General features: G+C 62.0%; 116 protein-coding genes and 1 tRNA gene (2 of these 117 cut by a window edge). 54 read left to right on the top strand and 63 right to left on the bottom strand.

Annotation, left to right across the window (positions count from 1 at the left end; all coding sequences use genetic code 11):
- The 4 genes from ACZ1JM_RS11155 to infC form a co-directional block, all read left to right on the top strand.
- Positions 1-779: the 3' portion of a cellulose biosynthesis protein BcsC gene (locus ACZ1JM_RS11155; protein WP_465134869.1), read on the top strand. Its footprint begins 2,773 nt before the window's first position; 779 of the gene's 3,552 nt are visible here — the last part of the coding sequence; its start codon lies off the left edge, out of view; the stop codon is at positions 777-779.
- Positions 779-1,240, top strand: a complete 462-nt coding sequence (gene bcsD / locus ACZ1JM_RS11160; protein WP_465135045.1) for a cellulose biosynthesis protein BcsD — start codon at positions 779-781, stop codon at positions 1,238-1,240. Before ACZ1JM_RS11155 ends, bcsD begins: the two co-directional genes overlap by 1 nt.
- Positions 1,230-2,261: a glycosyl hydrolase family 8 gene (locus ACZ1JM_RS11165; RefSeq protein WP_465134870.1), complete on the top strand. Its 1,032-nt coding sequence runs from the start codon at positions 1,230-1,232 to the stop codon at positions 2,259-2,261. The genes bcsD and ACZ1JM_RS11165 overlap by 11 nt, the downstream gene beginning before the upstream one ends.
- Before the next feature lie 222 nt (positions 2,262-2,483).
- Positions 2,484-3,005: a translation initiation factor IF-3 gene (gene infC / locus ACZ1JM_RS11170; protein WP_465134871.1), complete on the top strand. Its 522-nt coding sequence runs from the start codon at positions 2,484-2,486 to the stop codon at positions 3,003-3,005.
- 88 nt (positions 3,006-3,093) lie between these two features.
- On the opposite strand, the gene ACZ1JM_RS11175 is transcribed toward infC, so the two are convergent.
- The 16 genes from ACZ1JM_RS11175 to hisB all read right to left on the bottom strand — a co-directional run bounded on the left by ACZ1JM_RS11175 (position 3,094) and on the right by hisB (position 13,243).
- Entirely contained in the window at positions 3,094-3,627 is a 534-nt protein-coding gene (locus tag ACZ1JM_RS11175) for a J domain-containing protein (RefSeq protein ID WP_465134872.1), read from the bottom strand.
- A gap of 130 nt (positions 3,628-3,757) precedes the next feature.
- Entirely contained in the window at positions 3,758-4,300 is a 543-nt protein-coding gene (gene pal, locus ACZ1JM_RS11180; protein WP_465134873.1) for a peptidoglycan-associated lipoprotein Pal, read from the bottom strand.
- A gap of 126 nt (positions 4,301-4,426) precedes the next feature.
- A complete protein-coding gene (tolB, locus tag ACZ1JM_RS11185) occupies positions 4,427-5,818 on the bottom strand; it encodes a Tol-Pal system beta propeller repeat protein TolB (RefSeq protein ID WP_465134874.1) in 1,392 nt (463 codons plus the stop codon).
- Positions 5,815-6,867, bottom strand: a complete 1,053-nt coding sequence (locus tag ACZ1JM_RS11190) for a hypothetical protein (RefSeq protein WP_465134875.1) — start codon at positions 6,865-6,867, stop codon at positions 5,815-5,817. The genes tolB and ACZ1JM_RS11190 overlap by 4 nt, the downstream gene beginning before the upstream one ends.
- A 24-nt stretch (positions 6,868-6,891) precedes the next feature.
- Positions 6,892-7,338 carry an ExbD/TolR family protein gene (locus ACZ1JM_RS11195; protein WP_465134876.1) on the bottom strand — a complete coding sequence of 149 codons (447 nt, stop codon included), beginning with the start codon at positions 7,336-7,338 and terminating at the stop codon, positions 6,892-6,894.
- A complete protein-coding gene (tolQ, locus tag ACZ1JM_RS11200; protein WP_465134877.1) occupies positions 7,338-8,045 on the bottom strand; it encodes a protein TolQ in 708 nt (235 codons plus the stop codon). Before tolQ ends, ACZ1JM_RS11195 begins: the two co-directional genes overlap by 1 nt.
- On the bottom strand, positions 8,042-8,575 hold the full coding sequence (locus ACZ1JM_RS11205) for a YbgC/FadM family acyl-CoA thioesterase (protein ID WP_465134878.1): 534 nt from the start codon (positions 8,573-8,575) through the stop codon (positions 8,042-8,044). Before ACZ1JM_RS11205 ends, tolQ begins: the two co-directional genes overlap by 4 nt.
- A 136-nt stretch (positions 8,576-8,711) precedes the next feature.
- Positions 8,712-9,089, bottom strand: a complete 378-nt coding sequence (locus ACZ1JM_RS11210) for a histidine triad nucleotide-binding protein (RefSeq protein WP_465134879.1) — start codon at positions 9,087-9,089, stop codon at positions 8,712-8,714.
- Positions 9,090-9,105: 16 nt separating this feature from the next.
- A complete protein-coding gene (locus ACZ1JM_RS11215) occupies positions 9,106-9,432 on the bottom strand; it encodes a phosphoribosyl-ATP diphosphatase (RefSeq protein ID WP_465134880.1) in 327 nt (108 codons plus the stop codon).
- Positions 9,433-9,550: 118 nt separating this feature from the next.
- Positions 9,551-9,724, bottom strand: a complete 174-nt coding sequence (locus ACZ1JM_RS11220) for a PEP-CTERM sorting domain-containing protein (RefSeq protein ID WP_465134881.1) — start codon at positions 9,722-9,724, stop codon at positions 9,551-9,553.
- A 263-nt stretch (positions 9,725-9,987) separates the two neighbouring features.
- Complete coding sequence (gene hisF, locus ACZ1JM_RS11225) at positions 9,988-10,749, bottom strand: imidazole glycerol phosphate synthase subunit HisF (protein WP_465134882.1); 762 nt, start codon at positions 10,747-10,749, stop codon at positions 9,988-9,990.
- Positions 10,746-11,000: a hypothetical protein gene (locus tag ACZ1JM_RS11230; protein WP_465134883.1), complete on the bottom strand. Its 255-nt coding sequence runs from the start codon at positions 10,998-11,000 to the stop codon at positions 10,746-10,748. Before ACZ1JM_RS11230 ends, hisF begins: the two co-directional genes overlap by 4 nt.
- On the bottom strand, positions 10,997-11,728 hold the full coding sequence (gene hisA / locus ACZ1JM_RS11235; protein WP_465134884.1) for a 1-(5-phosphoribosyl)-5-[(5-phosphoribosylamino)methylideneamino]imidazole-4-carboxamide isomerase: 732 nt from the start codon (positions 11,726-11,728) through the stop codon (positions 10,997-10,999). Before hisA ends, ACZ1JM_RS11230 begins: the two co-directional genes overlap by 4 nt.
- Positions 11,729-11,730: 2 nt before the next feature.
- Entirely contained in the window at positions 11,731-12,354 is a 624-nt protein-coding gene (hisH, locus tag ACZ1JM_RS11240; RefSeq protein ID WP_465134885.1) for an imidazole glycerol phosphate synthase subunit HisH, read from the bottom strand.
- Positions 12,351-12,641, bottom strand: coding sequence for a YciI family protein (locus tag ACZ1JM_RS11245; protein WP_465134886.1), 291 nt, complete (start codon positions 12,639-12,641; stop codon positions 12,351-12,353). Before ACZ1JM_RS11245 ends, hisH begins: the two co-directional genes overlap by 4 nt.
- A complete protein-coding gene (gene hisB, locus ACZ1JM_RS11250) occupies positions 12,641-13,243 on the bottom strand; it encodes an imidazoleglycerol-phosphate dehydratase HisB (protein ID WP_465135046.1) in 603 nt (200 codons plus the stop codon). Before hisB ends, ACZ1JM_RS11245 begins: the two co-directional genes overlap by 1 nt.
- Positions 13,244-13,441: 198 nt before the next feature.
- Here hisB and ACZ1JM_RS11255 point away from each other — a divergent pair, with 198 nt between their 5' ends.
- The 7 genes from ACZ1JM_RS11255 (at position 13,442) to ACZ1JM_RS11285 (ending at position 19,169) form a co-directional block, all read left to right on the top strand.
- On the top strand, positions 13,442-13,945 hold the full coding sequence (locus tag ACZ1JM_RS11255) for an SspB family protein (protein WP_465134887.1): 504 nt from the start codon (positions 13,442-13,444) through the stop codon (positions 13,943-13,945).
- Between the two features lie 36 nt (positions 13,946-13,981).
- A complete protein-coding gene (locus ACZ1JM_RS11260) occupies positions 13,982-14,419 on the top strand; it encodes a hypothetical protein (RefSeq protein WP_465134888.1) in 438 nt (145 codons plus the stop codon).
- A gap of 71 nt (positions 14,420-14,490) precedes the next feature.
- Positions 14,491-15,156, top strand: coding sequence for a guanylate kinase (gene gmk / locus ACZ1JM_RS11265; RefSeq protein ID WP_465134889.1), 666 nt, complete (start codon positions 14,491-14,493; stop codon positions 15,154-15,156).
- Between the two features lie 145 nt (positions 15,157-15,301).
- Positions 15,302-16,135 carry a 2,3,4,5-tetrahydropyridine-2,6-dicarboxylate N-succinyltransferase gene (gene dapD / locus ACZ1JM_RS11270; RefSeq protein ID WP_465134890.1) on the top strand — a complete coding sequence of 278 codons (834 nt, stop codon included), beginning with the start codon at positions 15,302-15,304 and terminating at the stop codon, positions 16,133-16,135.
- Positions 16,136-16,234: 99 nt separating this feature from the next.
- The gene (locus ACZ1JM_RS11275) at positions 16,235-16,459 is read left to right on the top strand and encodes a hypothetical protein (RefSeq protein WP_465134891.1); all 225 of its coding nucleotides are present in this window, start codon (positions 16,235-16,237) and stop codon (positions 16,457-16,459) included.
- A gap of 39 nt (positions 16,460-16,498) precedes the next feature.
- Entirely contained in the window at positions 16,499-16,957 is a 459-nt protein-coding gene (locus tag ACZ1JM_RS11280; protein ID WP_465134892.1) for a DUF1810 domain-containing protein, read from the top strand.
- A 628-nt stretch (positions 16,958-17,585) separates the two neighbouring features.
- A complete protein-coding gene (locus ACZ1JM_RS11285; protein WP_465134893.1) occupies positions 17,586-19,169 on the top strand; it encodes a GMC family oxidoreductase in 1,584 nt (527 codons plus the stop codon).
- 6 nt (positions 19,170-19,175) lie between these two features.
- Here the strand turns inward: ACZ1JM_RS11285 and ACZ1JM_RS11290 are convergent, their stop codons facing one another.
- From ACZ1JM_RS11290 to ACZ1JM_RS11300, 3 genes are all read right to left on the bottom strand, one after another.
- Entirely contained in the window at positions 19,176-19,988 is an 813-nt protein-coding gene (locus ACZ1JM_RS11290) for a sugar phosphate isomerase/epimerase family protein (RefSeq protein WP_465134894.1), read from the bottom strand.
- Positions 19,989-20,078: 90 nt separating this feature from the next.
- Entirely contained in the window at positions 20,079-20,345 is a 267-nt protein-coding gene (locus ACZ1JM_RS11295; protein ID WP_465134895.1) for a UvrB/UvrC motif-containing protein, read from the bottom strand.
- 27 nt (positions 20,346-20,372) lie between these two features.
- Positions 20,373-20,810, bottom strand: a complete 438-nt coding sequence (locus tag ACZ1JM_RS11300) for a hypothetical protein (protein WP_465134896.1) — start codon at positions 20,808-20,810, stop codon at positions 20,373-20,375.
- 79 nt (positions 20,811-20,889) lie between these two features.
- Between ACZ1JM_RS11300 and ACZ1JM_RS11305 the strand changes: the two genes are divergently transcribed.
- The 3 genes from ACZ1JM_RS11305 (at position 20,890) to ACZ1JM_RS11315 (ending at position 23,286) form a co-directional block, all read left to right on the top strand.
- Positions 20,890-22,224, top strand: a complete 1,335-nt coding sequence (locus ACZ1JM_RS11305) for a replication-associated recombination protein A (protein ID WP_465134897.1) — start codon at positions 20,890-20,892, stop codon at positions 22,222-22,224.
- 20 nt (positions 22,225-22,244) lie between these two features.
- Positions 22,245-23,114, top strand: a complete 870-nt coding sequence (locus ACZ1JM_RS11310; protein ID WP_465134898.1) for a hypothetical protein — start codon at positions 22,245-22,247, stop codon at positions 23,112-23,114.
- A gap of 96 nt (positions 23,115-23,210) precedes the next feature.
- Positions 23,211-23,286, top strand: a tRNA-Thr gene (locus ACZ1JM_RS11315).
- Positions 23,287-23,641: 355 nt separating this feature from the next.
- Here the strand turns inward: ACZ1JM_RS11315 and ACZ1JM_RS11320 are convergent.
- The 3 genes from ACZ1JM_RS11320 to ACZ1JM_RS11330 all read right to left on the bottom strand — a co-directional run bounded on the left by ACZ1JM_RS11320 (position 23,642) and on the right by ACZ1JM_RS11330 (position 28,333).
- Positions 23,642-24,919 (bottom strand): spinster family MFS transporter, encoded by a 1,278-nt coding sequence (locus tag ACZ1JM_RS11320; RefSeq protein ID WP_465134899.1) that lies wholly within the window; start codon positions 24,917-24,919, stop codon positions 23,642-23,644.
- A 73-nt stretch (positions 24,920-24,992) separates the two neighbouring features.
- On the bottom strand, positions 24,993-25,862 hold the full coding sequence (locus tag ACZ1JM_RS11325) for an alpha/beta fold hydrolase (protein ID WP_465134900.1): 870 nt from the start codon (positions 25,860-25,862) through the stop codon (positions 24,993-24,995).
- A gap of 89 nt (positions 25,863-25,951) precedes the next feature.
- Positions 25,952-28,333 carry a TonB-dependent receptor gene (locus ACZ1JM_RS11330; RefSeq protein ID WP_465134901.1) on the bottom strand — a complete coding sequence of 794 codons (2,382 nt, stop codon included), beginning with the start codon at positions 28,331-28,333 and terminating at the stop codon, positions 25,952-25,954.
- A gap of 108 nt (positions 28,334-28,441) precedes the next feature.
- Between ACZ1JM_RS11330 and ACZ1JM_RS11335 the strand changes: the two genes are divergently transcribed.
- Positions 28,442-29,050 carry a TetR/AcrR family transcriptional regulator gene (locus tag ACZ1JM_RS11335; protein WP_465134902.1) on the top strand — a complete coding sequence of 203 codons (609 nt, stop codon included), beginning with the start codon at positions 28,442-28,444 and terminating at the stop codon, positions 29,048-29,050.
- An 89-nt stretch (positions 29,051-29,139) separates the two neighbouring features.
- Complete coding sequence (locus tag ACZ1JM_RS11340) at positions 29,140-29,772, top strand: L,D-transpeptidase family protein (protein WP_465134903.1); 633 nt, start codon at positions 29,140-29,142, stop codon at positions 29,770-29,772.
- Here ACZ1JM_RS11340 and tilS read toward each other — a convergent pair.
- The 5 genes from tilS to ACZ1JM_RS11365 form a co-directional block, all read right to left on the bottom strand.
- A complete protein-coding gene (gene tilS / locus ACZ1JM_RS11345) occupies positions 29,769-30,761 on the bottom strand; it encodes a tRNA lysidine(34) synthetase TilS (protein WP_465134904.1) in 993 nt (330 codons plus the stop codon). The two genes, ACZ1JM_RS11340 and tilS, sit on opposite strands and share 4 nt — an antisense overlap.
- Positions 30,742-31,695 carry a tetratricopeptide repeat protein gene (locus tag ACZ1JM_RS11350; RefSeq protein ID WP_465134905.1) on the bottom strand — a complete coding sequence of 318 codons (954 nt, stop codon included), beginning with the start codon at positions 31,693-31,695 and terminating at the stop codon, positions 30,742-30,744. Before ACZ1JM_RS11350 ends, tilS begins: the two co-directional genes overlap by 20 nt.
- 125 nt (positions 31,696-31,820) lie before the next feature.
- Positions 31,821-32,672: a helix-turn-helix domain-containing protein gene (locus tag ACZ1JM_RS11355; RefSeq protein ID WP_465134906.1), complete on the bottom strand. Its 852-nt coding sequence runs from the start codon at positions 32,670-32,672 to the stop codon at positions 31,821-31,823.
- A gap of 148 nt (positions 32,673-32,820) precedes the next feature.
- Positions 32,821-35,097 carry a phosphoenolpyruvate--protein phosphotransferase gene (ptsP, locus tag ACZ1JM_RS11360; RefSeq protein WP_465134907.1) on the bottom strand — a complete coding sequence of 759 codons (2,277 nt, stop codon included), beginning with the start codon at positions 35,095-35,097 and terminating at the stop codon, positions 32,821-32,823.
- Between the two features lie 130 nt (positions 35,098-35,227).
- Positions 35,228-35,383: a YdcH family protein gene (locus ACZ1JM_RS11365; protein ID WP_465134908.1), complete on the bottom strand. Its 156-nt coding sequence runs from the start codon at positions 35,381-35,383 to the stop codon at positions 35,228-35,230.
- A gap of 239 nt (positions 35,384-35,622) precedes the next feature.
- Here ACZ1JM_RS11365 and ACZ1JM_RS11370 point away from each other — a divergent pair, with 239 nt between their 5' ends.
- The 6 genes from ACZ1JM_RS11370 to ACZ1JM_RS11395 all read left to right on the top strand — a co-directional run bounded on the left by ACZ1JM_RS11370 (position 35,623) and on the right by ACZ1JM_RS11395 (position 40,937).
- The gene (locus ACZ1JM_RS11370) at positions 35,623-35,820 is read left to right on the top strand and encodes a YdcH family protein (RefSeq protein WP_465134909.1); all 198 of its coding nucleotides are present in this window, start codon (positions 35,623-35,625) and stop codon (positions 35,818-35,820) included.
- Between the two features lie 151 nt (positions 35,821-35,971).
- Entirely contained in the window at positions 35,972-36,451 is a 480-nt protein-coding gene (locus ACZ1JM_RS11375; RefSeq protein WP_465134910.1) for a DUF1465 family protein, read from the top strand.
- A gap of 48 nt (positions 36,452-36,499) precedes the next feature.
- Positions 36,500-37,399 (top strand): MBL fold metallo-hydrolase, encoded by a 900-nt coding sequence (locus tag ACZ1JM_RS11380; protein WP_465134911.1) that lies wholly within the window; start codon positions 36,500-36,502, stop codon positions 37,397-37,399.
- Between the two features lie 101 nt (positions 37,400-37,500).
- On the top strand, positions 37,501-38,487 hold the full coding sequence (nadA, locus tag ACZ1JM_RS11385) for a quinolinate synthase NadA (RefSeq protein ID WP_465134912.1): 987 nt from the start codon (positions 37,501-37,503) through the stop codon (positions 38,485-38,487).
- 609 nt (positions 38,488-39,096) lie between these two features.
- Positions 39,097-40,794 (top strand): YbaL family putative K(+) efflux transporter, encoded by a 1,698-nt coding sequence (gene ybaL / locus ACZ1JM_RS11390; RefSeq protein WP_465134913.1) that lies wholly within the window; start codon positions 39,097-39,099, stop codon positions 40,792-40,794.
- Entirely contained in the window at positions 40,791-40,937 is a 147-nt protein-coding gene (locus ACZ1JM_RS11395; RefSeq protein ID WP_465134914.1) for a hypothetical protein, read from the top strand. The genes ybaL and ACZ1JM_RS11395 overlap by 4 nt, the downstream gene beginning before the upstream one ends.
- 16 nt (positions 40,938-40,953) lie before the next feature.
- Here ACZ1JM_RS11395 and trxC read toward each other — a convergent pair whose 3' ends face one another.
- From trxC to ACZ1JM_RS11415, 4 genes are all read right to left on the bottom strand, one after another.
- Positions 40,954-41,394, bottom strand: coding sequence for a thioredoxin TrxC (gene trxC, locus ACZ1JM_RS11400; RefSeq protein WP_465134915.1), 441 nt, complete (start codon positions 41,392-41,394; stop codon positions 40,954-40,956).
- Between the two features lie 25 nt (positions 41,395-41,419).
- Positions 41,420-41,968 carry an rRNA large subunit pseudouridine synthase E gene (locus ACZ1JM_RS11405; protein ID WP_465134916.1) on the bottom strand — a complete coding sequence of 183 codons (549 nt, stop codon included), beginning with the start codon at positions 41,966-41,968 and terminating at the stop codon, positions 41,420-41,422.
- A gap of 3 nt (positions 41,969-41,971) precedes the next feature.
- Positions 41,972-42,889, bottom strand: a complete 918-nt coding sequence (locus tag ACZ1JM_RS11410; protein ID WP_465134917.1) for a DMT family transporter — start codon at positions 42,887-42,889, stop codon at positions 41,972-41,974.
- Between the two features lie 67 nt (positions 42,890-42,956).
- Positions 42,957-43,943 carry a TerC family protein gene (locus tag ACZ1JM_RS11415; RefSeq protein WP_465134918.1) on the bottom strand — a complete coding sequence of 329 codons (987 nt, stop codon included), beginning with the start codon at positions 43,941-43,943 and terminating at the stop codon, positions 42,957-42,959.
- 438 nt (positions 43,944-44,381) lie between these two features.
- Between ACZ1JM_RS11415 and ACZ1JM_RS11420 the strand changes: the two genes are divergently transcribed.
- Entirely contained in the window at positions 44,382-45,299 is a 918-nt protein-coding gene (locus ACZ1JM_RS11420) for a right-handed parallel beta-helix repeat-containing protein (protein WP_465134919.1), read from the top strand.
- Between the two features lies 1 nt (position 45,300).
- Here ACZ1JM_RS11420 and ACZ1JM_RS11425 read toward each other — a convergent pair whose 3' ends face one another.
- The 3 genes from ACZ1JM_RS11425 to ACZ1JM_RS11435 form a co-directional block, all read right to left on the bottom strand.
- Complete coding sequence (locus ACZ1JM_RS11425; protein ID WP_465134920.1) at positions 45,301-45,876, bottom strand: Smr/MutS family protein; 576 nt, start codon at positions 45,874-45,876, stop codon at positions 45,301-45,303.
- On the bottom strand, positions 45,873-47,105 hold the full coding sequence (gene mltA / locus ACZ1JM_RS11430; protein ID WP_465134921.1) for a murein transglycosylase A: 1,233 nt from the start codon (positions 47,103-47,105) through the stop codon (positions 45,873-45,875). The genes ACZ1JM_RS11425 and mltA overlap by 4 nt, the downstream gene beginning before the upstream one ends.
- A 103-nt stretch (positions 47,106-47,208) precedes the next feature.
- A complete protein-coding gene (locus tag ACZ1JM_RS11435; protein ID WP_465134922.1) occupies positions 47,209-47,898 on the bottom strand; it encodes a Tim44/TimA family putative adaptor protein in 690 nt (229 codons plus the stop codon).
- Between the two features lie 370 nt (positions 47,899-48,268).
- Between ACZ1JM_RS11435 and secB the strand changes: the two genes are divergently transcribed.
- The 3 genes from secB (at position 48,269) to trpS (ending at position 51,533) form a co-directional block, all read left to right on the top strand.
- Complete coding sequence (secB, locus tag ACZ1JM_RS11440; protein ID WP_465134923.1) at positions 48,269-48,784, top strand: protein-export chaperone SecB; 516 nt, start codon at positions 48,269-48,271, stop codon at positions 48,782-48,784.
- Positions 48,785-48,922: 138 nt separating this feature from the next.
- Complete coding sequence (gene murJ / locus ACZ1JM_RS11445; RefSeq protein WP_465134924.1) at positions 48,923-50,491, top strand: murein biosynthesis integral membrane protein MurJ; 1,569 nt, start codon at positions 48,923-48,925, stop codon at positions 50,489-50,491.
- A gap of 22 nt (positions 50,492-50,513) precedes the next feature.
- Positions 50,514-51,533: a tryptophan--tRNA ligase gene (gene trpS / locus ACZ1JM_RS11450; RefSeq protein ID WP_465134925.1), complete on the top strand. Its 1,020-nt coding sequence runs from the start codon at positions 50,514-50,516 to the stop codon at positions 51,531-51,533.
- A gap of 38 nt (positions 51,534-51,571) precedes the next feature.
- Here trpS and ACZ1JM_RS11455 read toward each other — a convergent pair whose 3' ends face one another.
- Complete coding sequence (locus tag ACZ1JM_RS11455; protein WP_465134926.1) at positions 51,572-52,234, bottom strand: MOSC domain-containing protein; 663 nt, start codon at positions 52,232-52,234, stop codon at positions 51,572-51,574.
- A gap of 223 nt (positions 52,235-52,457) precedes the next feature.
- On the opposite strand from ACZ1JM_RS11455, the gene ACZ1JM_RS11460 reads away from it, so the two are divergent.
- The 3 genes from ACZ1JM_RS11460 to ACZ1JM_RS11470 all read left to right on the top strand — a co-directional run bounded on the left by ACZ1JM_RS11460 (position 52,458) and on the right by ACZ1JM_RS11470 (position 54,318).
- A complete protein-coding gene (locus tag ACZ1JM_RS11460) occupies positions 52,458-53,141 on the top strand; it encodes a DUF4136 domain-containing protein (protein WP_465134927.1) in 684 nt (227 codons plus the stop codon).
- 224 nt (positions 53,142-53,365) lie between these two features.
- Positions 53,366-53,530 carry a hypothetical protein gene (locus ACZ1JM_RS11465; RefSeq protein ID WP_465134928.1) on the top strand — a complete coding sequence of 55 codons (165 nt, stop codon included), beginning with the start codon at positions 53,366-53,368 and terminating at the stop codon, positions 53,528-53,530.
- 230 nt (positions 53,531-53,760) lie between these two features.
- Positions 53,761-54,318, top strand: coding sequence for a hypothetical protein (locus ACZ1JM_RS11470; RefSeq protein WP_465134929.1), 558 nt, complete (start codon positions 53,761-53,763; stop codon positions 54,316-54,318).
- Between the two features lie 245 nt (positions 54,319-54,563).
- Here the strand turns inward: ACZ1JM_RS11470 and dut are convergent, their stop codons facing one another.
- The 10 genes from dut to ACZ1JM_RS11520 all read right to left on the bottom strand — a co-directional run bounded on the left by dut (position 54,564) and on the right by ACZ1JM_RS11520 (position 63,396).
- The gene (dut, locus tag ACZ1JM_RS11475; RefSeq protein WP_465134930.1) at positions 54,564-55,034 is read right to left on the bottom strand and encodes a dUTP diphosphatase; all 471 of its coding nucleotides are present in this window, start codon (positions 55,032-55,034) and stop codon (positions 54,564-54,566) included.
- Positions 55,018-56,436, bottom strand: coding sequence for a bifunctional phosphopantothenoylcysteine decarboxylase/phosphopantothenate synthase (locus ACZ1JM_RS11480; RefSeq protein ID WP_465134931.1), 1,419 nt, complete (start codon positions 56,434-56,436; stop codon positions 55,018-55,020). The genes dut and ACZ1JM_RS11480 overlap by 17 nt, the downstream gene beginning before the upstream one ends.
- A gap of 37 nt (positions 56,437-56,473) precedes the next feature.
- Positions 56,474-57,661 carry a hypothetical protein gene (locus tag ACZ1JM_RS11485; protein ID WP_465134932.1) on the bottom strand — a complete coding sequence of 396 codons (1,188 nt, stop codon included), beginning with the start codon at positions 57,659-57,661 and terminating at the stop codon, positions 56,474-56,476.
- On the bottom strand, positions 57,628-59,220 hold the full coding sequence (gene ubiB / locus ACZ1JM_RS11490) for a 2-polyprenylphenol 6-hydroxylase (protein ID WP_465134933.1): 1,593 nt from the start codon (positions 59,218-59,220) through the stop codon (positions 57,628-57,630). The genes ACZ1JM_RS11485 and ubiB overlap by 34 nt, the downstream gene beginning before the upstream one ends.
- A gap of 7 nt (positions 59,221-59,227) precedes the next feature.
- A complete protein-coding gene (locus ACZ1JM_RS11495; RefSeq protein ID WP_465134934.1) occupies positions 59,228-59,959 on the bottom strand; it encodes a class I SAM-dependent methyltransferase in 732 nt (243 codons plus the stop codon).
- Positions 59,960-60,049: 90 nt separating this feature from the next.
- The gene (locus ACZ1JM_RS11500; RefSeq protein ID WP_465134935.1) at positions 60,050-60,478 is read right to left on the bottom strand and encodes an MAPEG family protein; all 429 of its coding nucleotides are present in this window, start codon (positions 60,476-60,478) and stop codon (positions 60,050-60,052) included.
- Positions 60,479-60,573: 95 nt separating this feature from the next.
- Positions 60,574-60,972, bottom strand: coding sequence for a hypothetical protein (locus ACZ1JM_RS11505; RefSeq protein ID WP_465134936.1), 399 nt, complete (start codon positions 60,970-60,972; stop codon positions 60,574-60,576).
- 87 nt (positions 60,973-61,059) lie between these two features.
- Positions 61,060-61,365, bottom strand: coding sequence for a DUF1294 domain-containing protein (locus tag ACZ1JM_RS11510; RefSeq protein ID WP_465134937.1), 306 nt, complete (start codon positions 61,363-61,365; stop codon positions 61,060-61,062).
- Between the two features lie 89 nt (positions 61,366-61,454).
- On the bottom strand, positions 61,455-62,507 hold the full coding sequence (locus ACZ1JM_RS11515) for a ribonucleotide-diphosphate reductase subunit beta (RefSeq protein WP_465134938.1): 1,053 nt from the start codon (positions 62,505-62,507) through the stop codon (positions 61,455-61,457).
- Between the two features lie 217 nt (positions 62,508-62,724).
- Entirely contained in the window at positions 62,725-63,396 is a 672-nt protein-coding gene (locus ACZ1JM_RS11520; RefSeq protein ID WP_465134939.1) for a glutathione S-transferase family protein, read from the bottom strand.
- A gap of 208 nt (positions 63,397-63,604) precedes the next feature.
- Between ACZ1JM_RS11520 and ACZ1JM_RS11525 the strand changes: the two genes are divergently transcribed.
- Positions 63,605-64,678, top strand: a complete 1,074-nt coding sequence (locus tag ACZ1JM_RS11525; RefSeq protein WP_465134940.1) for an acyltransferase family protein — start codon at positions 63,605-63,607, stop codon at positions 64,676-64,678.
- Between the two features lie 12 nt (positions 64,679-64,690).
- On the opposite strand, the gene metW is transcribed toward ACZ1JM_RS11525, so the two are convergent.
- From metW to metX, 3 genes are read right to left on the bottom strand one after another with little or no spacing between them, the layout of a single operon-like run.
- Positions 64,691-65,302 (bottom strand): methionine biosynthesis protein MetW, encoded by a 612-nt coding sequence (gene metW, locus ACZ1JM_RS11530; protein WP_465134941.1) that lies wholly within the window; start codon positions 65,300-65,302, stop codon positions 64,691-64,693.
- On the bottom strand, positions 65,299-65,733 hold the full coding sequence (locus ACZ1JM_RS11535; RefSeq protein ID WP_465134942.1) for a GNAT family N-acetyltransferase: 435 nt from the start codon (positions 65,731-65,733) through the stop codon (positions 65,299-65,301). Before ACZ1JM_RS11535 ends, metW begins: the two co-directional genes overlap by 4 nt.
- Complete coding sequence (gene metX, locus ACZ1JM_RS11540) at positions 65,730-66,839, bottom strand: homoserine O-acetyltransferase MetX (protein ID WP_465134943.1); 1,110 nt, start codon at positions 66,837-66,839, stop codon at positions 65,730-65,732. Before metX ends, ACZ1JM_RS11535 begins: the two co-directional genes overlap by 4 nt.
- Before the next feature lie 70 nt (positions 66,840-66,909).
- Between metX and ACZ1JM_RS11545 the strand changes: the two genes are divergently transcribed.
- From ACZ1JM_RS11545 to ACZ1JM_RS11555, 3 genes are all read left to right on the top strand, one after another.
- A complete protein-coding gene (locus tag ACZ1JM_RS11545) occupies positions 66,910-68,049 on the top strand; it encodes a pyridoxal phosphate-dependent aminotransferase (protein ID WP_465134944.1) in 1,140 nt (379 codons plus the stop codon).
- Positions 68,046-68,972, top strand: a complete 927-nt coding sequence (locus ACZ1JM_RS11550) for a prephenate/arogenate dehydrogenase family protein (RefSeq protein WP_465134945.1) — start codon at positions 68,046-68,048, stop codon at positions 68,970-68,972. Before ACZ1JM_RS11545 ends, ACZ1JM_RS11550 begins: the two co-directional genes overlap by 4 nt.
- A gap of 68 nt (positions 68,973-69,040) precedes the next feature.
- On the top strand, positions 69,041-69,826 hold the full coding sequence (locus ACZ1JM_RS11555) for a transglutaminase-like domain-containing protein (RefSeq protein ID WP_465134946.1): 786 nt from the start codon (positions 69,041-69,043) through the stop codon (positions 69,824-69,826).
- Between the two features lie 9 nt (positions 69,827-69,835).
- On the opposite strand, the gene ACZ1JM_RS11560 is transcribed toward ACZ1JM_RS11555, so the two are convergent.
- Genes ACZ1JM_RS11560 through ftsE form a run of 4 tightly spaced genes read right to left on the bottom strand, consistent with a single transcriptional unit; the run spans position 69,836 to position 72,760 of the window.
- A complete protein-coding gene (locus tag ACZ1JM_RS11560) occupies positions 69,836-70,558 on the bottom strand; it encodes a lysophospholipid acyltransferase family protein (RefSeq protein ID WP_465134947.1) in 723 nt (240 codons plus the stop codon).
- Positions 70,555-71,091, bottom strand: a complete 537-nt coding sequence (locus ACZ1JM_RS11565) for a YdcF family protein (protein WP_465134948.1) — start codon at positions 71,089-71,091, stop codon at positions 70,555-70,557. The genes ACZ1JM_RS11560 and ACZ1JM_RS11565 overlap by 4 nt, the downstream gene beginning before the upstream one ends.
- 26 nt (positions 71,092-71,117) lie before the next feature.
- Complete coding sequence (locus ACZ1JM_RS11570; protein WP_465134949.1) at positions 71,118-72,047, bottom strand: cell division protein FtsX; 930 nt, start codon at positions 72,045-72,047, stop codon at positions 71,118-71,120.
- A complete protein-coding gene (gene ftsE, locus ACZ1JM_RS11575) occupies positions 72,047-72,760 on the bottom strand; it encodes a cell division ATP-binding protein FtsE (RefSeq protein ID WP_465135047.1) in 714 nt (237 codons plus the stop codon). Before ftsE ends, ACZ1JM_RS11570 begins: the two co-directional genes overlap by 1 nt.
- A 148-nt stretch (positions 72,761-72,908) precedes the next feature.
- Between ftsE and ACZ1JM_RS11580 the strand changes: the two genes are divergently transcribed.
- From ACZ1JM_RS11580 to ACZ1JM_RS11595, 4 genes are all read left to right on the top strand, one after another.
- Entirely contained in the window at positions 72,909-73,805 is an 897-nt protein-coding gene (locus ACZ1JM_RS11580; RefSeq protein WP_465134950.1) for a zinc-ribbon domain-containing protein, read from the top strand.
- Between the two features lie 177 nt (positions 73,806-73,982).
- On the top strand, positions 73,983-75,239 hold the full coding sequence (locus tag ACZ1JM_RS11585; RefSeq protein WP_465134951.1) for an outer membrane beta-barrel protein: 1,257 nt from the start codon (positions 73,983-73,985) through the stop codon (positions 75,237-75,239).
- The gene (locus tag ACZ1JM_RS11590; protein ID WP_465134952.1) at positions 75,236-76,372 is read left to right on the top strand and encodes a cell wall hydrolase; all 1,137 of its coding nucleotides are present in this window, start codon (positions 75,236-75,238) and stop codon (positions 76,370-76,372) included. The genes ACZ1JM_RS11585 and ACZ1JM_RS11590 overlap by 4 nt, the downstream gene beginning before the upstream one ends.
- A 2-nt stretch (positions 76,373-76,374) precedes the next feature.
- A complete protein-coding gene (locus ACZ1JM_RS11595; RefSeq protein ID WP_465134953.1) occupies positions 76,375-78,060 on the top strand; it encodes an ABC transporter ATP-binding protein in 1,686 nt (561 codons plus the stop codon).
- 60 nt (positions 78,061-78,120) lie between these two features.
- On the opposite strand, the gene ACZ1JM_RS11600 is transcribed toward ACZ1JM_RS11595, so the two are convergent.
- Complete coding sequence (locus ACZ1JM_RS11600; RefSeq protein WP_465134954.1) at positions 78,121-78,735, bottom strand: polysaccharide biosynthesis/export family protein; 615 nt, start codon at positions 78,733-78,735, stop codon at positions 78,121-78,123.
- 248 nt (positions 78,736-78,983) lie between these two features.
- Here ACZ1JM_RS11600 and ACZ1JM_RS11605 point away from each other — a divergent pair, with 248 nt between their 5' ends.
- The 4 genes from ACZ1JM_RS11605 to ACZ1JM_RS11620 are packed head-to-tail and all read left to right on the top strand — an operon-like array spanning position 78,984 to position 85,466.
- Positions 78,984-81,146, top strand: coding sequence for a GumC family protein (locus tag ACZ1JM_RS11605; RefSeq protein WP_465134955.1), 2,163 nt, complete (start codon positions 78,984-78,986; stop codon positions 81,144-81,146).
- Positions 81,139-82,281 carry a glycosyltransferase gene (locus ACZ1JM_RS11610; protein WP_465134956.1) on the top strand — a complete coding sequence of 381 codons (1,143 nt, stop codon included), beginning with the start codon at positions 81,139-81,141 and terminating at the stop codon, positions 82,279-82,281. Before ACZ1JM_RS11605 ends, ACZ1JM_RS11610 begins: the two co-directional genes overlap by 8 nt.
- On the top strand, positions 82,278-83,987 hold the full coding sequence (locus tag ACZ1JM_RS11615) for a hypothetical protein (protein ID WP_465134957.1): 1,710 nt from the start codon (positions 82,278-82,280) through the stop codon (positions 83,985-83,987). The genes ACZ1JM_RS11610 and ACZ1JM_RS11615 overlap by 4 nt, the downstream gene beginning before the upstream one ends.
- Positions 83,988-83,996: 9 nt before the next feature.
- Positions 83,997-85,466: a hypothetical protein gene (locus ACZ1JM_RS11620; RefSeq protein ID WP_465134958.1), complete on the top strand. Its 1,470-nt coding sequence runs from the start codon at positions 83,997-83,999 to the stop codon at positions 85,464-85,466.
- An 8-nt stretch (positions 85,467-85,474) separates the two neighbouring features.
- Here the strand turns inward: ACZ1JM_RS11620 and ACZ1JM_RS11625 are convergent, their stop codons facing one another.
- The 3 genes from ACZ1JM_RS11625 to ACZ1JM_RS11635 form a co-directional block, all read right to left on the bottom strand.
- A complete protein-coding gene (locus tag ACZ1JM_RS11625) occupies positions 85,475-86,911 on the bottom strand; it encodes a lipopolysaccharide biosynthesis protein (protein WP_465134959.1) in 1,437 nt (478 codons plus the stop codon).
- Between the two features lie 176 nt (positions 86,912-87,087).
- The gene (locus ACZ1JM_RS11630) at positions 87,088-88,221 is read right to left on the bottom strand and encodes an acyltransferase family protein (RefSeq protein WP_465134960.1); all 1,134 of its coding nucleotides are present in this window, start codon (positions 88,219-88,221) and stop codon (positions 87,088-87,090) included.
- Between the two features lie 37 nt (positions 88,222-88,258).
- On the bottom strand, positions 88,259-89,404 hold the full coding sequence (locus ACZ1JM_RS11635; protein WP_465134961.1) for a glycosyltransferase family 4 protein: 1,146 nt from the start codon (positions 89,402-89,404) through the stop codon (positions 88,259-88,261).
- Positions 89,405-89,562: 158 nt separating this feature from the next.
- Between ACZ1JM_RS11635 and ACZ1JM_RS11640 the strand changes: the two genes are divergently transcribed.
- Positions 89,563-90,666, top strand: a complete 1,104-nt coding sequence (locus tag ACZ1JM_RS11640) for a glycosyltransferase family 4 protein (RefSeq protein ID WP_465134962.1) — start codon at positions 89,563-89,565, stop codon at positions 90,664-90,666.
- Here the strand turns inward: ACZ1JM_RS11640 and ACZ1JM_RS11645 are convergent.
- The 5 genes from ACZ1JM_RS11645 to ACZ1JM_RS11665 form a co-directional block, all read right to left on the bottom strand.
- Positions 90,663-91,427: a putative Ig domain-containing protein gene (locus ACZ1JM_RS11645; protein ID WP_465134963.1), complete on the bottom strand. Its 765-nt coding sequence runs from the start codon at positions 91,425-91,427 to the stop codon at positions 90,663-90,665. The two genes, ACZ1JM_RS11640 and ACZ1JM_RS11645, sit on opposite strands and share 4 nt — an antisense overlap.
- A gap of 54 nt (positions 91,428-91,481) precedes the next feature.
- The gene (locus tag ACZ1JM_RS11650) at positions 91,482-93,311 is read right to left on the bottom strand and encodes a hypothetical protein (RefSeq protein ID WP_465134964.1); all 1,830 of its coding nucleotides are present in this window, start codon (positions 93,309-93,311) and stop codon (positions 91,482-91,484) included.
- 2 nt (positions 93,312-93,313) lie between these two features.
- Positions 93,314-93,580, bottom strand: a complete 267-nt coding sequence (locus tag ACZ1JM_RS11655) for a spike base protein, RCAP_Rcc01079 family (protein ID WP_465134965.1) — start codon at positions 93,578-93,580, stop codon at positions 93,314-93,316.
- Between the two features lie 104 nt (positions 93,581-93,684).
- A complete protein-coding gene (locus ACZ1JM_RS11660; RefSeq protein ID WP_465134966.1) occupies positions 93,685-94,752 on the bottom strand; it encodes a polysaccharide pyruvyl transferase family protein in 1,068 nt (355 codons plus the stop codon).
- A gap of 11 nt (positions 94,753-94,763) precedes the next feature.
- Positions 94,764-95,630: a glycosyltransferase family 2 protein gene (locus ACZ1JM_RS11665; protein ID WP_465134967.1), complete on the bottom strand. Its 867-nt coding sequence runs from the start codon at positions 95,628-95,630 to the stop codon at positions 94,764-94,766.
- 299 nt (positions 95,631-95,929) lie between these two features.
- Here ACZ1JM_RS11665 and ACZ1JM_RS11670 point away from each other — a divergent pair, with 299 nt between their 5' ends.
- The 12 genes from ACZ1JM_RS11670 to ACZ1JM_RS11725 all read left to right on the top strand — a co-directional run bounded on the left by ACZ1JM_RS11670 (position 95,930) and on the right by ACZ1JM_RS11725 (position 107,485).
- Complete coding sequence (locus ACZ1JM_RS11670) at positions 95,930-97,150, top strand: polysaccharide pyruvyl transferase family protein (RefSeq protein ID WP_465134968.1); 1,221 nt, start codon at positions 95,930-95,932, stop codon at positions 97,148-97,150.
- Positions 97,147-98,364 (top strand): glycosyltransferase family 4 protein, encoded by a 1,218-nt coding sequence (locus ACZ1JM_RS11675; protein WP_465134969.1) that lies wholly within the window; start codon positions 97,147-97,149, stop codon positions 98,362-98,364. Before ACZ1JM_RS11670 ends, ACZ1JM_RS11675 begins: the two co-directional genes overlap by 4 nt.
- Positions 98,365-98,821: 457 nt before the next feature.
- Entirely contained in the window at positions 98,822-99,418 is a 597-nt protein-coding gene (locus tag ACZ1JM_RS11680) for a sugar transferase (RefSeq protein ID WP_465135048.1), read from the top strand.
- Between the two features lie 373 nt (positions 99,419-99,791).
- Positions 99,792-100,643 carry a hypothetical protein gene (locus ACZ1JM_RS11685; protein WP_465134970.1) on the top strand — a complete coding sequence of 284 codons (852 nt, stop codon included), beginning with the start codon at positions 99,792-99,794 and terminating at the stop codon, positions 100,641-100,643.
- Positions 100,640-101,614 (top strand): hypothetical protein, encoded by a 975-nt coding sequence (locus ACZ1JM_RS11690; RefSeq protein ID WP_465134971.1) that lies wholly within the window; start codon positions 100,640-100,642, stop codon positions 101,612-101,614. The genes ACZ1JM_RS11685 and ACZ1JM_RS11690 overlap by 4 nt, the downstream gene beginning before the upstream one ends.
- Positions 101,615-101,733: 119 nt before the next feature.
- Positions 101,734-101,874 (top strand): hypothetical protein, encoded by a 141-nt coding sequence (locus tag ACZ1JM_RS11695; RefSeq protein ID WP_465134972.1) that lies wholly within the window; start codon positions 101,734-101,736, stop codon positions 101,872-101,874.
- An 87-nt stretch (positions 101,875-101,961) separates the two neighbouring features.
- A complete protein-coding gene (locus tag ACZ1JM_RS11700; RefSeq protein ID WP_465134973.1) occupies positions 101,962-102,246 on the top strand; it encodes a PqqD family protein in 285 nt (94 codons plus the stop codon).
- Between the two features lie 68 nt (positions 102,247-102,314).
- Positions 102,315-104,270, top strand: coding sequence for an asparagine synthase-related protein (locus ACZ1JM_RS11705; RefSeq protein WP_465134974.1), 1,956 nt, complete (start codon positions 102,315-102,317; stop codon positions 104,268-104,270).
- Positions 104,267-105,334, top strand: a complete 1,068-nt coding sequence (locus ACZ1JM_RS11710; protein ID WP_465134975.1) for a 50S ribosomal protein L11 methyltransferase — start codon at positions 104,267-104,269, stop codon at positions 105,332-105,334. Before ACZ1JM_RS11705 ends, ACZ1JM_RS11710 begins: the two co-directional genes overlap by 4 nt.
- Entirely contained in the window at positions 105,331-105,825 is a 495-nt protein-coding gene (locus tag ACZ1JM_RS11715) for a lasso peptide biosynthesis B2 protein (RefSeq protein WP_465134976.1), read from the top strand. Before ACZ1JM_RS11710 ends, ACZ1JM_RS11715 begins: the two co-directional genes overlap by 4 nt.
- Before the next feature lie 107 nt (positions 105,826-105,932).
- The gene (locus ACZ1JM_RS11720) at positions 105,933-106,988 is read left to right on the top strand and encodes a nucleotidyltransferase domain-containing protein (RefSeq protein ID WP_465135049.1); all 1,056 of its coding nucleotides are present in this window, start codon (positions 105,933-105,935) and stop codon (positions 106,986-106,988) included.
- A 77-nt stretch (positions 106,989-107,065) separates the two neighbouring features.
- On the top strand, positions 107,066-107,485 hold the full coding sequence (locus ACZ1JM_RS11725) for a hypothetical protein (RefSeq protein WP_465134977.1): 420 nt from the start codon (positions 107,066-107,068) through the stop codon (positions 107,483-107,485).
- Between the two features lie 22 nt (positions 107,486-107,507).
- Here the strand turns inward: ACZ1JM_RS11725 and ACZ1JM_RS11730 are convergent, their stop codons facing one another.
- Both ACZ1JM_RS11730 and ACZ1JM_RS11735 read right to left on the bottom strand, forming a co-directional pair.
- A complete protein-coding gene (locus ACZ1JM_RS11730; protein WP_465134978.1) occupies positions 107,508-110,738 on the bottom strand; it encodes an error-prone DNA polymerase in 3,231 nt (1,076 codons plus the stop codon).
- Positions 110,735-111,323, bottom strand: partial view of a Y-family DNA polymerase gene (locus tag ACZ1JM_RS11735; RefSeq protein WP_465134979.1) — the final stretch only. The gene runs 935 nt beyond the window's last position; the window shows 589 of its 1,524 coding nt (coding positions 936-1,524); the start codon falls outside the window, past its right edge — the gene reads right to left on this strand; the stop codon is at positions 110,735-110,737. Before ACZ1JM_RS11735 ends, ACZ1JM_RS11730 begins: the two co-directional genes overlap by 4 nt.

A 111,323-nucleotide genomic window follows, 5' to 3' on the forward strand; every position in this document is an offset into this window, starting at 1 on the left:
CGATCGGCATGGGCAAGACCAAGTTCTCCGGTCGCGTCGCGGTCAGCCCGCAGCTGCGCCCCGGCCTTCGCGCCAGTGCCTTTGCCGAGCAGCGGCCCGTCACCGACTCCATCGTGTCCTATGCCGGCACTCGCGATCCCGTTACCGGCGAGACGTGGGGCCAGGTTATGCGCACGGCGGGCGGTGTCGGCCTCAGCTACGACCGGGACGGTAGCGGCGTGTACGGCGAAGGTCGATACTACCGCTTCCGGGGCACCAACGTGGTCAAGAACAAGGGCTTCGAGGCGAACGTGGGCGGGTATCTGCGCGCGTGGCGCGATGCCAAGTCGACCGTCACCGTGGGCCTCAACGTCAACTATCAGGGCTACGACAAGAGCCAGAACTACTTCACGTTCGGCAACGGCGGCTATTTCAGCCCGGACAGCTTCATCTCCGTGGGCTTCCCGGTGAACTACACGATGCAGGACGATCGCTTCGACGTGCGCGCATCCTTCACGCCGGGCTTCCAGAGCTACAAGGAAAACGCCAGCCCGCTCTACCCGACCGACCTGATCGCGCAGGCGGAACTGGATAACCTTAAGGCGCTGAACGACGATGTCCGCTCCGAATACGACAGCCTCAGCCGCACCGGCTTCGCGCTGGCGGCGCAGGGGTCGGTCTATTACAAGCTGAACCGGAACACGCGCATCGGTGGGGACTTGAGCTACAACACCTTCGGCAGCTACGATGAATTCCGTGGCATGCTGGGCGTGCGGCAGAGCCTGGGGAGCGAGAAGTGATGAAAATGCAGGCATTCCCCCATGCGCGGCTGGGCCAGTCGGACGCCAATGTCGGTGGCCTGGCACTGATGGCGGTTTCGATCGCCGCAGAAATCCGCCAGGGCGTACCCGCCGCGCAGGCCCATGGCTTCTTCGTGGCGATCGGCCGCCGCATGGCGGAACTGGAACCTTTGGAAGGCGTCACCGACACCGCCGTCCTCGCCGATCGCATCAACGCGTTCTGGCAGGCGCTGGACTGGGGTGAGATCGACCTCACCGTGGGGGACGATGCGATCATCCTGCGCCACCGCAACGCGCCCAGCCATATCGCTCCCGATCCGCAGGGGCACTGGGCGGCGATGCTGTCCGGCGTGCTGGAAGGCGCGTGCGATCGCTGGTTCCGCATCCTCGGCAGCAGCGAGGCACTGCGCACGACGAGCGAGTGGAAGGGCGATGTTCTTGAACTGCGCCATGGCCGCTGATCGCATCGAACCGTTCATGATCGACCGACGCACATTCTCCCTCACGGCGATCATGGCCTTGACCGCCGCCTGTAATCCGGGCGGCAACCAGAGCAGGGCCAGCGTTGTGACCGATACGTTCTGGACCGCCTGGCGCGATCGTTTCGTGTCGCCCGAAGGCAGGATCATTGATACCGGGAACGGTCGCATCAGCCATTCCGAAGGGCAGAGCTACGGCCTGATCCTGGCCTACCGCGCCGGGGATCGCGATGCTTTTGCTCGGATCGCCAAGTGGACCGAACAAACGCTGGGCCGCAGCGACGATGCGCTGCATTCATGGCGCTACGATCCACGCCAGTCGGTGCCGATCGCCGACCCCAACAATGCAACCGATGGCGATCTTGTCATCGCGTGGGCGCTGGCGCTCGCCGGCAAGCGCTGGTCGCAATCGGCATGGCTCGATCGTGCCGCGCAGATCCGCGAGGCGATCCACAGCCGTTGCGTCGTCTCACGCTTCGGTCGCCAGTTCCTGCTTCCCGGGGCGATGGGCTTCGAACAGACGGGGCAGGTAACCCTGAACCCCTCGTACTTCGTGTGGCCCGCGCTCGATCATTTCGCGACGATGGACGGTGCCGCGACATGGTCCCCGGTGATCCGCAACTGCGAGGCAGTCACTCGCCTTTCGCGCTTCGGCACTCATTCCCTGCCGTGCGACTGGGTAGTGATGACCGACAAGGACGAGGCCCAGCCCGCGCCCGGAAAGCCGCCGCGCTTCGGCTATGACGCAATCCGCGTGCCGCTCTATGCAGCCGTCGGCGGCCGATCGGAACTGGTTCGCCCGGTGGCGGACTGGTGGCGTTCGTACGTGGCACAGCGCAAGGCGATCCCCGCCTGGATCGATGTCGTCACCGGCGAGGAAGCGAATTACCAGCTTTCCAGCGGCCACGCAGCCGTCGTCAGCCGCCTGATCGGCACTCCGGCGCCCACCGCGCTCGACAGCGATTACTATTCCGCATCGCTGCAAATGCTCGCCCGACTGTGATGCAGGAGCGATCTTTCCCAGTAAAATCAAACGTCGGCCCATTCAAAAACGACCAGCGGCTTCCCATATACGCCGCCTGGTCGGGACGCCGACCGGGGGCTCATATCGGTTGACGCGATTTCCCGCTTTGCTTGGTCGCGCAAATCGCATTATTGACCCCGAATCCAAGCACGACGACAATAACGATTCAGGAGAACGCTTATAGCACCCCCACCCCGGCGCATGATGACGCCACCGGTCAAGAGTGGACCGCGTTTCAATAACATGATCCAGTCGGACAAAGTCCGGGTCATCGATCAGGACGGCGAGAATCTCGGCGTCATGTACACGCGCCAGGCAATCGATCAGGCGGCCGAGGTTGGCCTTGACCTGGTTGAGGTGTCGCCCAACGCCGACCCGCCGGTGTGCAAGTTCCTCGATGTCGGCAAGTACCGGTATGAAGCCCAGAAAAAGGCCAATGCCGCGCGCAAGTCGCAAAAGACGCAGGAGATCAAGGAGATCAAGATGCGTCCGAACATCGACGACCACGACTATGACGTGAAGATGCGCAACATCCACCGCTTCATCGACGATGGCGACAAGGTGAAAGTCACCCTGCGCTTCCGCGGCCGCGAACTTTCGCACCAGCAGCTGGGCATGGACCTGCTGCGCCGCGTCCAGGTCGATTGCGAGGAAATCGCCAAGATCGAGGCCTATCCCCGCATGGAAGGCCGCCAGATGCTGATGGTGCTCTCGCCCAAATAAGCATTGCGATCATCGCAAACGCAAAGGGCGTGGCCAATGGCCGCGCCCTTTGTCGTTTTGGATCAGGGCTTTCAGCGCCTGAGCAGGGTCAGCCCCGCCACTCGCGCCGTTCTTCGGCGGCGCGCAGGACTTCGTAGGCGACCTGGTAGGTCTGGAATGCCTTGGCGGCTTCGGCGTCGTTGGGCTTCACGTCCGGGTGGACTTCCTTGGCGCGCGTGCGCCAGGCTTTCTTCACCGCGTCGAAATCGGCGTCCGGTTCCAGCCCCAGGGCTTCCAGCGCGCGCAGTTCATCGCCGCTGCGGCTGCCATCGCCTGAACCGGCCCAGCCGTAGTGCGCCGATTCCTTGTATCCCGAAAAGTCTGACCGCTCCTGCGCCTCGCGCATGGCGGCTTCTTCGGCGTCCAGCCCGGCGAAGTAGTCCCACCCCGAGTTATATTCGGCGGCGTGTTTCTGACAGAAATACCAGCGATCGGGGTTGTTCGGGCTTTTCGGGGCGGGGCAGTCCCCCGGTTCGTTGCAGCCATGGCGATCGCACAGGCGCACCTGCGCCGCATCGCGCGAGCTGCCATAACCGCGCCATCGCGGGAAACCCCAGTCGGTAGATCGGCGCACTCGGCTCATTGGGATCGCGATAGGCCGGGACTCGGGCGCAATGCAACCCCTGATGCCGGGCGGGACAGGTGGACGGACTCTTGCAAACCGTGCGCGTGCAGCCCGGCATGGCGCAGATCCGCACCACGCCGGGCAAGCATCAGTCGATCGTCACGGTCACGGCGCGACGGTTGCGTGCCCAGGACTGTTCATCCGAACCAAGCGCAATCGGGCGTTCCTTGCCATAGCTGATCGTCGAGAGGCGCGCCGGGGCCACGCCCAGGCTGATCAGGTAGTTCTTGGCCGAGTTGGCGCGGCGTTCGCCCAGCGCCAGATTGTATTCGCGGGTGCCGCGCTCGTCCGCATGGCCTTCGATCGTGGCGCGCTTGTTCGGGTACTGCGCCAGCCACTGCGCCTGCTTGGCGAGCGCCTGCTGATCTTCGGGATCGACGTCATACTTGTCGAGCGCGAAGTAGATCGTGTCCGACCCCATCATCTGCTGGATGAAATCGGCCTGGCTTCCCGGCGTGGCAGCGCCCATTCCGCCACCGGACGAGGAGGTGTCCGTCGCGGAGGTACCCGGCTCTGGCGGGAGCTGGGCGGGCGGCTTCTTGCTGCAAGCCGACATCGCGAGCGCACCGGCGACGACGATGGCGACGGTCCCGGCGCGATTCATGCGGGGTAACGAAAGGACGGTTGGCATCGGTCAATCTCCTATGCTGCTCAACCCAACGAAATGGGCGGCATGGTGTGAAGTTCCGTTCAATTCCATACATAGTCAACCTGAACCCGCGCCGACTGCCCGCACGATCGGGCGGCGCGGGAAGGTTCAGGGCCGCACCGGACCCCATGCCGGGTCAGAAGCGCCGACCGGGGTCGGCAGCTGGCGCTCGTTCCTGCCGGTCAGATCGACCTGCCAGATGGAAGCGACGCCGCTGGTCTTGGTGGTGCGGAAGAACTGTACGATGCGTCCGTTCGGGGACCAGGTGGGCGCTTCGTCTTGCCAGGAATCGGTCAGGTGACGCAGGCCGCCGCCGCTGGGCGTCATCACCGCGATCCGCAGGTTGCCGGCAATATGCGTAAAAGCGATCTGGTCGCCGCGCGGGCTCCATTCCGGCGTCGCGGCACGACCGCCGAAGAAGCTGATGCGCTTCTGGTTGGAACCGTCCGCGTTCATCACATAGATCTGCTGGCTGCCCGACCGATCGCTCTCGAACACGATCTGCGATCCGTTGGGCGAATAGCTGCCGCCGATGTTGATGCCGGGGCCATTGGTCAGCCGTTCCGGCGTGCCGCCACCAGCCGAGGAAACGCGGTAGATATCGGTCGTGCCACCCTTGGCCATCGAATAGAGCACCCACTTGCCATCGGGCGACCAGCGCGGGGCAAGCGTAGGACTGCCGGTGCGCGCGATCAGCGTCTGGCGGTTGGTCGCCAGATCATAGGCATAGATGCTCGGCTGGCCGTTCAGGTACGACAGGTAAAGGATCTTGGAATAGTCGGGCGAATAGCGCGGGGTCAGCGCCATCGCCTGCCCGCTGGTGAGATAGCGGTGGTTGGCGCCATCCGAGTCCATGATCGCCAGCCGCTTCATGCGGTTACCCTTCGGCCCGGTTTCGGCGATGTAGGCGATCTTGGAATCGAAGAACGGGCTTTCGCCGGACAGGCGCGAATAGACCATGTCCGCGCACTTGTGGGCCGCGCGCCGCCAGTCCGACGGCGGAACCTGCCAGCCGCCCTTCACCAGCTGCTGCTTGAGCGAGACGTCGTAGAGATAGCAGCCGACGGTGATGTTGCCGTCCGCGCCCGCCCGCACGTAACCCTGCACCAGCATCTGCGCGTTGCGCCCGGCCCAGACGCCGTAGTCGGGGGACTGGACTTGCGGATAACCCGGCTGCGGCAGCCCGTCCGGCCCGGTGGGCTTGAACAGGCCGTTGTTCTTGAGATCACCCGCAACTACTTGCGACAGGGCACGCCCCAGCGCGGCGGTGGTCCCGGCATTGGTCTGCGTCGGCACGTCCGCATCGGTGGCGAAGCTGGTGATGGCGATGCCAAGATCCTGCCATTCGCTTTCGTCGGATACGGTGACTTCCAGGCCGCCTTCGCCCTGCTCGGCCTGAGCGGGCGCTGGTGCGGGAGCCGGTGCGGGCGCCATCTGGGCATAGGCCGCGCCGGATACCGAAAGCAGCAGACCAAGGGCAAGGATGCGGGTTATCTTCATTGCGATAGCCTTCTGTCAAAGATGGTCGTGACGACTTTCCAGCCTTCGTACAGGTCATCGGGCAGATTGAACGGCGCGGCAAGCTTCACCGCGCGGATCGCCTGTTCCTGATGACGCTTTACCTGTGGTTCGTTGGCGTCGTTCTTGCCGGTGGTGCCGACGATCTGCGGTTCCCCGTTCAGGCTGCCGTCGCGGTTGAGGCGGAAGCGCACGCGGGTGACCAGCAGTTCCGCATCCGCGCCCTGCGGGGCCTGCCAGTGCGGCTTGATCTGCCGCCCGATCGCGGCGTTGAGCGAGGAGCGCTGCGCCGGGCCGATCTGCGCCGCCGGAGTGCCGGTGGGGGCCGGGGCCGCAGCGGGCTTGGCACCGGGCGTCCCTGCCTTGAACGCATCGTCAAAGGCGCTGCTGCCCGCTTTCTTGGGCGGCGCGGCCGTCTTGCTGGTGCCCGCGGCCGAGTTCCTGGGCGCGGACTTGACGATGCTGTCGATCGGGCTGGACCCGCGCGGCGCGGGCTTGGCCGGAGCCTTGCGCGGTGGAGCAGGCTTTGGCGCCGGTTTCGCCGCAGGCTTGGGCGCCGGTTTTGGCACCGGCTTGGGAGCTGGCTTCGGCGCCGGTTTCGGTGCCGGTTTAGGAGCAGGCTTAGGCTTCGGAACCGGCTTGGGCGCGGGTTTCGGTTTTGGCTCAGGCTTGGGTTCCGGCTTTGGCTCGGGCTTCGGCTTGGGCTCCGGCTTGACCACCGGTTCCGGCTCGGGTGCGGGACGGGGTTCGGGAGACGGTGCGGGCGCTGGCTCCACTGCCGGAGCGGGCGCGGCTTCCGGCGCGGGCTCGCCCTGATCGGGGCTGGTATCCGCCGCCGCCTGGCTGTTGGGGTTGGGCGCGGTGGACGTCATCGCCACATCCGGGCTGATCGTCACTTCAATACGCTGGGGGGGCGGCACCACGTCCTTGGCGCGCGGGCTGAACAGGATCGCGCCCAGCACCGCCAGATGCAGCAGCACCGCGACGACCAGGCCGATGCCCTCATCCTTGCGCAGAACCTTGGACGCCATCAGGAAAACCCTATCACCCCCGCCTTAACCGCCGCTGACATCGCTCACCAGCGAGATCGAGTTGAAGCCCGCGCGGTTGAGTTCGCCCATCACTTCCATGACCCGGCCATAGTCCAGCGCTTTGTCCGCGCGCAGCGTGACCAGCGGCGGCTTGCCGTCCGGTCCGGGCGCGGTGGAGGCCAGACGATCGGCCAGTTCGCCGGGCGCGAGTTCGTCCGTTTCATAGAAAATCGCGCCATCGCGGCGCAGGGTGATGGTGATCTGGCCCTGCTCCTCACCCATCGCCTTGGCGCGGGTTTCGGGCAGTTCGATCGGCACGGCTGCCTTCAGCAGCGGCGCGGTGACCATGAAGATGATCAGCAGCACCAGCATCACGTCGACCAGCGGGGTGACGTTGATTTCCGCCATCGGCCCGCCCGCGCGGCGCCCACGGCCGCGACGCTGCCCGCCGCCGGACATGCCCATTGCCATCAGCGCTGCTCCAGCTGACGGGTCAGCGCGGCATGGAGATGGTCGGCAAAGCGCTGCAGCCGCGCTTCGAAGCCGTTCACCTTATGCGAGAAGCGGTTGTAAGCGATGACTGCCGGGATGGCTGCGAACAGGCCGATCGCGGTGGCGAACAGTGCCTCCGAAATGCCGGGAGCGACCACCGCGAGCGAGGAATTCTGCTGTTGGCCGATCTGGAAGAAGCTGTTCATGATGCCCCACACCGTGCCGAACAAGCCAACGAACGGGGCCACCGAGCCGACCGTCGCCAGAAAGTTCAGACGATTGGAGAGCTTGTCCGCTTCTTCCACCACGGCGGCGTTCATGATCAGGGCGATGCGCTGGCGCGCGCCTTCGGCATCGACCTTGCCGGTGGAATTCTGCTTGAATTCACCCAGACCCGCGCCCGCGACCTTGCCCATCGGCACATCGCCTCGGCGGCGTTCCTTTTGATACGTGTCGAAATTCTGGGCTTCCCAGAAGCCCGCTTCGTATTCGTCGCACCGGCGGGATACCGCGCCCATGCGCATCGTGAATGTGACGATGATCATCCATACCCAGACGCTTGCCAGGACCAGACCGGCCATGATCGCCTGAACGACGATATCGGCATCGAGGAACAGCTTTACCGGGTTCACGTGATTGGAATCACCGGCGAACGAGATGGTGGAAGCAAGCAGGTCGAACGTCATTCTTGTCCTTCCGGGCCAGGATTGGCCGTATCTGAACCGGTTGAGGGGTCTGATGCGATGGGTTGCAAGGTGGTGAAAGCGCGTTGCCACGCCTCAGGCTGTCTGCGCGGTCGTCCTTCAGGACTGATGAACCCTACCTTTACGGTCGCCTCGCAAAGCCGGTTCGCGCCGCATCGCGCGGTCTGCCGCAGGGTCGCGGAAACGCGGCCCACGGCCTCTGCCCAGGTGTCGATGACGACCGCATCGCCGAGGCGTGCGGGGGCTAGATAGCGCAAGTTCGCCTCCGCCACGGTGTACAGCCCGGTTCCAGCTTCAAGCGCACCGCGCTGGTCGATCCCCAAGACGTCCAGCAGATCGGACCGCGCGCGTTCGAACCAGCGCAAGTAATTGGCGTGATAGACCACCCCGCCCGCATCGGTATCTTCATAGAAGACACGCAAGGCATAGCGATGGACGTCGCCGTTAATTACGCCTGCCTGTGGGGAAGGATTGGCCTGCGGAACGGGCGGGGAAAGCTGGGTATCCGTCATTCAGCGCGGTTGTGTAACGCCGCCGGGCGCGACTTCAAGCCCGATGCCACGGAAAACCCGGTTCGCAGGCCGAATTGCGTGGTGAACAGTCGGTTACGATGCCCCCCAGCGCGATCGGCATATGATCAGCACCCGATCAGTCAGCGATCATCTGGAAGAACTGGCGACCGCCAAAGATGTGGACGTGGAGGTGCGGCACTTCCTGATGGCCCGCCCCGCCCATGTTCACCATCAGGCGATAGCCGGGGCCGTCCAGCTCAAGCTGGCGCGTCACGTTGCCCACCGCGCGCATGAACCCGGCGATTTCGGCATCGTCGGCCTTGGCGGTGAAATCGTCCCACGAAACGTAAGCGCCCTTGGGGATCACCAGCACATGGACCGGCGCCTGCGGGCGAATGTCGTTGAACGCCAGCGCATGCTCGTCCTCGTAGACCTTCGAACATGGCAGTTCGCCGCGTAGAATTTTGGCGAAGATATTGTCGGCGTCGTACGGCAGGCGGGGATCGATGGGCATGGGAACTCCCTATGGTTCAGGACTGGGGCCGCGCGGCCTTTTCAACGATGCCGGACACGCCTTCCCGGCGGTCAAGCTCGGCCAGGACGTCGGCCAAAGGCACGCCCTTGTCGGCCAGCAGCACCATCAAGTGAAAGATCAGGTCTGCCGCTTCGCCCACCAGCGCCTCGCGGCCTTCGGTCAGCGCGGCGATCACCGTCTCGGTCGCTTCCTCGCCCAGTTTCTGCGCGATCTTGCCGGTGCCGCGGGCATGCAGCTTGGCGACATAACTGGACTGGGGATCGGCGCCGAGCCGCTGGGCGATCGTCGCCTCAAGGCGGGCAAGAGTGTCTGGACTGCTCATGCCGGTCAAATGCGACCGGCGCGCGGCGGGGTCAAGCGGTGATGGGAGTTGGCGCGAGAAGCAGGCCGAAGCATGGCCTGACTTCGGAAACAGAATTGTCGGAGGGGTTGCCCCGCGCTCAGTCCTCGCCGCGCTTGGTCGAAAGCTTGCGGCCGATCGCCACGCCGGCGACGCCCAGCGCGAGCAGGAGCATGCTGCTCGGCTCGGGCAGCGGGATTCCACCGGCGGCATGGGCCGGGCTGGACGCCACGATCATGGGGGCCAGCGCAGGCAGGTACTTCAGAATGTTCACCGATATTTCCCTGCGAGTCGAGTTGACTAACTGCCAGATCGCCTTCTTACCGCGTCGCAGCAAGCACGGTCCACCCCATGTCCCGTAACGGGTCAGTGGAAAGACGGGGTGTTACTACCACCCTTCCGTCCCCGGTTACACCGGCAAATTTTCCTACATCGGGCAGGCATGATAGAGTGCCTGCGGCTCTTTCCAATCGTCGCTCGCCCCACCGCCGGACGCCTTTACGAAAGCATGTCCGCGCATGTGTTTCATCAACTAACTCACCCTCGGGCCGGAAGCCCCGCAGCGCGCAAGGCGGCATGCGCCTCGCCGATGGAATGTTTGCCGAAGTGGAAAATCGATGCGGCCAACACCGCGCTGGCATGGCCTTGCGTCACCCCGGCGACCAAATGGTCCAGGTTGCCCACCCCGCCCGAGGCGATCACCGGCACCGCCACGGCATCGGCGATGGCCCGGGTCAGTTCAAGGTCATAGCCGTTCTGCGTGCCGTCGCCGTCCATCGACGTCACCAGCAGTTCGCCCGCTCCAAAGCCCGCCAGCTTCACCGCATGGTCCAGCGCATCGATCCCGGTCGCCTTACGCCCGCCGTGCGTGAAAATCTCCCACCGGCCCGGCCCCGTCCGCCGCGCATCGACGGAAGCGACGATGCACTGCGATCCGAATTTCTCGGCAATGTCGGCCACCACTTCGGGACGGGACACCGCAGCGGAATTGACCGCCACTTTGTCCGCCCCGGCCAGCAGCAGCGCCCGGGCATCCTCTGCCGTGCGCACGCCGCCACCCACGGTCAGCGGCATGAAGCAGACTTCGGCGGTGCGCTGCACGACGTCCAGCAACGTGCCACGCCCCTCGTGGCTGGCGGAGATGTCCAGAAAGCAAAGCTCGTCCGCGCCCGCCGCATCATAGGCACGGGCCTGTTCCACCGGATCGCCGGCATCCTTCAGGTCGACGAAGTTCACGCCCTTCACCACCCGGCCGTCCCGCACATCAAGACAGGGAATGACTCTGATCCGAACGGTCATGGCATGACTTCCACAGGCTTGAAGAACAGCAGGACGGCAAACACGCCCACGATGGCGCACAAGGCGAAGTTGAAGCCGGTATAAAGCCAGAACTTGCGCACGTCCTCAGCGCGGTGTGCGATGATGGGGGACCGGCGGCGGCTGAACACCATCAGCCGCGCCTTGCCCTCGCGATAGTCTCTGAACGCCCAGATCGCCGCAGGCACGAAAATGGCGAGCGACAGCACCGCCATGAGGCGGTTCTCGTTCACCCTTCGCGCTCTGCCATCTGGATCGCCGCCGCCAGATCCAGCCGCCCATCATACAGCGCGCGGCCGGTGATGACGCCTTCGATGCCGTCCTTGGCGTGAAGGGCCAGCAAGCGAATGTCGTCCAGGCCCTTCACCCCGCCACTGGCGATCACCGGCAGGTCGGTGCGGCGGGCAAGATCGACCGTGGCGTCGATGTTCACGCCTTTCAGCAGGCCGTCACGGCCGATGTCGGTGAACAGCAGGGATGCAACGCCAGCGTCTTCGAACCGGCGGGCCATATCGACGATGGAAACGTCGGAGACTTCGGCCCAGCCTTCGGTCGCGACCATGCCGTCTCGGGCGTCCACCGCGACGACGATGCCGCCGGGAAATTCCTTCGCCATGTCCTTGACGAATTGAGGGTCCTTCAGCGCTGCGGTTCCCATGACGACACGCGATACGCCAAGATCGAACCACCCCGCTACCGCGTCCGGCGTGCGGATACCGCCCCCAAGCTGCACATGGCCGGGGAACGCCGCGACGATAGCCTCCACCGCCTCGCGGTTTTCGGCCCGGCCTGCGAAGGACCCGTCTAGGTCGACGACATGCAGGAACTGCGATCCAGCCTCGGCAAACAGCATCGCCTGCGCCGCCGGATCGTCCCCATAGACCGTGGCGCGCGCCATATCGCCTTCGGCCAAACGCACGACCTGCCCCTGCTTGAGGTCGATGGCGGGAAATACGATCATGTTCAGGGCGTCCAATCGAGGAAACGGGTCAGGAGCGAAAGGCCGTAGCCCTGGCTCTTTTCAGGGTGAAACTGGACGCCCACCACATTGTCGCGGGCCACGGCGGCAACCAGTCCGCCGCCATGGTCGGTCATCGCCGCGATGTCATGGCCGTCGTCAGGGGCGAAGTGGTAGGAGTGGAGGAAATACGCCTCGCCGGGTTCAATCAGGCCACTGGCGGGGTCGGCGCGACCAAGGGCAACGTCGTTCCAGCCCATGTGGGGGATCTTGATCGCCCGATCGGTGCGCTCGATCAACTGGACCTGCCCTTCGATCCAGCCAAGTCCGTCCGTCACGCCGTGCTCCAGCCCGCGCGTCGCCAGCAGCTGCATGCCGACGCAGATACCCAGAAACGGCGCGCCGCCCACCTGCACCCGCTCGGTCATCGCCTCGACCATACCGGGAATGGCCCATAGTCCTTCGGCGCAGGCGCGAAATGAACCGACGCCGGGCAGAACGATACGGTCTGCCGCCCGGACGACGTTGGGATCGGCGGTGATCGACACGTCCTGTCCACCAGCCGCCCTCAGCGCGTTGGCGACGGAATGAAGGTTGCCCGCCCCGTAATCGATCAGGGCCAGCGTCATTTCAGCCCGGCAACGCTATCGCCGAGGAAGCTGGGCGCCCATTCGATCACTTCGACTTCAGCCACCCCGCCAGCCACGAACGGATCGCCTGCTGCCAGTTTTGCGAGGGCCTCCCGGCTTTCACCCGTGGCCAGAATGATCCCGCCATCGCGAGGCTTCTTGCGCCCCCAGCCGACGAAATGGCCGGCCGCGTGGTTCTTTTTCAACCAGGCGACGTGATCATTCATCAGGGCGTCGACCTCTTCAAGATCGGCGGTGTAGCGAAGCGAGAGAATGAAGCTGGGCATCACAGCGTCGCCTGACCCAGGATGCCCTTGGTCGAAGGGATTGCCCCGCCCTTGCGCGGGTCCAGTTCTACCGCGCTGCGCATGGCGCGGGCGAAACCCTTGAAAATGCCTTCGCAGATGTGGTGGTTGTTGGTGCCGTAGAGCAGTTCGATGTGCAGCGTGATGCCCACCGCCTGGGCAATCGAGTGGAACCAGTGCTCGACCATCTCGGTGTCGAACTCGCCCAGCTTCTCCTGCGTGAATGCGGCCTTCCAGACAAGGTAAGGTCGCCCGGAGATGTCAAGCGACACGCGGGATAGCGCCTCGTCCATTGGGGAGTTCACATCACCGTACCGACCGATCCCAGCCTTGTCGCCCAGCGCCTGGGTGATCGCCTGACCGATCGCAATCGCGCTGTCTTCGGTGGTATGGTGTTGGTCTACGTGGAGGTCGCCCTTGATGCGACAGGTGATGTCGATCAGCGAATGGCGGCTGAACTGCTCGATCATGTGGTCCAGGAAACCGATGCCGGTGGAAACCGCATAGGCTCCCGTCCCGTCGAGATTCACTTCGACTTCGATGTCGGTTTCGTGCGTCTTGCGGATGATCGAGGCGGTGCGCATGGCAGCGCCTATAGACCCGTGGCCGACGGAATCAATTCCGCTGGTGGTCCAAAGGGCACCAACCGGCCACCGAATGCGTTCCATCAGTGACATTGCGCTGGCCAAGTCGGTCATCGCCTAGGGAAAACCCGTCCAGCCATGCTATTTTACATGCGAACACGCTTGACCCATCAAAGAACCATGAGCACGTAGGGCGCGATGAACGATACCCCGCCAGACAGCCTGATCCCCTATGATGAAATCGTGCAGGAAGCGCTGCGCGCCGTGGTCGGCCGCGTGCTTGGCCAAGTGGAGGCTTCCAACGGCGTCCTTCCCGGCGCTCATCATTTCTACATAACGTTCAAGACAGGCGCCCCGGGCGTCAGCGTTCCCGATGATCTTCGCGCGCGCTTCCCGGATGAAATGACGATCGTCCTGCAGAACAAGTTCTGGGACCTTGGCGTTACTGAAAACGGATTTACGGTAAGCCTCAGCTTCAACCAGATGCCGTCCAAACTGGACATTCCATTCTCGGCCATCACGGCGTTCGTCGATCCGGCTGTCGACTTCGGCCTTCAGTTCCAGGCCATGTCGGACGATGACGAGGAAGATATGTCAGGCACCGCCGGCAACGACGAATCGGAACGCGATGTCGCCTCGCGCATTACTCCGAGTGAAGACGGCTCGAACGTCGTCTCGGTGGATTTCGGCAAAAAGAAGTGATCGGGCATATCGCCCGCCACACATAGGGCGCAGGCGATGGCGACGAAGATCAGGGATCACGCAAAGAAGGCAGTAGGCGCCGTAAAGGTTGCCCCTGTGAGCCTGAAAAAATTGGCTGACAATGGCGGCGAGCTTCACGGCCCGAGCCCTAATCCAGCGACCAATCTGGTCATCGCCGATATCGTCTTGCGCACCGGCACCACGCTCGCTCGTCGTGCAGTGGAGCGCGGAGTGTTGGGCGCCAGCTATTCGCCGCGCAAGGCCAAGTCGATCCTCAAAGGTCGTACCATTACCGAAACGCTGGTTCATGGTGCGCTGGCGCGGGTTGCACTCAGTTCCGTGCCGGGCGCCATCTTCATCGGCGGCGCCCTGATTGCCAAGACGCTCTACGACCGCAGCAATGCGAGGCATGCGCGTGAGGAAGGAGCTGCCCAACTGCACGAAATGGCCGAAGAGGGCGAACAAAAGGAATAAACGCCGGTCCTCGATACCCAGGCAATGGGCTTCAACCTTGATTTGCAGCGCTGGCGTCGGCATCGGGAGATATGGTCCAGACTGCCCCATCGCCCGACACCACTGGTACGCTTTCCCGGCGTGGCCTGATGTTCATCATGTCGTCGCCCTCGGGGGCAGGTAAGACGACGGTTTCGCGGATGCTGCTTCAAGACGATCCGCATATCTGCAACTCCATTTCCTGCACGACTCGCCCGCCGCGCCCGGGTGAGGTCGATGGCGTCGATTATCACTTCGTCAGCCAGGAAACGTTCGACCGCATGGCGGAGGACGGAGAATTCCTCGAATGGGCGACGGTCTTCGGGCATAGCTATGCGACCCCCAAGGCGCAGGTCAAAAGCGGGCTGAAGGATGGTCAGGACTACCTGTTCGATATTGACTGGCAGGGAACCCAGCAGCTCTATCAAAAGCTGGAGCGTGATGTCGTTCGCGTATTCCTGCTACCGCCGAGCATCGAGGAGCTGCGCCGCCGTCTGACCGGTCGGGGCACCGACAGCGCGGAGGTTATCCATGGTCGGATGGAGCGGGCGCGGTCCGAAATAAGCCATTGGGACGGTTACGATTATGTCGTGGTCAACGACGATATACAAAGCTGTTTCGAGCAAGTGAAAAAGATCCTTGCCGCCGAACGCATGCGACGCGCACGGCAGACCGGGCTGATCGGCTTCGTTCGCGAACTGATGCAACCGGGCGATTGACACGGATCCAGCTCCCGAACCTCAAGCTACGATAAAAACCTCACGTCAGGCCGATGACTGCGGATCAGCGGGAAACTTTGCTTGTCCCCGCAAGCGTCAACCTCTAGGCCGCGCCGCGAAAGAACACCCCTTCGGAGACCAATCCATGTCCGACCTCGCTGCCAAGATCGAAGCCGCGTTCGACGCCCGTGACACCGTCACTCCTGCCAGCGAAGACGTGCGCAAAGTTGTCGACGAGGCATTGGAACTGTTGGATTCGGGCCAGGCTCGCGTGGCCGAAAAGATCGACGGCGAGTGGGTTGTCAATCAATGGCTAAAGAAGGCCGTGCTGTTGAGCTTCCGTTTGTCCGACAATGAAGTCGTCGATTACGGTGCCGCCGGTGCGCCGGCGTTTGACAAGGTGCCGCTCAAGTTCGCGGGTTGGGACGAAGGACGCTTCAAGGCTGCCGGAATACGCGTCGTTCCCGGTGCAGTCGTGCGTCGCAGCGCGCATATCTCCAAGGGCGTGGTGCTGATGCCCAGCTTCGTCAACCTTGGCGCCTTCGTTGGCGAGGGCACGATGGTCGATACTTGGGCCACCGTCGGCTCGTGCGCCCAGATCGGCAAGAATGTTCACATTTCGGGCGGCGTCGGGATCGGCGGCGTGCTTGAACCGCTGCAGGCCGGACCGGTCATTATCGAGGATAATGCCTTTATCGGCGCTCGTTCGGAAGTGGCCGAAGGCGCGATCGTGGGCGAAGGAGCGGTGCTTTCGATGGGTGTTTTCATCGGCGCATCGACCAAGATCGTCGATCGCGCGACAGGCGAAGTGCACATCGGCCGCGTGCCTCCCTACGCCGTAGTCGTCCCCGGCTCGCTGCCCGGCAAGCCCCTGCCGGACGGCACCCCCGGGCCTTCCCTGTACTGCGCTGTTATCGTCAAGACCGTCGACGCGCAGACCCGCTCGAAGACCGGAATTAACGAACTGCTGCGCGACTGACCTGAAAATTGCCCAGGGCGGGTAACGGAACGCTGCCCGCTCTGGCGTGTTGTCGATTGAAAGGGTCAGGTTTGTGACCCGCTGCAATCGGAGACACGCATGGAAACCCGCGGCGAGGAAGTACATCTCGACAAGAACGAAGCGCGCAGCGGCTCGACGCCGGGAGTCGTGCGCTACGTCCTTCTCATCAGTCTGGTTCTGGCGGTGATAGCGATGACCGCGATCTGGATGACGGGGGCAATCTCGTCTCCCGATACCGGTGGCGGCACTGCGGATACGCACAAGGCGGTAGTAGAAGAACAGCAGCAGGGTCAGACGCAGTGATCGATCTCAAGAAAGGTCGGCACTGACGTCGACCACAAAATGCTTGAGAAAAGCCTGGCACGTTTTGTCACCGCGCAGGACTCAGCTTTTGCGCAGGCCAGAGCGGAGCTCGTCGCTGGCGCGAAACAGACCCATTGGATGTGGTTCATCTTCCCGCAACTCGCGGGACTTGGCGTCAGTCCTACCGCCCAGATTTACGCGATCGACGGACTGGGCGAAGCGAGACGCTATCTCGCTCACCCCGTTCTTGGGCCAAGGCTGGCGGAATGCACCGAACTTATGCTGAGATGGGCAGGACGTCGAAGCGCCGCCAGTATTCTGGGGCATATCGATGCTATAAAATTCTGCAGCTCGATAACCCTTTTCGAACTCGCGGCCTTGCGGAATAGTCGCGAAGCCGATCGCTTTGCACACGCATTGGATGCGTTTTGCCAAGCGCGCCGCGATGACCGGACATTGGACCTTTTGTCGCCCACTCCAGCCCGTCCAGCGGCTTAGACTTCAGTTTTACCTTTACAGGCTTTGGGAACTTTCGATCACCACCTGGCGTTCGAGAAGATGGTCCGGATTTAGCGTGGCCGCCAAGACCACCGTCGGACCGGCGGGAGAGCATTGATGCAACGCTTGGGAGACGAAGTACATCTCGACGAAGATGAAGCGCGTGGAGGAAGTACACCGCACATTGTCAGATACGTTCTTATGACTAGTCTTGCTTTGGCGGTAATCGCAATGTCGGCAATCTGGATAACCGGCGCGATATCCAACGGTCCGTCGAGAGGGCAGTCGGTTACGGCAGAGCAGCACGCGCTAGGAAGCTAGTCCTAACCATCTATTCCTCTGAATGGGAAACCAGAAATTGGCAGGAGCCGTCTGCGTTGGCGGTTACCGAACGCAAAATGGCTGCGATCCCGTCCCCTTGCTGGTCTTTCGCCCCCCGACGATTGACCTGCCAGGCTGCCGACGGCTCCTGTCAAATCTGACGACATAGTCGCCATCTCCTGTACGCCTGTATCTAGCTGCAAAGGATTGCCAAGCCGTTAATGCTGGATCCTTGAAGCAATTCTGCTGCTGCCACCCGGCACTATGGCTACTTGCTGAGCGCTCGATCACATTCTAGCCACCTTCCATGGGAGACTTTGACTACATCGTCATTGGCGGTGGCAGCGCTGGTTGTGTACTAGCCAACCGCCTCAGCGCGGATCCGAAGAATCGGGTATTGCTGCTCGAAGCGGGCGGGAAAGACAATTACGTCTGGATCAAGGTTCCAGTCGGCTACCTGTATTGCATCGGCAACCCCCGTACCGACTGGTGCATGTCCACCGAGCCAGAGGCTGGTCTTGGCGGAAGATCATTAAAATATCCGCGTGGTCGAGTGATCGGCGGCTGCTCATCGATCAACGGCATGATCTATATGCGCGGTCAGGCCGCCGATTACGACAGCTGGCGACAGGCAGGAAACGTCGGCTGGGGGTGGGACGACGTGCTGCCCTACTTCACGCGGGCCGAGGATCACTACGCGGGGGCGGACCGCTTTCATGGCAGCGGCGGCGAAATTCGCGTCGAGCGTCAGCGCCTCCGCTGGGACATCCTCGAAGCCTTCCGCGATGCCTGCGAGGAACAGGGCATTCCCCATTCCCGCGATTTCAACACCGGCGATAATGAAGGCGCCGGCTTTTTCCAGGTGACCCAGCGACGAGGCTGGCGCTGGAGCGCGTCCGACGCTTTCCTCAAGCCGGTCCGCACGCGTGCAAATTTAAAGGTCGAGACCGGTGCTCTGGTCGACCACATCATGATCGAGGATGGCCGCGCGACAGGCGTTGCCTATTCGGTCAATGGTGTCCGGCGGGAAGCAAGGGCTGGTGGGGAAGTAGTCCTCTCAGCCGGAGCGATCGGTTCCCCGGCCATTCTGGAACGAAGCGGCATCGGCGATGCACGGCGCCTGACGGCGTTGGGGATCAGGTCGATCCTCCACCGACCGGAAGTAGGGGCCAATCTGCAGGACCATCTCCAGCTTCGCTGTGCGTGGCAGGTCTCGGGCGTTGCCACTCTAAATGCCAAGGCTGCCAATATCATCGGCAAAGCTTTCATCGGGATGGAATACCTCTTCCGGCGGACCGGACCGATGGCGATGGCTCCCAGCCAGCTCGGCGTCTTTACACGCAGCCATCCCAGATTTGCGACCGCCAACCTGGAGTATCACGTCCAGCCCCTGAGCCTCGCTGCGTTCGGCGGTGCCCTCGATCCTTTTCCCGCTTTTACGGCGAGTGTGTGCAATCTGCGCCCGGAAAGCCGGGGGACCAGCAGTATCATCAGCGCCAACCCGGCCGACGCACCGTCAATCCGCCCAAATTACCTGTCCACCGAAGAGGATCGCCAGGTCGCGGCCGAATCAATCCGCATCACCCGCTCCATCGTCAGTCAACCAGCCTTGGCTCGCTACCACCCCGAAGAAGTTCGCCCCGGCCTCGCTTTTCAAACCGAAGATGAATTGCAGCAGGCTGCTGCCGAGATAGGCACCACGATTTTCCATCCGGTCGGCACGGCGGCGATGGGCGCGGTGGTGGACGATCAACTGCGCGTCATCGGCATTGATGGGCTGCGCGTGATCGATGCATCCGTCATGCCCACCATCACTTCCGGCAACACCAACGCCCCGACGATGATGATCGCGGAAAAGGGGGCGGAGATGATCCGGGCGTCGGCCAAATAACGCGATTCACGCCAGCAATTCACGGGTACGGGTGATGATCTCGCCCGCGTAATCCTCAGCCGTTCGCCCATTCTCGGCGGCTGCGACAAGGGGCACGCCCAGCCCCAGCAATTGCCCCCGCGGGAGTGCATCGACGAATTCGCGTAGCGGCAGGTCGCCCTGCCCCGGTATCAGCCGCCCGAGCAATGCCTCGTGCTGATAGTCGCCGACGCCATTGCGCGGGACGTCGCTGATCCGAACATAGCCGATCATCGCGGGGTCGAGTTCCGCAATTTCTCTCTGTTTCCCGCCTGACCGAAAAAAATGCATCGCATCGATCAGGATGGACGCTTTGCCCGACCCGATTTGCCGTGCCGCATCGAGTGCTTCCTTCAACAAGCGAAGGGTCAGCACCGGCGAGAATTCGATCACAAAGTCCAGGCCGCGATCGGCAGCCATCTGAGCAAGCAACCCGAACTCCTCGATCGCCCGATTGCGCTCGGCACCCATGTCGGCCGAGCTGATCCGCTCGGCACCAAGGTCGGCCAGCACGTCCATGTCGGCTGCGAGGTCCGCCGCTTCGCGCCGGGGAAAAAGTCCAAATCCCTCGCCCAGCGCAATCGTCACCCCTCGATCTGCCAGCACGGCTTTCAAGGTTCTGCGTAGTTCAGCGTTCTCTTGCAGGGACCAGTCTGCGTATCCGTGGGGATTGGGTTGTCCGGTTAGCGGCTTCACCGGCAACGAAATTGCGCGGCAGCCAAGGTCCGCTGCAAGGTTGACGTGCTGAACGGGATCGAGGCCCATCACCGTCATCATGTCGAGGCCGAACGGGTGTGGCATGCAGCGATTCCCCTTCTCTGTAGAACCGAGCATACTCCCTTCGCTGCGGGTCGGCATCGCTATTCAACGCGACCGATCGGCCTGGCACTTCTATTTCTTGTGCCGGGTCATCGGATCCGGTTTTTTCGGAGGCTTCCATCCTTCCGGGGGAGTGACGGATTGGCGACTGGTGCCCAGCCCCATGCTTCCGGGGCGCTGGCGGGTCAGGCCCGATGGATCGAAGTTCGGTTCTTCCTCTGTATCCGGCGAAGCGCGCAGAATGCTGATCCGATCCCTCAGCCGAGCGGCTTCCTCGAAATCGCTGCGCGCTGCTGCCGCTTCCATTTGCAATCGAAGATCGGTGATCGTCTCAGCCATTGTCCCTCGCTCCGAACAGGTGGACACCTAACGCAGCACGCCCGCTCGCCGTTGCGCGACGGCGTATCCAGCGAGCGAAATGGCGATGAGCCAGACGCCTACGCTCAATAGGGCGTCTCCGGTGGTCATCACCCCCGATGCAATCGGCGTCGTCCATTGCCACACCTGATTGCCTGCCAGTCCCACCAAGGAAGCGATGAACGCAGGCACAGCGAAGCGCGAACGAACCAGAAGGCACACGCTGCCGACCAATCCGCCGCCGACACCCAGCGCCCACGTAACCAGGGACCAGGTCGGAGCGGAATCCAGCCAGTCCACATATGCCGGTGGCAGCGATTTCAGCCAGTGTAGATTGCGCGACGCGGTCAGCACGAAGTCAAGACAGCCGAAGGCATTCCACAGCAGCGCCAATACCGCGACCAGCCAATATACCCGCGCCGAAACCCTCAATCGCCCGCGTCCCATCAGCGTTCTCCCGTGTCTCTCGACATAACTGCTGCATTCACCCCCTGCAATCGCCGCAGATAATCGCTAGATGCCATCCATGGCCGACCTATTTGCCGATGACCTGCCGCCCCCGTCATCTCACGCCGGAGAGCTTGGCGAACTGCGCGAGGACGCGCCACTGGCGGACCGTCTCCGTCCGCGCACGTTGGCTGACGTGGTCGGTCAGGAGCATCTTACCGGTCCCGATGGCGCGATCGGCCGGATGGTCGCCGCCGGTCGCCTTTCGTCCATGATCCTGTGGGGACCGCCTGGAACTGGCAAGACCAGCACCGCGCGCCTGCTTGCCGCTGCCGTGGGCATGCGCTTCCATTCGGTGTCTGCGGTATTTTCCGGCGTGGCCGATCTCAAGAAAGCCTTCGCCGAGGCTGACCTGGCCGCAAAGGCCGGACAGCGGACCTTGCTTTTCGTGGACGAAATCCACCGCTTCAATCGCGCGCAGCAGGACGGTTTCCTGCCTTTCGTCGAACGCGGCACGGTGACCCTTGTCGGGGCGACTACAGAAAATCCCAGCTTCGCCCTCAATGCCGCGTTGCTAAGCCGTGCGCAGGTTCTGATCCTTCACCGTCTGGATGCGGATGCGCTGTCTGCCCTGCTCGCCAAGGCCGAGGAACTGGAAGGCCCCCTCCCCCTGAACGCCGATGCGCGTGAGGCGCTGATCGCGTCTGCCGATGGGGACGGGAGATTCCTGCTCAACCAGGCAGAAACGCTCTATGCCGCGAACATAGCCGATCCGCTGGATCCGGCAGGCCTCGGCCAATTCCTCCAACGCCGCGTCGCCGTTTACGACAAGGATCGGGACGGGCACTACAACCTCATCAGCGCCCTTCACAAGTCACTGCGCGGGTCGGACCCGCAAGCGGCGCTGTACTACATGGCGCGCATGCTGACGGCGGGGGAGGAACCGCTTTACGTGCTGCGCCGGCTAGTCCGTTTTGCCAGCGAAGACATTGGCCTCGCCGATCCGCAGGCCCTCGTGCAATGTCTGGCGGCCAAGGATGCCTATGAGTTTCTCGGCTCTCCCGAGGGCGAACTGGCGATCGTGCAGGCCTGCCTCTATCTCGCCACCGCGCCCAAATCGAATGCGGCCTACGCCGCCTTCAAGGCGTCGTTCAAAAGCGCGCGCGAAACCGGGTCACTGAGCCCACCGGCCAACATCCTGAATGCCCCGACGAAGCTGATGAAAGACATCGGTTACGGCAAGGACTACGCGTATGACCATGACGCGCCGGATGGCTTCTCGGGAGACAACTACTGGCCTGACGAGATCGGCCCTCAAGTCTATTACGAACCAGTGGAGCGCGGCTTCGAACGTGACGTAAAGAAGCGGCTTGAATGGTGGGACAAGAAACGCAGCGAACGACGCGGCGAATAGCCGTGCATTTCCGCAATTTCATGGCCATCGACTGGTCCGGCGCCTTGGGCGAACGGCAAAAGGGAATCGCGGTGGCCATTTGCGCAGCCGGATCGCAAGCGCCGCGTCTGTTGCGCCCTTCGCACCATGCTCATTGGTCGCGCTTGGATGTGCTGCATCTGCTGCGTCACGATCTGCCCCACGACACACTGGTCGGGATGGACCTTGGCATATCCCTGCCTTTTGCAGATGCCGGGGCCTTCTTCCCAGGCTGGACTGACAGTCCCGCCGATGCGCGGGCATTGTGGGCATTGATCGATGCGATTTGCGCTGATGATCCCCACCTGTCAGCATCCAGCCTCGTCGACCATCCTGTTTTGAGCGCCTATTTTCGCCGCCATGGTGGACGCGAGGGAACGCGTTTCCACCTGGCCGATGCGTCGCACAAACGCGGGCGCATGCGGGTAACCGAAACCGCCCAGGCGCGGGCGGGATGCAAGCCGTATTCCAACTTCAATCTTGTGGGAGCAGCGCAAGTGGGCAAGTCCAGCCTCACCGGCATGCGGCTGTTGCATCGCCTGAAAGGCGAGGTTCCAGTGTGGCCAGTCGATCCGTTGCCCGCATCTGGTTCGGTAATCGTCGAAATCTACACCGCGATGGCTGCCATCGCCGCCGGGCGTACCGCCAGTCGCGCGAAAATGACCGACCACGCTGCGCTCAACAGCGCTTTGATCGCCCTGGGGTCCGACGCGACGACCACGGGGGAAGGACCGATCGATGATCACAGCGCCGATGCCCTCGTCACCTCGGCATGGCTGCGAAACAACGCCGCCCGCGAAGACCTCTGGCACCCTGCCGAACTGACGAGTGAGTTGGCCCAGACCGAAGGTTGGACCTTCGGGGCATCGTGAGCCCCCCGAAGCAACGGAAATGCAGTGTCGGTGGTTTTCTGACTGGACCACGCCCCCCCGCTCGCGGTAAGGGCGCGCCAACGCCCGTTTCGGCGTGCCGGCTTAGCTCAGTTGGTAGAGCACCTGATTTGTAATCAGGGGGCCACGGGTTCGAATCCTGTAGCCGGCACCATTTTCCTCCACCCCATGTTCAGAACGATCCGCTGTTTTGACAAGACTCGTGTCATGCCCCTTCCCTTATGGGCTGGGTGACGGAGCCTGTTGACGTTCCAGCGACCCTGGATCCTGACCCGGTCGCTGAAGTAGTTCGCCTGCCAGCCACACCACGCTGATGGCAATAAGAAACATCACGACGGCCGCGATCGCAAGCTTTGCGAGGTTCTTGGGCGGGCCGCCCTTGTGCGGTGCGTCGGGTGGTTCAGGACTGTTTGTCGTCTGGTCGGGTTCCAACGCTGATGCTCCGTCGAGGGGATTTGGCTGCTTGCCATTGGTCCTTGAACACCGGGGCGGCGTCGGAGTTGCTGCCTCTATTTTTCGGCAACCCATTCACGGCGCAAGGCAGGACCGGCCAGCGTCATCAGCAGCGCCGCCAGAAGGTAAAGGCACAGCCCGAACAGCATGGAATACCGCAGTGATTCCGTCCCCCACACCGGGACCAGGGCTTTTGACAGAGCGCCTAGCGCATAGATGCCGCCGCCCAATCCGATAAGGTTGTTGATCAGAAGAAACAGCGCTGAGGCGGTTGCGCGAGCGGGGGGATCGACCAAGTGCTGAACCGCGCTCGTCACTGGACCAAGCCAGAAATAGGCCAAGGCCTGAGGCACCAGAAACAGAAGGAACGCCACTTGGACGCTGGATGTCCAGATGCCGCCGGCGAACAAGGGAACGGCGCAGACGAACGCGATCGCAGGCACTCGCCCGTACCACGCCCGGTCTCCCTTCCCGAGCCGATCGGCCAGCACTCCACCTAGCAGGACGCCGACACATCCGCCCAAGAGCAGCACCGCGCCGATGAACCAGGACGTATGCACCAGATCGAGGCCGAAGCTGCGTTGCAGAAGGCTCGGCAGCCAGAACGCAAGGCCATACCCGAGCATGGAACTGGAAGCTGCACCAAAGCTGAGAAACCAGAACGCACGCTTGCCCGCCAGGGTCGCCGCCACTTCGGCAAACCGGACGGCAGGTGCGGATGATGGGGTTCGCACTGCACGCGGTTTGTCACGCACCACCAGCTTGAACAGCGGGGCGATGACGATCCCGGCCAGCCCTACCACCAGAAAGGCCGTACGCCAGTCCACCGCCTGCGCCACATAGCCGCCCGCCAGCACTCCTGCCGCTGAACCTAAAGGTATGCCAAGCGAATAGACCGACAGTGCCAGCGCGCGGCGATGGCTGGGAAAGTGGTCGCCGATCACGGCGTAAGACGGTGCAACACCGCCCGCCTCGCCGATTCCGACGCCTAATCTCGCCAGGAAGATATGCCAAAAGCCTTGCGCGAGCGCGCAGGCTGCGGTGAACCCGCTCCATAAGACGAGGGAGCCGGTAATGACCCACGACCGGCTGGTACGATCTGCCAGCCAGGCCAGCGGCACGCCCAGCGTCGAATAGAGGATAGCGAACGCCAGCCCGCCCAACATTCCCAATTGTGCGTCATCAAGCCCAAGGTCCGCCTGGATCGGCGCAGCAAGGATCGACAGGATCTGTCGGTCCACGAAATTGAAGATGTAGACGAGCAGCAGCATCGCCAGAACCAGATTGGGCGAAGCACCGGAACGTGCCGGGGTCGGTGATTCTGCTTCCGGCATCGGGCGCTCCATGATCTCTGCTTTCGATATTGTCCGGTGTCGCGCAAGCACGGACTGCGCCCGCGCATCGTGATCAGGACATATGTTGGTCCAGGAACGGCAGGATCGCGCCGAGCGCAGATGGCTCGTCAAGGATGGGGGCATGGCCCACGCGGGGAACGTCCACGCTGGCATAAGGTCCGCTGTGACGCCGCCGCATTTCCGCCTCCGTCTCCACACTCAGAAGATCGGACAACGCGCCTCGAACGACCAGTACGGGAACTGCGTCGAGCGCGTCCCACAGCGGCCAAGCGTCAGGCGGGACCGCCTGTGGATCGTCCCCGGCGAAGCTTTTCGATATGGCAGGATCATAAGCGAACGATACGGTGCCATCGGCGTTCTCCCGGGCAATCCGGCGCGCGAATGCATCCCAGTCCGCATCCCCGAAGTCGGGGAAGGCAGGCGCATTGATGCCGCGGGTTCGAGCCGATGCCTCGCTCCAGCCGCTCATCGCACTGGCTGGTCCAAGGTATCCCTGGATCCGGGCCAGCCCCGCCGGATCGAGCACCGGGCCGATATCATTGAATATGATCGCCTGGGCCAAATCCGGCCGCAACGCATTCATGACCATGGCCATCAGGCCGCCCATCGACGTGCCGATGATGCCAGGCCGGACGAGCCCCAAATCATCGATCAGCGCAAGCATGTCCTGGGCATAGACATCCAGTCGATACTCAGCGGCATCAGAGTCCCATTGCGAAAGCCCCCTGCCCCGCTGGTCCGGCACGATCAGGCGGTAGCGTCCAGCAAGGTGCGCCGCCAAAGGCTCGAAATCAGCACTGTTGCGCGTCAGCCCGTGCATCAGCAGCAAGTCAGGCGCAGTTTCTCTGGCCGCCGGATAGACCCGCGCAACCAGATCGAGCCGCTCGCATGCGCTGCGGTAGCGATGGACATGATAGTCCATGGTATCTCCTTTCCGGCCAGCGGTGCCGCTACGCCTGAGGCTCGGTCACCCCATATAAATCGGGGTGACTGAGGCCGAAGTTCCGAGCATCAGAACGCGAGCGTCGCCGTGGCGAAGACCTGACGCGGATTGCCGTAGAAAGCGGTCAGCGTGCCCTCGGTGCCCAGCGTCGGGATGAACCGTCCGTTGGGGGCTGTACGCAGCGCGCCGGTTACGGGATCCGCAGCCAGGAACGTATAGCCCGAGGTCTTGTACTGCTTGTCGAACAGGTTCTTGCCATGGACACCGAACGTCCAGCGGCTACCCGGCGCGGTGTAAACGATGCTGGCGTCAAGCAGCCCATATCCCTTCTGATCGAGATACGGGTTCGGGATTTCGAACTGGTAGGTCTTGCTGCGGTAGGAATATGTAGTGCTGAGCGAGAGATCCCCCTCCCCGACCGGCGTGGTGTAGGACAAAGTCGCGCTGCCGGTCCACTTGGGCGTGTTCTGAACCTGACGGAAATCTGCGACATCGGTGGGCTGGGTGACCGCAGGGATCGCCGGATTTACCGGGATGTTCGCGATGTATTCTAGATACTTCGCATCGATATAGCCCATTGAACCGGACAGGCTCAACCGGTCTCCAGCAGACAGCATATCCTGAGCCAGACGCGCGGTCGCTTCCAGTTCCACGCCTCGGAAACGGGCCTTGCCCGCGTTGGTGATGATGCCGCAGAACGTCGGAATACCGCCCACCGTACAGCCGGCAGAGCCGGGGATCTGCACGTCCTTGTAATCCATCTGGAACGCAGCGACGGCAACATAGAGACCGCCACCGAACAGGTTTGCCTTGTAGCCGATCTCGTAGCTGTCGACCGTCTCGGGCTTGAAGCTCAGATAATCGGTCACTTCGGCATTGGTGGGGAAGCCGGGCCGCGCCGCAGGAGCATTCACCCCGACGCCACGCGGATCGAACCCGCCGCCCTTGAAGCCCTGACTGAAGCTGGCGTAAATGTTGTGATCAGGCGTCGGCTTGAAGCTGATCGACGCGCGGGGCGTGAACTTCTTGAAGGTGGCTTCACCATCGAAGTTGGTGCTGGGTGCCCCGAATGGCAGACCTGCTCCCCCGAATACCGGCGATCCGCCGCCAAGATAGTTCTGCCGCAGGATCTGCGCCTTGCGCTGGTCCCATGTGTAGCGCCCGCCCACCGACAGGCTGAACTGTTCGGTAAAGTCGAACGTGAAATCGCCGAACACGGCCCAAGTCTCCGTATCGACATCGGCCTGCGTGAACGCGGTCAGGCCATTGAGCGTGGTGAACAGGCGCGTATCGAACTGGGTGTCGGCCTTTGCGGACAGATAGTAACCGCCAATCATGCCCTGCACCATGCCGCCGTCATCGTACAGCAGCTGGAATTCCTGACTCACCTGCTCATTGCGGTAGAATGCCGGCACGTCGAGATCGACGGCGGGGAGCGCATCGAAATCGATGGGAGAAGCGCTATTGTCCTTGCGCCACGAACTGATCGACCGGAACGTCAACCTGTCGGTCAATTCGGCCGATGCGTTGATCGCCAGGCCATAGGCCTCCACTTCCTGCCGCGGATCGTTGAGGCCACCGCGCGTATCGAACACATCGTCCAGCACCGGCGCACCAGATGCGTAACCAGGGATCAGGCGATGACCACCGCGCGGATTGGACTTGTCCTTGGTGTAGTCGCCTGAAATGCGGATCAGCACCGGTTCGCCATAGCCGCCGATGTCTACACTCGCCCGGCCTGCCCAAATGTCCTTGTTGTAGTTGTCGTCACCGGTTGTCAGGTTGGTGCCGAACCCGCCGCGAGAGAGCCGCGCCACCGATCCACCTACCCGGATCAGGTCACTGACGGGAGCGGATGCGGTTACCACCAGATCAGCCTGATCGTACGTACCATACGTACCGCGCACCTTGAGCGAGAAGTCCTGCGGCAGCTGCTTGGTCACATACTTCAGCGCGCCGCCGATCGTGTTGCGGCCATAGAGGGTCCCCTGCGGACCGCGCAGCACTTCGATGCGCTCAACATCGTAGATATCGAGCACGGCCGCTTGGGGGCGGTTGAGATAGACATCGTCCAGATAGATGCCAACGCCCTGCTCAAACCCGGAGACCGGGTCCTGCTGACCAACACCGCGAATAAACGCCGTTAGGGTCGAGTTCGTACCGCGAGAGGGTTCCAATGTCACGTTAGGTGCCGACTGGGCTATTTCCGTGACGTCGATCGCGCCGGACCGTGCGAGCTGTTCGCCGCTGAAGCTAGTGACGGCGATAGGCACGTCTACCAGCCGTTCTTCACGACGGCGAGCAGTCACGATGATGTCACCGCCAGCGGCTTCGGAAGCGGTTTCAGCGGCGGCAAGGGTGTCCTGCGCCATGGCTGGAGCCAGCGAACCTGAACCGCTGCACAGCGCCACCACGCTCGAAGAAATCGCCAAAAACCGGCCTTTGCGCATCACAAACACTCCCAACAATCTTCTTGTTGACCCCTTTTATTGACAGTTGAACCATGTTTCAACTTTGATTGTTTGCTATCATGGAAGTTGCAGTTTACCTGTGTCGCTGTGACCACACCCGAGCCTCTCCCGGACAAGTCCCCCCGCACCGAACGCGGTCGGCGTACTCTTCGAAAATTGCTGGATGCCGCTGCATTGGAATTCGGCGAACGCGGGTTTCACGAGGCGTCGATCACCGCCATAACCAAGCGGGCCGGCACAGCGCTGGGCAGCTTCTACACCTACTTCAATTCCAAGGACGAAATCTTCCGTGCGCTGGTGGATGACTTAGGGTCAAAGGTGAGGGAAGCAGCGCGCAATGCCCGGCAGCAGGACCTGCCGGCGCTCGAAACAGAACGCGCATCACTGGTGGGGTTCTTGCGCTTCGCGACGGAAAACAAAGAGATTTATCGCATCATCGACGAAGCCGAATTCGTCGACCCGGACGTTTTTCGTCAGCATTATCGCAACACCGCGCGCCGCATCCACGAACGTCTTGCCGATGGCATCCGCAAGGGCGAGCTCCGCGAAGACTTGGGCGAGGCGCACGCCTGGGCGATCATGGGAATGAACGTATTTCTGGGACTGCGGTATGCAGTCTGGTCCGAAGACGCCTCGCCAGAAGAGGTGGCTGACCTGGCCAACTCGATCCTCAAAGAAGGCATCGCCAAGCGCTGATCGGGCAGCGGGATGGCAAAATCGGGCAATTTACCCGATGCTAATGCGCATCTGACAGGACGATTCGCTGCACCAGACGGGACATCAAATTGGACTCGCGCATATTTATCGCCTCTGGCTTTGTGGCCGTCGCAGCTATCGCCGGTGTTATCGTCGTAGCGTCGAGCACCCACACGGCGGAAAAGGCGCCCCCTCAGGCGGTTATGTCCCCCGCCCCCAAGGTCATCGAAAAGCCAAAAGTAGCCGCCAAGGAAGAACCGTTCGTAATCAAGCGCATCCTTCCTATCGAGGGAGCCATCAAGTACGGCGAGTGGCACTGGGATGACAAGAACGTACCCCCCGGCCCGATTGTCCTGACGGTTGACCTGGATGCGCGGGTAATCTCCGTATTCCGTGGCGGATATGAAATTGGCGCCGCCGCTGTCCTGCTCGGGACGCAGGAAAAGCCCACTCCTCTCGGCGTTTTTCCTATCACCCAGAAAGACAAGGACCACGTTTCCAACATCTATACCGGCGCGCCGATGCCGTACATGCAGCGCCTGACGAACGACGGCATCACCTTGCATGGGTCGGACGTGGCGCTCGGCTACGCGAGCCACGGTTGCGTGGGGATGCCGGATGCCTTCGCCGCCAAATTGTTCGAGACCACGAAGCTGGGCGACAAGGTCTATATCACCAAAGGAAAGCAGATCGGTTTGGGTGACAACCTGGTTGGCACCTAGACCGGGTCGGGTGAAGTCTTGCGTACGGCGCGGACCGGCGCTTTCGAAAAGCTCCACCCCCCCGAATTGGGGCGTGCCACAAGATTTCCGATCGAGGACGGATGACCTGCGACCAGTGAGTCAACCAGTCTCGCTATGGCGCCACCCCTCGCATCGACGCCATCCAGTTCACGCACGATCCGGGCGACGACACGCAATGCGACGGCGCGGGGAGCTTGGGGACGATATTTTAGCCCCATCGGCTCCTTCTTTACACAGGAACGCCACTCAAGCGCCGACATCCATTCGAGAGCGGCATCCGCCTCGGCAAGGTGAGCAGCACTTTGGGCGATCGCGGGCACATCCAGCCAGTCGGATTGCGCCAGAGCTTTTCGCACTTTCACCCGATCAAACCGATCGTTCGCGTTGCTGGGATCGTCAGCGGCGACAAGGCCAGCGTCGCTCACAAGAGCAGCGAGTTCGGCTCGGCGCCAGTCGAGCACTGGCCGAAGCAAAACAAGTTTCGAACCGGGGGCCAGCCCCCGCGCCCGGGCACCAGCCAGACCGGCAACGCCACTGGCCCGGTTCAGGCGCATGATCAGCGTTTCCGCCTGATCGTCCGCCTGATGGCCCGTGGCAAGCGCTGCTACGCCTTCGGCATCGGCCCATTCCACCAATGCAGCGTAGCGTGCTGACCGCGCTTCAGCCTGCACATTGCCCGGCGCAACCGTAACCGTCAGCGTCGCGTGTGGGATCGCAAGCTCAGCGCAAATGCGACCCACCTCTGCAGCTTCGGCGGCGCTTTCCGGCCGAAGCGCATGATCGACCGTTGCTGCTTTCACCCGCCCTGGCAAAGCTCGGCACGCCAATAGCAGCAAGCCCAGGCTATCAGGACCTCCTGATACCGCCAGACCCAGCATCTGCTGTGGATCGTCTGCGCCTTCGGGCCATATGGCGGCCAGACCAGTCCGAAACCGGTCTATGGCCGCGTCAGCTACAGGTAAGTCCATTACGGGTGGCGGTGTAGAGGCTGCTCAAGCGGCCGGCAGCTTCGGCCGCATATGTCTCGCTGAATTCGGCGAGGGCGATGCAGGCACGCTTGTTGTCCTTGAGCTGCTTCATTGACACAGCAAGGTAAAGCAGGCTGTCCGGAGCGCGATCGCCGCGCTTGTCGGCCTGGAAGTTCTGTAGGAACCATTTGGCCGCTTCCGTCGGATTGCCATCGTCCAGATACGCCCGTCCAAGCAGATTACGACCCCAGCTCACTTTGCCGTGGCGAGGGTATTTCTCCAGATAGAGTTTCAGCTGCTGCTGCGCCTCGGGATAGAAACGGGCTTCCCACAGCCGGAAACCATAGCTGTACTCGTCATCGCCCGTATCGGAAGTCTGCGGCTTTACAATGGCCCTGACCGCTTCAACCCGAGCGGACGGTGCTGCGACAGGAGTGCTGGGGGTTGGCGTTGCCGTGACCGGCGCGGGCGGCGCAACGACAGGGGGAGAGGCCGTCGGAGCAGGCACGGCACTGGGCGCTACACCAAGCGGAGCCGATCCGGTGGGGGCGATTGCATTGGCGCTAGCCGCAAGCTTGGCCTCAAGCTGGCCGATGCGGTTCGTGTTCTGCTCAACCTGGGAGGTCAGCCGCGCCATCTGCGCTTCGACCGCGTCCATCCGGGTAAGCAGATCCGAAACCGGCGTGCTGGTCGGTACTCCGGGGGTGGTCGTGGTTGCAGGGCGGGAGGTTATCTCAGGCTCGAAATACTTGCCGTCAGCGCCCGGAAAAACTTTGCGTTGCAACGCCCTGACTTCGGATTCGACCTTGTTCAGGCGAGCACTGGTGTTTGCGTCCTGCGCCAAAACCGGCGTTGCGCCACCAGCCACCATCGCGCCTGCAGCCGCAGTCACCAACCAGCGCGTGGTTCGGGTGCCACCTAGGATACGTTTCATCGCCAAATCAACTCCGTACCGGCATCTGCGAGCGACCAATGGCTGAACAGAATGAAACCGGGAATTAACCAGTTGGATTATCGTTTAGCCTGTGCCCGAAATTGTCGCCCACTGTCGAGGTGTGGCTACTGCGAAACCGTGGACAGTGGCGTAGGGGCCGAAGACGACTGCGTTGCAGGGGTGGGTGAAGCCCCGCCGGCTCCGCGAGCAACCAGATCTGCGGCAGCAAGCGAAACGCCTGACATCACCTGCGGCTTGTCCGACAGCGGCGGGAGCGCGCGGCCGCCAACGGAAATCTGCAACGCATCCGGCCGACCTGTACGCAGTTGAAGCCCGGCAACACCGGCAGGAGTGGTCCAGCTTTCGCCCTTGGCCAGTTCTTTCTGCAGCACTTGTGATCCAGTGCCATCGGTGACTTTCACCCAGACTTTGTCGCCGGTAGCCGTCAAAATGACCGGCCCACTAGTCGGAGCCGGTTGTGCCGCCACTGCCTTGGGGGTTGGAGCCGCCTGGGTCTGCGCAGACTTTTCCGCGATCAGATCCGGCAATTCTCCTTCGGGAGAGAGAAAGCTGTTCCAGAACACCAGCAGCAGCACGACCGCAACCGCGACCCCTGCGGCGGCAATCCATGCGACCCGATGAGTAGGAACACGGGCCGGATCTCCGGGCTCGAAGCTGGGCGCGGTCTCCGGTCGTTCAGGCGTTTCGCTGGCCAATTGCTCGCGAATTTTCGTCGCTATGGCCTGTTCGTTCAGTCCAACGGCCCGGGCATACGCCCGAGCGAAGCCTACCGCATACGTACGGGCTGCCAGATCGCCCAACCGGTCTTCCTCGATGGAAAGAAGGTGACGCTCGGCAACCTTGGTCTGCGAAGCTACATCCGAGCGGCTGAGGCCAGCAGCCTCCCGAGCAGCGCGCAGCTGGCTACCGGCACTTAGCGAATTGCCCGCGAGGCCTGGGGTTTCGACGTTTTCCATTACGCTCCGTTAGCCGGATACAGGTCCTGACAGATGCCTAACCAAACCATCTGGCATCCTAAAGTCAATCACCGGGCAGTCGGCCAGCCTAAATTTATGCGGTCAAAACTTTTTTCGGGCCAAATCAGCGACAAACGTTGATCGTGCATCAATCGACGGAAATGCCACGAGCTTCGGCCCAGGCGATCATGGTAGCGCGCATGTTGGCAGGCGGAGACGAGAGCCAGCCTTCCATGGCGGCAGAAATGTCCGCGAGATCGATTTTGCCCACGAGTTCCTTGATCGGACCAACCGCAGCCGGCGTGATCGACATTCGAAGGATGCCAAGGCCCAGCAGCGCAAGCGCTTCAAGACGGCGACCGCCCATTTCTCCGCAAACGCTGATGTCCACTTGGGTATGCTCAAGGCTGCGCACTATACGGCGCAAAAACCTGAGAATCGCCGGACTCAACCAGTCATACCGTTCGGCCAACTTTGGGTTGGAACGGTCTGCCGCGAAGAGGAATTGCGTCAGATCGTTGGTGCCGATCGAAAGGAACGATATCTTGGGCGCGATGATGTCCAACTGCTCAGCCAAGGCTGGAACTTCGAGCATCACGCCATAGCGAATTGCTTCGGGGAGAACCTTCTTCTGCCCACGCAGGTAGACCAGCTGGTTGTCGAACACGGCCTTTGCCGCATCGAACTCCCACGGTTCGGCAACCATCGGGAACATGACGTTCAATTTCCGTCCACCGGCCGCTTCGAGCAAAGCACGCGCCTGCACTTTGAGCAGCGCGTCTCGCTCCAATGCCACGCGTAGAGCACGCCAGCCCATCGCCGGGTTTTCCTCGCCCTCTCCATCGTCATGACGAAGGTAGGGCAGCGTCTTGTCACCGCCGATGTCCACCGTCCGAAAAACGACGGGCCGATCGCCTGCGGCATCCAATACGTCGCGATAAAGACGCGTCTGGCGTTCTCTTTGCGGGAGCGTGGCGGATACGAGGAACTGGAATTCGGTGCGGAATAAGCCAATGCCATCCGCGCCGGTCTGGTTGAGGTTGGCAACGTCGTCCCGCAAGCCGGCGTTGATCATCACGTTGATCCGGGTGCCGTCGATCGTTCTTGCTTCGACGTCGCGCAAGCCCGCATAGATCGCCTGACGCTGCCGACTCTCGGCAAAGCGCGCCTCGAACGCTTCCGCCACCCCCGGCGACGGGCGAACGAGCGCACTTCCTTGATCGGCATCGAGAAGAAGCGGATCGCCTTCGCGCACGACGCCGCGCAGGCCCCTCACGCGGCCCAACACCGGAACGCCCATTGCGCGAGCGACGATAACGACGTGGCTGGTTAGCGAACCTTCCTCGAGGATCACGCCCTTCAGACGCCTGCGATCATATTCGAGGAGTTCGGCAGGACCAAGGTTACGTGCGATCAGGATCGCGTCGTTCCGCAAGCCCATGGACGCAGCCGTTCCAAGCTGGCCGGACACGATGCGAAGCAGGCGGTTCGCCAAGTCCTCTAGGTCGTGCATGCGGTCCGCCAGAAGCGGGTCGTCGATCTGGCGCATGCGCATCCGGGTGCGTTGCTGTACCCGTTCGATCGCAGCTTCAGCGGTCAGGCCGGAATCGATCGCTTCATTAATGCGGCGAGTCCAGCCTTCGTCGTAGGCGAACATGCGATAGGTCTCGAGAACCTCTTCATGCTCGCCGCCAACGCCGAATTCGGCCTGGTTGGACATGCGATCGATCTGTTCGCGCATGCGCTCGAACGCCAGAATGACGCGCTGCCGTTCGGCCTCGGTGTCTTCGGCGACCACGTGCTCAATGGTGACGCGGGGCTGGTGATAGACCGCGACGCCCGCCGCCAGCCCCTTCACCAGCGTGAGACCGCGCAACTGTTCCGGGCCGATTTGCGCCGCCGTCAGGCCACGCGCGTCTTCCTCGTCGATGAGATCGGCGTTGGTGATGAGTTCCGACAAGACCATGGCCACGGTCTGCAGCGCCTCGATCTCCACTTCCTCGTACCGGCGCGGTTCCACATGCTGGACGCAGAGCACACCCACCGCCCTCTCGCGACGGACGATCGGCACACCGGCAAACGAATGGAACTTGTCCTCACCCGTTTCAGGGCGATACGAAAAGTCCGGGTGGGCAGCCGCTTCGGCGAGATTGAGCGTACCCGTCTGATCGGCGATCGTGCCGACCAGACCCTCGCCTATCGCCATTCGCGTTACGTGGACGGCTTCCTGAGCCAGCCCCCGCGTCGCGAACAGTTCCAGCATGCCCTCGCGCAGAAGATAGATCGAACAAACCTCACTATCGAGGCATTGCCCAATCACTTCCACGACGTTGTTGAGTTTCGTCTGCGCATTACTGCGAGACGCCATCACCTCATGGAGGCGGGTGAGGATAGTTCGTGCTGCTTCGACGGCTCCGCTGCTCATGGTCCTAGGCGTAACGCAAAGAGATCGCTTTGGGAACGCAGCGGATGCCATCGAATCAGGTTAATTGGGTGATATTAGGGATCTCCGGTATGGCCGGTGGATTTTTCCCGGTAGCAGGATGATCAGGCGATCAGAAACGACCGATCTCTTCCTTCAGCCTCAATTTCCGCTTCTTGAGGGCTTGCACCACCGATGCATCAGGCACTGGGCGGCTCATTTCTTCGTGGATTTGCCGTTCGATACCGGCATGCTTGAGCTGCAAGGCGCTGACGTGCGAACTATCCATGGACGGTTCCTCCTATAAGGGCCGGACCCTGGGCAACAGATGCCCTGCGAAAGATGGACGTCGAGTGACCCGAATTGGCGACTCGGCAGTGATGATCCGGCGCAACACCCAAGGAAACACATCAAGCCCACCTTGCGAAGACCCGTATTGCTTCATATCGGTGAGATGCATGAATCCTGCGTCGGGCAGGAATCGGTGGCCTGGGTGTTTTCGGGCGGTTGAGCGTAAGGAATTCTGGTTTGACCGAAGAGGAAATGCGCAAGCGCCTCGAAATCCTGAAGACGGAGCACCGCGATCTCGACGCGGCGATCGACGCGCTCATGGCGGCCGGGTCCGGCGACCAACTGCAAATCGCGCGCATGAAGAAACGCAAGCTGCGCCTGAAGGATCAGATCAGTCAGATCGCCGACTACCTGATTCCCGACATCATCGCCTGACTGGAAAGCGCTGCATATCGGGCAGCGGCACTATAGCGCCAACAGCCGATTGGGCGAGCGTGCCGATCGGGGACATGGATGTTTTCAGATGCACAATGGCGGTGATTGCGGGTTGCTGCCGAGTCGCGTTTGCTAAATACGTCAAACCGCAATGACATCATCAGCCTCCATCAACCCCAAGATCATCGAAGCGCTCTATTGCGAGGCTCTGGTCCTGTCGGATGAAATTCGCAACGCGTTTACGCTGCCCGATCCGTCTGATCGCGGCTTCCGGACTGCCGATAACGGCAACAATGATGGCCGGCGCTCATCGCTGTCGGATGAAGGGCTGCGCACCACGAAACGAATGATGCACGCCGTCGCGTGGCTGCTTAACCACCGAGCCTACTTCAAAGGCGAGATGGACGAAGCACATCTGCGTCGTTTCGGACGCCTGTCGCCGGAGATGATGCTGACCGATAGCGACAATCATGAAAGGCTCGACACGATGACGGTCATCCTGATCGAAACGACACGACAGTTCTACGCTCGCCTGTTGAGGCTCGATCAGGCTTGGCGGCTGACCGAGCCAACCGCCCTACCCTCAATACATAGCTTGCATCGCCGGATAGAGCGCCGACTGGCGAGCTGATCGCCGTTCACCTCGACAGGTGGGCCACAACGCCCCATATCGCGATGCATGGAAGACGCCGCTCAGATCGATCGCCCTTACACGATTGCCGAACGCATTGGGCCCATGGTCCGGCGGGTTTTGGCTCGCAACCCCTCGCCGTTCACCTTTACTGGCACGCAAACTTACATCGTTGGTGAAGCCGGCCAGATTGCTGTGATCGATCCCGGCCCGGCCGATGCAGAGCATCTTGCCGCGCTCGTAGAGGCGATCGGCAGCGACGAGGTCGTAGCGATCATGTGCACGCATACGCATCGCGATCACTCCCCGGCCGCCGCTCCTCTGAAAGCCATGACGGGCGCCCCGATCATCGGGTGTGCTGCCCTCGTCCTCGACGATGATGGACCGCGCGCGGACGCTTCCTTCGACGCCGATTATGCGCCGGATCGCGTGCTGGCCGACGGTGAGGCGCTATCGGGACGGGGAAAAGATGGCGCCGCCTGGACACTGCGCGCGTTGGCGACCCCCGGCCACACGTCCAATCACTTGTGCTTTGCGTTGGAGGAAACCGGCGCTCTGTTCACCGGCGATCACGTGATGGGCTGGTCCACCAGCGTGGTTTCGCCGCCCGATGGAGACATGACGGCATACCTCGCGAGCCTGACGCTACTTAACGAACGGGAGCAGGACGCCGTGTATTATCCGGCTCACGGCCCGGAGATCACCAAGCCTCGGCAGCTGGTTCGCGGCATGATCGGCCATCGTCGCCAGCGCGAACGCCAGATCCAGCGACAGATCGAGGCTGGCAATGCGCAGATATCCCAGATGGTCCCGCTGATGTACAAGGGCGTGGACGAAAGGCTCTGGCCTGCCGCTGGCCGTTCCGTGCTGGCCCATCTGCTCGACCTCGAAAAACGTGGGGTCGTTTCGCGCAACGGGGATGACTGGTCTTTGACGAATCCGGCGTAGACGATCCCGCACCACATTTTCCCCTTGGGTGTGGGGGGTGTCGACCCTAGATAGGCCCAGCTACGGCGCAGGGGCCGGGGCGCTAAGTTAAAGGGAATGCCATGACCGTAATGCCAGCCGACCTTTCGGGCATCGACGTGCGCGCCGAGATCGAGCGGCTGCGCAAAGAGCGCAACGTGGTCATTCTTGCTCACTATTATCAAAAGCCGGAGCTGCAGGATCTTGCCGATTTTGTCGGAGACAGTCTCGAACTGAGCCGCAAGGCGGCCGAAACGGATGCAGACGTGATCGCGTTCTGCGGTGTCAAGTTCATGGCGGATACCGCCAAGATCCTGTCACCGAACAAGATCGTGGTGCTGCCGGATCTCGATGCGGGGTGCAGCCTGGAAGATTCCTGCCCGCCCGAAAAATTCAAGGCGTTCCGCGAGGCGCATCCCGATCATATCGCGCTGACGTACATCAACTGCTCGACCGAGGTGAAAGCCCTGTCGGACGTGATCGTCACCAGTTCCAGCGCAGAGACGATCCTACAGCAGATACCTCTGGACCAGAAGATCATCTTCGGCCCCGACCGTCACCTTGGCGGCTATCTTTCGCGCAAGTTCAACCGCGAAATGCTGCTATGGCCCGGCGTGTGTATCGTCCACGAAGCCTTTAGCGAAACCGAACTGCTGAAGCTCCGTGCCGAGCATCCGAATGCACCGATAGCAGCACATCCCGAGTGTCCGCCGCACATCGTCGATCATGCGGACTATGTCGGATCCACGAGCGGCATTCTGCAATACGCCAAGACTATGCCCGGTGACACGCTGATAGTGGCGACCGAGCCGCACATCATCCACCAGATGGAACTAGCGATCCCCAACAAGACGTTCATCGGTGCGCCGGGGGCGGATGGTAACTGCAACTGCAATATCTGCCCGTACATGGCGCTCAACACGTTGGAAAAACTCTACCTTTCGCTACGTGACCTTACTCCGCGCATCGAGATCGAGGAGGGCCTTCGCCTTGCGGCAAAGCGCAGCCTCGATCGCATGCTGGACATGGCGAGCGGCACCATCGGCAAGGGCGATCTCGGCGCGCGCTGAGATTTTCGAGTCACGTGTGGATGCGGCCGCGCACGGAAGGTGGTCGCATCACGTGACGGGAATGTCTGGCAAAACGTGAAAATGGCCCTACCTTGCCCGATGGACGGGGCTTTTCCTCTGGCCTTTTGAGCAAGGAGATGTGGGCGGTTGTCAGACGGGGTGTTTCTTAGGAAATTCCGGCTTTGGTGCCTCCTGCTTCTGGTGGCTGTTGCCACGCATGCTCTGTCTCCGGTCACCATGCCGGAAGCGCGGGTCACCGGATCACCGTTCAATCCCTCGACCATTGATGTATCAATCGGTCACACCCGCCGTGAAACCTCAGAATTCAAAGAGTCTTCGGCTGATAGCAGTGCGAAGAAACTGCGGTTTACCAGCATGCCGGCGGCAGTGCCCGTCATGGTATCAGAGCTGCAAGCGGGCAGCCGCGTGCCCTACCCGACCGAACCCAATGCTCACTCAGTGACCGCGCCTTCAATCGGGTTTCCGGCTAATACCGTCCCTCAACCGCGAGCGCCGCCTTTGCGCTAAGCGCCGCCGGTTCGCATAAGCGCGGACCCGGGTTTTCGTCTGCCGCGCCTTGTGCAGCGGCCCGTAAGGACGGGATGTCAGATGCCTCACAATACTCCGCTCATTGGAACGGTCGTCGCCGGGCTGGTGATCGCCTTCTTCATGGGCGCCCTCGCACACCGACTGCGAGCATCGCCGATCGCCGGCTATCTGCTCGCCGGCGTCGTGGTCGGACCGTTCACTCCCGGCTTCGTGGCGGATGCCGGGCTGGCGTCAGAGCTGGCGGAGATCGGTGTGATCCTGCTGATGTTCGGGGTCGGTCTGCATTTCTCGCTTCGAGACCTTTTGGCGGTCAAGAACATCGCCATACCGGGCGCGCTGGTCCAGATTATAGCTGCGACGCTGCTGGGCGTCGGCATCGGGCACATGATGGGATGGGGCCTCATGGCGGGCTTCGTCTTCGGTCTGGCGCTTTCGGTGGCAAGCACGGTAGTGCTTTTGCGCGCGCTGCAAAGCCGCCATCTGGTAGAGACCGAAAGGGGGCGCATCGCCGTTGGATGGCTGATCGTCGAGGATCTGGTGATGGTCTTGGCGCTGGTCCTGCTCCCCGCTCTGGCCGCCGGCCTCGCCAATCCCGAAGCGACCGGCGAACTGCCCTTCGTCATTGCCGGGACCATGCTCAAGGTCGCGGGCTTCGTGGCGTTGATGCTGGTGGTCGGGCGACGCATCCTTCCATGGGCGTTGCATTGGGTGGTCCACACCGGATCGCGGGAGCTGTTTCGCCTTGCCGTCCTCGCGGTTGCGCTGGGGGTGGCATTCGGTGCCGCATATGCGTTCGACGTGTCCTTTGCGCTTGGGGCGTTCTTTGCCGGAATGATCCTGGGAGAGACGCAACTGAGCCGCAGAGCAGCCGAGGAAACCCTTCCTCTTCGGGACGCTTTCGCGGTGCTTTTCTTTGTATCCGTAGGCATGTTGTTCGACCCCTCGGTGGTAACCGAGCAGCCGATCCCTCTGCTCGTGACGGTGGCGACAATCGTCGTGGGCAAATCACTTGCCGCTTTCATGATCGTCCGCGCGTTCGGTCATGGAAATGACACTGCCCTCACCATCTCGGCCAGCCTTGCCCAGATTGGGGAATTTTCGTTCATTCTGGCCGGCCTTGGCGCGGGACTTGGACTCTTGCCCGATGCCGGGCGCGACCTGATCCTTGCGGGGGCGATCATCTCGATCTTCCTGAACCCGTTCATCTTCAACCTTGCCGTGGGCAGCTCCGGCAAAGTGAAGAAGCAACTCGAAGACAGGGCGGTCGAAGTCGAAGTAGAACACGAACGTCGCCGGGAGGAGCACGTCATCGTCGTCGGTTACGGACGGGTAGGCAAGCTGGTCGCTCGCGGGCTTCGGGCAACCCCTATCGCCGTGGTGCTGATCGAGGCGCAAGCCGATCTTGTGCGCCAAGGGCGTGCAGACGGTTTCGAGGTCGTCAAAGGAAACGCGGTCGACGCCGATGTGCTGGAAGAAGCAGGCATAGCTCGTGCCAACCGGATGCTGATCGCCATTCCCGAAGGCTTCGAGGCAGGAGCGATCGTGGAGCAGGCCAAGAAGATGCGGCCCGAGCTATCGGTTATCGCGCGAGCACATAGCGATGAACAACTGGACCACCTTGTCCAGCATGGCGCTGACAGCGTCGTTCAGGGAGAAAAGGAGATCGCCCGCCAGATGCTGTTGCTGGTTGGGGCGACGGCCGGGAAGATACCCTTTCCCCGACCCGCCCCGCCCATCTCACATGGAAAGGTTGCATGATGAAGACCCGCCGCCAACCTCCGCGCTGGTTCAAGTGGGCGATCTGGGCGGGCATTGCCCTTGCGGTTGCCGTGCCCAGTGCGTGCGTGATGAACCATGGCCAAGTTCCGGGATATGGCTCGGTGTCCCTCCTGCCCGATTGATCCGAAAGGCGCTCGATCAGCGGATGGCCTGCTGCGCCCATGACACGATGGCATTGGCGGGCATTGCCCCCGCCTGCCGTGCGACCTCCTGACCTTTACGGATCAGGATCAGCGTTGGAATGGATCGTATGGCGTACCGCCCCGCAATCGTGGATTCCGCTTCGGTGTCGACCTTGCCCAGACGCATGTATGGCTCAAGCTGAGACGCCGCATCCGCAAACGCTGGCGCCATTTGACGACAGGGCCCGCACCATGAGGCCCAGAAATCGACGAGCAGCGGCAAGTCGCTTTTCAGGGCGTGCGCATCGAAGTTAGCGGACGTCAGCGTCACAGGGTTGGCGGCAAACAGCGGGTTCGCGCACTTTCCGCACTTTCCACCCCCCGCAAGCCGATCCACCGGAACACGATTGGCGGTGGTGCAGGTGGGGCATATGACGATCCTGGCGTCCGCTGACATGCCAAATGCTCCTTCCATTCAAATATCAGACCGGAACCTCTCGCCATTCTCCGGGGGCAAGGCCATCAAGTCGCCAGTCACCAATGCGCCAACGCACAAGGCGCAATGTCGGATGCCCCACAGCCGCCGTCATTCGCCGCACCTGGCGGTTGCGACCTTCATAGATTGTCAGTTCTATCCAGCAGTCCGGCACGCTCTTGCGGAAACGTACCGGCGGATCGCGAGGCCATAACTGCGGATCGTCGATCCGTCTCGCCTTGGCCGGGCGCGTCAGGCCGTCGTTCAGAGTCACGCCTTTTTCCAGCGCTGCCATGGCGGCATCGTCCGGCAGGCCCTCGACCTGCGCCAGATAAGTCTTGGCAGTTTTAAAGCGAGGGTCTGATATTCGCGATTGCAGACGGCCATCATCAGTCAGGATCAGTAGGCCTTCACTGTCGCGATCCAGGCGCCCCGCGGGGTATACACCCGGGATTTGAATGAAATCCGACAACGTCGAGCGTGGGGTTGGGGATCGCTCATCCGTGAATTGGGATAAAACGTCATAGGGCTTATTGAACAGTATCAACCGCGCCATCGATCAGCCTTTTGTCGCTGCGGGTTTGTCACCCGCTTTGGCCAATGCCAAGGCTACCGCCAGCAAAGCCATTCCCAGAACGTCCATTCCGCTCAACGTCTCGCCGAATGCGAACCAACCGGTTGCTGCCGAGACCGCCGGTTGTGTCAGAAGCGCGAGGCCGATTACCAATGGCGTGAAATTGCCGAGAGAGTAGATCAAGAGGCCCTGTCCGATCAGCTGACTGGATATCGCGAGACCGATCAGGGGCATCCAGTTGTTGGGAAGAATGGTTTCTCCCAACAGAAGCGCAATGATCAACAGGGTCGGCACGCTGGCCACCATGGATACCGTCAACAGCGAGAACTGCCCGGTCCTTGCACGAGCGGAGTTCAGCATCAGAATATAGAATGCATAGAAGACCCCGGCGAGGAGACAGAACAGGTCGCCAGCCAGATTGACATGGCTGATTTCCAGCGATCCGCCCATGAGAAGCGCCGCTCCAGTCAGAGCGGCTCCGATTGCGGCAACTTCGAGAATGCCGGGCAGGCGCCGGGCGGCAAAAAGCCCCCAGCCCATGACGATAAGGCTTCCAGAATTGCCGAACAGGGAGGCATTTCCCAGCTTCGTCTGAGTGATGCCCACGTGCCAGGAAGCCAGATCGAGAGCGAAGAAAACACCGGCGCCCAGAAGTATGATGCCTGTCAGGCCTGTCATGTGCTGACGAGACGGGGCCTCTTTCAGCGCCAACATGGCTATAACAGGCAAGGCCAACGTCATGCGCCAAAAGGCGGCGGCTACAGGCCCCGTATCCGCGAGCCGTACCAGCCAGGGGCCTAGCGCCAACGCTACATTAGCCACCAACAATGCCAGCAAATGGCGCGGCTGCCACTGCTGGCCGAAAGCAGGCTCTGGCAGCTTGGCGGGAACGGTAGGGTGCATCGCCGCGTCCTAGCGGCATGGAAGGGGCGACGCACCTGGAATTGTGCCACCCCTTCCTTTTACCCGATCACGCGACTGGCTTGACCGTTGGCTGTCCACGGGTTTTCCAAAGCGACCACAGCACTCCGCCAGCAATCAGAGCAAGCGTCACCGCCAAACTGACGAGAGGCGGGAACTTCGCACCGCCAAGCACGAAATCGGCTATCAGGATTTTGCCGCCGATGAATACCAGCACCAGCGCCAGCGCGTATTTCAGGTACTGGAAGCGATGCACCATCGCCGCCAATGCGAAATAGAGAGCGCGCAGTCCCAGGATCGCCATGATGTTTGAGGTGTAGACGATGAACGTGTCAGTGGTGATCGAGAAGATTGCAGGCACCGAGTCAACCGCGAAGACCAGATCCGCCAGGTTGATCACTACCAGCGCGAGAAACAGCGGCGTCGCGGCCCACACCAACCGGCCTTTGGCATCTTCTTCGCGCACGAAGAAATGCTCGCCATGATGAACCTTTGTCACCCTCATGTGCCGCGAAATCCAGCGGATGACCGGGTTATTTGCAATGTCCGGATCATGATCGCTGGTGAACAGCATTTTGATGCCGGTGAAGATCAAAAATGCTGCGAACAGGTACATGACCCAGTACGCATTGGCGACCAAGGCCGCACCGCCGGCAATCATCAAGCCGCGCAAAACGATGACGGCAAGAATGCCCCACAAGAGAGCGCGATACTGATACTTGGCGGCGATCGCGAAGAAGCTGAAAATCATCGATATGACAAACACGTTATCGATCGATAGCGCCTTTTCGATGAAGTAGCCGGTGTAATAGTCGATCGCCGGGGCCGATCCTTTCGCCCACCAGATCCAGCCGCCGAATGCCATTGCGATGGCTATGTAGAAGATGGATAGCTTCAGGGATTCGGCAATTCCCATTTCGCGGTCGTCCTTATGAAGGACACCCAGATCGAAGGCCGTGAGCAGCAAGACCACTGCCGCGAAGGACAGCCAGAACCATGCCGGCGTGCCCAGCCAATCCGCAAAGAGAAATTCCATTATTACTGCCCCTGCCCGAATGAATATCGATAGTCGCGCATTGATGCATTACTATCGCAGCTTGGCCTGACAGCGGCGACTATATTGTTGATCAGCACAGCAAAATTATATTTTGTCATCGCAAATCCCTATCGAACTAGGTTTGGTTCGATCGGACGGCACGAAGCGAGGGCTGGGGCGGGACATTATCAAGAGCAGTATGCTCTAGTCGTCGGTCAGCCTGCATCGGTACACCCGATGCGGTCCGACATCACGAGGCGCAAGACTGTAAGACGATTAGTCCATCCAATCCGCGCCGCGCCAGAGGGGCCCGGCCCGCACGGTTTTAATGCATATCCCGCGTTTTGGTTTCAATCGCTCGATACCCTGCGCGTTTACGATTTGGCTTTTTAACGCTGCTAGCGTCCACGGATGCCGATCACATACCGACTCGCACTCATGCTCGCTACCGCCGCTGTCGTGGCATCCTCTGCATTCGCTCAGAGCCACGATGCTCCCTATACGATTGTCGAAACTGGCCGCTCTTACGTCCGCCTCCAGGATGCGGTGGATGCTATCGGAAAGGGTCGCGGCACGATCCGCATGGCATCCATGCGTTTCGCTGACTGTGCCGTCCAGGGGGCGGGCGACATCACATACCAGGCCAAAGTCCCTGGCCAATCGATCCTCGACGGCGTGGCGTGTGAAGACAAAGGGGCACTTGTGCTAAGGGGTCGGTCCGCGCGGGTGGAAGGCATGGTGTTCGCGAACATTCACGTGTCTGACAAGAACGGCGCGGGAATCAGGCTGGAGCGGGGCAATCTTGCCGTCAGCCAGAGCTGGTTTCGAGACAGCGAGCAGGGAATCCTGTCAGGCGATGACCCTGCAAGCTCCATCGTCATCGACAAGTCCACCTTTACGCGGCTGGGCACATGTGAGGGATCAGGCTGTGCTCACTCCATCTACATCGGAAACTACGGCTCGCTGACAGTAACCAGAAGCCGTTTCGAAGCCGGGACTGGCGGCCATTACGTCAAAACCCGTGCCCAAAGGATCGCAATCCGGGACTGCAGCTTCGATGATACTCACGGCCGCGGCACCAATTACATGATCGACCTTAGTGATGGTGCGACCGGAACGATTGCCGGGAACTGGCTCGTTCAGGGCCGCGACAAGGAAAACTATTCCGCCTTCATTGCCGTCGCCGCCGAGCATCGCAATCACCCCTCACGCGGCCTTACAATAGAAAACAACGATGCCCGCTTCGCTCCTGGGATCGATCGCCGCAGCGCTTTCGTTGCCGACTGGTCCGGCGATGCGGTAAAGCTGGGCGGCAATGGTTTGGCTGAAGGGCTGACCGCCTACGAAAAACGATAGGCTATCGCCGTTTCCTGAGAACCACATAGACGGCACCTAACCCGCCATGACGGCGGTGCGCGCCTCTTATGGCGACAATGTCGGACGCATGTTCGCTGGCACCCAGCCAATCGGCGACCTTCGCGCGAATGGCCCCGCGCGATGTTCCCCGATCCGCTGCGTCGACCGGACGCGGCTTGCCTGTAACGATCAGTACAACCCGCGCCCCCATCGCTTTCGCCTGGGTCAATCCGTGCATCAATCGGCTATAAGCCTGATCCAGACTGGCGCCATGCAGATCGAGACTGAAGTCAGGCAGCAACGTGCCTTTTGAAATGCGTTTGTCCCACGACCCATCAAGGTGCGCAGGCGTTTCTGGCCTGGGCTTGGGCGCCACCGGCTTGGGCGGCAAAGGGGCCGGGACGCGGCCTTTCACTTTGCGGACGGGCGGGGCCGCCGCTGGTTCCGGCATCGGCGTGCTGATGGGCGTGGTATGAGCTTCAACAACGCGACGACGCTCAAGCGGTGTGACCGTCTCTGCGACTTGCGCCCAAATCTTGGCTTCTTCGACAGTCAGCCGTCGCCCCGGTCGCTTCATTGTCTCTGCAAGCGCGCGAGCGTCCCCTTTGGCAGCAGGACCAACGCCCTTCCGCGACCGCTCATGCCACCGGCCGTCATCCGCGCCTGAGTGCCCGCGCCCCAGAACGTGTCGAAGCGATTGGCGCCTTTGATCGCACCGCCGGTATCCTGCGCGATCCACAGACCGTTCGCTTCGCGCCGATCCAGATCGAGCCAAACCGGTGCGCCCAAAGGCACAAAGCGCGGATCGGCCGCGACTGAACTTCCCGCACGTACTGGAATGTTCAAAGCGCCGAGTGGACCATCGCCGTTAAGAACCTTGAAAAAGACCCATGAGCGGTTCTGGTTCATCAGCGCAGCGCCTTCTGACGGATGCTCGCGAATGTACTGCATGATCCCTTGCATCGATCCTGAGTATTGACCGGAACCAGAACCGATCAGCCCCCGGTCACGCATCACCCCGCCAATGCCGGTATACGGGAGCCCGTTCTGCCCCGCATACCCGATGCGGGTGACCGTGCCGTCCGGTGCGACCAACCGTCCGGAACCTTGGACCTGAAGAAAGAAGAACTCCACCGGATCGGCGGCCCAGGCGATTTCCAGCCCCTGCCCCGCCAAAGCGCCCGCTTCTATCTGGCCGCGATCGAAGTAAGCAGTAAAGCGCCCGTCGGCTCCATACCGACCGATGGGCATTCGGCCATCCGCAAGGGGCTGCGCATCCCCTGGACGGGCACGGACAAGATCGCGGGGCATTCCATATACCGGAACGGTATAGCCCGGCAGTGGCGTGCGTGCGCCAGCGATCTCGGGTTCGTAATAGCCGGTGGCATAAGCAGCGCCGTCGCCCACCCGCGCCGTCTCGAAATAGCTGGTAAAAAAGGATGCGGGCGACCCTGCCCCCCAATTGGCGGCAGCCGTGCACGCCTGTCGCCAGTCATCGGCTGCGGTCAGTCCACTCGCATCGCTTCCCGTCAGCAGGCGGGGGCAGCTTTCGCGGAACGATGCCAATGCTCCCGCCGCATCAGCCTCGCCGAACGACAAGGAGGCGATCGTCGGTCCTGCTTGTACACCAAGTACACGCGCATTTTGTGGCTGGTTGATGGGAGGCGGAGGAACCGGCCGGGCAGTCGGTGGTCGGGAAACTGACGGGCCGCCGGTCGACGGGATCATTCCACCGCAGGCCGCGAGGGCGACAGACAGGGCAGAGGCCAACGCGTGCAGCGCCAGCCGACGGCTACCCGTGATCATGGTTCGCCAATTGCTCAAGTTCGCCCTTCCCCTAAAGCAAACGGCCCGTACGCTAGGCACGGGCCGGTCAAGGCGCAGACGGGTAGCAAAAGTGACTAGGCGATCAACCTTCGTCGGTTTCTTCGAGCACCCAATCGGGATCGGGCGAGTTCAATGCGCGGCTAAATGTCCATACATCTACCGCCTCGATGGCATCATCGAGCGATCCGGCGACAACATGGCCTTCCGCATCGCGGGTGACCGCCGCAATATCGGCACGGAAGCGAAGCGTAATGCGCGCGTTTCCGCCTTCGATTCCGGCTGCCGTAAAGCTCGACTCCTCGATCCGGATAAGGCGATTGTCCAGCGTCTCACCGGCTTCCACCCGCGCATCGATAGCGCCAGCGAAACCCTGATAGACGTCATCGTCACACAGCTGACGGAGTTCCGCCTTATCACCCTTCCAGAAGGCTTCGAGAATCATGCGGTAAGCGCTGCGGGCACCCTCCACGAACATCGTCGGATCAAACCGGCGATCGGCCTGAGCGATTTCCGCCAGGCCGCGCTCTACCGATGGCGAAGCCAGCGGCAATTCGCGCAGACGCTGCGGCGACTGAACCTTGCTGCGATCCTCGCCTCGGGCATCGGTCTTGGGAGTAGACGGCACGCGCGGCGCCCCGGGCTGGCCCTGGCGACCTTCGAACCGTCCCTGGATGGGTTCTTCCTCATGCTCTGCCCGGCGGCCGAGTACGGAATAGAGCCGCAAGCCCAGGAAGGCTGCAATCATGGCCAGGATCACTATTTCCGGTGTCACGTCCCTAAATCCATCCCTTCTGTCCGCATCGGCTAAATCCGCAGCGTCCCGTCATCAAGACACGCGATACCGTAGCGGCTGGCAATGGCCTTTGAAGTGAGCATCCTGTTTCTGGAGACTCCGGTAAGGCCATAGCGCTCCAACATAGCCTCAGATAGGTAGCCTTTACAAATGAACAACGCGTGAGTGGCCTGCCGAGGTAATTTTCCGCTGGGTTGAACGCGCCAATGTTCGCCTGCAAACGCGCTTTTCGGCACCTTCGAGACATAACACTTACAATTTTCCGGACGCACGGGTGTTCCACCGACCCGCAAAATGTTTTAGGCGCGCGGTCACGTATCACCAGTTATCATTGCGGGACGATCAACAGATGGCCGACGAAGGCAACATCATTTCCGACCTTAACCTCGACGGCGGCGACGACAATGCGCCAGCGGCAGGCATCATTTCACAGTACGTGAAGGATCTTTCGGTCGAAAATCCCAACGCGCCGGAGAGCTTTGGCTGGCAGGATCAGCCGCAGGTCGACGTGCAGTTCAACATCGGCGCGCGCGCGATCGAGGGTGAGGTTCACGAGGTTGAGCTGAAGATCACCTGCTCGTCGCGCAACGATGGCGGCACGGCGTTCGCGGTCGAACTGAGCTATTGCGCTCTGGTCGGCATGCGCAATCTCGAAGAACAGCAGAGCCACGCCTTCCTGTTCGCCGAAGCGCCACGCATTCTGTTCCCCTTCGCCCGCCGGGTGATCGCCGATGCCGTGCGTGATGCGGGCTTCGCGCCCTTGATGCTCGAGCCGATCGACTTCAACGGCCTTTACGTCCAGCAGCTGCAGGCGCAGGCACAGCAGGCGGAAGCCGGTATCGGTGAGCCTGCAGGCAACGCCTGACGGATCGGCCCGCGCGATCTCGGCGGGCATGTTCCTGAATGGGCAGCTTTCTGATCAGGGATCCCGGCGTAACCGGGGTTTCCGCCAAGGGCTGCCCGTTCCTATCCCAGCAGGAAATCGCGTGAGGGGCACGACCGAATGAACCTCGCCAAAGCCCTTGCCAGCGTCGGCGGCCTGACATTGGCAAGCCGCGTGCTGGGCCTTGCGCGCGACAGTCTTTTTGCGCGCTTCGTCGGCGCCGGATTCGCCTCCGACGCTTTCCTGATCGCCTTTCGCCTGCCGAACATGTTCCGTGCCCTGTTCGCGGAAGGCGCCTTTGCATCGGCTTTCATCCCGATGTTCAACAAGAAGGTCGGCGATCCGGACGGCGATGGACTGTCGTCGGGCATACGGTTTGCCGAACAGGCGCTGTCGGTCCTGCTGCCCGTCCTGATCGGCATGACGGTGCTGCTGGAAGTGTTCGCCTGGCCGGTCACCTTCCTGCTGTCGGGCAGCTTCAACGGCGTCAGCGAAAACCAGTTCGCCTTCGCGGTGCTGCTCAGCCGGATCACGATACCCTATCTGGCGCTGATCAGCCTGGTGTCGCTGCTTGGCGGCATTCTCAATTCACTGCACAAGTTCTGGGTCAACGCGGCCGCACCGATCCTGTTGAATCTGACCTTGATCGTCGCGCTGCTCGCCTTCCATTCGGACGATCCGCTGGTCACCGCGCGCAATCAGGCCATCGGCGTATCCGTATCAGGTGCCTTGCAACTGCTATGGCTGATCTGGGCCTGCCGCGCCAACGGGGTGTCGATGCGCCTGCGCCTGCCCGTCTGGAACGCGGACGTAAAGCGGCTGCTCAAGCTGATCCTGCCCGCAGCGGCAGGCGCGGGCGCCGTGCAGATCAACCTCGTGATTTCCACGGCGCTGGCGGCGTCGTTGCTGGCGCATGGTTCGGTCACCTACATCTACATGGCCGATAGGCTCAATCAGCTGCCGCTCGGCTTGATCGGGATCGGCCTTGGCACGGTACTGCTGCCGACGATCTCCCGCCAGCTCGGCGCGGGCCAGGAAGCGGCGGCGATGGAAACCCAGAACCGCGGGCTGGAGCTGGCGTTGCTGCTAACTCTGCCTGCGGCGGTCGCGCTGATCGTGTGCGGCGGTCCCATCGCGGCCGCGCTGTTCGGCTATGGCAAGTTCGATGCGACAGACGTCGCCCGCACGGCGGAGGCGCTTGCCGCCTTTTCGATCGGATTGCCCAGCTACATCCTCGTCAAGGTGCTGACCCCGGGCTTCTATGCGCGGCAGGATACCCGCACGCCGGTGCGCTATGCCATGATCTCGATGGGGGTGAACCTGATCGGCAATCTCATCCTGATCGTGCCGCTCCAGCATATGGGTCCGCCGCTGGCTACTGCGATCGCCTCCACCGTGAACGTCGCGATGCTGTATTTCGCGCTGGTCAAGCGTGGCCACTTCGTCGTGGATGCAAGGCTGCGTCGGCGTGCGCCGCGCCTGGCCGTTGCCGCGATCGCCATGGGGGTCGTCATGTGGTTTGGCCAGGAACTGGTCAGGCCCTACGTCCACGGCTCGTGGTTTGTGCGAGGCGCGGCACTGGCGGTGCTGGTTTCCGCCGGGTGCGTGGTCTATGCGCTCGCCACGGTAGTGTCGGGGGCTTTCACCCGCGATGACCTCAAGCTCCTGCGGCGTCGCCGCGCCAACTGATCAATTCGAAACAGGAATTCGCATGCGTATCGTCTCCGGCATCCAGCCAACCGGCAACCTGCACCTGGGCAACTACTTGGGCGCAATCCGTAACTGGGTGGCGATGCAGGATCAGGTTTCGGCTCAGGGCGGCGATTGCCTGTATTTCCTGGCGGACCTTCACGCCATTTCCATGCCGCATACCCCGGCGGAGCTTGCCTCGAACACCCGCGAAATGGTCGCCGCGCTGGTCGCCTGCGGCATCGATCCTGAGCGGTCGACCCTGTTCAATCAGGCACAGGTTCCGCAGCATTCCGAAATGCAGTGGCTGCTGAACGGCACCGCGCGGATGGGCTGGCTGAACCGCATGACCCAGTGGAAGGACAAGGCCGGCAAGAACCGCGAAGGCGCGAGCGTAGCGCTGTTCACATACCCGATCCTCCAGGCTGCCGACGTGCTGCTCTATCAGGCGACGCACGTCCCGGTGGGAGAGGACCAGAAGCAGCATCTGGAACTGGCCCGCGACATCGCGCAGAAGTTCAACAACGACTTCGCGTCGGAAGCTGCGCCGCTGTTCACACTGCCCGAACCCTACATCCCGCCCGAAGCAGCCCGGATCATGAGCCTGCGCGACGGCAGCGCCAAGATGAGCAAGTCCGATCCGTCCGACATGGCGCGCATCAACATGACCGACAGTGCCGATACGATCATGCAGAAGGTCAAGAAGGCGAAGACCGATCCGGAGCCGCTACCGTCCGAAAAGGCGGGGCTGGAGGGCCGTCCGGAAGCCCGGAACCTGGTGTCGATCTATGCCGTGATGGCGGGCAGCACGGTCGATGCGGTACTGGCTGATTTCGGGGGTGAAGGCTTTGGCAAGTTCAAGCCAGCGCTGGGCGAACTGCTGGTCGAAAAGCTGGCGCCAATCAACGAGCGTTTCCTCTCTCTGCGGCAGGATCAGGGCGCTTTGGACGCCATTTTGCGCAAGGGTGCGGAGAAAGCCCGCGCACTGGCGATACCGACGCTGAACCGGACGTACGAGGCGCTTGGGCTGGTCCGGGGCTGACACCTAAAATGACATTGGATGCTCAGGAGAATGAATTTTCAGTCCCCTGCACCCAATAACCTCGCCCGGCGAGCCTTCCAGGGCTCGGCCAGGCTCGGCACCTCGCCCAGTGCTTCGAGCCCGGCCCTGTCCGACTTGTGGTCGCCCGCCACCAGCAGGCCGAACACCCGGCTAACGGTCCAATCGGCGAACGGACGGTCGAGCAGCGCCATCGTGTCGCCCGGTTCGACCGCGCCTTCCTCGATCACGCGGTAGTACCAGCCTGACCGCCGTGATTTTACGCACGCCGCGTTTACCCTGGCGCCCCCGAAACGATGGTCGAGCTTCCAGCAGGGTTGCCGACCCTGACTGACCTCAACGACGGCGGTGCCCAATCGCCAGCGATCGCCGATGCACACGTCGCTTTCCGTCAGCCCTTCGGTGGAGATGTTTTCCCCGAAAGCGCCGTATCCGTCCAGCAGCGGATGTTCCCCGATCGTTGCGCGCCACCAGTCGTAATGATCGTGCGGGTAGTGGTGGATCGCCTTTTCCAGCCCGCCGTGAACGGTCAGGTCGGCCTGCGCGTCGCCTTCGACCCCCAGCCGATGAATGCGCCGTCGTCCCATCACCGGCCGCTTGTCGATAGCGCTGGGCTCATCCGGGCCGCGAAACGGCGTAACCTGTCCGCATTGCACGGAAATTATGGAGATGGGGGTCGTCACAGGCATCGCTCCTTCCTACATTGACTAGGACGATCAGGTCGGTCGGATCAACAGCATGGATCGGCGAAGCGTGGACGACAGGTGAACGGTCACTACTGCTCATCGTTCTTCAGGCTCCATTCAACCGCTATTCATGGCATTGATTCTAAGACAGGATCGCAGAGAATCGGGAGCCGCGCCGGGAGGGCGTCAGGAGCTCGTCGCGTTCGCGGAGCAAACAAAGATGAAAGACCGATCAGGATCACAAATAGGAAGGTTGCGGTTGGCCGCAGCCGCCGTGCTGCTCATGGCGCTCGCCGCCTGCGCAACGCCGTTCAAGGCTGACGTCTCCCGCTTCCAGTCGCAGCTTCCCGCCCCGTCGGGCCAGTCGTTCGCCATCGTCGCCGACGATCCGAAGCTGGCAGGCGGCCTGGAGTTCTCCCAGTACGCATCGATCGTGCGCGATCGCATGGCGCGGCTGGGCTACGCCCCCGTGGAAGACCCTTCGCGCGCGACGCTGATCGTGCGCTTCGCCTATGGAGTCGACGGCGGACGTGAGCGGGTGCGCTCCACGCCGATGGCCGGGTCGTACTGGGGTCCCTGGGGCGGCTATGGCGGCTTCGGCGGGTTCTATGGCCGCAGCCGCTTCGGTGGCTGGGGCGGATGGGGTGGCCCATGGCGTTACGGCTGGTACGATCCGTTCTTCGACAGCGGCGTTCAGTCCTACACCATTTTCACCAGCGGTATCGACCTGAAGATCGACCGTGCCGCCGATGGCCAGCGCCTGTTCGAAGGCAAGGCAGAGGCCGTCTCCACGTCCAATCGCCTGCAGTATCTGGTGCCGAACCTGATAGAATCGATGTTCACCAATTTCCCCGGGAACTCCGGAGAGACCGTGCGCATTACAGTCGCGCCAGAGAAGAAGTGACTTAACTAACGCCCCCCGTCGGCGATGAAAATCGTCGGTCGGGGGGATGGTTGAGATACCGCTCTCACACTGCCAGGCTCCCCCCTGCGAAGAGTGGGAGACACCGAGGGGCGGGTCCGCTGAGATATGCGGGCCCGCTCTTTTGCGTTACCGGCCGCGATATCCTATGCAGTGAGCAACAAGCCTCCCCATCGCGCGGCCATAAGGACCCAATGCACAATTTCATGGCGATCCTGTCCCAGCTGTTCTGGGGAGTTACGATCGGTGCGTTGAGCGCGGCGTTCGAGACGCTGGCCAAGGGCGCGCTGATGATCGGCGGCCTTGGCGGCGCAGGCTGGTACGGCATGAAATGGCACCGCAACCGCCGCGAACGCGGGGATAGGCCCTGACGTGGGACGCGATTAGGTGCTTGGTGCGGGCATTGACCATGATAATGTAGTTCGGCAGCGTTGCGCCCATATTGGCCGTTTAGCGCACACCGACCAGCGTCCAGAAGCCTACATTAACTTAGGTCGGGGGCAAAAAGTCACTCGCCACCCTATTGCGGCCGTTTGATATCGATGTCCGGTCCCGTAGCAGATCGCTGACTCTAACATGCCTCCATGCTAAGCTTTCGTCTATGATAACCGAGAGCTACTACTGGAAGAAACCGCTGCTGACTGGGGCCAAGGCCATCCGCAAATATATGGACGCGGAAAACATCAGCGACGCTCAATTCGCGCGGATCGAACGCGAGATTTTCATCGGATTCTATTCGATAAGAAAATTACTAGAGGCAACAGGCAAAGTCAGCGCAGAGACGCGTGATATGAAGGTGTCGCTCAAGCGATATGAGAAGCGCGCAGATCAACCTATTGTCGATTGGTACAATCGGAGTGAATTTTGGGAGCTGTACGATCTAGACCAGCCGGCGCTGGAGCCTCGCGATTTGCTCTACGTGGCGCACCGTATGGTGCACAGTTTCATATTCATCCTGTCGGATGACGATGACCGAAGTGGTGCATTTTTCACAAGTGATCGGGACAAGGAGACGCGTCTCAATTTCGTGAGCACGGACGAAATCGTTCGGGTGTTCGAAACGGTCGGAAACGACTATCCGAATGGCTTCCACGCATGGCGCGACAAGGTGACTGGCGAAATGAAATGGAGCGTCCCCGCCAAGGAGTCTGCGCGCTGAGGCGAGTTTGGATTCACGTCCCGTCTAGAGGTTCGGGCACCACCGACCTCAATGAGGGGGTCTGCTCCGTTTGATTACCCCTACACAATGGCAGCTTTCGGGTGGTGGTGGTGGTCCGAATCGGATTGGCGGCGACCGGCCCATCTAAAGACCGAGCGTGCGCAAACGGGCGATGTCCGCCATGGCCGCTAAAGCAGAACTCGGCAATCTCTCAACAGCACCAACTCGAAACGCCGCCCAGCCCCTCAGTTACCAAGCGCGGCCACGCCGCCGGTGGAGCCGAAGCCTCCGCCGCCGCGTGCCGTGTCATCCAGTTCGTCAACCAGTAGCCATGATGCCCGGGTCACCGGAGCGACCACCAGCTGCGCGATGCGATCGCCGCGGCGAATGTCGAACGCCTGGTCACCAAGGTTGATCAGGATCACCTTCAGCTCGCCCCGATAGTCGGAATCGATCGTTCCCGGCGCATTCGGCACGCTGATGCCGTGCTTGATCGCCAGGCCGGAGCGCGGCCGCACCTGTATTTCGTATCCGGCCGGGATCGCCATGGACAAACCGGTCGCCACGGCGTGACGGGCGCCTGCCGCAAGCGTGATATCCTCGGCCGAAACCACGTCCATTCCCGCCGCCCCTTCCGTGGCATAGGCCGGCAGATCCAGCCCTTCCCCGTGCGGGAGGACCTTGACCATGATCGGCACTTCAACGGGGGAATGCATCGGCGAACCTTTCGACGAGGGCGCGGGCGACGTCCTCCTTGGGCATCTGGGGAAGGGAAATCACATCGTCCGCCCGCACGATATGGACGGTGTTGGAATCGCCGCCCATGACATCGCCCGACACATCGTTGGCGACGATCCAGTCCGCGCCTTTGCGCTGAAGCTTCTCCTGGGCGTAGCGCACCACGTCTTGCGTCTCCGCCGCAAAGCCGACGACCAGCGGCGGACGCTCGGCGCTCTGGGCGAGCGAGGCGAGGATGTCAGGGTTCTCGGTCAATTCGAGCGTCGGCAGGCCATTGCCCTGCTTCTTCAGTTTCTGGTCGGCGGCATGGGTCATGCGCCAGTCGGCTACGGCGGCAACCATCACGGCTATGTCTGCGGGAAGCGCCGTGCGGACGGCCTCGGCCATCTCGGCAGCGGTTTCCACGTCCACCCGATCGACGCCCGGGGGCGTGGGCAGGTAAACCGGGCCGGACACCAGCGTCACCCGCGCACCCGCTTCCGCAGCAGCGGCGGCGATGGCGAACCCCTGCTTGCCGGACGAGCGGTTGGCGATGTAGCGCACCGGATCGATCGGCTCCCACGTCGGCCCGGCGGTGACAAGGACGTGGCGGCCTGACAGGATGCCGGGCACGGGTTCCGGCGGCGCACCGCCCGTCACCAGATGATTGATCGCTTCCGGATCGGTGGGCGGTGCGGCCCGCGCCTCTCCCTTGGCCGCCATCAGCGCGGAGGACCCGCGCGCTGCATCGGCTCCCTCAACGTGAGGGAGACGTTTCGGCCCGCGCGAAATGATGAAGCCGGTCATGCTGCCGGTGCCGGGGCTGTCCCCTGATGGCTCCGTTCCTGAAAAGGCTGTCGGCAAATCAAGGGCGCCGGCGATGTATTCCCAGATCGCGGCAGGATCGGGCAGCCGGCCGGGTCCGAATTCGCCGCAGGCCATCGGCCCTTCGTCCGGCTCCATCACGTCGACACCCGAATCGCGCAGGGTCTGGACGTTACGCACGGTCGCGGCGTGCTGCCACATGCGCACGTTCATCGCGGGGATCGCCATGACCGGCTTGTCCGTCGCCAGCAGCAGCGTCGTCGCCAGATCGTCGGCGATCCCGGCGGCCATCTTCGCGAGCAGGTCCGCCGTCGCCGGGCAGACCACGACCAGATCGGCCTCACGGCTGAGCTGGATATGGCCCATTTCCGCCTCGTTCCGCAGGTCCCACAGCGTGGTGTACACTGGCTTTTCGGAAAGCGCTGCCAGCGTCATCGGCGTCACGAATTTCGATCCGCCCTCGGTCAGCACGCAGGTGACAGAGCCGCCTTCCTTGCGGATGGTGCGGACGAGTTCGCAGGATTTATAGGCAGCGATACCGCCACCGATCACCAGCAGGATGCGGGGTCCGTTCATGACCGGGGCTTTTGCAATACTGACGAACGAGGCGCAATCAGTTTGCGGCGCGGCCTCTCGCAGCCGTCAGCAGTTGAGATGCAGCGCGCGGCGCGAAGACCAGTCCCGCGCTCATGACCGGCGCGATCATCGCTCCCCAATAGAAATTCGCCCACCGGCCAACCAGCATGAACGCGATCCCGTAGCCAGCGCATAGCAGGAAAGCAAAAAGACCGGACCTGCTGTGCCAACCGAGCCAGCCGAAGGTCATGAGGATAACCGTGGGTCCCGCGATGAAATGGGGTAGCCAGCGCAAGGTGCTGGATTGGACCACATTGCCCAGCCAGCCCGGCAGCCCTCGCATCAGCAGCCATGGCGGGGCGTGGGGGTCGCCGGGCTTGACCTGCTGCGCCACGATCGACAGGTGCCAGTACAGACCAGCCATGAACACGATGGCCAACGCTATCCATGCGGCGCCTTCTCGCCAGTTTCGGTACCATAGGGCGAATGCAGCCATCAGCAGAACAAACGGCAGGGCCAGTTCGCGGATGGCAAGCGCAAGCGCGGCCGCCAGCAGTGCCGCTACCCATCGCCCGCCTTTTCCGCTGCGCCCTAACTGATGCAACCCGAGCGATAGCGTCAGCAGGCCGCCCGCCCATAGCTCGTGCAGCGGAAAAAAATGGCGGTTAAGCCCCAGCGATGCACCCACGAACACGAGGGCGGTGCCCATCCTGCGTATTCGTCCGCGATCTTCGGGCCGCTCTCCCAGCCTGCGCCACCACGCCACTATGGTCGCCACCATCAGCAGGATCGAGGCGATGATCTGCCCTGTCGTGCCGAGCCAGGCCTCGATGTACGCCAGGGTCGGCAAACGGACCGCGATCCCGGGATGGACCGGATAGTCCCGCCCTCGCTGTTCCTTCACGATGAAATCGTAGTAGTGCTCGCCCCGTGCAACACGCGCGATGGCGATCTCGTACAGGGCGAGATCCTCGTCGTCCGACTGGTCGGTGCTGGTGCTCCCTCTGCCCTGAATGGTCGGAGCAGTCTCCACCATGCGTTGCCATGGCGAGCGCGCTCCCGGGTGGTTCGTGGGAACGACCGCCGACGCCACCAGCAAGGTCAGCAACAGCGCCAACGCCAGCCGGGCACACCAAGGCGACCATCCGGCGAAGCGCCCCGCCGACGTTTCTTCCATCGCCGTCGGTCGGCCTAGTGCAGTATCGTCCAGTACGTCAGTGCCCACGCCGCCGTGCCCCCAAGGATCGCGGCTAGAGCATAGCCACTCCACTGATTACTTTGGCGTTTACGCCTGCGCCCCTTGGCCCAGAAGATATCGACCTCCGGAAGCGGCGCCTGTTCCGGTGCGCCGCCCTTGGGTGGAAAGCGTTCCTCAATCCGGCGGACCAGCGCGGGGAGGCGCAGCAGCGTCTCCACGTCTTCGCGCACCCGATCAACGATGACCGCTTCGGGGCCAAGCTCGTCGCGGATCCAGCCTTTGACGAACGGGGCGGAAACATCCCACATGTTGATGTCGGGATCGAGCGCGGTGGCCAGCCCTTCGACCATGACCATCGTCTTTTGCAGCAGCAGCAGGTGCGGCTGCACCGCCATGTCGAAGTCGCGCGTAATGGCGAAAAGGCCATCGAGCATCGCCCCGACCGAGAGCTCCGACACCGGCTTGCCGCGCATCGGTTCGCCCACCGCGCGCAGCGCCGTCGCGAATTCCTCTACCGTGTGATAGCTGGGGACATATTGCGCCTCGAAATGGATTTCGGCCACGCGGCGATAATTACCGGTGGTCAGGCCATAGAGAATCTCCGCCAGCCACAGCCGCGCCTGCCGGTTGATGCGGCCCATGATCCCGAAATCGATGGCGACGATCGTGGCGTGACGCCCGCCCCCCTCCTGTGGCGCCCCGCCCTGCACGAACAGGTTGCCCTGGTGCATGTCGGCATGGAAGAACCCGCAGGAAATCGCCTGCGTCAGGAACGTGAGCACCAGCCGCCGTGCCAGCGCGGGCAGATCGTATCCCGCCTCGCGCAGGGCGGGCAGGTTGCTCATCTTGATGCCATCGATCCAGCCGACCGTCAGCACCGAGCCATTGGTGCGATCCCAGTCGATGTCGGGGACGCGGTAATCCTCGATCCCCTTCATCGCATCGGCCAGTTCCGACGCTGAGGCTGCTTCGCGACGCAGATCGAATTCGCGCAGGGTCCAGCGCTTGAGGTTGGCGATCACCGCCCGCGGGCGCAGGCGCGCCGCTTCGCCGCCCAGCGCCTCAAGATGCGCGGCCGCCCATTCATAGGTTTCGACATCGCGCGTGAACTGTTCGCGAATGCCGGGGCGCAGGACCTTTACGGCGACGTGGCGACCATCCGGCGTCACCGCACGGTGGACCTGCGCGATCGAGGCGGCACCCACCGGCTCTTCCTCGACGCTGGCGAAAATCGTGTCGAGCGGCCGCCCGAACGTGGTTTCGATCACGGCGCGGATCTGCGCGAAGGGTACAGGCGGCAGGCTGTCTTGTAAGCTCAGCAGATTGCGCGCGGGCACTTCGCCAACAAGATCGGGACGCGTCGCCAGTGCCTGCCCCAGCTTGATCGCGGCAGGGCCAATGTCTTGAAACGCACCCGCGTAGTCGGGTTCCGACGGTTGGCGCGTGCCGAAGCGCGCGATCCGGCACAGCCGCTTGACCGGGCCGGGCGCGTTGCGATCATTCTCGATCCCGCGCAAGGCACCGTGCCGCGCGAGGACGCGGCCCCACTTGAGCAGGCGCGCGATGTGAACGGGGGTGGTGGTCACCTGAGGGTCAGACCTTCCAGCCCGAATGGATCGCCACAAGGCCGCCCATGATCGGTTCTACCTTCGTATGGCGAAAACCGGCGGCCCGGATCATGCCTTCGAATTCAGGCATGGGCGGAAAGCGGCGGATCGATTCGATCAGGTAGCGATAGGATTCCGCATCGCCTGCGATCATCGAGCCGATCCTGGGCACCAGCTTGTGCGAATATGTGTCGTACACTTCCTTGAACCCCGGCCATTCGGTGGTCGAGAATTCAAGGCAGAAAAAGCGCCCGCCGTAGTTCAACACGCGGTGGGCTTCGGCCAGCGCCTTGTCGATATGAGTGACGTTGCGAATGCCGAACGCGATCGTATAGGCATCGAAGAAACGATCCGGGAACGTCAGTTGCTCGGCATTCTGGCGCGACCATACAAGGGTATCGATGCCTTGATCCATCGCCCGTTCGATGCCCACGTCGAGCATGTCCTGGTTGATGTCGGACACGGTGATGCGTGCTCCGGCCTTTTCCATGCGGAACGCGATGTCGCCGGTGCCGCCCGCCATGTCGAGGATCTGCTCATGCCCGCGCGGTTTCACGCGCCGCACGAACTTGTCCTTCCACAGCCGGTGCATGCCAACCGACATGGCATCGTTCATTACATCGTATTTGCGGGCAACGGAGGAGAAGACGGCGCCCACGCGCTCTTCCTTCTCTTCGGGACGGACCTCTTCGTAGCCGAAGGAAACGGTATCGCTCATGGTGGTGTCCTCTAACCGTCCCGCGACGCGGACGCCACCGGTTTTCCGGTCATTGCAGTCCGATAGGGGAAGGCACAGTTGCGACCCCTGTCATACGCGCGCGAAGATGGCGATGGCGACATGGATCCACAGCGCGAGCATCAACAGAACGCCCAGCATGAATGCCCCGCCCCGGTGGGCGACATTGTTGTAAGTCATGTGGACCAGGCTCTGCACCACCCGTGTTGCGGCATAGCCCCACGCCAGGATCAGCGTCCATTTGCTAACCGTGCCGATGGCGAACGCGGTGATGCATACGGCGTAGAACAGCGTCGGCAATTCGAACAGGTTGCCGTAATGGCGCACGGCGGTACGGGCATATTCCGGTTCCGGCTCGCCCAGATGCGCGCGGAAATTGTTGAGGTCATACCCGGCTTTCATGGCCTTGCCGCGCGCCATCACCATGTTCACGAACGCCACGAACGTCAGCGCAACGACGACCAGCATGGGCAGAAAGATGAGGGTTGGGTTGGTGGTCATCCTGGCATTCCCTTTAAGACGGCGCCCTCAACGACGGCGGCATTCCGATTGGCGATAGGAAGTCTGCTGGCCTTCGTTTGGGACGGCAAGCCCGATCAGTCACCGTCGCGCTGCATTGCTGCCGTACGCTTCGCTTGCGCCTTCAGCGCAGACTTCGTCATGCGGCTGGCGAACCGGTCTACCCCGTCCTGGCTGTAGACGAACACCTGAGTGATCGGCACGCGGTATTCCTGCTTTTCGTCGGCCACGATCACGTCATTGCCTTCCAGCCGGGTGACGGCTCCGATCGTTTCCCCGCCATCTTCCAGGATCATCAGGCCGGGCGTCAGTTCGAGGCGAGTGACATTGCGGACGGTGATCACGTCCGGGTTGGCCATGGCCCGCTGGCCGGCGGGGGTTCCGGCGGCGACCGGCGCCTGGGACTTGGTCTGCGCCGAAGCGGGGCCCGCAACGCCAAGGGCGGCGGCGGTTAGGACAACGATCGTGCGATACATTGCGATGTCTCCGGAAATCTTTCCGGGTAAATGCACACGCCGCGCCTCGGTTGCCGACGCGTGTCCGGGTCGTGCGGTCGCCGGACGCTATCCAGCCATGACCCAGCCGAGCAATCCGGCAAGCGCCAAGGCCTGCAAGGTCGCTATGGTGTGGAGATTGCCGCTGAACGGCTGCTTGCGCGTCTTGTGCCGAAACGCCGCGCGACCGGCATAGGCGCCAATCGAACCACCCCAGAATGCGAGGGCGAGGAGCGTGCTTTCGCGAATGCGTCGATCGCCCCGGCGCGCCCGCTCCTTGTCGATGGCAAAGGCCGCGAACGCCCACAGATTGAGCGCGCAGAAGACCAAGACAAGAGTGAATGGGTCCAGAAGCATGGCAACTGGGTCGTTCATGGGCCAGCCGCTATCCCGCAGTGCTTAACAAATCGCTGAAGCGGGGATCACCGGCGCCAGATCGCTGGCGCCGGTCCAATCGTGTGCGCTTACTCTGCCGCGACTTCGCCGAACAGGCCCGGCTCCGATGCGGTGTCGACCAGACTTTCGTCGTTGGCGCGAGTCACCTTGCGGCGCGAATCGAAGTTCGACCACACGGTATTCCAGTCGCCGCGCGTGGCGCCCTTGGAGTATTCGGTGGCGCGGGTTTCGAAGAAGTTGGCATGCTCCACGCCGTTGAGCAGCGGCTGCAGCCATGGCAGCGGGTGATCTTCGATCAGGTAGATCGGCTTCAGGCCCAGCTGGCCCATGCGCCAGTCCGCGATGTAGCGGATGTAGCGCTTGATGTCCTTGGGCGTCATGCCCGGCACGGGGCCGAGTTCGAAGGCCAGATCGATGAAGTTGTCTTCCAGACGAATCGTGGTCTGGCACTGGTCGGCGATGTCGTCCTTTACCGCCTTGGTCAGGCAGTCCCGTTCCCGGACGAAGGTGTGGAACAGCTGAATGATGCCTTCGCAGTGCAGCGATTCGTCGCGGACCGACCACGATACGATCTGCCCCATGCCCTTCATCTTGTTGAAGCGCGGGAAGTTCATCAGCATCGCGAAGCTGGCGAACAGCTGCACGCCTTCGGTGAAGCCGCCAAACATGGCGAGCGTGCGGGCGATATCCTCGTCGTTGTCGACGGTGAATTTCTGGAGGTAGTCGTGCTTGTCGCGCAGTTCGGAATATTCAAGGAAAGCGCCGTATTCGCTTTCGGGCATGCCGATCGTGTCGAGCAGGTGCGAATAGGCCGCGATGTGCACCGTCTCCATGTTGGAGAAGGCGGCGAGCATCATCTTGATCTCGGTGGGCTTGAACACCCGTGCATACTTTTCGTGGTAGCAATCCTGCACCTCCACGTCGGCCTGCGTAAAGAAGCGGAAGATCTGCGTCAGCAGGTTGCGCTCATGCTCGGAGATGTTCTGCGCCCAATCGCGGCAGTCTTCGCCCAGAGGTACTTCCTCGGGCAGCCAGTGGACCTGCTGCTGGATCTTCCAGAAGTCGTACGCCCAGGGATATTCGAAGGGCTTGTAGGTCTTGCGGGCTTCGAGAAGAGGCATGCGGTGGCTCCGATGGATCGGCTGATTTCTGATTCGCCCGGACGCCTCCAACTCTGGCGCGCACTCAGGCGGAGAGACCAGAGATAGTGAGGATCGCCTTCAAATCGAGATGACGAATCAATCTTTGCACAGGTACATCTGGGGGCAAGCGAATTATGCAGCCCCAAGGGCTTGTGCCGGTCTTGATATGTTCCGTTCGTCGTATTTCCCAGCCGAATCAGCCGTCGACCTCGGCGTAGTGGCTTGGCGGCTGGATTACTTCCATGCGTTCGGACAGCAGCGGACGGAACGACGGGCGCGATTTCATGACCAGGTACCAGGCTCGCGCCTGTTCGTGGCTCGACCAGTCCAAACCGCCCAGATAATCGGCCACCGAGATCTGCGCCGCGGCGGCCAGATCGGCGAGCGTCATCGTCGCCCCTGCCAGCCAGGGCCGGTTGTCGATCAGGTAATCGATGTAATCCAGGTAATCGTGCGCCAGCTTCATCGATTCGCGCAGCGCCTTGGCATCGGGGGACTGGCGCAGGACCAGGCGCTTCTTCATCCGTTCCAGCAGCAGCGGGCCGGACACGTCGTTGTAGAAATTCTCATCGAACATCGCGATCAGGCGGCGAATTTCGGCTCGCTGATGCGAGGTGCCGCTGATCTGCGGATTGCGATCGACGGTTTCCTCGAAATATTCGCAGATCGCCCGGCTGTCCGACAGCACGATGCCTTTTTCGGTCTCGCGGATCACCGGGGTGCGGCCTGCCGGGTTCATGGCGAACAGCCGATCCTCCCCCTCCCACGGTCGCGCGGTCTGAAGTTCGTAGGCGATGCTCTTTTCGGCCATGAGCAGCCGGACCTTGCGGCTGAAAGGGCAAAGCGGAAACTGATAGATGTGCCACATGGATTTTCGATGCCAAACACAAGAGGTAGCGTCCACCCGAACCGGATTTTGGACGGGGGCTAAACGCGTGGATAAGTCCTCCGGTCATGGCATGGCGGGCCGCTCGGGCCGATCTGTTCCGGCCCCGGAAAAGAACGAGGTATTTTAGGGAGCGCCGCTCAAGCCGGGGCTGTCCTACAGTCTCGCGGGTTTATCGGGGGATTGTCCTATGAGCGCGATCGCGCAAACGGCCGATGGCGAAACGGCAGGCCGCTTGTCTTTACCGACCACCACGTCGGCAACGCGCCATTTCGCGCTGCCTCAAGCCCTGCGCGGCATCGCCGCGCTGTGGGTCGTCCTGTTTCATATGCAGGCGGGCGGACATGCTGCCGACTTCTTCGCTGCCGCCCCGGCCCCGCTGGCGTGGCTCGTGTCCAAGGGAGAAGGCGGCGTCGCGATCTTCTTTGCGCTCAGCGGCTTCGTCATTGCCCATAGCCTGCGCGACGTTACCCCTTCCGCCGGGCTGCTGGGTCGCTTCGGGCTAAGGCGCGCGATCCGGCTCGACCCGCCGTACTGGGTGGCGATCCTGGCGGTGCTGTGCATCGGCTTCGTCGAGTATCGGATGGGCCGGGCGGACGCTCCGGATGTTTCCTATGCCCGCTTGCTCGCTCATCTGGTCTACGCCCAGAATCTGGTGGGTTTCACCAATTTCAACATCGTGTTCTGGACGCTGTGTTACGAAGTGCAGTTCTACCTGTTCTTCGTCGCATCGATGCTGGTGTCGCAGGCATTCGGAGAGGCCGGACGCAAGGCCGTGACTGCACTCCATTTCGCGATCGCGGCGGCCTGGTCTGCGGGTTATCTGGCCAGCCCTGTCCCCGGCCTGTTCGTGGATTTGTGGTATGCCTTCTACCTTGGCATCCTGGCGTATCGGTCCACTACCTCGCGTCTGGCGGTGATCCAGATGATGGTTCTCAGCGTTCCCATTCTTCTAAGCCAGATGGCGTTCGGCACGATCGCCTTGCTGACAGCAATTCTGTTGGCGATCGGACTGGCCACCGGCTTCGTGAAGAACGGCCTGCGGCTGCCGCCCCTGCTGTTCCTGGGGACCATCAGCTACAGCCTGTACCTGTTCCACAATCCGGTCACCGGGGCCGGGTTCTTTATCGCCGGAAAGCTCAGCCTGCCGCACTCGGCAGCATTCGTTGCGGTGCTTGGACTCAACCTGCTGGTCGCGTGGATCGCATATCGACTGATCGAAGCGCCGGCCCATGCGATGAGCCGTCGCATCCCGTTGACTTGACGAAAAGCGCCGTCAGTTCGCGCGCGACAGCAGGAACACCGCATGCTCTGCGCGGAAGTTTGCGGCCGCTGCGCTGCACAGCTTGTCCCCTGACAGGAACCAGCTTCCCTCCACCACAATCCCGCGGGTCTGCACCAGTTCGCGAAAGTCGTTGATCGTCAGGTGGTGGATGTTGGGCGTTTCATACCACGCCACCGGCAGCAGCCGCGTCACCGGCATGCGCCCGTTCCACAGGAGCGAGGCACGCACGCGCCAGTGCGCGAAGTTGGGGAAGCTGACGAAGGCCTTGCGGCCGATCCGCAGCAGCTCCTCCAGCACGACGTCAGGACGCATGGTCGTCTGCAAGGTTTGCGAAAGGATCGCATAGTCCACCGATTTGTCGGGATAGAACGCCAGGTCCTTGTCGGCATCGCCCTGTATCACCGACAGTCCCCGCGCCACGCAGCGGCCCACGTTGGCGGCGTCGATCTCCATGCCGCGTGTCGCGCACTGCTGCCCGTCGCGCAGGGCGGCGAGAAGCGTGCCGTCTCCACAACCGACATCGAGGACGCCCGAACCGGCCGCCACGTTGGCCGCGATCACCGCCAGATCCGGGCGGAGTGAGGAGTGCGCCGCGCCGGTCATTCCTCCGTCTCCAGCCGCGCGGCCAACACCGGGTCCAGCCGCTCCATCATCAGCTCGGGGCGTGCCAGTGGCTTGAAGCCCAGCTGAGAATAGACCCCGTGCGCGTCGGCGGTGATCAGGCAGAACCGACGAATGCCTGCGTAATCCGGATGATCGACGAACCACTGCGTCATGCGGCGACCAAGCCCCTGCCCGCGCGCCGTTTCATCCACCCATACGTCAGCCAGCCACGCGAAACTGGCGCGATCGGAAATCACCCGCGCGAAACCGACCTGATCGCCACCGGGCAGATAAGCGCCCAGGCAATGCGACCCGGCGATCTGCCGTTCCACTTGCGCCACTTCGATGCCGGGGCACCAGTAACTGCCCGCCAGCCAGCGATGGATGCGCGGCACGTCCAGCCGGTCATGATCGTCGGAAAGCTCGATCACCCCAGGAACCCTTCCACCACTCGGTCCAGCGCCGGAACATCGAGCAGGAAACTGTCGTGCCCGAACGGGGCGGACAGTTCCACGAAGCTGACCGGCAGCCCCGCCGCGTTCAGCGCATGGACCACGTTGCGCGATTCGGCAGTGGGGTAAAGCCAATCGGTATCAAAGCTGACGAGGCAGAACCGCGCTTTCGATCCGGCAAAGGCATTGGCCAGCAGCCCGCCATGCTCTTCCGCCAGATCGAAGTAATCCATCGCGCGGGTGATATAGAGGTACGAGTTGGCATCGAACCGGTCGGTGAACGACAGCCCCTGATAGCGCAGATACGATTCGATCTGGAAATCGGCGTCGAACCCGAAGGTCTTTTCCTGACGGTTCTGCAATCGGCGGCCGAACTTTTCCGTCAACCCTGCTTCGGACAGATACGTGATATGCGCGGCCATGCGCGCGACGGAGAGGCCCTTTTCCGGGCCCTTTCCGAAGGCGTAATAGTTGCCGTCCCGCCATGCCGGATCGGCCATGATTGCCTGCCTGCCAACTTCATGAAACGCGATGTTCTGGGCGGAATGGCGGGCGGTGGACGCCAGCACCAGCACCGCGCGGGCGCGTTCGGGGAAATTGGCGGCCAGGCTGAGCGCCTGCATCCCGCCCATCGACCCGCCGATGACCGCATGCAGCGCATCGATGCCCAGCGAATCCAGCACGGCGATATGCCCCTTCACCATGTCGCGAATGGTGATGACGGGAAAGCGCATGCCCCACGGATCGCCGTCCGGCGCCTTGCTGGCAGGACCGGTGGAACCCATGCACGAACCGATGACGTTGGCGCAGATGATGAAGTAGCGGTCGGTGTCGATCGGCTTGCCCGGGCCGACCATGCGCACCCACCAGCCGGGCTTGCCGGTCTTCGGGTGGTTCGAGACGACATGGTGGTCACCCGTCAGCGCGTGACAGATGAAAATGGCGTTGTCCTTGGCCGCATTCAGCGTGCCGCATGTTTCATAAGCGATGCGCGGACACGCAAGGCTTTGCCCGCCGTCGAGAAACAGCGGCATGTCGAGATCGAGGAACTTGTTCTCGGTAGGGATAAGCTGGGCGGTCGCCATGATCGTTGCCAAGTGGGACGCTCACGGGGGCGTGTCAATCGCCCCCTGTCATTAACCGCCGCGCTGCGGTATGGGCGCGCCCGTCATGAGCGAAACGAACATCACTGCCGATGCCGCCACGAAAGGCCCCGTCCCCAAGCCCTGGATCGAGGCGATCCATGCCTATGTGCCCGGCAAGTCCAAGGGCAAGGACGGTCGCCCGCTGATCAAGCTGTCGGCAAACGAGAACCCGCTTGGCACCAGCGCCGCCGCGCTCGACGCGAAGGCACAGGCACCGTCACTCTACCCGGACCCCGACAGCACCGCGCTCCGCGAGGCGATCGGCGCGATCCACGGCATCGCGCCCGCCCGGATCGTGATGGGCACCGGGTCGGACGAACTGCTGAACCTCGCCGCTCAGGGGTACGCGGGTCTGGGGGACGAGGTGATCTACGTCCGCTACGGCTTTTCGGTGTACGACATCGCCGCAAGGCGCTGCGGCGCGACGCCGGTGGTGGCGCCGGACGCGGATTACGGCACCGATGTCGATGCGCTGCTGGGTCTGGTCACGCCGCGCACCCGCGTGGTCTTCGTCGCCAATCCGAACAACCCCACCGGGTCCTATCTGCCAAAGGGCGAGATAGCCCGCCTCCACGCTGGCCTGCCTTCCGACGTGCTGCTGGTGATCGACCAGGCCTACGGCGAATATGTTGCGCCCGAGGATGAGGACGGTGCGCTGGCGCTGGCGGAACTGCATGACAACGTGCTTGTCACCCGCACCTTTTCCAAAATCTTCGGCCTCGCCGGCGAGCGGATCGGATGGGCGACCGGCGCTCCGGGCATCGTCGCCACGCTCAACCGCATCCGCGGCCCGTTCAACGTATCCGCCACTGGCCAGGCGATGGCGATCGTGGCGTTGAGCGATACCGCCTTTGTCGAGCAAAGCCGCCTGCACAACGAAGCCGAGCGTGCCCGCTTCATCGGCAAGATCGACGCGCTCGGCAATCACGGCCTTCGCCCGCTGCCGACGCAGGCCAACTTCGTGCTCATCCTGTTCGAAGGCAAGCTGAGCGCCGAGGCCGCGTTCGATGGGCTGGCAGACCGGGGCTACATCGTGCGCTGGCTGCCGGGGCAAGGGCTGCCCCAGGCGCTTCGCATCACCATCGGCAAGGCGCAGGACATGGACGCGATAGCGGACGGTCTGCGCGAAATGGCCGAGGCCGCCAAGTGACGTTCGGCACGGTCGCCATCATCGGCCTTGGCCTGCAGGGCGGCTCGATCGGGCTGGCCGCGCGCGAATATCTGCCGGATGTGCGCACTACCGGATACGATCTGGACCCGGGACATCGTGCCCGCGCGGCGCACCGCCAGTTGGTGGACACCGTATGCGACAGTGCCGCCGATGCCGTTCGCGACGCGGATCTGGTGATCTTCTGCGTCCCGCCCGGCGCCATGGGCATCGCCGCTGAGCAAGTGCGTGAAGCGCTGCCTGCCAACGCGCTCGTCAGCGATGTCGGCTCCTCCAAGCAGACGATCGCCAAGGCCCTTGGCGATGCCCTGCCCGACCATGTGGTGATCCCCGCGCACCCGGTAGCCGGGACCGAAAATTCCGGCCCGGACGCGGGCTTTGCGCATCTGTTCCGCAATCGCTGGTGCATCGTCACGCCGCCTGCCAAAGTCGACATGGTCAAGCTCTCGCAGCTGGTCGGCTTCTGGGAAGCATTGGGCGCCAATGTCGAGATCATGACGGCGGAGCACCACGACATGGTGCTGGCGGTGACCAGCCACTTGCCTCACCTTATCGCCTATACCATCGTCGGCACCGCGTCCGACCTTGAGGACGTGACGCAGGGCGAAGTGATCAAGTATTCCGCCGGTGGTTTTCGCGACTTCACCCGCATCGCCGCTTCGGATCCGACGATGTGGCGCGATGTCTTCCTGTCGAACAAGGGTGCGGTTCTGACCATGCTCCAGCGCTTCACCGAAGACCTGACCGCCCTGCAACGCGCGATCCGGGTGGGCGACGGGGACAAGCTGTTCGATCAGTTCGCCCGCACCCGCGCGATCCGCCGCTCGATCATCGACGAAGGACAGGACGATGCGCGGCCCGATTTCGGCCGAGGCGATCATGAGGGAACGACGAAGAAATCGTGACGAGCGGCGGGACCTGAACAAGGTCTCGCGCATTGCGTGCAAAACCCCGTGCAAGGACGCCCCACGCGATGCAACTTTCCATCGTCACTACCCTGAATTACGCCGTCAACGGCCCGGTCGATGTCCTCCTCCAGGTCGAGGCCGCGATGATCCCCGAACAGCGCATCATCTCGGCGCATATCGACCTGCCGCCGCTCGATCATTTTGCCCGTGTCGCCGCCCAGTCCGACATCGGGGAGCGCATCTGGCTGCGCACGTCCTCGCCGCTGGAGATCAGCTATCGCGCCACGGTCTCGGTCGAGCGGATGCTGGCGGATATCGAGACGCTGCCAGCTGTCCCGACGTATATGCTGCCGGGCGAGACGGTCGATTACCTGATGCCGTCGCGCTATTGCACGTCGGACACGTTCCTCGATTTCGTGCAGGGCGAGTTCGGCCACCTCGAAGGCGGACAACGCGTGGCTGCGATACGGGACCGGGTCGCCAGCATGCTCACGTATGAGCCGGGTTCAAGCAACGCCTACACCACGGCGGCGGACACCTTCAACAGCGGCCGGGGCGTGTGCCGGGACTATGCGCATCTGATGATCGCCCTCACCCGCGCCAGCGCGATCCCGGCGCGGTTCGCCAGCGTCTACGGGCTGGGCGTAGAGCCGCAGGACTTCCATGCTGTCGCCGAAGTGTTTCTCGACGGGGCGTGGCACATGGTGGACGCGACCGGTATGAGTTCACCGGATCGTATCGCCAAGATCGGCGTGGGCCGGGATGCAGCCGACGTCTCTTTCCTGTCCAGCTTCGGCTATGTCGAAATGGTATCGCAAGAAGTGGAAGTCAGCGAATTGGTCCCGGCCTGATCGGCCCGTTCACCCGTTCAGGACATTGATCGCGGCGTGAACGCGCGCCTCGATCTCCTCACGCGGAAGGCCCGGTTCGATACGCTCGCCAACCCGCAGCGTAATCACGCCGGACTTCTTCCACCGGCGGTGATAGAGCCGCCCGCTGTTCACCGCCACCGGGACAACGGGTAGCCCAAGCAGCTTGTATAGCCCGGCGAACCCGGCCTGCAGCGGCGGCTTGTTCCCGGTGGGAACGCGCGTCCCCTCGGGAAAGATCGCCAGCGGCCGCCCTTGGGCGGCAAATCCGCGCGCGCTCGTGACCATCGCGCGAAGGGCCTTCGCCCCGTCGCCACGCTGGACGACCACCGCACCATAGCGACGAGCCGCCCACCCCCAGCCCGGTATCTCGGTCAATTCCGCCTTCGGGAACGGCGCGGGTTCGTTCATCTGCGCCGGAAGGTCGATCGCCTCGAAGAAGCTTTCGTGCTTGATGGCGACGAGGACACCCTCATTGGGCAATTCCCCCTCCACGACCAGCCGTATCCCCAGGATCCAGCGTGCGCAGAAGCGGTGGTACTGGCTCCACCCACGCACAGTCCGGCGCACCGGTTCATCGCCGACGATCGCTGCGAGGAACGTCGCGGTCACGTAGACCACGGTGCCAAGGTAAAACGCGACGTAGAACACCAGCGAACGTGCCACATCCAGCGGTGTGGCCGATGCTTGTGCAGGCGAAGGGGTATCGGTCAAAATGCTTCCCAGATGTTGATCGCGGCACGGGCCAGCAACTTGTGATACTCGAGGAACAACGTGCCCAGGCTCGGGTGTGACGGCACGCCATCACGCTCCATCCGGACATCATCGGGGAATTCCCGCTCCAGTTCCAGCGCAGCCCGCCGCATATGCCAGTCCGCCGTGACGAGCCGGATCGACTTGGCGTTCTGTTCCGCCGCCCATTGCGCCGCCTCGATTGCGTTGGAGCGCGTATCGTAGGCGCGATAGCCGAGCGTCACGCAGCACCGCATCAAGCGTGCCGGCACCTTGAACTGCTCGGCAAATTCGCGGGGACGCACTTCCCGATCGACGCCGGACACCAGCAACGTGGGCGCCTTGCCCGCTTCGAGAACGGCAAGCGCATGCTCGATCCTGCCCGAGCTTCCCGTCAGGACGATGATCGCATCGGTGCGCACGCTGGCGGGCAAAGGGCCGGGCAGCGCGACGGCGAACCACAGGAACCCGAACAGCCAGATCAGCACGACGAAGGCGACGAAGCGGCGAAACATGGATGCTATATAGGCGCTTGTGCGGATTAAAGCATCTGGCGCAAAGCATGGAGAACCGTCAGCCGCGCCGTCACCATCGCCAGCAGAGTTGCCAGTATCGGAACCAGCGCCAGCAGCAGCCAGTCGCTCCAGATGAGGGCGCCGTTATCCACCAGACCCGCACCCAGACCTTCGAACCGTTTCGCCAGCCCAAGGATCACCATCAGCGCCAATGCCAGGCCCACGGTGCCGCCGCCCGCCGCGTCGTAACCGATGGAGCGCTGAAATACGCGAGCAACCTGCGCGTCGGTACCGCCCAGCAGATGGACGATCTCGATCGTATCGCGGTTGGCCCCCAGCGCCGACCGCGAGGCCAGCAATACCGCCGCCGCCAGGGCAACCGCCAGCAGACCGACCAGCGCGATGGAGAGCACCTGCAAGGACACCATCGCGTCGAACACCGGGCGCAACCAGTTTGATTGAGCGTCTACTCGGGCGGACGGCGCGACCGGGGTCACGCGCTTTGCGATCTCTCGCAACTCGGCAGCGGTAGCCGGGCCTTTCAGTTGCACGTCGATCAACGCCGGCACGGGAACAGCCGAGCCGGCTTCGTCCGCGATGTCGGTGCCCAGCCAAGGCGCTATAAGCGCGTCCAGTTCCGCTTGTGGCACCCGCCGCAGGCCGGCGACCCCCGGCATCGCCTTGATCTCATCCACGACTTTCGTCGCCTGAGCCGCGCGCACGTCGGGTCGCGGTTCGATGATCTGCACGGTCACGCCCCCCGCGATCTCCGCCCGGGCGGCGGATACCGCGTTGCCCAGCGCCAGTCCGGCCGCAAGCGCGATCGCCGTCAGCGCCACCATGATCGCGATCACCCACGGCATCGGCCCGGACATGCGCGCTTCGGGGATGATCTCCACATTGCGACCGACACGCAGCCGCCGGGACAGTTTTGTCCACGCAGGACCCGCCCGCATCACGTCAGTTTCCTTGGCGGATAGCGCAAGGCGCCCGTCGGGTCAGAAATACGGCCCTGATCCAGCCGCATGATCAGGCTGTCCGGTACTTTGCGCAGGAGGTCCAGATCGTGGGTCGCGACCACCACGGTCGTCCCCTGCCGGTTGAGCATCTCGAACAGGCGCATCAGCTTCATTGCCATTTCGGGATCGACGTTGCCGGTCGGCTCGTCCGCCACCAACATCGCCGGGCGCGCGATCACGGCGCGGGCGATGGCGACACGCTGCTGTTCACCGCCCGAAAGCGTGGCGGGGCGCGCATCCATGCGATCCGCCAGTCCCACCCATTGCAGGATATCGCGCACCGGCCCTTCCAGATCACGTTCCAGATGACCGGCGACGCGCAATGGCAGCGCCACATTGTCGAACGCGGACAAGTGATCGACGAGCCGGAAATCCTGAAATACCACGCCGATCCGCCGCCGTAGCACCGGTAATGCGCCGCGCGGCATCGTGATTGCGTCCGTCCCGAACATGCGGATTGCCCCGCGCGATGGCCGCTGGGCCAGATAGAGCAGCCGCAGCAGCGACGTCTTGCCCGCGCCGCTGGCCCCGGTGAGGAAGTAGAACCGACCCGGAAACAGCGTGAACGTCAGATCGCTCAGCACTTCGCGATCGGTGCCGTAGCGAAGGCCGACATTGTCGAAATGGATGATTTCGCCGTCCGCAATCATGCTCGTCATAGAAAAAGAGTGTCCAGTCGGGCCGAACGGGCGACGTGCCGGCCTATAGCGGCGCTTGCATGTGGAAAAAAGAGCATCGTGACGCGAACCCACAAGTCCGACGCTTGTGGTAGACAAGGCACCGTGCTTGAGTGCGGCCATGATCATCGCTTGTCCCGCCTGCTCCACGCGCTACGCCGTACCGGACAGCGCGATTGGCGTTGAAGGCCGGACCGTGCGATGCGCCAAGTGCCGCCACAGCTGGTTTCAGGATGGCCCCGAACTCGCGCTCGATCCCGTTCTGGCCGAACCGGCGGTTGCAGAACAGGCGGATCACCACGATCATGCTGAGCAGTATGCGGCAGAACCGCCGGTTCAGACCGCGCCTGTGCGGGCAGCAGCGGTGCAAAGGCCGTCCATCGTCGTCCCAAAGCAGGCGACGCCCGACCAGGCGCCAGCCACGCCGGACGCATCCTTTCCTGCCGACGAGCCGGACGCCACTCCCTTCGCGTCCGCTTCACCCTATCGCCGAACGCAGCGATCCACGCCGGTCTACGACGACACCGCCGCCAAGCGGTACGCCGACGAAAGCGCGTCGAGCTTCGATTTTTCGCCCCCCTTCCGGCCCCGCCGCAACTGGACGAAGATCGCGACCTATGCCGCCGTCGCTTTCGGAAGCGCCACGCTGGCCCTGGCCGGAGCCGTCGCGCTGGGCGGCCTGCCAGATTGGCTGCCGATCCCCCGCGCCACGTTCCAGCAGGCCAAGCCGGACCTGAAGCTGGACTTCCCGCGCGGACGGCAGGATCGCAAGCCGCTGCCAGACGGGACCGAATTTTTCAGTGTGAGCGGCACGATCAGCAACATCGGGGCGCAGACGCATGATGTCCCCTCGCTTCTGGTAATCCTGCGCGATCGCCGGGAAGCCATCGTCTACCAAAAGGAAGTCGTGCCTTCCAAAAAGACGCTGGCCCCCGGGGAAACGATCACGGTGAACGAGGCACTGACCGACATCCCGAAATCGGCAGCGGCCGCCGAAATAGGCTGGAAGCCGGACTGACGCTCCTCTAATAGCGCGGCTCGACTTGGTGCGGAGAGCCGGCGGTGACAAATCATTCATTTGCGGCAAACTGCCCGCGATCCCACACACGCTGATGGGGTTTTTATGGCGCGCGGGGCGATTCTTGAAGTGCAGGCACTCATGAAACGCAGGAAAAACAAACACATTTCCCGCCAGATGCCTGATTCGCACCTGATCCCTTATGTGCTGGGTGTCATCGGAGTCTGCCTCGGATCGTCCGCTGCGGAGGCGCAGGAGATCGCCACGGGCGATGCCGCGATCTCGGTTCAGGATCGGCCACGCCCTGAATTCGACCCGATACCAATCCGGTTCGGTTCGTTCCAGCTTCGGCCATCCGGGCAGGCACGGGTGTCGTATGACGACAATATCTATGCTACCCAGAACGATAAAGTAGACGATGCGCTGGTGACGCTAGGTGCTGGTATTTCCGCTCGTTCGAACTGGTCGCGAAACTATTTGTCGCTGGTCGCCAACGGAGCGATCACGCGTGGACTTTCTCAGAACAATGAGAATACCGAAACGTACGATACGGATCTAAGCGGCCGCCTTGACCTCGGCGTCGATACGCAGCTTACCGGTAATGTCGGATATTCCCGCGCTTATGAGCCTCGTGGTTCGGTCAACGACACATCGTTACGCGGTCCTCGTATCGCCTATAACACTCTCGAACTGTCGACCCAGCTCCAGCACAATGCCGGAAGGCTGGTGCTGGAAGCCGGCGGATCGTTCGATTTGTATCGCTACGCCCCGTTTCGTGCCGGTAACGCGGCCATCGCCCAAGGCGATCGCAATTATCGCACATGGTCGGTTTCAGGCCGCGCGGGATATGCGATCGGCCCTGGCATCGCCGCTTTTGTCGAAGGCAGCTACAACCAGGCAACATACCCTGACGAAACCCTGCCGCGTAATCGCAGCTCGGACGGATATTCCGTACGGGGCGGCGTGCAGTTCGGCTTGACCCGTCTGATCCGTGGCCGCGCTGCCATCGGTTATCAGAACCAGCGGTACGACGATCCCGCATTCCCAGGCATCAGCGGCCTGGATTTTCGGGCCAACCTGGAATGGAATCCTACGCAACTGATAACCTTGTCGTTCGATGCGCAACGAGCAATTCAGCGCTCCCCCATCGTAGGGGTGGCAGGCATTCGACAGACGACGTACTCTGGACGCGTGGATTACGAATTTCGGCGGAACGTCATTCTCAACGCGCGGATCGATCGCAACATCAACGAATTCTCCGGCACCCCTCAGCAACAGAACGATGTGGCTGGCTCAATCGGCGCTGAGTGGCTGATCAATCGCAATTTCCGGCTGACCGGGCAGGCCGGTTATCAGCGTACGCGCAGCGAAAATATCCTTGGCCGCGCTTTTGACCGCAAGCGCATTTCCATCTCGCTCCGGTATACGCTTTGAGCCAACTCGCGCTCCTTGCCAGGCGGCCGCTGACCTGGCGCCTGGCGCTGGCGGTTGCGCTGGTGGTGGCGTTGTTTGCCTTTGCCCGAATGCCGACGGCGCCCAACTTTCATACTTCGCCTGTCGGTGCCCCCAAAACGACGGCGGCGAAGCAGTCCTCGCCGTCCATCCCTCTTCCGGCCCTGCCCGACACGGCAGTGACGTTGCCGATCGCGGCCGACGATGCGCGCGCGTCGAACGCGCAGGTCCCCATCGCCGACCTCCATCCGGTCGCAGCTGCCCCGTTCCGTTTTGCCGGCGACGATGCCGCCCGGGCACGCGCGCGGGACTGTCTAGCCCTTGCCGCCTGGTACGAAGCGGGGGATGATCCTTCGGGTGAGCGCGCCGTAGTGCAGGTCATTCTGAACCGTGTTCGCCATCCCGCTTTCCCAGCGGATATCTGCCCGGTTGTCTTCCAGGGTTCAGAACGGCAGACCGGTTGCCAGTTCACATTCACCTGCGATGGTTCGCTGGCCCGCGTTCCTTCACCGCCCGCGCTGACTCGCTCGCGCGCCATCGCCGAAGCCGCGCTGTCCGGCGTTGTCGATGCCCGCGTCGGCCTCGCCACGCATTATCATGCCGACTACGTCGTGCCGCGTTGGCGCGATGGCCTGGTGAAGATCGCACAACAGGGCGCGCATCTGTTCTATCGCTGGCCGGGTTACTGGGGCACTTCCGCCGCCATGTCTCGCAAGTCCAATCTCGGCCATGAGCCGGTTATTACCGCCTTGGCCGCCCTGTCGCCCGCGCACGCGCCGAACGTGGCAACGGACCTTGTGCTGCCGGAAATGAACGTGGAACCTGTACCACTGGCACCCGTGAAGATCGCGTCTACCGGCCTCGCACCGCTGCAGATGCAGCTTGATCCCGCAGCGATGCCGGGCAGCTATGCGCTCAAGGCGCTTGCTCTGTGCGGAACGGCCCCCAACTGCCGGGTGGCGGGTATGCTCGCGCAGGAAATCGCTTTCGTCTATATCCGCAAGGGTGGAGTGCACGGCGAAGGCGCCTATTGGGACTGCACCAAGTTCCAGCGAAACGACCGGGCGCAATGCCTGCCCGGCGGGCAAGCGCTCGAACGGCTGCTCGCCGGCTGATCATGCTGATGTCTGCTGAGAGCCCCTCGTCCGACGATATGCCGCCGGCTGAAGCGCCCGGTGCTGCAAGGCAGATGCGCATGATCCTGGCGCTTGCCCGCCCACATACCCGTTCGCTGGCATTGCTCGCGGCTCTGACCCTAATGAGTTCCGCCACCACGTTGACCATACCCTGGCTGGCCGGCAATCTCACCGGCAAGTTGATAGACGCGGGGACGACGGGAACCGCAAGGCTGGCAGGGCTTCTGGTGCTGGCCTTCATCGTGTCGGCTGCCTTGACCGCGATCGTCCAGATCATCTCTGTTTCGACGGCCGCGCGCGTTCTCGCCGATCTTCGCGCCCGGTTGTACGATCATCTGCAAGCCCTGCCGCTGGGATGGCATGTCGCTCATCGTCAGGGTGACGTGCTGGCTCTGATGACGACCGAAGTCGCCCATCTCGGCCATTTTTTAACCGGCACGCTGGTCGGGGTTCCGCCATTGCTGGTGACCGCGGCGGGCGCGGCGCTGCTGATGCTGCGTATCGATATCTCGTTGGCGCTGCTGGTTCCGTTGCTGATCCCGATCTATTTCATCCTGCTCAAGCTTGTCGGGCGGCGGCTGCGTATCCTTGCCGAAAAGGAGCAGGACGCCGAAGCCCAGTTGCTGGCGCTGGCCGAGGATAACCTCGGCGCGATCTCCGCCATCAAGAGCTTCGCGCGCGAGGATGTGGAAAGCCATCGCTATCGCCGCCGCATCGATATCGCCCGCCTGCTGAGTGTGCAGGTCGGACGCATCGAAGCCATCGTCGAGCCGATCAGCACGCTCGTCGCATCGCTGGCGGCGCTGGCGCTGCTCATCCTGATCGGCAGCCATCTTCATCAGGGGCGGCTGTCTGGTCCCGAGTTGTTCTCGTTCCTGTTCTACGCCGCGCTGCTAACGCGTCCGGTAAGTTCGCTGGCCGAAACCTGGAGCCAGGTTCAGGTCACACGCGGCACGCTGGCTCGCATGGCCACGGTGCTGGCGACCGAACCGGAGCCTGGCTACGCTCAAGCCGAACGTCTTCCAACGGCGCGAGGGGCAATCCGTTTCGAAGGCGTCGATTTCGCCTACCCCGGTCGGTCGCCCGTGTTCAGCGGCTTCGATCTTGATATCGCGGCGGGAGAGAAAGTCGCTATCCTGGGTGATAACGGCGTGGGCAAAACGACGCTCATCGCGCTTCTCCTCAGGCTATACGATTGCAGCGCGGGGCGTATTCTTGTCGATGGGAACGACATCAGCCGGATCGCCGTGCAGGATCTGCGCACTCAGATCTCGGTCGTCCCGCAGCGCGCGCAGTTGATCAGCGGGACAGTCCGGGAGAATATCGCCTTCGGTCGGGAGGGCGCTTCGCGTACCGAGATAGAGGAAGCCGCACGCCGGGCGGACGCACTGGATTTTGTCATGACGCTGCCCAACGGCTTCGACACCCAGATTGGCGACAATGGCATTCGCCTCTCAGGCGGGCAAGGACAGCGCATAGCGCTCGCTCGCGCCTTGTTGAAAGACGCGCCGATCGTCGTGCTGGATGAAGCCACATCGATGTATGATCCGGAAGGCGAGACCCGTTTCGTGGAAACCTGCACCCGGATCCTCGACGGCAAGACAGTGCTCATCATCACGCATCGGCCTGCCAGCGTCGCCCTTGCCGATCGGGTCATCAAGCTATGAAAAAGCCGCCGACGGTCTGACCGGCGGCGGCTTTTCTGAATTGTGGTGTCCCGTTTTCGATCAGAAGTAGCGTTCGAGGACCCGAATGGTATCGCCAGGCATGATCACCACGGCGCGATCCGAATAGAGATCGACAGACTTCTCGGTAGGATCAGGATTGCGGCGCAGATTGACCCGTTTCGAATTGGCACGGTAATTGAAGCCACCGGCGACGGCCACCGCCTGCTCCACGGTCATGCCAGCGACGTAAGGATATTCGCCCGGCTTCTGCACTTCGCCCAGGATATAGTACGGGCGATAATTCAGGACCTCCACGCTCACACGCGGGTCGTTCATGTACCCGGAGCCGATCCGGGTCGTCAGCATCTGGGAAACTTCGGTCACCGTCTTTCCGCCCGCCGTGATCATACCGATCAGCGGGAAGGCGATCTCTCCGGCGCTTGAAACAGTGAATTCACCCGACAAATTGGGCTCATTATAGACGGTAATGCGCAGTTTGTCCCCTGCTCCCAACTGGTACGTCTGCAGTCCCTGCTGTGCTTCCGCCGCGCTGAGCGGCGGCGCTTTGGACGTTGCACAACCCTGGGCCATCAACGCCAGCATCCCGACCGCGATCACGCCGGTCCATCGCCCCTGCAGGCTGCGGATCATTCTCACCCCCGAATCCAATGTCATCGCTCAAACATCCATTACCGATGAGTCCAAGACAAGCGGCAATCCGGTCTTACAGAAATGTAACCACTGGTTTGGTACGGTTTGCACTTCACAAAGGCTGCCTAAAAATTCATCGTCCGAAATAGTGCCGGTTATATTTTTGAAATCGCACACAGGCCTCCTTGCCCGATCACCTCTAATTGGATGACATTATATCCGAATCCGGGTGATCTCTAGGTGACATGCCGGCATGAACGGATGGTAACAGCTTGAACAAGTCGGTCGTACTTACGCCCCAGCCGGGGTCACTCGTTCCTGTTGGTCGGTCCGCCACGGTGCCCGCCCAAGCCGACCGCGTCGATCCCGGAGTGCTGTTGTCTTTCCTCCGGCGACGGTGGCCGCTGATCGTCGGCATTCTGTTTGCATGTCTGGCGATCGGCCTTGTTGTTACTGCAAGGCAGACGCCCACGTATGTTTCCACCGCGGACATAACCCTGGACGCCAAAGTCGAACCGATCGCTCCGCTATCGGACGAAGATCGTCTGGCACCTCCTGCCGCACCGGCTGAAACCTATATCGACACCCAAGTCGAAGTGATAACCTCGAGCGAGAACGTCGCCGCTGTGGTCGATCGGCTCGGCCTGGCGCGAGATCCCCGCTTTACGGCCGATGGGGCGACGCCCGCCGAAGCAAGGGATGCAGCGGTTGCCTATGTGACCGATGGCGTGACCGCTTTCCGCACCGGTGCGACTTATACGATCAGCGTGTCCTTCGAGAGCGAAGACCCGGCGGAAGCCGCTCGTGTCGCCAACGCTTTCGCCGAGCAGTACACGATGGGTGCTGTCGTCGATAAGGATGCCGATGACGCCAAGGCCCTCAAGGAGATTGGCGAGCGGATGGAGGCAGCGCGTCAGCAGGCGTCTGCCGATACCGCTGCGCAGGCGCGCTACCGCCTAGCGCACGATTTGCCAGCCACGACCGATCGGTCGCTGACCGAGCAGGAAATCTCCGCCTACAACCAGCAGGTGACCGAAGCTCGCGCCCAAGCGGCAGAGGATGCAGCTCGTCTCGCCACCGCGCGCCAGCAACTGGGTTCGGGGTCGGCGGGCGATGACGTTGGTGAATCGCTGGGATCGGGCGTGATCGCCTCGTTGCGCCAGCAGCAGGCGACATACGCCGCCGAGATCGCGTCGCTTTCCAGCAAGTATGGCCCGCGCCACCCCGATCTTCTGCGCGCTCGCAGCCAGCTGGACGCGGTGAACACGCAGATCCGCGATGAAATCGGCCGCGTTATTTCGAACCTTTCAGCCAAAGCAGCGGTTTCGCAAAAACGTCTCGATTCGCTGTCCGGCTCGCTGAACGCATCGCAGGGCGAACTGCGCCGCGACAATGCCGCCATGGTCAATTTGCAGGATTTGGATCAGCGCGCACAGGCGTCGAAGGCGCTGTATGATAGCTATCTGAATCGCTACAAGCAGATGGCCGCACGCATGGGCATCCGCCAGCCCGATTCGCGCATTCTTCATCCGGCGCTGGTCAGCGACTCGCCGTCCAGCCCGAATTTCCTGCTGAACATGGTCCTTTCCGCTGCCGTCGGTCTAGCCCTTGGCCTCATCTGCGCAATTGTGGCCGAGATGATGTTCAGCGGCCTGACCACAGGCGAGGACATCGAACGTCGCCTTGGCGTCCACTACCTCTGCTCGGTTCCGGAACTGTCCTCGGTGACCTCTCGCAAGGATCGTGGCGAGCCGGTTGATGCCGTCATTGACCATCCACGCTCTGCCTTCGCAGAAGCGTTCCGCAACTTGCGCGCCTCGATCGCGTTCGCGGTGGAGAACCCGCGCATCATCGCCATCACCTCGGCCTTGCCATCGGAAGGCAAGACGACCGTATCGCTTGGCCTCGCCCGTTCGATGGCGAGCAGTTCCGACCGCATCCTGCTGATTGACTGCGATGTTCGCCGCCGCGGCGTCAGCCGCTGGGTAGGCGGCACGCGCGACGTCGGCCTGCTCGAAGTGCTGCGCGGCGAAGCGACGCTGGAAGACGCGATCGTGGCTGACCCGCGCACCGGTCTTTCGATACTTCCGCTCAGCACCGCGACGCAGGAGGACCATGCCCTCCTGACCGGATCGGGGATGGACGCGTTGCTGGCCCAGGCGGCATCGACCTACGATGCGGTGATCATGGACACCGCGCCGGTCCTGCCGATGGCCGATGCCCGCCTGCTGCTCTGCAAGGCAGATGCCTCGATCATCGCCACCCGCTGGCGCCGTACCCCTGAAGCCGCGGTGCGATCGCTGTTGCGTATGCTGCCGGGCGAACACGTCGGGCTGGCCGGGATCATCCTGACGCGCGTTGACGTCCGCCGTCAGGCCGCCTTCGGGTTGGACGAGAACGCCTTCTACAAGGCTTACAAGGACTACTATGTATAACCTTCTCCCGGTCTCCGGGGACGAAGACGATGCGTTGCTGGCTACCGTCCGGCAGCGCTACCGCAAGATCGCGATCGTGCACTACTGGCTGGTCACGATGCGCGGCGGGGAACGGGTGATCGAGCGTTTGCTCCATCTGTTCCCGAATGCCGACATCTTCACGCACGTCTATGACGAAAGCAAAGTGTCGCGCGTCATTGCGGAGCGCAAGGTGACGACCAGCTTCATCCAGAAGCTGCCGGGCGCGACGAAGCATTACCAGAAGTATCTGCCCCTGATGCCGATGGCCCTGGAGCAGCTCGACCTGCGTGGATACGATCTGGTCATCAGCAGCGAGAGCGGCCCGGCGAAGGGCGTCATCACCGACCCGGACGCCATGCACCTGTGCTATGTGCATTCGCCCATGCGCTACCTGTGGGATCAGTATCACCAGTACCGCGACGCCACCGGGCCATTCAATCGCGCGCTGATGCCATTCCTGTTTCACCGTCTGCGCAGCTGGGACGTGACGTCTGCCGCGCGGGTCGATCGCTACATCGCGAACTCCCGCTTCATCCAGCGGCGCATCGAGCGCGCATGGGACAAACGATCGACCGTGGTGCACCCCCCGGTCGAGACGAACCTGTTCAAGCCGTCTGCAGAGATCGACGCCAATTACCTCTGGGTCGGTCAGCTCGTTCCCTACAAACGGCCGGATCTGGCGGTGGAGGCATTCAACAAACTTGGCCTGCCGCTGATCGTCGTCGGCGATGGCCCCATGGCTGGCGAACTGCGCCGGATGGCTGGCCCCAACGTCACGATCATCCCGCGCCTCGATTTCGCCAGTCTTCGCGAGCACTACGCTCGGTGCCGTGGCTTCCTGTTCACGGCGGAAGAGGATTTCGGCATTGTTCCGGTGGAAGTCATGGCATCGGGTCGACCGGTCATCGCCTTTGGCAAGGGCGGCGCGCTGGACTCGATCGTTGATCAGCAGACCGGCATCTTCTTCCAGGAGCAGACCGTTGATTCGCTTATCGATGCAGTCTCCCGGTTCGAGGCATGGCTACCCGAGTTCAGCCCGGAACTGGCGGTGCTTCAGGCTAACCGCTTCTCCCCCGCCGTGTTCGATGCCGGGATTCTGCGGTCGTTGATGTGACCGGGCGCAGACCGCCCCACCGCTTCGGGCTTCGTTTGGTCGCAGGGCTGGCTGGCCTTGCAGCGCTGGGCGCATGGGCGACCCACGGCTCGGCCGCCCAATCGCCGGTGTTCGGGGTACAGACGCACTTCTCTCAAGGATGGCCCGCGTCCAATCTGGACTTGGCGCGCAAGGCCGACGCGCCATCCTTGCGCGATTCCGCCCCGTGGGTCCGGGTCGAGAAGACTCCCGGCAAATACACGTTCGACGGACCGGGCGCGGCGACGCTGGAAAAATTCTGCAAAGGAGGGGGCAGCCTCCTGCTCGTCGCCGTGCCGCTGCACCCCCTGTACGATGGCGGTGGCGCGCTGCGTTCGCCTGCTGCCAAGCAGGCTTTCGGAAGGTACCTGGCGGCGTTGCAGCAGCATTTCGGATCGTGCCTTGCAGCGATCGAGATCGGCAACGAAATCAACAGCCAGAAATCGCGCCAGATCTATCGTCCCGATGATGCCCCGTCCGTCGATGCGCTGCGCGAATACGTCGAGACGGTGCGGATTGCCCGCGACGCCCTGAAAGCGGGTGGCGGCACCGCGAAGATTTTGGGCGGATCGACCAACATGATCGCCACAGGGTTTCTGGACTCGCTGTTCACGCGAGGCCTGCTGGACGCCGCCGATGCAATCGCTGTGCATCCCTATCGGTCGCAGGCCGAAAACCTTGATGTCGAACTGGCCCATCTGGACGAGGTAATGACCCGGCGTGGCCGCAAGCTGCCGGTGTGGGCTACGGAGTTCAGCGACAATTACCCCCGCCCCGAAATGGCCGCCCCGCAACTGGTCAAGTCGGCCACGCTGATGGCTGCGGCGCGGCTTCCGGCGTTCTACTGGTACGCGCTGATGGACCAGAAGTGGTTCCGCAACATGGGGCTTTATACCCTGAACCAGGCCGACAAACCCGCGACGCAGGCCTATCGTCTGGTGCAAACCAATCTCATGCCGCGCGGGTATCCCGAACGCGTCGAGGTAGGTGATCCCAACGTCCGGCTCTACCGTTTCGGCAGCGATGCGTGGGTTGGCTGGGGCGCGTCTGGGCGCCTTGCGTTTGCGGGTGCCGCCAAAGTGATGGATGCAAGGGGTCGCCCGGTCTCCGGCCGAGACGTTGCCCTCACCGAAGAGCCGGTGATCGCCATCGGTGGCCCACGCCCGACCTTAACCAAAGGACCCGTCATTGCCGACAGCCTGCTGGGCTACGGCGGACCGAACTGGCGCTATCTTGCTCGCAAAGCCGATGGCACCGAGCAGAACCTTGGCTGGCTCGACGGGCAATGGACCAGTTCCCACGGCGAGAAATTCCTGCGGCCTTTATGGGTAGGTGATGTCAGCGCGGCGCCAAGAGGCGGCGGGGCCAACGGCGTTTCCGCCGTTATCCGCTATGCCGCCCCGTCACCCGCGAAAGTCGCGATGGCTGTCTGTATCGACAAGAAGCCCGGCGGCGACGGGATCGAGGCGATCGTGCGCCACGGCAAGACCGAACTGGCACGACAAGTCGTGACCGATACGCACAAGTTTGTCCTGCGCGACATCTCCCTGACACGGGGCGACACGCTGGATCTGGCTGTCGGGCCTAATGCTAAGCCCGGCAGCGACGGCTTCCGCTATCGCATCCGAATCTATAACGAACCCAATATCCCGGATGCGGACTGCCCCGCCCGGCCCGCCCAGGTGTAAGGGACAGACATGCAGCTAACCATCATCGGTGCGGTCCAGTTTCTTCTTGGCCTGCTGTTGTTCGTCTTCGGATCGGTGCGTTCGCTTTTCGCTTTCGTCATGTTTTCGATGCTGTTTGGCGGGTCCGCGGCGGTGGTGCTGTCGTCGCTCGGTGGATCTTCGATTGCACCGGCTCACTTCGCGCTGGGGTTCCTGCTTTTACGCTGCCTGATACCAGGTAGCGTCTCCCAAGCGGACATACTCGCATCGTTGCGCAGCAACGGCTGGCTCATCGCGTTTGTCCTCTATGGCCTGTTTGCGGCGATTATCCTGCCGCGCCTGTTCGCCGGACAGATGGAGGTCACTCCGCTGCGTGGTCAGCTGCGCCCGCGCTATGGCACGCAGTTGGCCCGTATTCTTGCGGCAGGACCTTTGCGTTTCACCTCCCAGAACATCACGACAGCGGTCTATATGACAGGCACGCTGATGATGGCGATCGCCGCGCAAACCGTGTTGCGCGGCGCCGGAGCCAGCCGGGTGCTGGTGCGGACGGCGGCGGTGGTCGGCGGCTTGCATGCCCTGCTCGGGTTCGCCAGCGTCGCGCTCAAGAACACCCCCGCCAATGCCATCCTCGATCTGTTCCGCAACGGCTCCTATGCGCAGTTGGACCATGAATACCAGGGCTTTGTTCGTATGAACGGGCTCTGGCCGGAGGCATCGTCCTTCGCGGCGTTCGCGGTAATCTGGTTCGTCTTCAATTTCGAATGCTGGTTGCGCGGTGTGGAAAGTCGCTTCACCGGACCAGCCGCGTTGCTGTTGGGATCGGCGCTGCTGGCAAGTACGTCGTCAAGCGCCTACGTCGGACTGGCGCTGTTTGCCGGGCTGCTCGCGGTGCGCATGCTGGTAACGCCCTCTCTGTTCCGGCTCGACAAAGTGGGCTGGCTGGCGATGGCTGGCCTATTTGCCGTCATCGTGGCAAGCGCCCTGCTGATCCTCAATCCCGTGCTGGCCGCCAGTTTGCGTGGCCTTGTAGAACACATGACGCTGGACAAGGCAGACTCCTTCTCCGGGCGGCAACGCCTGTTCTGGGCCACGCAGGGGTTGGATGCTTTCCGCATCTCCTTCGGATTGGGCATCGGCCCCGGATCGTTCCGCTCATCCAGCCTGATCGCAGCCATCGTTGGTTCGCTCGGCGTGGTCGGCGTGGTAACATTTGCCGGGCATGTCGTCCGAGCGTTCAAGCCACTGGCGCTGTCGACGTACCTGCGAACGAACGACCCCGAGCGTAATATTGGCGGGGCCGCGGCGTGGGCGATGATGTTCGGCGTGTTCATCGCATCGATTTCAGCACCGAGCTGCGATCCGGGTCTCGAATTTGCGATCCTGTCTGCCGCAGCGATGGCGCTGCGTTCAGCCAGGCGCCCGGCATCGGACGCCGAAGCTGACTTCCCCGCTGCCGCGCCGCCCGCTACCTACATGGTGGCGACCGGAACAACCTGACGTGCCATTTACGCTGCGCTGCGCCTTCGGGCCAATGTCTGGCGGGCCATTCCCAGCAGTTCGGCTCGGCGGGTCGGCCCCAACAGCACCAGCAGCGCGATGGCATAGACTGCAACGCCCTGTAAACACAGCAGGCCAAGGCGGAAAAGAGTCGGCAGAAGGTGGGGGGTAGATGGCATGGGCATCAGCTTGCCCGTCATCCACACTACCGCCGCCATGATCAGCGAGGCGGCTACCGGCGGAGCGATGCCGGCCAGCACGCTTTTCGCTTTGATCCCGGTAGCGCGCTGCAGCATCGTCAATTGCAAGACAAAAGCCAGCTGGCTGCGCACCACACATGCGATGGCAAACCAGAAGAGGCCGTACGGCGCTGCCAGCGTGCATAAAACGAGTGTCAGGATCAGCTGAGTACCGGTCAGCTTGGCTATCACCCCGGCTTTGCCCAGCACTGTGAGCGCCGGTTCGATGAACAGGCCGAGCGCGTAGACTGGAGCCATGAAGCAAAGCGCGCGCGCAATGGGGATGCCTTGCGTCCACTGCTCACCAAAGACGAGCGGGATCAGCGGGTCGGCCAGCGTGCCGATCCCGGCCACGGCCGGGAACATCAGTATCGAGCAGTACGACACCATGCGCACATATCCGCGAGAGAATGCCGCTTCGTCATGCTTGATCTTCACCAAGGTGGGCGAGGCGACGGCGAAGTACGAACTGATGATAAACTGCGTAACGAAGTCGATCGGCTTGGACGCAGTGCGAAATACGCCGACCGCTCCGATGCCCAGGGTACGGCTGACGATGACGTCCTGCGCCCTTGTCAATGTCACCAGGAGCAGCTGGGACCCGGCGGAACTCGCGCCAAGTCGCCATTGATCGCGCAACGTTGTCCAGGAAAAGTCGAAACCCGGCCGCCATGGAAACGTGCGCCAGGCAACGATCGCGCCGATCAGTTCACCGACCAGCCGCTGAACTACCAGTGCCCACACTCCCCAGCCAGCCTGCGCAGCGACGAGCGCAAGACCGCCGCCGATAACTCCAGCAAGCAGCGACCGAATTGCGAGAGCGCGGTGGCCAAAATTGCGAAGGTTTCGGCTCATGTGCGTGGCGCCGGATGCCGAAAGCGGAATCAGCAGACCCATGACGGCGATTACCGGGGCGGCAGTCGGGCTGCCCATCACCGTTGCAAGCGGGTCACGACACACCACACAGATCAACGCAACGGTGGTTGCAATGGCCATGTTTGCCCAGAAAATGGTGTCAGCAAGACGCGGGGTTATCACTTCAGCGCGGTACAGGCTGCTGACCAGTCCCGCCTGCGCGATGATCCGGCCCACCTCGATAACCGCCAGGCCGACCACGAACACGCCGAACGTGGCGGGGTTCAACTTGTGGGCCAAAGTAGCGAAAACGATAAATCCGAAGACCTGATCGCCGCCGTAACGCATCATGCTCCAGCCAACGGCACCGGCAGCCCGACGACTCAAGGAATTCTGTTCGGCCATTCGCTACCTTGAATCATGCATGAGTACGACCGGTATTGCTGCGCTTGCGAGATCGGAAATGCAACTCCGCCATTGATCGAACGGTCCTGACCGGGGACGGACGGGTCGCCGCCGCCGTTCTGTCAGCGAATTGCCGGGGCAATGCGGTGCGCCAGCCCATCCAGGACAGGCTTGATGACGGAATGGACACGCGGTTCGAGCCATGTCGCTATAACGATCGAAGCTGCCAGTGATGCTACCAGCGCGAAAAGGAATGATGCGGGAATGCCAAGCGGCGTTGCCATCAACAGCACCGCTCCGCCGACATGAATATGCACCAGATACAAAGGGTATGTGCATAGGCCCGCCATGCGCAGCGCCGAAGACCAGCGACCCACGCGATCAGCCACCTGATCGCGAAACAGGAACGACAGTGCGATCAGCGCGGTCATGGCTACCCATATCCCAAACGGCGTGAGCCAGTGAGCAGCCAGATCGGGGCGAGTGTCCATTTCCCAGCCCGCGATAGTCCTGATCTGCACGGCAGCAGATGCCACACATAGCGCTGCCAATAGAACCTGTCGCGCGTTCAGCCCGCCGCTGCTCAGCCGTGAACAAAGCATTCCGATAGCGAAATACCCGCCGTGCTGGAAAAGAAGCAACTCGGTGATCCGCCCGCCCGGCTGCATCGCGCCGAGTTCCGCTGCCGTCCAATAGGCTGCCGAAGCAAGACCGAGCGCCCATGGTAAAAGCGCCGTTCCACGATCCGATCCCTTCGATGCCAGCAACAGGAAGATCACACCGTAAAAGGCCAGCTCAATCGGGATGGTCCAGAACTGGCCCATGATCCATGGCCCCATGGGAGCGAAGACAAGGGTCTTGGTCGCCAGCCATAACGCGCTTCGTGGTGATACGCCGAACGCAAGGATCGAGATCGGTACGGCGATGGCGACGCATACGAGCACCGCGGGTAGTAGACGGGCAATGCGTCGAACCGCGAATGTGCGAGCATCCACTCCCTGCATGGAATACGCGATCACCGCGCCGGACACGACGAAGAACACCTGCACACCGATCCAGCCGGACCAACTGATCCACCATGCCGGTGGATAATCGACCACACGCCCTATCAGACGATTGAGCGTACTGTCCCTGATCGCCCAGGCCTTGAAGGCAAGATGGTAGACCACGACCAGAATGGCCGCCAGAAACCTGACGGCGTCCAGACCATAGATCGGGGTCTTGCGAAGCCGGGGGGAGCTGATCTCGGATGACATGACGCGCCTAATCGCGCATCGATGCCGCACTGCAAAATTAACTCGTCGTCATGGCACCCAGGATGCGCCTCGCCTGATCTTTCCAGGAAAACGTCTCGGCGCGGGCATAGCCTCGGTCGCGTAATGTGCGGGCGAAAACCGGATCGTCAGTCACTTTGCGGACCGCCGCCACGATATCATTGGTATCATGGGGATCGCAGTAGACCGCCGCCATTCCGCAGCGCTCCGTCATGGAGGGGATGGAGGAGGCAACGACCGGGCACCCCATACTCATTGCTTCGACCGGCGGAAGCGGCGATGCCTCATACAGCGACGGAAACAGCAGGCAGGATGCGCGGCGATAGTAGTCAGCCAGCGTATCAAGGTTCGGTATCTGCCCCACGAAATCGAGCATGTGCTCGACATCGCGGTCAACGCCAGCGCGAATCGGGGCGAGGATGTCATTACTTGCTCCGACCAGAACGGTGCGAATGCCATTCTCCCGAGCGAGCCGCTGCGCGACCTCAATGACGCGCTCCACGTTCTTGCGTCGGGAAAGCGAACCGACATACAGGACCATGCGATCGCGATCTTCGGGCCAGGGTGCGTCACGGTCGATACGGTCGCGACTCCAACCGCCGTTCTGGATTGCGATGATTGGCCCTGCGCCGCCGTTGGAACGCAATCGCTTCAGCCGCTCCCCTTCCGTGACGGACACGGTGAAGATGGGGTTGGCCTTACTCAACAGCACTGGCAGCAGCGCTCGATGCGCCCAGCGATAGCTCGCGGCATAGGCCTGCGGGAGCGAAAGATACGATACGTCGTGAATCATCACCGCGACCCGGTGCCCCGCCAGCGCGGTTGCAAGCGGGGCGGTGTTGCCGAGGCAAAGCAGCCGCCGGCCCTTCAACATCTGCGGCAGGATCGCCTGTTCCCACAAATGCCCGCTGGCGCCGCCCTTACGCTCGACAGAGATGTGCCGGAGGTTCAGCGTCGAGGCATCGGCGCCGGGTTCGCAGGCAAGCGCGATCCGGTACGGCGTCTCCCCCGCACCGACCATCCTGTCCATCTCCGCGACCAGTTCACGCGCGACCCGTTGGACGCCAGTGACGGGTTGCATGAGGAACCGGCCATTGATGAGAATTGCGTCATCGCGCTCCGGCATTGCGCCCCCCACGTTAATGCCCCCGCCCTTGTTCGCCATGGCGGTAGCGCCGGCACTAGAAAAGCTTTAACCCGATCAGGCCCAAGGTTAAATCTTGGCAACACGAACTATTGCGCGTCGCCTTCGCTGCATCGCAATATTACCCTAAGATCGCTTTAACGGCGATTGCGTGAGCGGAAAGGCTGCGTTTCTTGTTCATGGCGATGCTGCCTGTTTACATCAATGGTAAGTTCTACACAGGCGGTCTTAACGGCGTCCATCGGGTGGCCGATCGCCTGATCCACGAACTTGATGCCCTGCTGCCCGGGACAGGAGTGCAGGCAACGGTGCTGCTGCCTGCACGTCATTCAGGGAAGTGGCGGCCTGACCTCAAAGCAATCGAAGTGCGCGAAGTGGACGCCGCTCCGTCGCAAGGGTGGGAGCAGATGCGGCTGCCAACGCTTGCAGCGGATGGCGTTCTCGTTAATCTCGCGAATTTGGCGCCACTGCGGCACAGGCGCAAGATCACGCTGATCCATGACGCGCAGTTCCTTTTTCCGGATAGTTCGTACCCGCTGCGCCAGCGTCTGGGCTATCGCCTGCTGACGCCGATGATGGCAAAATCAAGCGCGACCATGCTGACGGTTTCCGATTACTCGCGCCGTATGCTGGATGTGATGAGCGTCTCCCCGGCAGACAGGACCGGCGTGTTGTACAACGGCGTCGATCACGTGCTCGAAACGGTGGCCGACGACGGCGTGTTGGCCACGTTGGGACTGGTTTCCCGCGGATATGCCCTGATGTTCGGCAGCCCCAAGGAATACAAGAACAACGCGGTGGTTTTCGGGGCCTATGCCGCCCGGTCAACTCCCGCCGTCCCGCTGGTGATCGTCGGTGCAACGCGCGAAAAGCTGGTCTCCGCCGGTCTGAATGTACCTGCTGAAACCATTTTCGCGGGCAAATGCGACGATGCTCAGTTGCGCGCGCTTTATGCGCACGCCCGGTGTCTCCTTTGCCCTTCGAGGACGGAGGGATTCGGCCTGCCGCCGCTCGAGGCGATGCTGTGCGGCACGCCAGCGGTGATTGCTCCCGCCGGTGCCCTGCCGGAAGTATGCCGCGATGCTGCGCTCTACGCCGATGTGGACGATCCCGGATCGTGGGCCGAAGCGATCGAGGCGCTTGACCCGACATCCGACTTGTTCGCCCGCAAGGTATCCGAAGGACAGGCCCGCGCGCGCCAGTTCACCTGGGCGCGCGCGGGCCAGCAATTGCTCGACGCCATCCTGACGCTGAGCGACAGTTCCAGGGGCTACCGAAGCTAGGCGGCCCGGACCGCGATGGTCAGCGCCACCCATTGCCCCGAAGCCGAGAGCGTGAAGGCGCCCGGCTGCTCGCTACCCGAAGCGATCCGCACCGCCGTGGCGTTGGTGGATTGCCCGCTCAGGCTTGAGCTTCGCGCCGTGAAGCTCGCATACCCCGCTGGCCCCGACGACACCGTCGCCGTTCCGTCCAGTGCCAGCGCCGCGATCACCAGACCAGGGCCTTGCCAGCTGGGCGAAAGCGCCGAAGGCGTAGCCGACACCGTGTTGCCGCGCAGATAAGACGATACTTCCACTTCGCCAGCAGCCCCGGCAATCCGCAGGACCCTAGTGACCGTCTGCTGGGCGGTGGAAACGCCCACATTCAGCAGTTTTCCAGCCTCGGTTCCATCGGCAACCCGCGTGAACACGGCGAGCGTGTGGCTGCTCGAATTGGCGGAGTACGTACCCCGATGATTCCAGCCGCCTGCAGTGGCGTTGTCCCAGGTAATCCCGACAAGACTGTCCGATGTCATCACGGCAATAAGCAGATCGCCCGCCCGCACGGCCCCCGGCATCGTAACGGCGATGGACGTCGCGTCGCTCGCGTTCCAGCTTTCGGTTTGATCGACGAGCGTGATCGCGGCGGCAGGTGCGATGGACAACGTGAACGTGGCATCGGATGATCGACCGTCCGCATCCGTAACGCGCAGGACCACCCCCTCGGCGGCACCCGCAACTTGAGGCGTTCCTGCGATCACACCGGTTGCGGTATTCAGGGACAATCCAGACGGTAGCGCCGCCGAACCGGGCGCCAGCGAGAACTGATAAGGCGCGGTTCATTTCACCACCCGCGGTCTGTAGCCAGCGTAGGGCAAGCCTTGCGTGGCGGGTGACGCCAGATATTTCACCGCGAACGGTATCGCCTCGTAGGTCGCCAGCAGATGCTCCGCTCGCGGCCCGGCATGTATCTCGTTGGGATGGACCCCGTCGGACGAATTGACCGCCAGAGCCATCCCGCGCCCGGCATCGGTCTCCGCATCGCCAAGCACGAACGTCGGATCGCTCGCCACGCCATCGACCGCATCGAAGCACGCAAGTCCATCATCCGCCAATGGACCGGAACGCAGCCACGCATTCCAAGCGTCGCGCGCCGCCTCCTGATGAATGGAGAACGTTGTGTCCACAAAGGCTTCCTGCCAGATCACCAGATCGAAGCCATAGGCGCGCAGCTTGGCGGCCATGTGCCGGGCCTGTGCTTTCATTGCCTCCACCGCCGAGATGGCCGAGGCCGCATCGGAGACGTAAGTCTTGATATCGTTGTGGCCGTAATCGCTGACATAGACGTTGGGCACGCCGGGCACGAGGTACGCAGCGGATGGAGTGTCGAAACCTGTATAGGCAAGGTCCAGCCGATGCCCCGCGATCGCGATGTTGCGGAATTGCACTTCGCCTCCACTGCGGTGATGCATGGCCGCCGTGATCGTCCGGTTGTTGCGGCCGCCCGTTCCGAAAACGATGCTGTCACCACCCGACAGAAAAGAGAGCGCAGCCGGCTCGGTGGTTGTGAACGTGCCCTTGAGCACGGCCTTGATCGCGGCAACCGGACTATCGGACGGGGCCGATGCGCAAACCACGAAAGCACGCCAGTCGGTACGACCGGCATACTGGATTGCCTCTCCCACTTCGCCGCCATCCGCCAGTAGACCGGACGCAGCGGCGGGGTATGGGGCCGTGTGCTCGTCACGGTGAACGATCTGGCCTCCAGCGCCTGACACCAACCCGACGACCGCCATGTTGTTGACGCCGAGCGCTTGCGCATTCTGGACGCTCGCAGTCATCGAAGTGCCCGAGACCATCGGCTGTATCGCCACGTTCCCGGGCGTGCGCGGACTGGTCAAGGCATAGTCGGCCGTGCTCTTGCCAAATGCCCAATACCCGCATGTCGCCGCCTGTCCCGGCGTGCGGGTCACCATGAAAACGGCGCAGTCAGCGCGCTGGATAGCAAGGCTGGGCGGGATCAGCATGGGGCTGTCGCTGTCGTAATTGGTGACGGTCGGGCCACCCTCACCCAACCAGAGCGTTGGCTGTTCGGCAGCGACTGGCTGGTTCAGATGGCGCCCATTGCCCGTCTGGTCATAGATTGCGACGACGCCGAGCGCTGAATTTCCGGCGAACGCGATCGCTCCAGCCATGTCGATCCCTTGCTCAGAGAAGGCGATGTCCGTTTCAGCGCCATCGGTCACGCGACGGACACGGATCGCCGATCCGGTATAGGCCAAGACCATCCTGCCCAAGCCGTAGACTCCAGCGTAGGTCGCATCGGTCGGCAGAAACGTCCCGCCGGGGGTGAGCGTCGGGGTCGGCTCCGGCGTTATGATGGATGCTGCCGCCTTGAGCGTCAGCGCATACTCCACCGCCCGTGCCTCAATGCCGGTGCCTGCTGTTTCGCGGATGAGCGCGACCTGGCGCGCGCCTGCGGACAGCGGCGTGGTCGCACTGATCAGAGCTCCGGCCAGCGTCAGGTTGGCATCACTCCCCGAACGCAATGACAGGCTTGAACCGGATCCAAGCAATCGCGGCACCACCGCTTGGGCTGCACCATCTGATACCGTTCGCGTGCGATTAGTGATGCCGCCCGCGCGGCCACCTGAGACGAGACGCACCATGCTCAGGCTTCCCCGACAAGGGCGCTGGCGGTGGTGCCGGTCGCCCTGACATACAGCGCGCGAACTGCGACGTAGCTTGCATCGGGAAGGTTACGATAGACCACATCGGCCGCACCATCGATGCCCCGCACCACCAGGTCCCCGCCAGACCCGACGTAAATGCCCTTGGGCACCAGCGTCAGGGCTTGGGTGTCATTCGGGGTGATGGCGAAAGGCGCTCTCGACGGTGCGAACGAGGCATCGGCGTGGGTTACGAACGGATCGTTCATAGGAGTGCTCCGGCTGAAAGGGGACGGAGGCGAGGCATACCAGCCTCACCTATGTCCCCATTATGTTCCAGCCGATCGCCTGTAGGAAAGCGATAATTGTCGTGTCAGGCTATATTTCGTGCGGCCCTGGTCGCCATTTCCTGCCGCACTTTGGCGCGCGATTCGCAGTCGAAGCCAAGCGCGTCCTTTACCCTGAGTTCGGCCTGGAGGGCATCGTCCCGGGGAAGTACCGGAATCGAAAACCGGTCGGCGACGACCTGTACTTTCGCTGTCCCGTCCTCGATCGCCAGTGCCGGTGCTTCGGCAAGAATCGAAAAAATCAGCGAGTGGAGGCGGTTGGTAAGGACCAACGCCGCCTCCTCATACAGTTTGGTCAGCGTCTGCAGTTCGTAGGTGTCGTGTAGAACCACCTCATGTCGTTTCCAGCGCGCAGCCAATTTGGCCCCTGCCGCCTTGTCCATACCGGCACGCGGATCATGGCAGGCGATGACGATCCGCGCTCCCGGAACCAGCGCCAGAGCAGCCTCAAGCGCTTTATCGAGGCCGTCGCCCTCGATCGATCGGCCTTCGCTTTCGTCCACGCAAGGCGCCACCACGATCCAGCGCCGCTCGACCTGGCTGGGCGATATCGAATGCGTTGCCGACGTCGGCAAAAACACCATATCGGCGCTGACCGCACATCGCTTGCCCGGAATCAATCGGGCGAGATTCGCTGCCGATGCATCGTCACGAACATTGATGACAGGGCTGAACGATAGGATCGAACGCCATAGCAGCCTGCGCGGCGTCGTGCGGATCGTACTAACGCCAAGCCCGCGCGTGACGAACGACCCGCCGCCAAGCCGGGCACTCAGCACGGCAATCAGCAGACCGACAAGCGATGCGATAGACACATTATCGCGGACCAGTTGTCCGCCGCCAAAGACGACCTGCGAACCGAAGCACTTGCTCGCAAATCCAAGGATCGACTTGCCGGGGAAAAGCCGACCGCCTGCTTGCGTCACCTGCCGCTCGATTGCAGCCGGCAGATCGGCCCAGCGGCGCACGACCCCGCCTTTTCCTTCGGTGATCGCAAGGTTCTGCAGCAGGAGCTTTAGGTCGCCCAGGTTATGAAGGTCTCCGCATACGAAAACCTGCGGCTTGGCCGATGTGGGCACCGATACTGAACTCATTTCCAGAACGTTCACATCTCTAGGATGCGACGAGGATCTACCCGCCCGCGCAGGCAATCAAAGATCGCGAGCATGTTGCCCATGAAGCGGCCTCGCCTGTCGACCAGCGGTTCCGGTTTAAAACTGCGCAGGGCGTTGGCCACCACATTGTTGATCATCAGCCGATTACCGAAATCAGGACGCATTGTGCCCTTGCGCTTTAGGTAGACGATGTTCGCAACCTGCGAATAGCCCAGCCTTTTGCCGGAGGTTCGACCACCCGTGACGCCAAGATGGACGCCGGTGATTGCACCTGTCGAAACCTGCCGGCCCTTACGGCCCAGCCTGTTGGTAAAGTCGATGTCCTCCTGCCAGCCGTATAATGGAAGGTTCTCGTCGAAACGCATGCCCTCGATCGCGTTGGCCCTGATCGCCATGTTGCAGCCGTAGAGTTCATGACGATGGCGCATCGGCGATGGATTCGGATCGGGCTGCGCCAACAAGGCCTGCGCCTGTTCGATAGTATAACCGCCGTGGCGTACCCCGTCGCCGCGCAATTCACCGGTCAAGCCGACGATATCCGGATTTTGCTCGAACAGCGCTTCGACGTTGGCGAGATAGTCATGCGCCGGCACGAAATCGTCGTCGAAGAAGACGATATAATCTGCGGTACCTGCCAGCTCTTCCAAAGCGCGATTGCGCTGGCAGCACAGACCCTTCGCGGAATAAAGAACTTTAACGTTACCCCGCGCTTCCTCGACCCCGGCGACGTCATCCGGGGAAACGGATGCGATCACCACGCTATCGGCAGGACGGGTCTGGTCGGCTAGAAGATCAACGGTCTTTCGCACCAGAGCGGGGCGACCGATAGTGGCGATCACAACGTGTATGCTGGGCAAGGTATTGGTTTTCCTTGTCGGGCCAACGATGGTGCAGCGCAGTATCGTATGGCATCTATAGCTCCCAGCATATAGCCGAAACGCCGCTTCTTGTCTGCCGAATACGCTCGTGACGATACTGAACTGTATTAAAAAATGGTCATACGCTGCAAGGCGGGATGCCATTGGTCGCCCACCTCTGCTAGCTATGCCGCGTTGCAGCGTGTAGACGCCGACCGCGCATACCGTTTCACGGAGACCATTCAAGCATGACCGGTCGGCATAACGCCACACGAGCCACGCTCGAGGATGGCAGTATCATGGCGAAGCCCGCACACAGCGATTCCACATTACGGCGCCTCGTTCTCTTCAATGTGAAATACAGCCCCAACCTGGGCGATGGCTTGCTCAGCGAGTGCCTTGAGCGAGAGCTTGGACGCTCGTTGCCGGGATGTGAGGTCGTTTCCATCGATCTGGCCGGACGCACCGCCTATCCCACCACTCATGGCAGGGCACGCGGTCTTGCGCTTGCGGTGCTGGACAAGTTGCCCGGCGCTATTCGCCAGCCCGCTGCGGGAGCGATGCTGTCCGCGCTGATCGCCCTCAAGCTGCGGCGCAAGTTCAAGGCAGGCGTTTCAGGTGCCGATGCAGTGATCGTGGGCGGAGGCAATCTGTTTACCGATTCCGACCTAAACTTCCCGATGAAGATATCGGCAGCCCTGTCGGAAGCCGCCAAAGCACGGCTGCCAGTCGCGGTATACGCGGTCGGAGTATCGCCCAGCTGCACACCGATGGGCACAAAGCTGTTTGCCCGTTCCCTCTCCAGATCACGGCTGATCTGGGCTTCGGTGAGAGACAAAGTATCGCAAACCGGATGGCACGACCACTTCGCGGGGCATGCAATAGCCCCTGCCGAAATCGTAGTGGACCCAGGCGTGCTGGCGAGCCTCCACTATCCCGTCACCGAGTCACCACGGGATGGCAAACGCATAGGATTTTGCGTCACCGACCCCTTGGCAGTCCGCTATCATAGCGCCGCCTCAGCGGGAGCCACGCTCGATAGCTGGTACCCGAACGCGCTCCGATCTTTGGTAGAGCAGGGATATGAAGTGTCGCTGTTCACCAACGGCAGTCCGGAAGATCGCGAATACCTGCAAAGCCGGTTCTACGACTGGATCCGACATGCCAAGGGCCCGGTGACGTTGAACCGTTCATTCGACAAGCCGTGCGACCTCGCCGCGTTCGTCGCGGGATGCGATGCGATAGTCGGACACCGGATGCACGCCTGCATCGCCGCCTATTCCTTCGGGGTGCCCGCTGTTGGCCTCAAGTGGGATGTAAAGCTGGACAGCTTTTTTGACCTCGCAGGCCGGTCAAGCCATATGGTCGATCCTGCCACAGCTGACGCTGCCGATCTGGGCGCTCGAACAGCGGACGCAATCGCCGACCGGCTTGACCCCTCACCGCTTATTGCCCGCGCACGCAACGAAGTCAGCGCATTTGCCAAGACGCTTTTGCAAGCTGCCGAGAGACGGGCGTGATTGATCGGATAGTCCAGATCAATGACCTGAGCGACCCAAAGGGTGGCGCCAGCAAACTCGCCGTCCAGGCCGCTTGCGATCTCGCCGGGCGGGGACATGCCGTCACGTTCATCACCGGCGACATGGGTCAAAGTCCAGCGCTGGCTAACGCTGGCGTTGATATAGTTCCGCTCGGCCAGCAGCGACTTCTTGCGGGTGGCAAAGCTAAGGCCATGATATCAGGCCTGTGGAACCGCGCGGCGCATTCGATGATCCGCGACTGGATTGCCCGCAACGATACGCCGGGCACGGTCTATCACCTTCATGGCTGGTCTCAGATCCTGTCCCCGGCGGTATTTGGCGCGCTGGACCCGGTTCGCGACAGACTGGTCCTGTCCGCTCATGATTTCTTTCTGGCATGTCCCAACGGCGCATTCGCCTGGATGAAAACAGGGGAAGTATGCCCACACGTTCCGTTGTCCGGCGCTTGCTTGGCAACGGCCTGCGATCGTGATGGCAATGCCCATAAAGCCTGGCGAAGCGTGCGGCAGGTTATCCAGCGCCTGGCTTACAAGCCACGATCCTCGCCCCCTGTTCTTGCCATTCACGCCGGAATGATCGAATTCTTGTGTCGGGCCGGCATTCCCGCAGACGCCATCACACCACTGCCCAATCCGGTCGAGCCATTTTCTCCAACCCGCATCGCCGCAGAACAAAATAGCGAAGTGCTTTTCGTCGGGCGGCTGGAAGAGACTAAGGGAGCAGATCTCGCCGCGCTCGCAGCCGCCAAAGCCGGCGCGGCGCTCACCGTGATTGGGGAAGGACCGCTTGCGGATCGAATCCTGGAGATTCACCCTCGCGCTAGCATGCTGGGCAGACGGACTCCGCAGGAAATTCAGCAGTATGCGTCCAAGGCTCGCCTGCTGGTCATGCCAAGCCGCTACCCCGAGCCTTTCGGTCTGGTTGCCATGGAGGCGGCGTGGAGCGGTCTTCCGGTCATCCTTGCTGACACGGCTTTGTTGAGCAACGACATGGTATCATGTGGCGCCGGATTGGCGGTCGATCCACGAAATACGGACCTGTTCGCCGCCGCGATGCAATCGATCTTGGGCGATGATGAGCTCGCAAAAAAGATGAGCGAGGCGGCCTGCAATAATACTCAGAACCTCGCACTAAGCCCTATTGCTTGGCTAACTAGGCTGGAAGAAATTTTCCACAGTCGGCTTGCTGACTGAAGCCGTCTAAGTGCCACTAAGGCCGTACTGTATGATGGCTGTCGGCTGACAGCGGGACATTCAGCGATCACTCGGCCCAAAATTAACGCCCGAAATCTCGTTATTTCCGAGAACAGAACACTGGCAATTTTGGGCCGATACATCCCAAATGCCTACGTCTGGCAATTAAAATTATTTAACCGCAATCCCGGTATGAGCCATAAAAAGCAGGATAATAGTTGAATGGAAATTCTTTTAAGTGGCGTGGTATACGATTGTTAATTGATTCGTCGATTTCTGATCGTCGTGATCCAAAGATCTTAGGAGCATGCCGATGCAGAATGCAAAAGCGCAGACCATGAGGGTCGAAGCTACGATGCATCACATCTCCTATGCTCAGGATCGCCAAGGCTTTAGAATAATAAGCCCCCGGTCCACCAAGTATCAGTCGACCAGTTCTCAAGCACACCTGTTGGCCATGCGCTCGTTCGACATTATCTGTTCGGCGATGGCGCTGGTGTTGTTTTTGCCATTATTTCTGGTCATCGTCTGCGCCATTCGATTTACGAGCGCGGGACCTGCGATATTTGTTCAGCAGCGGGTCGGGCGGGACGGTCGATATTTCCCGTGCCTCAAATTCCGATCGATGGTGGTCGATGCCCGCGACCGGCTGGATCACCTGCTTGCGACATCCGAAGACGCTCGCAAGGAGTGGGCGCAAGACCAAAAACTGCGCCTTGACCCCCGGATCACCCCGATCGGCCGATTGCTCCGTAAAACCAGCCTTGACGAGCTTCCTCAGCTCCTCAACGTCTTGGCCGGTCACATGAGTGTTGTCGGTCCGCGGCCGATCGTTCCAAGCGAGATCGTACGCTACGGGCAGCGCTATTCAGCGTATTGCTCGGTGCGCCCTGGCTTGACCGGCCTGTGGCAGGTCAGCGGACGCAACGAAGTCAGCTACGACAAACGCGTGAGGCTTGACGCGTTCTATGCCATGCGCAAGTCGCTGGCTTACGACGTAGCCATATGCTTTCGCACGCTACCAGCGGTTCTGGCCTCGCACGGTTGCTACTGAGATGCGTCGGTCAATCCCGAGACTGCCTGGATATCAGGTTATGAGTGCTACCAAGCCGGCCCATATGCTCGCGCTGATAGCTGCGGCAATAAACCACCACTTCCATAGAATGGGCTTGCTGCCGACTGGTCGCGACCCTGCCACCGACGTTGGCGCCGCACGATGATCGGCACCACTATAGCGGGTGGGTCCGGACCGATCATCCGTGAACACACCTTTGTCGGGCGCTCCTCTCCTCGAGCCTTCCGTTCCAGGCTCATTCACAGTCATACTTCACGGCCTTTATGATACGGCGATATCAAATCAACGCGGGTGCCAAGCAATGTGTTCCTGTAATCCGCTCCCGTCAATCAGTGGATGATGTCGGACCGGCATGATGTTACAAACAATCGATCTTTCTGACGCCGATGTGGCACGCCAGTATATGGTGGCCATGAAGGTGCTTCATGAACTCCCGAATTTTGCATGGTACGACAGCCAGTTCCTCGCGAAGTTCGAGGCTGCATCGCGCATGCTCGAAATAGTGCGGCCCGAGCGCGCTGGCGAGTTCGTCACCGCGTTCGATGTCCTGCGTACGTCTCCGGATTTCAAGGTTGGCCACGTAAGCCCCTTGCTGGACGAGGCACGGTTTGATGAACTGAAGACGAAGATCGCAATGGTGCCTCAGGCTTCGTTGAAATCCTACGAAAATAACGAGTTTGGCCGGCATATTCTTCATAATTTGCCGGTATTGAAGGCGCTTCAGGACGAACTTATTCCTCTGGTCAGCGATCTGGCGGGCGAGGAGGTAGAGCCTTGTTACAATTTCCTGAGCCTCTATCACGGGGCTGGCCGTTGCCCGCCGCATATGGATGCGCCTTCCGCAAAGTGGACACTCGACATTTGCCTGGCGCAAAGCTGCGAATGGCCGATCTCCTTCAGCGACATTTTGCCGTGGCCTACAGCCGAAGACGCAGAAGCATATGCGGACACAGATTTTTCGACCATTAAGTTCAAGGACTACACGCTACGCCCTAATGAGGCATTGCTGTTTGCAGGTTCCTCGCAGTGGCATTACCGCGATGCGATACCTGATGGCGGTTTCTGCCATCTGGCATTCCTGCATTATCACCCGGTGGGCTGCGCCAACCTGATCGAACCGAACGCATGGGCTCCGCACTTCGACATGCCTGAACTTGCCGTTTTGAACACCGTGTTCGACACGATGAGACCGATCGAACAGTGACAATGCACACGTACCGCGTCTTCGGGCTGGATGTCAGCGTGCCTCGTGATGTCGCCACTTTGCGCAGCGCGCGGATCGACGCTGACCGCAACCCCGACGTGCACGTGACATTCGCTCCGGTTGCCGAACTTCCGATTCTGGAAACGGCGAATGACGACCTTGACGTATCACTCGATGGCAGTGACCTGACGATTGCTGTCGAAGACGTCGGCCGCTTCCGTGTTAGCGGCGGGACATCGATCGTAGTCGATCCTTACCCAGGCGTAAGCGTAGCAGAGGTCGATCTGTATCTGGCTGGCTCCATCATGGGCGCCGTCCTGCACCAGAGGGGTGTGCTGCCCCTGCATTGTAACGCCTTTGCATGTGGAGACGCCGCCGTACTTCTTTGCGGTGACTCAGGTGCCGGAAAATCGACCCTTGCCGCATGGTTTGAATCGCGGGGCCGTCCGTTACTTACTGACGACGTTTGTGCCGTGACGTTTACGGCCGAAGGCCGCCCGGTAGGGCACCCAGGCATGCCGCGCTTGCGTCTTTGGAGCGATGCGTTGGAAACCATGGGCCGGGGCGATCAGGCGTCCTCCAGTATCCCGTGGGCCGAGGGCAAGTTTGAACTTGAGATGGCATCCGATCGGGCGCGCAATCCCCTGCCGATCGCTGCAATCTATCATTTGCAGGAAACGCGGAACGACAAATTCTCGATCGACCGGCTGAAAGGGCTGGATGCGGCGAACGCCATAACGTCCAATATCTATCGCCGCCGAATAGGCGATCTTGTTGGGCAAGCCCCCACATACCTTACAAGCGCCGTCCAGCTCGCTGCCCAAGTGCCGATCTTCCGGGTCGAGCGGACATGGGGAATGGAACATTTTCAACGCGAAGCAGTGTTGATCGAACAACATGCGAAAGACATCTGCCAAACGCCAGACTGTGAAAATTCTTTAAGCGCGCCCGTTCAGCGCGATTCTTATTGAATTACACCTAAGTATTGTTACTATACAATCCCGCAACAAGTGTACTTTTTAGGTATCAAATTTTGGTTTGATCTTAACAAGTTCGGGCGTTGCTTTTTCCCAAGAAAGGTTATCCCGTAATGACCAATTCCAACAATACCGGCCGTATGGCTTGGCAGCGTCCGGCTGTTGTCCGCATGGGCGCAGCTGATGCTGAAGGCAACACCATGATGTCGATGCTTCCGGACGCAACTCGTCCGAACCGCATGATGGGCTCTTAAGCCAAAATTGAGATCGGCTGCGTTAGTCTCTTTGGCTGCGCAGCCGATTTCCTTCCTGACCTGCTGCGCCCTACGAAGGACCACCTGATGAGCGTTTTGACGACGAGTGCCGATACTTTCACTAAGAACCCGACCACGGCCACAGCCGAAGTGGATGGGCAACTGGTGGCGCTCGATATCAAGGCAGGCGTGTGCTTCGGCCTGAATGAAGTCGCTACGCAAATCTGGAAACTGCTTGATGACAAGAGCACTGTGGCCAGCATCAGCGACCAATTGCTCGAAATGTATGAAGTCGATCGCGAAACATGCGAGGAGCAGACGCTATCGCTCCTGCGCGAATTGGCGGACGTCGGCCTAATCAGCCGCGCCTGAAATCCTGCGCGTACGTGAAGCTGCCTTTCAGCCTTTTTGCGTTGGCACGCTTTGCTGGAGCAGCATGAATGACGGCGATTTCTGTCATATGGAACCGGGATGGGACAGACACGAGCCATCTGGAACGCCCGGTCGCTACTGCGTCGCGTCGCTATGGACGGGAACCTTGGCGTTGCTGGTCGGGCGGATCGGTCTTGCTCGGCAAATGCCTTTTTCCGCTCCTCCCCGAAGATCGGCTCAACGATCCCCTGGACGATGACGCGTCACGCTGGGTTGTAGCGGCCGACGTTCGCCTGACCGAACGTGACGACTTGGCAGCGCAACTGCAAGTTGATGCGCATTCCTTGTCCGACAGCAGCCTTGTCGCCGCTGCGCTTGAGCGTTGGGGCGAAGACGCTTTTTCCCGTTTGTATGGGGTTTTTGCCATTATTGCCTGGGATAGGCGCGACAAGAGACTTGTTCTTGCTCGCGACGCCTTGGGTGAACGCCCCTTGTTTTACTGGAGCGATGCTGGCCGATTTGCCGCTGCTTCGATGCCTGACATTCTGCTGGCTGACCCCGACGTGCCCCGCGCGCCGGATGTAGCTCAGTATCGGCAGTTCCTGCGCATGAATTCATTTGCGCCCGGTCGCAGCGCCTACACCGGAATAAATGTCGTGCGTCCCGGCTGCAAGGTGGTTGTCACCGCCGCCGAGGAGCGCGAAACCGCTTGGTGGAAGCCTGATACGTCGCCTTTGCTGTTGAACGCGCAGGCAGACTACGAAGACGCCGTCGCAAAGGCACTTGATACTGCGGTGTCTGCGTCTTTGCGCAGAACACTCGGTAAAGTCGGCGCGCATCTAAGCTCCGGTTTTGACAGCACAGCCGTCGCTACGACTGCCGCCGTGGCACTTGCGGAGAATCGCGAGCGCCTTACCGCTTTCGTGGCAGCCCCGAGAAACGGCTCGCTACGGACGATGGCGTCGCGCCACGTTGCCGACGAATCGCACCTTGCGGGCCGGACTGCAGCGATGCACGCCAATATGGACCTTATCAGGGTTGTACCACAGCGAGGCCCGCTCTCCAGGCTTGATCGCGCCCGGTCGCTTTACCCTTCTCCGGTCACGAACTTGTGCAACCTCCCCTGGTTCGAGGAAATCAACGACGCAGCCCGCGACCACGGGGTCAGCGTTTTGCTTATGGGGTTGGCAGGCAACACGACGATCAGTGAATCGGGTGTTTGGGCGTTGCGGGAATTGTTCAGGCAAAAGCGCCTGGCCGCCTGGTTCCGCATCGCCAAAGGCCTGGTCCGCGGCAAGTGGATGCGTTGGCGCGGTATCGTCTTCAATACGATCGAAGACATGTTGCCAAACAAACTCTGGCGTATCGGCATGCGCCTTTCCGGCCAGACAATCGAAAACGACCGCGACATGACTTTGCTCGCCAACAGGGCGTACGATGACGCCGCACTGGCTCATTGCAACGCTGCGGCTGAGGCTGGTGAACCTGTTCCCAAGATCGACGACCTTGGGCGTGAGCGTGGTATAACCAGCGTCCAATATCGCTTCATCGCCTTGCGCACCAACGGCGACGGTGATCAGTACAAGGCCATGTTAGCCGAATGGGGACTGGATCTGCGCGATCCAACTGCCGATCGCAGACTTACAGAGTTGGCTCTGCGGATCCCCGTGGAGCGCCTGATCTGGGATGGCGAACCCCGCGCTATCCTGCGTCGCGTTCTTGCCGATCGCGCTCCGCCTGAAGTTCTCGACAATCGCCAGCGTGGTTATCAATCCGCCGACTGGGCACAGGCGATCTGCGAAGATCGCGCTGCGTTCATCGCGGAAATGGAGCGCCTGGAACTATACGATCCCACCGCCGCCTTCCTGGATACGGCCAAGATCCGCCAGATGATCGCGGAACTGCCGGAAGACGGTTCGGACGACTGGGACAGCGACGAGGCCGAAAATCGTTACCGTATCGCCTGCTTGCAGACGATTTCTGCCGCAAGCCACATGCGGCATATAGCTAGGAGCAATCTGTGACGCCTACCGTCCGTATCCCTGAAATGACGGAAGCCGCCGTCGATGCTTTGCTAGCCTCGGTACATGGCAATGCCGTTGCCATGATCAACTTTGCTCGAACCTTGTTAATGGCCAACGGCAAGATAGAGCGCGCCCGCGAAGTATGCCGTGAAGCGCTGGCGCTGGAACCGAACAATGGGGAAGCCCTGGCCCTTTCGCGCTCCATCATGTCGGAGGGTATCGGCAACTGGTACTTCACGATGGTCCAGGATACGCCGCGCCACGCTCTCTATGAGCGCGCGCTGAAGAAAGTGCTGGCCAATGGTGGCGTGGTTCTGGACATCGGTGCCGGAACCGGCGTGTTCGCCATGCTGGCGGTCCGCGCTGGTGCCACGCACGTAATCGCCTGCGAGCGCGATCCGGAAGTCGCCCGGGCAGCTGCCGAGATCATCAAGCTCAATGGCTATGCAGATCGCATTACCTTGCTTCCAATCGATTCGCGCGAACTGGAACTTGGTGGGGACTTGGCCGAGCGTGCTGACGTTCTGCTATGGGATAATCTGGCCAACAACTTCATCGGTGCAGGCTGCGCCGCCACGCTGGCGGACGCGAAGTTGCGACTGGTGAAGCCCGGCGCGCCTGTACTGCCATGCCGCGCTGAATTGATAGCGGCGCCGGTCACCAACCTGGAAATCGAAAACCACCGCATGGGTGTGGTCGATGGCATTGACATGACGCCGTTCAACGAACTTCGCGGCTCGGACTTCACCTTGGCTGACGACAAAGTCGAACTGCGTGGTGAGCCTGTTACGTTGTTCGATTTCGACGTCTCCGGGCCTGACCCGATCCGTGCCGAACGGGTGAGCGTTCCGGTTTCCCTGACCGCCGGCCCTGTCGACGGGATTTCGCAGTGGCTGCGCTTTCACCTAACCGATGGGATCACATACGAGACCCGCGGTGACGAGGTGCGTGCTTTCGGTGCACAGTACCATACGCTTGAGCCGTTCGACGCAAGCGACGGCGATAGCATTCAGCTTCACGGCGCCCATGACACGATCGACGTTTGGCTCTGGGCCGATCGATGAGTGAAGGCGCGCCAGCATCGCTGCGCACCAAGTTCGGACGCTTCAATTGGGAAGAGCGCCGGGCGTTTGGTGAAGCCTTGGTGCTGGTAATTCTAGCCGCCCCTGTTGTGCGTTTCCTGCCATTGAAATGGATCGGCCAGATCGCATCGGCCGGGCCATTTGGGCGACCACCTGCCATCGCCGACCGGGGCGAAGTCATAACCTGGATGGTGGCCTGGGCTGTCGATCGCGCCGCCAAGCGCAGCCCGTTCCGGGCCAAGTGCTTCGAACAGGGCCTTGCCGCGCAGATCATGCTGCGGCGTCGGGGCATCGATTCCACGCTGCTGTATGGCGTTACGCCGGACAAAAACCCAAATCGCCCCCTGCGCGCGCATGTCTGGATCGAAACGGATCGCTTCCCGGTAGTGGGTGATTCCGATCCTGACGAATTCGCATTGCTCGCTACATGGCCTGAAGGGCGCAAGGCGCTTTGGGCGAACTGCACTTCATGACATCATCCCCAGCTGCTGGCTTCTGTCCAGAGTTTGCCTTTGTAATCAACGCCACTCGTTGGCCTCATGATGATGCTGCGATTGACCGGATTCGCCAATCGGCCAAGATGATCCGTGACCCACAACTGCTGCTCACGCTCACCCGGCGGCATCATGTGGCAGGCTTGGTCGCGCGAGCGCTTGCTCATTGTGACGATATGGTCGGTGCCGTTTGGCGTCAGGAATTGCGCGACGAAGCCATCGGAATCGCTGAAGAGCAGTTTCGGCAGCTGATCCAGACAAAGACCGCCGTCAACGCGTTGCGTGACAAGGGCATCGCCGTTGCAATCCTCAAAGGCACTCCATCTGCTTTGAGCATTTTCGGCGAGGTGGGTGTTCGAAGCAGCATCGATATCGATTTGCTGATCCACCGGCAGGACCTTGAACGCGCAAGCGCTGCGCTGTCGCAGGTGGGCTACGAACGAAGTGAGCCGCCGATCGATGCCAACAAGCAGCAGCTCGAGGCGGTATCCCGCTATGGGAAGGACTGGGCGTTCGATTACGATCACAGTGACACCGGGATAGAACTGCATTGGCGGCTGTTCCAGAATCCTCGCCTGCTGGGTGGGGTCACGGTGAACGACGCGATCGACATGACGTTTGCGGGAGGGATCGTCCTGCCCGTTTTACGCCCTGAACTGGCGACGCTTTATCTAGTAGCGCACGGCGCGGAGCATGCGTGGTCACGTCTGAAATGGCTTGCCGATCTTGCCGCCGCTCTCCGCCAGGATCCGACCTTGCCCGATAGCTTGACGCAGCAGGCCGCTCGGCACGGCATCGATCACATGACCATGGCGTCGCTGCTGCTGTGCAATGAATTGTACGGGACGGCTCTTCCCGGCCCTAGCTTTGCGGCTATCGGCAAGGAATGGCGCACGCGCAAATTGCTGGAGATCGCCCGATCCAGTCTGATCGGCGAGCAGGACGGGGTTGAACTTGAAGACCGCGCGATGGCGACCACACTGAAGAACCTGGGGCACTATCTGTTTTCCAGCGACCCTCGCTATTGGTGGCGGGAATTCACGTATGACCTGTTTCATGATGCTGGCGCCGCGCCTACCCGGCGGATCTGGCAACGCATCGTAAAAGTGGCGCGGTTGCAATCTGCGCGCCCGGTTTCTTAGCCTTTTAAACGCGATCTTCAGAATTGGCTGCGAGAATCGGCCTCATGAAGTTCCCTCGGCTAACGCCCCGGCACATCGTGACCGTTGCACGACTTGCATTGCCCGTGTGCCTTGCAGGGCTGGCGGCTGCGATCTTATGGCTGGACTGTTCGCCGCCAAATGCTGCGGCGATGATGTTCCTGACTGCAGCAGTGATGCTGCAATCGGCCCCACGGACCCGCGCATCGGACATGATTGGTGCGCTCGCCCTGTTCGTGACACTGATCGAATGGGGACATGCAAGCATAGCAGGCAACATCGATGCGATCCGCTGGCAATCCGTCATCGCCGTGGCGGGGGCCATGGTCCTGCTTCTCAAGGTCCAGCACTGGCGCTCGCTTGCCCGCGAAGATCCGTACGTTCCGCTCCGTCACCTTGAGCGGCGTAACGTGCTGATGAGCCGCGCGCGTCCACGCACCAAGCCTCGTGACGTATTGCCCGACCGCCGAGCTGCCTGACCGGCGCGTTAGCCAAGGTCAGCTAATGGAAGTCCCGTGAGCGGGGCAGGATCCGAACATTACGGGGATGGCCCCGGGATGGCGCACGATTGCTGTTATAGATTGGCTTGCGCACGGCATCGGCGGGCATCGGTTCCAGCTTGAGCGGAGGAGCCGACGACAGGCTTGAGAGCACGTCACTGCAATCAGTCACCGTGTCCACGATAAGGTGGATGACGTCTTCCTTGCTGCGCTGCGCCGTTCCTTGCAGAGTGACCAGGCGCGATGCCATCACCGCCCGCCGCTGCCGCTCAAAATCCCGCGCCCATAGCAAGGCGTTGACTATGCCGGTTTCATCCTCGATCGTGATGAAGATCGCGTTGCCCTTCCCTGGGCGCTGGCGGATCAGGACGACGCCTGCGACGCGTACCTTTTCGCCATCGCGTGCGGCATTGACCTGCGCGCAAGTCCGCGTTCCCTCGCCAGCGAAATGATCGCGCAGGAACTGCATGGGATGGCCTTTGAGCGATAAGCGCTGCGTCTGGTAATCGGCGACCACTTCCTCCGACAAGTCCATCGCAGGTAGTTCTGCTTCCGGTTCGGCTGCCAGTTCGGGGGCATCAAGCGCGGCGAAAAGCGGCAATTGCGCGGATGGAACGCGGCGCGCCTCCCATCCCGCCTCACGCCTATTCTGTCCCAGCGAACCGAGCGCATCCGCATCAGCCAGCAGATGCAGTGCACGCGAAGGCAGGTCCGCACGGCGAGCGGCATCCTCGAGCCCAGTTATCGGGCCGCTCTCGCGCACTTGCTCAAGCATATTGGCCCAGTCTTTCCGGAAGCCGCCGATCTGACGAAGGCCAATCCGTAGAACGTGCTCGCTTTCCAGCACATTGTCCCAGACACTGGCGTTAACATCGATCGGGAGGACCGTGACCCCATGCTGGCGGGCATCGGCCACGAGTTGCGCCGGGGCGTAAAACCCCATCGGCTGACTGTTAAGCAAAGCGCAGGTGAAAGCCGCCGGATAATGGCATTTCAGCCATGATGACACATAGGCAAGCCAGCCGAACGCCTGGGCATGGCTTTCGGGAAAACCGTACTCACCGAAGCCTTGGATCTGCTCGAAGCAACGCTCCGCAAAGTCGCGAGGATAGCCGCGATTTATCATGCCATCCACGAAACCGTCCTGATGCTGCTTGATCGTTCCATTGCTGCGGAACGTCGCCATTGATCGGCGCAGGCGGTCTGCTTCGTCAGGCTTGAAACCTGCGGCCGTGATCGCCAGCCTCATTGCCTGCTCCTGGAATAACGGCACCCCCAGGGTCTTGTGCAGCAGATCGTACATTTCTCCTTCAGGCCCCGGATACTCGACTGTCTCATCGCCTGTACGTCGTCGCAAATAGGGATGGACCATACCCCCCTGGATAGGCCCGGGACGCACGATCGCCACTTGGATCACAAGGTCATACAGCTTCGTTGGCTTCATGCGGGGCAGCATCGAAATCTGCGCCCGGCTTTCCACCTGAAAGGTGCCGATGCTGTCGCCCTTCTGGAGCATCTTGAACGTCGCCTCGTCCTCTCCATCGAAGCTTTCCAGCGCCAGATCGGCAAGGCCGTGATCGCGCAGAATATCGAAGCTCTTGCGGATCGCGGTCAGCATACCAAGCGCCAGAATATCGACTTTCATCAGCCCCAGCGTATCCAGATCGTCCTTGTCCCACTCCACGAAAGTACGACCCGGCATGCCTCCGTTATGGACCGGCACCATCTCGTCCAGCCTGCCTTGAGTGAGTACGAAACCGCCGACATGCTGTGAAAGATGGCGCGGGTATTCCAGCAGGCGGTCCACCAGATGGCGCAGGCGTTCGACTTGCGGGTTAGTCGGATCGAAGCCCGCCTCGACCAGTCGCTTCTCCGGCAGTTCACTCCCGCCCCAACTGCCCCAGACGGTGCCTGAAAGGCGCGCGGTCACATCCTCGCTCAAGCCCAGCACTTTGCCCACTTCGCGAATGGCGCTGCGCTGGCGATAGCGAATGACGGTGGCGGCGATCCCCGCCCGTTCGCGCGAATAGCGATCGTAGATGTGCTGGATCACCTCCTCACGCCGCTCATGTTCGAAATCGACGTCGATATCGGGCGGCTCGTCACGCGCCGTCGATAAGAAGCGGGTAAACAGCAGTTTCTGTTTCACCGGATCGATAGGAGTGATCCCTAGAAAATAGCAAACCAATGAATTGGCTGCGCTACCCCGCCCCTGACACAAAATCGGCTTATCAAGATTTCGAGCGTAATGGACGATGCCGTGTACCGTCAGAAAGTAATACGCGTATTTCTTCTCGCGGATCAGTTCAAATTCTTCCGTCAGCGTCTTGTGGTATTCAGGATCAAGGCCATTCGGAAAATATTTGATCGAGCCTTGCAGCGCCAGATGCTCCAGCCACTCCTGCGGCTCCCACCCATCCGGTACGGGTTCATGGGGGTATTCGTAACGAAGATCGCTTAGCTTGAAGTCGATGCAATCCAGCAGGTCCTGTGTCGCCGCCAGTGCTTCGGGACATGACCTGAACAGTCGCGCCATTTCCTGCGGGGGCTTGAGGTGGCGTTCGGCATTGACGGCAAGCCGCCGACCGGCCGTCTGCACCCGAAGGCCTTCGCGGATGCAAGTGAGCACGTCCTGCATCGGCCTGTCTTCCGGCGTGGCATAGAGGACGTCATTAGTGGCAATGAGGGGGACGCCAGCAGCGTTCGCCAAGGTCATGCGCCGCGCAAGACGGCGCGCATCCTGTCCGCCGCGCGGCATGGTGACGGCAAGCCATAGTCGCGACGCTGCGGCGCTCAACGTGTTCAGCAGAGCCTCATCGCCGTCCATCGCGATCAGCGCAAGATCCTGCGCATGGTCCAGCAGATCGGCAAGGCGCAACTCGCATTCGCCCTTGCTGGTCCGGAGGTTGCCCAAAGTAAGCAGTCTGGTCAGGCGACCCCAGCCATGCCGCGTCATCGGATAGGCGACGATATCCGGCGTTCCATCCGCGAAGACGATGCGTGCGCCGACGATCAGCTTCAGCCCGCTATCCGGTCCACCAATATCCCTCCACGCCGAAAAGGCGCGCACGACCCCGGCAACGGTGTTGCGATCAGCAATGCCGATGCCCGTCATTCCCATTGCTTGCGAGTAAGCAACCAGTTCAGGCCCGGAAGAAGCGCCGCGCAGGAAACTGAAGTTGGTGGCCACCACCACTTCCGCGAACGACGGAAAAGAAGCCACCTCGGTCATGGAAACATGCCATGCAGATACCAGCGAGGGTCCGGTTTTTCAGTGAACAGGCCGTGGCGAAAGATCCAGAAGCGACGGCCCTGTGCATCTTCGATACGGTAATAGTCCCGCGTTTCCCCTGCACCACCGGGCAAATGGCCGCCCTGCTTACGCCACCATTCCGAACCGATCCGCTCCGGCCCCTCCGCAAGTCGTACTTCGTGCAGCACGCCCTTCCAGCGGAAACGCTGGGGCGGACTGTCTGGAACGCCAGCGATCACATCAACGGGCTGCGGCGGATCGAGGAGCAGCAAGGGGCGGACCGGTTTTCCCTCAGACGCAGGCCATCGACCAGTATGGTTGTGCGATGCCGGAACCATCGTCTGCGCACGCTCGGGCAGGTGCCGGTCGCACGGTACCAGTCGGCTGACGCGCTCCTCGCCCAGTCTCACGCTCAGCCGGTCGACAAGCGCCGCGACACTATCGGCGCTTTCTTCCTTGCCACCTTCCAGCGCGATCTGTCGGGATGGCAGGTGTTCGGCCCGCAGCACCGTCAGCGTGATCGCATCGAAGCCGTAACCGGGATCGAGCGGATCGGAGAGCGTA

It is taken from the genome of Novosphingobium sp. BL-S-24 (genome assembly GCF_055521575.1).

Bases quoted from the DNA above. Each gene is read 5' to 3' on its own strand.
- gmk (WP_465134889.1), top strand. From the start codon at position 14,491: ATGGTCCAGACTGCCCCATCGCCCGACACCACTGGTACGCTTTCCCGG.
- ACZ1JM_RS11525 (WP_465134940.1), top strand. From the start codon at position 63,605: ATGAGCGCGATCGCGCAAACGGCCGATGGCGAAACGGCAGGCCGCTTG.
- ACZ1JM_RS11610 (WP_465134956.1), top strand. From the start codon at position 81,139: ATGTATAACCTTCTCCCGGTCTCCGGGGACGAAGACGATGCGTTGCTG.
- ACZ1JM_RS11695 (WP_465134972.1), top strand. From the start codon at position 101,734: ATGACCAATTCCAACAATACCGGCCGTATGGCTTGGCAGCGTCCGGCT.
- ACZ1JM_RS11460 (WP_465134927.1), top strand. From the start codon at position 52,458: ATGAAAGACCGATCAGGATCACAAATAGGAAGGTTGCGGTTGGCCGCA.
- ACZ1JM_RS11210 (WP_465134879.1), bottom strand. From the start codon at position 9,089: ATGCCCATCGATCCCCGCCTGCCGTACGACGCCGACAATATCTTCGCC.
- ACZ1JM_RS11280 (WP_465134892.1), top strand. From the start codon at position 16,499: ATGCTTGAGAAAAGCCTGGCACGTTTTGTCACCGCGCAGGACTCAGCT.
- nadA (WP_465134912.1), top strand. From the start codon at position 37,501: ATGACCGTAATGCCAGCCGACCTTTCGGGCATCGACGTGCGCGCCGAG.
- ACZ1JM_RS11425 (WP_465134920.1), bottom strand. From the start codon at position 45,876: ATGAAGCGACCGGGGCGACGGCTGACTGTCGAAGAAGCCAAGATTTGG.
- dut (WP_465134930.1), bottom strand. From the start codon at position 55,034: ATGCATTCCCCCGTTGAAGTGCCGATCATGGTCAAGGTCCTCCCGCAC.
- ACZ1JM_RS11640 (WP_465134962.1), top strand. From the start codon at position 89,563: ATGGCGATGCTGCCTGTTTACATCAATGGTAAGTTCTACACAGGCGGT.
- bcsD (WP_465135045.1), top strand. From the start codon at position 779: ATGAAAATGCAGGCATTCCCCCATGCGCGGCTGGGCCAGTCGGACGCC.
- hisF (WP_465134882.1), bottom strand. From the start codon at position 10,749: ATGACCGTTCGGATCAGAGTCATTCCCTGTCTTGATGTGCGGGACGGC.
- ACZ1JM_RS11255 (WP_465134887.1), top strand. From the start codon at position 13,442: ATGAACGATACCCCGCCAGACAGCCTGATCCCCTATGATGAAATCGTG.
- ACZ1JM_RS11275 (WP_465134891.1), top strand. From the start codon at position 16,235: ATGGAAACCCGCGGCGAGGAAGTACATCTCGACAAGAACGAAGCGCGC.
- ACZ1JM_RS11465 (WP_465134928.1), top strand. From the start codon at position 53,366: ATGGCGATCCTGTCCCAGCTGTTCTGGGGAGTTACGATCGGTGCGTTG.
- ftsE (WP_465135047.1), bottom strand. From the start codon at position 72,760: ATGATTGCGGACGGCGAAATCATCCATTTCGACAATGTCGGCCTTCGC.
- ACZ1JM_RS11300 (WP_465134896.1), bottom strand. From the start codon at position 20,810: ATGGGACGCGGGCGATTGAGGGTTTCGGCGCGGGTATATTGGCTGGTC.
- ACZ1JM_RS11705 (WP_465134974.1), top strand. From the start codon at position 102,315: ATGACGGCGATTTCTGTCATATGGAACCGGGATGGGACAGACACGAGC.
- ACZ1JM_RS11195 (WP_465134876.1), bottom strand. From the start codon at position 7,338: ATGGCAATGGGCATGTCCGGCGGCGGGCAGCGTCGCGGCCGTGGGCGC.
- ACZ1JM_RS11510 (WP_465134937.1), bottom strand. From the start codon at position 61,365: ATGAACGACCCAGTTGCCATGCTTCTGGACCCATTCACTCTTGTCTTG.
- ACZ1JM_RS11320 (WP_465134899.1), bottom strand. From the start codon at position 24,919: ATGCCGGAAGCAGAATCACCGACCCCGGCACGTTCCGGTGCTTCGCCC.
- ACZ1JM_RS11655 (WP_465134965.1), bottom strand. From the start codon at position 93,580: ATGAACGATCCGTTCGTAACCCACGCCGATGCCTCGTTCGCACCGTCG.
- ACZ1JM_RS11355 (WP_465134906.1), bottom strand. From the start codon at position 32,672: ATGGAAAACGTCGAAACCCCAGGCCTCGCGGGCAATTCGCTAAGTGCC.
- infC (WP_465134871.1), top strand. From the start codon at position 2,484: ATGATGACGCCACCGGTCAAGAGTGGACCGCGTTTCAATAACATGATC.
- ACZ1JM_RS11165 (WP_465134870.1), top strand. From the start codon at position 1,230: ATGGCCGCTGATCGCATCGAACCGTTCATGATCGACCGACGCACATTC.
- ACZ1JM_RS11680 (WP_465135048.1), top strand. From the start codon at position 98,822: ATGCGCTCGTTCGACATTATCTGTTCGGCGATGGCGCTGGTGTTGTTT.
- ACZ1JM_RS11410 (WP_465134917.1), bottom strand. From the start codon at position 42,889: ATGCACCCTACCGTTCCCGCCAAGCTGCCAGAGCCTGCTTTCGGCCAG.
- ybaL (WP_465134913.1), top strand. From the start codon at position 39,097: ATGCCTCACAATACTCCGCTCATTGGAACGGTCGTCGCCGGGCTGGTG.
- ACZ1JM_RS11175 (WP_465134872.1), bottom strand. From the start codon at position 3,627: ATGAGCCGAGTGCGCCGATCTACCGACTGGGGTTTCCCGCGATGGCGC.
- ACZ1JM_RS11380 (WP_465134911.1), top strand. From the start codon at position 36,500: ATGGAAGACGCCGCTCAGATCGATCGCCCTTACACGATTGCCGAACGC.
- ACZ1JM_RS11420 (WP_465134919.1), top strand. From the start codon at position 44,382: ATGCTCGCTACCGCCGCTGTCGTGGCATCCTCTGCATTCGCTCAGAGC.
- ACZ1JM_RS11585 (WP_465134951.1), top strand. From the start codon at position 73,983: ATGCCTGATTCGCACCTGATCCCTTATGTGCTGGGTGTCATCGGAGTC.
- ACZ1JM_RS11505 (WP_465134936.1), bottom strand. From the start codon at position 60,972: ATGTATCGCACGATCGTTGTCCTAACCGCCGCCGCCCTTGGCGTTGCG.
- ACZ1JM_RS11730 (WP_465134978.1), bottom strand. From the start codon at position 110,738: ATGACCGAGGTGGCTTCTTTTCCGTCGTTCGCGGAAGTGGTGGTGGCC.
- ACZ1JM_RS11495 (WP_465134934.1), bottom strand. From the start codon at position 59,959: ATGAGCGATACCGTTTCCTTCGGCTACGAAGAGGTCCGTCCCGAAGAG.
- ACZ1JM_RS11520 (WP_465134939.1), bottom strand. From the start codon at position 63,396: ATGTGGCACATCTATCAGTTTCCGCTTTGCCCTTTCAGCCGCAAGGTC.
- trxC (WP_465134915.1), bottom strand. From the start codon at position 41,394: ATGTCAGCGGACGCCAGGATCGTCATATGCCCCACCTGCACCACCGCC.
- ACZ1JM_RS11470 (WP_465134929.1), top strand. From the start codon at position 53,761: ATGATAACCGAGAGCTACTACTGGAAGAAACCGCTGCTGACTGGGGCC.
- ACZ1JM_RS11625 (WP_465134959.1), bottom strand. From the start codon at position 86,911: ATGATGCGTTACGGCGGCGATCAGGTCTTCGGATTTATCGTTTTCGCT.
- ACZ1JM_RS11215 (WP_465134880.1), bottom strand. From the start codon at position 9,432: ATGAGCAGTCCAGACACTCTTGCCCGCCTTGAGGCGACGATCGCCCAG.
- ACZ1JM_RS11480 (WP_465134931.1), bottom strand. From the start codon at position 56,436: ATGAACGGACCCCGCATCCTGCTGGTGATCGGTGGCGGTATCGCTGCC.
- ACZ1JM_RS11290 (WP_465134894.1), bottom strand. From the start codon at position 19,988: ATGCCACACCCGTTCGGCCTCGACATGATGACGGTGATGGGCCTCGAT.
- ACZ1JM_RS11305 (WP_465134897.1), top strand. From the start codon at position 20,890: ATGGCCGACCTATTTGCCGATGACCTGCCGCCCCCGTCATCTCACGCC.
- ACZ1JM_RS11635 (WP_465134961.1), bottom strand. From the start codon at position 89,404: ATGGCGAACAAGGGCGGGGGCATTAACGTGGGGGGCGCAATGCCGGAG.
- hisA (WP_465134884.1), bottom strand. From the start codon at position 11,728: ATGATCGTATTTCCCGCCATCGACCTCAAGCAGGGGCAGGTCGTGCGT.
- ACZ1JM_RS11650 (WP_465134964.1), bottom strand. From the start codon at position 93,311: ATGGTGCGTCTCGTCTCAGGTGGCCGCGCGGGCGGCATCACTAATCGC.
- ACZ1JM_RS11395 (WP_465134914.1), top strand. From the start codon at position 40,791: ATGATGAAGACCCGCCGCCAACCTCCGCGCTGGTTCAAGTGGGCGATC.
- ACZ1JM_RS11565 (WP_465134948.1), bottom strand. From the start codon at position 71,091: ATGTTTCGCCGCTTCGTCGCCTTCGTCGTGCTGATCTGGCTGTTCGGG.
- ACZ1JM_RS11595 (WP_465134953.1), top strand. From the start codon at position 76,375: ATGCTGATGTCTGCTGAGAGCCCCTCGTCCGACGATATGCCGCCGGCT.
- ACZ1JM_RS11620 (WP_465134958.1), top strand. From the start codon at position 83,997: ATGCAGCTAACCATCATCGGTGCGGTCCAGTTTCTTCTTGGCCTGCTG.
- ACZ1JM_RS11570 (WP_465134949.1), bottom strand. From the start codon at position 72,047: ATGCGGGCGGGTCCTGCGTGGACAAAACTGTCCCGGCGGCTGCGTGTC.
- ACZ1JM_RS11600 (WP_465134954.1), bottom strand. From the start codon at position 78,735: ATGACATTGGATTCGGGGGTGAGAATGATCCGCAGCCTGCAGGGGCGA.
- ACZ1JM_RS11720 (WP_465135049.1), top strand. From the start codon at position 105,933: ATGATCCGTGACCCACAACTGCTGCTCACGCTCACCCGGCGGCATCAT.
- ACZ1JM_RS11205 (WP_465134878.1), bottom strand. From the start codon at position 8,575: ATGACGGATACCCAGCTTTCCCCGCCCGTTCCGCAGGCCAATCCTTCC.
- ACZ1JM_RS11515 (WP_465134938.1), bottom strand. From the start codon at position 62,507: ATGCCTCTTCTCGAAGCCCGCAAGACCTACAAGCCCTTCGAATATCCC.
- pal (WP_465134873.1), bottom strand. From the start codon at position 4,300: ATGCCAACCGTCCTTTCGTTACCCCGCATGAATCGCGCCGGGACCGTC.
- murJ (WP_465134924.1), top strand. From the start codon at position 48,923: ATGAACCTCGCCAAAGCCCTTGCCAGCGTCGGCGGCCTGACATTGGCA.
- metW (WP_465134941.1), bottom strand. From the start codon at position 65,302: ATGACCGGCGCGGCGCACTCCTCACTCCGCCCGGATCTGGCGGTGATC.
- secB (WP_465134923.1), top strand. From the start codon at position 48,269: ATGGCCGACGAAGGCAACATCATTTCCGACCTTAACCTCGACGGCGGC.
- ACZ1JM_RS11330 (WP_465134901.1), bottom strand. From the start codon at position 28,333: ATGCGCAAAGGCCGGTTTTTGGCGATTTCTTCGAGCGTGGTGGCGCTG.
- ACZ1JM_RS11285 (WP_465134893.1), top strand. From the start codon at position 17,586: ATGGGAGACTTTGACTACATCGTCATTGGCGGTGGCAGCGCTGGTTGT.
- tolB (WP_465134874.1), bottom strand. From the start codon at position 5,818: ATGAAGATAACCCGCATCCTTGCCCTTGGTCTGCTGCTTTCGGTATCC.
- dapD (WP_465134890.1), top strand. From the start codon at position 15,302: ATGTCCGACCTCGCTGCCAAGATCGAAGCCGCGTTCGACGCCCGTGAC.
- ACZ1JM_RS11685 (WP_465134970.1), top strand. From the start codon at position 99,792: ATGATGTTACAAACAATCGATCTTTCTGACGCCGATGTGGCACGCCAG.
- ACZ1JM_RS11700 (WP_465134973.1), top strand. From the start codon at position 101,962: ATGAGCGTTTTGACGACGAGTGCCGATACTTTCACTAAGAACCCGACC.
- mltA (WP_465134921.1), bottom strand. From the start codon at position 47,105: ATGATCACGGGTAGCCGTCGGCTGGCGCTGCACGCGTTGGCCTCTGCC.
- ACZ1JM_RS11555 (WP_465134946.1), top strand. From the start codon at position 69,041: ATGCAACTTTCCATCGTCACTACCCTGAATTACGCCGTCAACGGCCCG.
- ACZ1JM_RS11415 (WP_465134918.1), bottom strand. From the start codon at position 43,943: ATGGAATTTCTCTTTGCGGATTGGCTGGGCACGCCGGCATGGTTCTGG.
- ACZ1JM_RS11580 (WP_465134950.1), top strand. From the start codon at position 72,909: ATGATCATCGCTTGTCCCGCCTGCTCCACGCGCTACGCCGTACCGGAC.
- tilS (WP_465134904.1), bottom strand. From the start codon at position 30,761: ATGGACTTACCTGTAGCTGACGCGGCCATAGACCGGTTTCGGACTGGT.
- ACZ1JM_RS11630 (WP_465134960.1), bottom strand. From the start codon at position 88,221: ATGTCATCCGAGATCAGCTCCCCCCGGCTTCGCAAGACCCCGATCTAT.
- ACZ1JM_RS11715 (WP_465134976.1), top strand. From the start codon at position 105,331: ATGAGTGAAGGCGCGCCAGCATCGCTGCGCACCAAGTTCGGACGCTTC.
- ACZ1JM_RS11325 (WP_465134900.1), bottom strand. From the start codon at position 25,862: ATGGACTATCATGTCCATCGCTACCGCAGCGCATGCGAGCGGCTCGAT.
- ACZ1JM_RS11190 (WP_465134875.1), bottom strand. From the start codon at position 6,867: ATGGCGTCCAAGGTTCTGCGCAAGGATGAGGGCATCGGCCTGGTCGTC.
- ACZ1JM_RS11405 (WP_465134916.1), bottom strand. From the start codon at position 41,968: ATGGCGCGGTTGATACTGTTCAATAAGCCCTATGACGTTTTATCCCAA.
- ACZ1JM_RS11375 (WP_465134910.1), top strand. From the start codon at position 35,972: ATGACATCATCAGCCTCCATCAACCCCAAGATCATCGAAGCGCTCTAT.
- ACZ1JM_RS11500 (WP_465134935.1), bottom strand. From the start codon at position 60,478: ATGACCACCAACCCAACCCTCATCTTTCTGCCCATGCTGGTCGTCGTT.
- ACZ1JM_RS11245 (WP_465134886.1), bottom strand. From the start codon at position 12,641: ATGCCCAGCTTCATTCTCTCGCTTCGCTACACCGCCGATCTTGAAGAG.
- ACZ1JM_RS11545 (WP_465134944.1), top strand. From the start codon at position 66,910: ATGGGCGCGCCCGTCATGAGCGAAACGAACATCACTGCCGATGCCGCC.
- ACZ1JM_RS11365 (WP_465134908.1), bottom strand. From the start codon at position 35,383: ATGGATAGTTCGCACGTCAGCGCCTTGCAGCTCAAGCATGCCGGTATC.
- ptsP (WP_465134907.1), bottom strand. From the start codon at position 35,097: ATGAGCAGCGGAGCCGTCGAAGCAGCACGAACTATCCTCACCCGCCTC.
- trpS (WP_465134925.1), top strand. From the start codon at position 50,514: ATGCGTATCGTCTCCGGCATCCAGCCAACCGGCAACCTGCACCTGGGC.
- hisB (WP_465135046.1), bottom strand. From the start codon at position 13,243: ATGCGCACCGCCTCGATCATCCGCAAGACGCACGAAACCGACATCGAA.
- ACZ1JM_RS11295 (WP_465134895.1), bottom strand. From the start codon at position 20,345: ATGGCTGAGACGATCACCGATCTTCGATTGCAAATGGAAGCGGCAGCA.
- ACZ1JM_RS11310 (WP_465134898.1), top strand. From the start codon at position 22,245: ATGGCCATCGACTGGTCCGGCGCCTTGGGCGAACGGCAAAAGGGAATC.
- ACZ1JM_RS11350 (WP_465134905.1), bottom strand. From the start codon at position 31,695: ATGAAACGTATCCTAGGTGGCACCCGAACCACGCGCTGGTTGGTGACT.
- ACZ1JM_RS11660 (WP_465134966.1), bottom strand. From the start codon at position 94,752: ATGAGTTCAGTATCGGTGCCCACATCGGCCAAGCCGCAGGTTTTCGTA.
- hisH (WP_465134885.1), bottom strand. From the start codon at position 12,354: ATGACGCTGGCCCTGATCGATTACGGGGCGGGCAACCTTCATTCCGTC.
- metX (WP_465134943.1), bottom strand. From the start codon at position 66,839: ATGGCGACCGCCCAGCTTATCCCTACCGAGAACAAGTTCCTCGATCTC.
- ACZ1JM_RS11670 (WP_465134968.1), top strand. From the start codon at position 95,930: ATGGCGAAGCCCGCACACAGCGATTCCACATTACGGCGCCTCGTTCTC.
- tolQ (WP_465134877.1), bottom strand. From the start codon at position 8,045: ATGACGTTCGACCTGCTTGCTTCCACCATCTCGTTCGCCGGTGATTCC.
- ACZ1JM_RS11260 (WP_465134888.1), top strand. From the start codon at position 13,982: ATGGCGACGAAGATCAGGGATCACGCAAAGAAGGCAGTAGGCGCCGTA.